Origin of the sequence: Streptomyces vilmorinianum, from assembly GCF_005517195.1 — a bacterium.
GTDB classification, from domain to species: domain Bacteria; phylum Actinomycetota; class Actinomycetes; order Streptomycetales; family Streptomycetaceae; genus Streptomyces; species Streptomyces vilmorinianum.
In genome coordinates this window covers 6,117,845-6,233,187 of sequence record NZ_CP040244.1, presented here as the reverse complement: position 1 = coordinate 6,233,187, position 115,343 = coordinate 6,117,845, and the positions used below count along the sequence as shown (strand labels likewise).

Sequence of the window (115,343 nt, the reverse complement as noted above, 5' to 3'; positions counted from 1 at the left end):
CCGTCAGGTACTGGTGCGGGGCGATGCCGAAGGCGGCGCTGAAGGCCCGTACCAGGTGCGTGGGGTGGGCGTGCACCAGCTTCGCGGCCTCGTCCAGGCTCACGCCGTGGAGCAGCCGTTCGTCGAGAAGCTCCCGCAGGCTGTGGGCCACCCCGCGGCCGGCCTCGGGCGGCGGGTGGGCGACGAGCCGCGGCCGCAGGTGGCCGCGGAGCCGCTCGGCGACCAGAGCGAGACGGCCGGCCGCCTCCAGCTCATCGCCGCGGCGCGACAGGGCCGCGTGCAGCTGTCCGACGCGTCGGCGCAGCAGCGGGTCGACCAGGTCGGGGCCGTCCACCGCCGGGCCGATGAAGCTCTCGTCCAGCTGGGTCAGGTCCAGGTAGAGCACCCGCTTCCGGAAGCCCCGCGAGGTGGCGGGCGAGCCGTTGTGCGGCACCTGAGGGGGCAGCAGGGACACCGTGTCCCGCGGGGTGCCGTGCTCGCGCCGGTTCAGGTCGTACCGGACCGCGCCGTCGTCGACGATCAGCAAGGTCCACACGTCGTGGACGTGCATCGGGTAGGCGTGCTCGGTGAAATGGGCGTGGAAGACCTCCACCACGCCCGGGGTCCGCGGGCGCCACGCGGAGACCTCTTGCCGTGCCACCATGCCAAGAACGTACAAGAAGGCGCGGCGGGGCGGTCGGCAGTCTCGGAGCATGACGACCGAGAGCACCCCCGTACGGTTCGACACCAAGATCGCCGTCCTGCTGCGCGAGGACCTGGAGTCCTGGCAGCGGCTCAACGTGACCGCGTTCCTGGTCAGCGGAATCGGCTCCGCGCTCCCCGAAGTGATCGGCGACCCGTACGCCGACGCCGACGGCACCCCGTATCTGCCGATGTTCCGCCAGCCCGTCCTCGTCTTCGAGGGCACGAAGGAGACCCTGACCGCGGCGCACGTCCGCGCCCTGTCCCGCTCGCTTCCCCGGTCGGTGTTCACCTCCGACCTCTTCGCCACCGCCAACGACCGCGACAACCGCGCGGCGGTCCGGGCCGTACCGAAGGACCAGTTGGACCTGGTGGGCCTCGCGCTCCACGGCCCACGCAACGCGGTCGACAAGGCCCTCAAGGGCGCCCGCATGCACCCCTGACCCCGCCCGGGCAAGCCGAAGGGGCCCGTCCGGGATCGCCGGACGGGCCCCTTCGGGCGGCGCTTGCGGGAGGAAGGTCAGGCCTTCTTGGTCTCCTAGTAATGGGCCGGGTCGGTGACCTGCGGCGATGACGGCCGCAGGTCACTGACCTGGCCTTTTGGTGATGGGTGGCGATGGGGTGCGACGGTCTTGATCGGGTGTCCTGCGGACTGTGTGCGGACTGCCGGCGCGGCTGCGGATCAGGGCGAAGTCAGCAGCGCTGCCTCATTGGGCCAGCAGAGGAGACATCTCCCGCTCGATCAGGGGTTTGAGCAGGTTGAGCGCTGCGCCGCGTGTGGGCGCGAGGGGACTCGGGACCCTGCTGGGAGGAATGACACCGCTCTCGACCATGCTGCGGAGAACGGCGACCACTTCGGCGTCGTCGGTTTCGGCCAGGGCGACTGCAAGACGTAGAGCATCCGTCCGGGGCCCCGTGCCCCAGCGCTCGGCCAAGTGCCGGATGCGTGCACTCGAGGCGCTGTGTTGGGTTGCAGCCGCGAGGGCGGCGAGGGTGAACTGTACGGATTCGTCCTCACTGTCCCAGCGGTCCAGAAGGTGCGGTGCTACGGCTTCGACCGCATGACGGGTGGCAAGTTCGTCTGCTGTCTCCTCCAGTGGAAGGCCCAGGGCGACTCTGCGGTCGGCCCCGGAAGCAGTCAGGCGCTGGCCGATGGTGGCTGCTTCGAACAAGAACGTGGTGAAGAGGGCTCGATGCGCGGGACGGATGTCCTCATGGCATGCGAGACCGCCCAACAGGGGAATCTCGTCGGCGGTGTGCGGGTAGCAGGTGCCCTGATGCATGACCGAGTTGGCCAATTCGAAGATGACTTCATGATCATCAGAGAAGCCGTCCGCCTCGCTGGTGAGCCACCAGGCCGTTCCGTCGGGCAGATCGGCCTGCTGAGCTTCCTGATTGCGGGCAACCTGTCGCGCACACTCAAGCACGGGTGGAAATGGACGTTCGGTGATGGTGCACTGAAGCGGCGTGGCCGGGGCGGGTTCCTCCGTCGGCGGAGGGAAGCGTGAGATCACGTCGCGCCGAATGCGATGGGCGTGCTTCTGGTCAAGTTCATGGACCAGCCCCCGGTGGTCGAATCCAGACAGCATGGTCTCTCGGTTAGCCAGAGATCCGCTGTTCCAGAAACCGCCGTGTGCTCTGCCGACGGCCTCGACCGCCATCTTCTCGCAGTCGTGCTGGTGAAACTCCGAGGCCGGGTCGGGGGCTTCTTCGTCCACGAGGCTGTCGACGCTCCACCAACCCTCTAGCTCAGGTCGGGAGAATTCGGGCTTGCCGAACAGACGGTTCCCGGGGTCCAGATGCGGAAGGTATACCGGGCGCACGGTCACCCACCGGTGTCCGCGTTGAGCCAGTGCCGAGGCCACTGAGCGAGCGTCCGCTTCACTTGGAGCGGCGACAGAGTAGTGGACCACCATCTCGGAAGCCGACCAGGAGGTTGGCTCGTCGACGCCATGACGTGGCGCAAGTTCGTTCGGCATGCGGCGAAGCATAGGCGGCAGGTCGGACAACAGGCTGCCCCGGCTGCCCGCCCTGGGCCGGCCCATCATGACCGGCCGCGTCACCGCGCCCCTGGCAGCTTTCCGCAGCCGCATAGTCCGCACTACGGACGTCGACCACGCGGCCATGCGTTGACAGCTTCCTCAGGTGAATGCCGTTGTAGCCATTTGCGTGCCGCCTCGTCGCCGAAGCCGTGTGACCGGAGGACTTCAAGGGCGGCTGCTCGCACTTCTCGCGTCTTGTCTACGAGATTCAGGTGGGCCTTCATGCGCGCCACCACGTCGTCGTAGTCGTACTCATAGCGGCCGTTGACCTTCTGGGCGAACATCGGCAGGAGTTTGTAGTAGCGACGTTCGCTGATGCCGACCTGTGTCCACGGGTACCGGTCCGGCGCCTCGCTCTTCCTGTATTGCATGACCGCGATGCTCGCCTTCCGGCGCACGTACCGACGAGTCGCCTCCGCGCCCCGCGCTGGATCGAATCCAGGGTGAATCAGTTGTTCGAGCAGTGTTGCGGCCGCAGAAGCTCTGTCTGGGGCGTGGGTCTCACGCTGGATGCGATCGACCTGCCGCGGGTACGCCATCGCGACAGCGTTCGCCAGCGCCGGCTCGTCGCCCCTGATGTAGCCGTGCCAGTAGCCCTTCAAGACCACCTGGCACGCGATCTCGTAAGAGGTCGAGACGGGGTCGAGGGTGATGGTCGGTATGCCGTGGCCGTGGATAGCCTTCGCAAGCCTTCTCCATGGCCGATCGATAGGGCGCTGAACCTGCTCGGTCCAGATGCGTGCCGTGAATGCCCAGTCTGCGGGGTGCCGCGTCATCGGGGCCACCACGAGGATGGCCTCGGTGGCTGCAAGCGGCGGGATCTGTCCGCTGGCATTCGCCTTGTCCAGTAGCAGCTCGTAGAGCCGTCCCTCGTCCTCGGTCTCGCTCGTCACCCAAACGAGACGCCGGGCGATTTGGATCCACCATCCGTTGATGGGGACCCCGAGAACCGGGACGTAATAGCGAAAGGCAGGGTCCATAACGCGACGAAATAGATCATTTCGCTGCTCACGGTCCACAGACGTGCCCAGCCAGTGGAGGACATGTTCTGAGGTTAGGCGTCCCGTCTGTGATGCCCCGGCAACGAGTTGGCCAGCAACCCAGAGTGCGTCAGCCGCGTGCGCGGCATTCGGTACAGGGCTAGCTAGGGGGACCTGCAGGACGGTCGCAATCTCGCTGTTCACCGGGTCAGGGACCTCCCATGCACCCGCCCCTGGTTCCATCGAGCCGACCTGCATGTCGGGGATGTCCACGAAGGGCAAGCCGTTTGGCTCTATGACTGAGGTCGATTGGCGCAGCGGCTGGAAGCTGCGGCCTGTGAGGACCTCAATCTCGCGGCCAGCCTGGGCGAGCATGTCTGTTAGCACCTGGCGGCTTGGGTTACCGCCGATCAGCTTCGCGGCCTCGTTGACAAGGCCCTCAGACCAATGTCCCATACGGGCAGTATATGAGGGCATGGAGAATGCAACCCCCAGTCTCATGCGGGCGCAATCGCATGAGTGGGCCCGCGGCCGCAAGGAGCTGGCCCACAAGGTCCACAGGACCTGCAAGAAGGAGGCGGCTCGATGAGCTCACCGCTTCATCAGCCGGCCGCGTCCCCCACGCCGTCCCCGTCAGGTCCGAACGGCCGACGGATGCTGGGCGGGACCGTTCTCGGCGGCGGGGGCGCTATCGGTGTGCTCGCCTTTGCGGGGGCCCCATGGTGGGCGGTGGCCGTCGCCGTCGTCCTCACCATCACCGCAGCCTTCGGCATCCTCACCGCGTTGGTGCTTATGCCGTCGGATTCCGAGCACAAACGGGACCTGTGGCTGGCTGCTATGCGGTACCGCGACCGGCGTTCCCAGCGTACCGAGCAGCGTAAGGTGCCCGTCCCGCGGAAGCCCCGGAAAGACGTCCCCCGGCGCGGCCGCACCGAATAGGAACCCGCCCGTGATTCGCCCGACAGAACCCAGGGGTGGGCATCAGGACGTGCGAAGTGCTTCCGGGAGGAAGCGGTCGATCTCTGAGCTGCTGAACGTCATGTCCTCGTCGATCTGCAGGGCTCTGGGCTGCACGGTAGGCACGGCTCGATGTGTCGGGCGCCAGCCGATAGATGTGGTTCAACTTCTCGAGCAGCTCGTCCCTGCGGCGCGGGATGTCCACGGCCTGCGGGTCGGTCTGTATGTCGGTGAGGAGGTGCAGATACAGCTCCCGGACGTACCAGAGTTCCTTGGCGGCGGCCCTGTGCTGCTCAGCGGCCTTCTCCGGGTTGAAGCTCAGCTGGAAGATGGTGAAGGCGAGTGCCAGGGCAGACGCAACGCTGCTGATATAGAGAAGGGTCCGCTCGTTCGTGATCACGGAGGTCAGTAGTGTCCCGGAGGTCAGCGTCAGCAGGACGATGTTGACCCACTTGGCCCGCTCAGCCTTGGTGGCCTCCAGCTCCCGGGCCTTCTCGTGGGTCTTGTGTGAGTAGACGACACGGCCGAAGGCTTCCCGGATGGACTGGACGTTGGCCGAGTGCCCGGTGCTCGGGCTAGAACTCATACTGACCCCCGAAAATCTTGCGCCACTCCGTTGCGGCGCTGAGCTGCTTGCCGGCCAGCTCGTACTCACACGCCTTGATCGCCCGTCCGTGGGCGCTCTGTGCCTTGCTCAGCCAGGTGTCACCGTACTGCTTCTTCTCACTGGTGCCGGGGATCGTGTGCCAGGAGTTGGCCTTCTTGATGAGCTCGGCGAAGAAGTCCCGCACCATCCAGTCGTAGTAGGTCGTGGACGACTGGGCGTGCTCCCAGCTCTTCAGGAACTCCACGCTTCGAAGTTCCAGGACCAGCGACTTGATGGGGACCGAGCAATGGGTCTGCCACACCTTCATCATCTGGATGAGATTGCGGGTGTTGCCGTTGGTCTTGGCGTCGGAATCGGCGACGAAGGCGATCTCCGCGTTGTGGTCGACGTGCTGCCAGCTGCCCCGTCGTGGGTGTTGGGCACAATCATCCCGCCGCCTCGCCGATGCCAGCCGGGCAGGACCTCTACTTTGTGTCCGGTGGCGAAGTCGACGACTACGACCTGGCCATCGCCGCCGATTTCGGTCCGCGGGTAGCGCTGCAGGAGGAGGCGGCGGATGTCTTGCAGGAGTGCCGACTGCCCGTTGTGCGTGTACCCGGTGTATCGGTTGTACTCGTGGACGGGCATGAAGAACAGGACGTCGACATCCCTTGGTGGGCGTACCGCAGTGCCCTTCCCGTAAGAGCCGATCACCATCCGCCAGGCATCTGTGTACGGCGCGTTGCTGTAGTGCCCTTGCAGTTTGCGGGCTATGGCGTTCACGCTGGTCAGTGCAGCTGCGCGGTGATCGTCTGTCACCTTGATGTTCTTCAGAAATTTGTCGAACCTGCTCGCCGTGCTCAAGGACCCCCCTTGCTCGTGCTGGAGGAATGAGCGTAGAGGGCGCCACTGACAAATGGATGGGGTCTCGGCGAGACCAGCAGGTGCTACGCCCACCCCTCTAGGGACACCTGGGGTCCAGCTGCGAGGTAGCGGTGGAGGGCGCTGGCGGTGGTGTCGACGAAGGTGTCAGGGATGGCGCCGGTGTCGACCCAGCGGACCTGGGAGTGCTTGCGGGGGTCGCGGTTTTCGGGTTCGCCGGTCCATTCGTGGGCGGCGAAGACGACGGTGAGGAAGCCGTTGGGGGCCTCGACGCCCCAGGCGCCGTGGATGATGTGGGCGACCTTGAGGGACTCGGGCTTCACAGTGAGGCCGGTCTCCTCGTAGAGCTCGCGGACAGCGGTCTCGGTGATCGGCTCGCCATGTTCACTCTTGCCGACGGGCAGGTCCCACATCCCCTGGGCGAACTTGGCGTTCTCGCTGCGCTGGAGGAGGACGACGCGGTTGGTGGCCTTGTCGTGGACGATGACGGCGGCGACCAGCAGGGTCATGGATTCGAGCGCCGGCTTGAGGGCCTTCGGCTGGTCGTCGGCCTGCTGGGCCACTGGGTTCCCTTCGTCGGGCGGATTGTCGGGCATGAGGGCGATGGCCTCGTCAGCACTGGCTTGGGAGGCGAGGCTGCCGCCGAGGTTTTGGTTGCTGGCGATGGGGCGCGACGGTCTTGATCGGGTGCGCTTCGGATTGCCGTGCGGCGCTCCGCCGCTGGAGTGACTAGGGGCCTACAGTCGGAGCGGGGTGTTGGTCCAGAAGGAGTGGGCCTTCTTCAGGAGCCCCTCGGCGGCGTCGCCGTACCATGCCGCACTGCTCAGCGCGCTGAAGGCTTTGTTGTAGAGGTCGAGTTCGCTCTGTTCCGTGATGTCCACGGAGGAGGAGACGAGTTCGACGTGGGCCCGGTCGCCATCGCCGTAGATGTTGAACGCGTGGACGGGGAACAGGTCCACCCGTGCGGTGGAGGGAAGGATCCCGAGTGTGAGGGAAGCCAGGCCGAGTTCTTGCTGGAGGCGCTCGATCTGTTCTCGCATGACCTTGGGTCCACCGATATTCGTGTAGAGAGCCTGCTCCCCGAGGACGACGTCGTAGTGGTGCTCGCCGTCGTACAGCACCTGCTGCCGTTGCATGCGCTTGGCGACTCCGGCCGGCACGTCGTTCGGGATGCCGAGGAAGTCGACGACCTGGCCGAGGATCACGGTGGCGTACGCCTGGGTCTGGAGCGTGCCCCAGATCATCGTGGGCACGTATGCCTTGCCCTCGCGCGTGCTCTGGTACCAGCTCACCACGTCGTCCTGAGCCGCTTCCGTACCGGTGGACAGACGATCCTTCCAGGGAACTGAACTGGTCACCGGATCCCCTTCTGGGTGGTGCCGCCAGGGCGGCTTCGATGGGCGTTGCCGTTCCGGTCGAGGATCGCTCCGAGCGTCCGGTCGTGTAAGAGCGTGAATCGGTCAGGCCATGCGCTTCATCTCGATGGCGAGGGCTCCGAGGGCCTCCTTCTCGGGGCCGTAGATCGTGCGGATGTTGGCGAGCTGCTGGTCGCGGGTGGCGGTCGGGTTGACGTTGGAGAGGCCCTCGCCGTCCAGGAGGGCTTCGAAGTCGGGGTACTCGGTGACGCGGAGGACCTCGACGTCGCAAGTCTCGTCGGTGCCCTTGATGCGGAAGCGGATGGTGTCGCCGGCGGCGAGGTCCGCGAGGTGCGGGTACTTGACCCGCACCTCGATGGTCTTGGTGCCCGCGGCGACGAGCTCGAAGTACTGGCGGTAGAGGTTGAGCTCGCGGACGCGGGCGGTGCGGTCGGTCATCGGGAGGGAACGCTCCTGGGGGACGGTGCGGTGATCAGGCGGCCGATCTCGGCGGCCGAGTACGAGCGGAAGAAGTGGCGGGGGTCGGAGAGCAGGGTCTCGGCCATGGCGAGCAGCTGGTCGGCGTACTCGGTGACAGTGCCGGGCCACTGCCGGGTGTCGAGCATCCAAGGGGCGGCGCCCTCGGGCAAGGGGGCACGGCCTTCTCGTATGAGGGATTTCGACAGCTTGGCGCCGGTGTCGGTGACGACCTGGGGGCAGAACAGGCGGGCCGGGAGCTGGGTGCGCGTGAGGCCCACGGCCTGGAGGGCCTCGTCGACGAGGTGGGAGCCGAAGACCCAGTCGCCGCCCTTGACCATGACGTGCAGGGTGCCGATGGGGCTGGTCAGGGCGAGTTCCTTGACCAGGTTGCGGTACAGCGTGGCCAAGGTCCAGGTACGCGCCGGCGGTAGGCGTGATCGCGGCCTCGTGCGGGCCGTGGTGGAGGCAGACGGCGGAGACCACCGCCGACTCGGGCCCGGTGAGGCGGACCCGGGTGCGTTCGGCGTGCTTCTCAGCCCAGCCACAGTCGGGGTGAGGGCAGGGGACGCGGAGGTGAGGAGTGCCGGTGGAGGGGGCGAGCCACCAGCGGGCGGCGTCAACGCGGGGGAGCAGGCGGAGCCAGGTGCGGCGGTAGTGCTCGCCGGCCTGCTGCTGGGTGTACGTCTCGATGCGGTGCGGGATGCCCAGGCGCCTGGACAGGGCGGTGAAGAGGGGCTGGTAGAGGGCGGTGACGAGGTCGAGCACGGCCTGCTCGCCGAGGGCCTGGGCGTAGGCGCGCTGGTAGCGGTTGCCGTTGGCCGGGTCGGTCGCCAGCTCGTACGGGGCGTTGTCGAGGGCGCTGAAGAGCACCTCGGTGGGGAGGCCGAAGCGGTCGCGCAGCCGGGCGGCCATGGCGAAGGCCAGGGACTGCACGAGCGAGGTGCCGATGTGCGGGGCACCGTTGATCTGGGTGCCTACGACCAGCACGATCCGCTCGGGTGGGGCAGCCAGGATGCGCGGGGTCAGGACGTCCTCGGCGTGGTGGAGGGCGTTGGCGAGGACGGTGTTCGGCGAGACGGGGTGGGTGGTCATGTGGTGCCTCCCTGGTGGGGGCCGGTGGTGTGGGGCGGCAGGGGAGCGGCCCCGTTCTTGGCACGGTCGAATGCGGCCCAGACGCACTTTCCGGGGCCCGTCCGCTCCTTCACGCCCCAGCTGTCGGCGGTCGCGGCAACGATCAGCAGACCGCGACCGTCGACGGCGGACTCCTCAGGAATCCGCAGTGTCGGCCTGTTCTCGCTGCTGTCATGGACTTCGATCCGCAGCTCCGCGTCGAGGAACTCGACCCGTACCAGGACCAGTCGGCCTACGGGCACCCCGTGCAGCACGGCGTTGGTGACGAGTTCCGAGGTGCACAACCGCATGTCGTCGAGGCGGCTCGTCTCACCCCATTCGGTCAGCGTGGCGGCGACGAAGTCGCGAGCAGTACGCGGCGTGGTCCGACGGCGGGGGAAGAGCATGGTGCGGTGCCGGCCCGTGCCCGGAAGGAGGTCCGGGGCGGCGTCGGTCGCCTCGTTGGTGAGTCTGCTTGCCATGGTCAACAGCAAAGCGACTTAACTCATTTGGGTCGGGAGCCAGCGTGGGGGCCAAGACGGGGGCCACTATGGGGGCCAGAGGTCACGTGTTCCTGGGGGACGGCATGGGCGACACCGGGATCGGCGTCTTGCTCGTCCGGCTGCGTACCGAGCGCGGCTGGAGCCAGCAGAGGGTTGCCGACGAGTACAACGCCCTGGAGGGGCGTTCCGCGAAGACCGGCAAGGAGATCGGGCGGTACGAGCGCGAAGCGCGAGTTCCCGTTCCTTACGCCCGGAAGTACCTGGCGCAGGTCTTCGGTGTCGATGTCGCCGTGCTCGACCAGGCTGTTGCCGTCAGCAAGGGGCAGCGGGACGAGGCCGACGCCGCCAAGGTCGAGATCGTGCCGTCGGTGCTGCCATCCGAAGACACTCTCGTCCGTGGAGACCAGCTCTCTGAGGACGCTGTGCGGTCGGCCGAGTTCGCCCGGTTCATTGCGCAGCGGAACACCGACGAGTTCGTGGTGGAGCAGCTGGAGGCAGACGTCGGCCGGCTCGCCCGTACGTACGTCAGCCACCCGTTGATGGAGCAGTACGTCGAGATCAGGCGGTTACGGGACGGGGCCTTCGAGCTACTGCGCGGGCGCCAGCACCCCCGGCAGACCACCGACCTCTACCTCTCCGCTGCTCGCCTCTGCGGCCTGTCCGCGCACGTCTGCCTCGACCTCGGCGACTACGACTCCGCCGCCACCCATGCCCGTACGGCACGCGCTTGTGCCGAAGCGGCTGGGCACGAGGGGATGCTGGCCTGGGTACGGGCCGTGGAGTCGTTGATCGCGTACTGGACCGGGCGGTACGAGCAGGCGGCCCGGCTGGCCCAGGTCGGGCGTCGGCACAGGGCGAGCGGCAGCATCGGCGCACGGCTGGCGAGCCTGGAGGCGCGGGCGTTGGCGATAGTCGGCGACTCGGCAGGTGCGCTCGCTGCCCTGTCGGATGCCGAACGATCGCGCGAGGCGATCTCGGGTGGGGACGAGGTACTGGGAGTCTTCGACTTCCCCGCAGCCAAGCAGTTCGCGTACGCCGGAACGACCCTCTTGGCCGTGGGCGGGCAGGAGCACGTCCAGCGGGCCATCGTCAGCGCGGAGACGGCGATCCGCCTCTATCGCAGCGCGGACGGAGACGATCAGTCGGTCGGTGACCTGTTCGCCGCGCACCTCGACCTCGCCCGCGGGCACCTGCTCCTGGGCGACCTGGATGGCACGGAAGAGATGCTCGGCTTCGTCCTCGGGTCCTCGCCGGAGCGCATGTCGGCCAGTATCGTGCGTCGGCTCACCGTTCTCGGGCGGGAGCTGGAAGAGCCGCAGTACGGTGGAGCCGCGCAGGCGGTGCACCTGTGCGAACGACTCCAGCACACGGCCGTCCGTGCGTCCCTGCCCGCAGCCCACCCTCCGGAGTTGCCGACGTGACCGACCTTTCCGCCGCCCACGACGCCGCCGTCACCGACCGGACCCGACTGGCGGGCAGCGCCTACAACGGGGACCGGGACCTGGCCGCCCGGCAGTCGCTCTACCAGTGGCAGACACCCCGGTACGACCTTCCCGGCCTCGTCGCCGAGCGGCTGGGGGACGTACGCGGGCGCGTTGTCGACATCGGTTGTGGCAACGGCAAGTTCATCCAGAGGCTCCATCAGGACCGCCCGGACCTGTCCCTGCTCGGCCTCGACATCGCGCCCGGCATCCTCGCCGGCGTCCCCGGCCCGGTCGCCGTGGCAGACACGATGAGGCTGCCGCTGGCGGCGGGGAGTGTCGACGCCGCTCTCGCGCTCCACATGCTCTACCACGTGCCCGACATCTCCCAGGCAGTCAGGGAACTGGCTCGGGTCGTGGCCCGTGACGGGCTGGTGGTCGCCTCCACCAACAGCGACCGCGACAAGGCCGAACTCGACGACCTCTGGCAGCGGGCCGCCGGCGACGTCCTCGGTGTCGAGCGCGGCCCGGCCCGAATCTCGCTCAGCGCCCGCTTCTCCCTGGAGAAAGCCCCGGCCTTCCTCGGCGAGGAGTTCAGGCAGGTCGAGGTCGTCGAACTGCCAGGGACCATCACCGTCCGCGACCCCGACCCCGTCATCGCCCACATGGCCTCGTATCGAGCCTGGGCAGACCAGCACGACGTGCCCTTCGACGCGACCATCGACCGGGCCCGGGCCCGCGTCGCCGACGACATCGCCCGCAATGGCGCCTACGAGATCACCTGCCTTGGCGGCATCCTCGTCTGCCGCCGGTGAGATCAGCCCAGTGGCGGCCAGGGCCCGCCGAGCAGGCGTCCTGCCTCCTCGGCGATAGCTTCCGCCAGGGGTTCCCGGTCGCCGCGTCGGATCGCTGTCCAGTCGTTGTAGGCGTCGGTCTTGTCGACCAGGGGCCTGAGCGTTTGTGGCCGGGCCAGTGCGCTCCAGCCTTCGTACGTGATCAGGTCACCGCCGGCGCCGGGGTCCAGGCTGCCGTTCACGATCAGATGGAGCCACCAGCGGACGAGTTCCCAGCGGGCCGCTTCCCACGGGAGGTCGGTGGTGTCGACCGGGAGGTCCTTGAGCAGGCCGAGTTCGTCCAGCACCTGGTCGAAAAGGGCGTCGGCCTGCTCGTGCTCGGAGCGTGACAGGCCGGCGAGGAGGGGGAGGGACTCCGTCTCGACGTCGAGGACCAAGGCCGTGAGGCCGGCCTCAATGAGCTGCTCCGGGTGGTGCCGTCGGCCGATCAGGCGCTCCAGGGCCAGCATCCGAAGGCAGCCGAGGGCCTCCTGTGCGCTCGTGGCGTACGGGGTGAACGGCGTGGGCAGGGTGACGTCGATGCCCGGCCCGCCCTCCACGAAGTACGACCAGAAGTCGACGGTCGCGTGGGCGAGGCGGCTGGTCGATCGGCCGGCGAATTCGTGCTGGATGTAGTCGGCGAGGTCGTTCCCGTACAGGATGATGTCGGTCTGGTAGACGGACAGGATGGGGTGCCCGTGCTCGCCCGCTGTGCCGGGCAGGTAGCGGTGTCCGTAGACAGGGACCAGTTGCGGCACGCTCTCCAGCTCGGTCCTCGCGACGTGCAGTGCCTCGGATGTCTTCGTCGGCCTCGACGGCCAGGCGGGATGCCAGAACCCGTTGTGCTCCACGTCGAAGAGCACGCCCTCTACCGGCCACGCCAGTCGCCCGGCCAGCTCTTCGGGGTCGCCGTCGCGCCAGTCGGGCCACCCCGATGGGCCATGCGGGAGCCCGGCGGCGAGGAAGACCCTGTGATCTGCCGAGAAGGTGAAGCCGAACCGCTTCTCGACCGCGTCGAGTTCCCGCTCGCTGAGACCCGGACCGATCTCGGCTCGGAGCATGCCCTGAAGGGCTCGAGCGTTCTCCAGGGTCAGTCGTGGGGTCGAGGGCGTGTTCACGCCTGCCAGCGTAGTGAGCGGTACAGCCGCCCATGCCAGGAGGCTGTGGAAGTCCGCAATCTCGCCGCGAATTCGCTGCGACGGACCGTGATGACCTCGGTACCGTGACGCCATGACGGGCAGGGGAGAGCCACAGGTCATTGCGAACCGATGGGGCGACACATCGGATCCGGCCCCGGTCGGAGAGGTTGTCACCGACGCGCAACTACCGGCGGTGGAAGACCGAGTGGAACCGCGCTCGTCGCGCACTCCAGGCGCCCGAGGACGAAGTCGCCGAGCGGGAAGGCCGTAAGGCTGTCGAGCCGCCGCACGTGGTCACCCACGACCTGTGGCGCTCGTACGCCCGCCCTCATCGCCGGCGGCGCGAGCGGCAAGCAGGTGCAGTTGGTCCTCGAGTACGCGTCCGCCGTGATCACGGTGGGAAGAAGACCACACCCGGGCCGCCATGGACGCCGTGCTCGGCGGCCTGCGGACCGGGTGCGGACAGGTAGGCAGTGCGACCCGCGTAAGGGCAGGTCAGACGGCCCAGGCTGAGATCAAGCCTTCTTGGTCTCCCAGAAGATCCGGTCGACCTCGGCGATGAGCTCCAGCGCCTTCTCGCCCGTCTTCGGGTCCGTCGACGCCTTGGCGGCCGAGAGGGCCTTCAGGGTGTCGTTGATGAGCTGGTGCAGCTCGGGGTACTTCTCGAAGTGCGGGGGCTTGAAGTAGTCGCTCCACAGCACCGAGATGTGGTGCTTCGCGAGCTCCGCGCGCTGCTCCTTGATGACCGTGGCACGCGCGCGGAAGTGCGCGTCCTCGTTGGCCTGGTACTTCTCCTGGACGGCCTTGACCGACTCGGCCTCGATCCGGGCCTGGGCCGGGTCGTAGACACCGCAGGGGAGGTCGCAGTGGGCGCTGACCTTCACCTTGGGGGCAAACAGGCGGGAGAGCATGCAGCTGTCCTTCCTCGTGATCGTCTTCTCAGGTGGGAGATTACTCCCCGAGAAGGCTGTTTTCGCGAGCGCCCCCTGCGGCTTAGGACAAAAGTCCAGGGTCACCATGGGACTCGTGTACGAGTGGACGATCGGACCGGGAGGTGCCGGATGACGGACGCGGGGCGGGAGCCGGGGCGGGGGTCCGGGCCGTTGTTCGGGATCGCCGAGGTGACGGGGGTGTCCATGGTGCCCACGCTGCTCCACGGCGACCAGCTCCTCGTGCACTACGGGGCACGGCTGCGGCCCGGGAGCGTGGCCGTGCTGCGTCATCCGCTCCAGCAGGACCTGCTCATCGTCAAGCGTCTGATCGAGCGACAGGGCGCCGGCTGGTGGGTGCTCGGGGACAACCCGGACACCGAGGGCGACAGCCGGGTCTTCGGCGCCGTGCCGGCCGAGCTGGTCCTGGGGCGCGTACGGGCGAGGTACCGGCCCCTCACGCCCGGGCGTCAGCGGTCGGCCGGCGTGGTGTTCCCCTGGCTGCTCTCGGCCGTCAGGCCCGTACGGTCGGCCCGTTCGGCCTCCAGGCGCTTGCGGGCCCGGTAGGCGGCCACGTTGGCGCGGGTCGCGCAGCGGTCCGAGCAGTAGCGGCGGGAGCGGTTGGTCGAGGTGTCGAGGTAGGCGTTGCGGCACGGCGACGCCTGGCACAGGCCGAGCCGGTCGGCGCCGAACTCCGTGAGGTGGAAGGCGAGTCCCATCGCCGCGATGGCCGCGTAGCCCGCGGTCGCGTTCGAGGGGTGGTCGGCGAGGTGCATGTGCCAGCGCGGCCGGCCCTCGTCGTCCAGGTAGTCGTGCCCCGAGATCTGCGGGCTGACCGGGAACTCCAGGAGCAGCGAGTTGAGCAGGTCCACCGCCTGCGTGTGGTCGCCCTCGTCGGCGGCGGCGAAGATCGCCCGCAGCCGGGTGCGTACCGAGCGGAAGCGCGTCACGTCGGCGTCCGCCACGCGCCGGGCCATCTGGGTGGACGGGCCGAAGAGTTCGCGTACCGCCTCGACCGAGGTCAGGGAGTCCTTGTTGCGGGCGGGCTCCTCGGTGTTGACCAGACGCACGGCGTAGTCCGAGTAATAGGCCAGTTCCACTTGTAGTCCTTACTCCGGCGGTCTAGGGTCGGTGGCGGAAGGGGTAAGCGATGGTCCCCCTTCGAGGGTATTACGAAGAGGGTGAGGTACGGCGATGGCGGACGCGACGGCGACCGGAACCGACTGGGCGGCCTGGCAGGAGAGCTGGGACCGTCAGCAGGAGTGGTACATGCCGGACCGCGAGGAGCGGTTCCGCGTGATGCTCGACATGGTCGAGGCCGTGGTGGGGCCGGAGCCCCGCGTCCTCGACCTGGCGTGCGGTACAGGGAGTATTACGGATCGACTGCTCAAGCGGTTCCCGGGGGCGACCAGCGTCGGCGTCGACCTCGACCCCGCGCTGCTCACCATCGCCGAGGGCTACTTCGCCGGCGACGAGCGCGTCACCTTCGTGACCGCCGACCTCAAGGACCCGTCCTGGACGCGGGCGCTGCCCCACGGCTCGTACGACGCCGTGCTCACCGCCACCGCACTGCACTGGCTCCACACCGAGCCGCTCACCGCGCTCTACGGCCGGCTCGCCGGGGTGGTCCGTGACGGCGGCGTCTTCATGAACGCCGACCACATGATCGACGAGACCACCCCGCGCATCAACGCCGCCGAGCGCGCCCACCGCCATGCCCGCATGGACCGCGCCAAGGCCGCCGGCGTCCTCGACTGGGCCGACTGGTGGGCCCTGGCCGCCAAGGACCCCGTCCTCGCCGAGCCGACCGCCCGCCGCTTCGAGATCTACGGCGAGCACGCCGACGGCGACATGCCGTCCGCCCGCCGCCACGCCGAGATCCTGCGCGCCGCGGGCTTCGCGGAGGCGCGGCAGGTCTGGGCGTCGCCGTCGGACACGATGGTGCTCGCGGTGAAGTGAGCACGGACGGGGACGGGCGGGGACGGGCGGGGCAGACGGGAAGGGGCGGTACGGGATTCCCGTACCGCCCCTTCCCGTACTGCCGCTTAAAGCACCTTGGACAGGAACGCCTTCGTCCGGTCGTGCTGCGGTTTCGTCAGGACGTCGCGCGGGTGGCCGGACTCGACCACCACACCGCCGTCCATGAACACGAGGTTGTCGCCGACCTCGCGGGCGAAGCCCATCTCGTGGGTGACGACGACCATCGTCATGCCCGACTCGGCGAGATCGCGCATGACGTCCAGGACGTCACCCACCAGCTCCGGGTCGAGCGCCGACGTCGGCTCGTCGAAGAGCATCAGCTTCGGCTCCATCGCCAGCGCACGGGCGATGGCGACACGCTGCTGCTGCCCGCCGGAGAGCTGCGAGGGATAGTTCCCGGCCTTGTCGGCCAGACCGACCCGGTCCAGGAGCCGCTCGGCCCGCTCGCGGGCCACGGCACGCGTCTCACCCTTCACCTGGATCGGCGCCTCCATGACATTGGCCAGGGCCGTCATGTGCGGGAACAGGTTGAAGCGCTGGAAGACCATGCCGATGTCCCGGCGCTGGGCCGCGACCTCGCTGTCCTTCAGCTCGTAGAGCTTGTCGCCCTTCTGGCGGTAGCCCACCAGCTCGCCGTCGACGTACAGCCGGCCGGCGTTGATCTTCTCCAGGTGGTTGATGCACCGCAGGAAGGTGGACTTGCCGGAACCGGACGGGCCGATCAGGCAGAACACCTCGCCGTTGTTCACCTCGAGGTCGATGCCCTTGAGGATGTGGGCGGCACCGTAGGACTTGTGGACGCCCTCGGCCTTCACCATGGCAGTCACTTGGCCACCGCCTCACGGTTGGAGAATCGGGAGAGGTTCGCCTTGATCTTCTGCCACGGCGTGGGCGGCAGGGACCGCAGCGAACCACGGGCGTAGTGCCGCTCCAGGTAGTACTGGCCGACGCTGAACACCGAGGTCAGGATCAGGTACCAGATCGAGGCGACGAAGAACATCTCCATGACCGCGAACGAGGTCGAGGCGATGTCCTGCGCGGCGCGCAGCAGATCCGGGTACTGCACGGCCACGACCAGGGACGAGGTCTTCAGCATGTTGATGAACTCGTTCCCGGTCGGCGGGATGATCACCCGCATCGACTGGGGGAGCACCACACGCCGCATGGTCTTCGCCTGGCTCATGCCCAGCGCGTGCGAGGCCTCGGTCTGGCCCTCGTCGACGGACTGGATACCCGCCCGGACGATCTCCGCCATGTACGCGCCCTCGTTCAGGCCGAGGCCCAGCAGGGCGGCCAGGAAGGGGGTCATGACATCGGTCATCTCGTCCTTGTAGAACCCGATGTTGAACACCGGGAAGATCAGGGCGAGGCTGAACCAGATCAGCAGCTGCACGTAGACCGGCGTGCCGCGGAAGACCCAGATGTAGAGCCAGGCGACCGAACTGGTCACCGGGTTCTTGGACAGACGCATCACGGCGAACAGCACGCCGAGGACCAGACCGAGGGCCATCGAGGCCACGCTGATCAGGATGGTGTGCCAGAGACCGCTCAGGATGGTGGAGTCGAACAGCTTCTCCGGCACGGTGGCCCAGCGCACGTCGCCCTGGGAGAAGGCGTACCCGAGGAGCCCCAGCAGGGCGACCACCACGACACCGGCTACCCAGCGCCCGTAGTGGCGGACCGGAATGGCCTTGATGGCCTCCGGCGGGACCCCCGCCGGGGCGGGTGACGCCCCGGCGGGAACCTTGTCGAGCTTGTCAGTCACAACGACTGCCCTTCAGTGGTACGTGGAGGTCAGGAGCCGCCGTTGATCTTGGCCGCGGGGATGGCGCCGTCAGCGGCGTTCCACTTGTCGAGGGCGGCCTTGTACGTGCCGTCCTTGATGATCGCGTCCAGCGCTTCCTTGATGGCGTCGCGCAGCTGGGTGTCCTTCTTGTCGACGGCGATGCCGAAGAAGCCGGCGTCCGTCTTGTTGGCGATGGCCTCGAAGTCGTTGCCACCGCCCGCGGTCTTCGCGATGTACGCGGCGACCGGCGAGTCGTTCAGGTCGGCGACGGCGCCGCCCGCCTTGACGCGGGTCTGGGCCTCGGCGTCCGTCGGGAAGGACTCGAAGGTCAGCGCGGGCTTGCCCTCCTTCTTGCACTTCTCGGCCTGGTCCTTCGCGGCCTGCTCGTACGTCGTACCGCGCTGCACGGCGAGCTTCTTGCCGCACAGGTCGTCGAGGGACTGGATGTTCTCCGGGTTGCCCTTCTTCACCAGGATGCCGGTGGAGGCGGTGAAGTAGTCGACGAAGTCGACACCCGTGCCGACCTTCTGGCCCTTGTCGTCCAGGCCCTCCTGGCGGGCCTTGGTGTCGGTCATCGAGGACATCACGATGTCCGTGCGGCCGGTGGGCAGCGCGGTGAGCAGCGTGTCGAACGTGCCACTGGCGAACTCGAACTTCACACCGAGCTGCTTGGACAGAGCGGCAGCGATGTCGGGGTCGACACCGACGATCTTGTCGCCCTCCTTGAACTCCATCGGGGCGTACGTGGCGTCCGTGCCGACCTTGATGACGCCGGCCTTCTGGATGTCGGCGGGCAGCTTGGAGAAGAGCGGGGCGGTCGAGGCGGCCCCGGTCTTGCCGCCTTCGGGGGTCGAGCCGCCCTCGGTCTGGTCTCCACACGCGGTCAGCAGCATGGAGCCGGCGACCGCGATGGCGGCGACCGCGGCAAGACGGGACGTGCGGGTCTTGGCGACAGTCGTACAGCGCGTGGAGCGTGCGGTCATGGTCGGGTTCCTCCGGCAGGTGAGGGAGTTGCCATAGGCCGCGCACGCACCTTCGGGTGTCGCGACCTCGTGTGATTACGGCATCTTGCCATTCGGACTACCCGATTCGGGCGGCCACGCATGTCAAAATCGGATAACGGGTGACCCCCGATTCGCTACCAGCCGGTACATCAAGGCCGGACCTTCTCCGGAGATACCTACCCCGGACCGGAAAATCTCCGGTTGATCTCGCCATTTGGACGACACGAATGCCCTGATCCGGTGTACGGAAGCACTTGTCCGGACTTGGGGCGAGGTGCGCGCTCTGCGCAAGGGGCCGATACGGCTGTATGAGGCGCGTCACCGCTCCGAATTGGACTCGTCTACGGTTACGTACGTCCGGTAAGAAGGATCCTTACACCCCTCATCCGGGGCTCAGGGCGCGTTGTGCGGCGCGCCCGCGCGGTTGCCAGACACGGCGACCGCGGGACCCGCCCACCCCTCCTCAACCAGGAGTGGCCACCCTCAAATGATGAAGACTTAAGGGGTCAACCCAATGGCAGCGGAGATCGTCAATCCTCGAAGCGAGAGCGGCACGGAAGGGGCTCAGGAGCCCTTCGATCCGGCCTTCGCGCTGCACCGCGGCGGCAAGATGGCCATCTCGGCCACGGTGCCGCTGCGCGACAAGGACGACCTGTCCCTCGCGTACACGCCCGGCGTCGCCAAGGTGTGCACCGCAATCGCCGAGCAGCCGGAGCTGGTCCACGACTACACCTGGAAGTCTCAGGTCGTCGCCGTCGTGACCGACGGAACGGCAGTGCTCGGACTCGGCGACATCGGGCCGGAGGCCTCGCTTCCGGTCATGGAGGGGAAGGCGATCCTCTTCAAGCAGTTCGGCGGCGTGGACGCGGTCCCGATCGCGCTCGCCACCACCGACGCGGACGAGATCGTGGAGACCGTCGTCCGGCTCGCCCCCTCCTTCGGTGGAGTGAACCTGGAGGACATCTCGGCGCCGAGGTGCTTCGAGATCGAGCGCAAGCTCCAGGAGCGACTCGACATCCCCGTCTTCCACGACGACCAGCACGGCACGGCCGTCGTCACCCTCGCCGCGCTGCGCAACGCGGCGAAGCTGACCGGCCGCACCCTCGGTGACCTGCGCGGAGTGATCTCCGGCGCCGGCGCGGCCGGGGTCGCCATCGCCAAGTTCCTCCTCGAGGCGGGGCTCGGCGACGTGGCCGTCGCGGACCGCAAGGGCATCGTCAGCCGCGACCGCGACGACCTGACCCCGGTCAAGCGCGAGCTCGCGGAGATCACCAACAAGGCCGGCCTCTCCGGCTCCCTGGAGACCGCCCTGGCCGGCGCGGACGTCTTCATCGGCGTCTCCGGCGGTACGGTCCCGGAGGCCGCGGTGGCCTCGATGGCGCCGAACGCGTTCGTGTTCGCCATGGCCAACCCGAACCCCGAGGTCCACCCCGACATCGCGCACAAGTACGCGGCAGTCGTGGCGACCGGCCGTTCGGACTACCCGAACCAGATCAACAACGTCCTCGCCTTCCCCGGCATCTTCGCGGGCGCCCTCCAGGTCCGGGCCTCCCGGATCACCGAAGGCATGAAGATCGCCGCGGCGAACGCGCTGGCGGACGTGGTGGGCGACCAGCTCGCCGCCGACTACGTGATCCCGTCGCCGTTCGACGAGCGCGTCGCCCCGGCCGTCACGGCCGCGGTGGCGGCCGCGGCCCGCGCCGAGGGCGTGGCGCGCCGCTGACGCGGTCCGTACGCATGAAGGGCCCCGCTCCCCGAGGAGCGGGGCCCTTTCGTGTGCCGGGCCTCGCGCGTGGGCCGAAGGGCGCCCGGAGGTGAACCGAGCGTCATGGAAGGGGGGACGTGCGTCACATCGGTGCGTGGTTCCGCCATCCCCGTGGGTGACCCTACGCTCATGGCCATGTTCGCTGCCTACGCCGCCCGAATCGACCGCGACCAGCCGCTGAACGGCCTTGAGCTGGGCGAACGGCCCGAGCCCGAGGTGCGTCCCGGGTGGACCACCGTCACCGTCAAGGCCGCCTCCCTCAACCACCACGACCTGTGGTCGCTGCGCGGGGTCGGACTGCCCGAGGAGAAGCTGCCGATGATCCTCGGCTGCGACGCCGCCGGCATCGACGAGCACGGCAACGAGGTGGTCCTGCACTCCGTCATCGGCCAGACCGGTCACGGAGTCGGGCCCGACGAGCCCCGCTCCATCCTGACCGAGCGCTACCAGGGCACCTTCGCCGAGCGCGTCACCGTGCCCACCTGGAACGTGCTCCCGAAGCCCGAGGAGCTCTCCTTCGAGGAGGCCGCCTGCCTCCCGACCGCCTGGCTCACCGCGTACCGCATGCTGTTCACCAACGCCGGCGTGCGCCCCGGCGACTCGATCCTGGTGCAGGGCGCGGGCGGCGGCGTCGCCACCGCGGCGATCGTGCTCGGCAAGGCCGCCGGCCTGCGCGTCTTCGCCACCAGCCGCGACGAGGCCAAGCGCAAGCGGGCCGTCGAGCTCGGCGCCGTCGAGGCGTACGAGCCGGGCGCGCGCCTTCCGCGGCGCGTGGACGCCGTCATCGAGACCGTCGGCGCGGCCACCTGGTCGCACTCGGTCAAGTCGCTGCGGCCCGGCGGCACCCTGGTGATCTCGGGCGCGACGAGCGGCGACCGGCCCTCGCACGCCGAGCTGACCCGGGTCTTCTTCCTGGAGCTGAAGATCGTCGGCTCGACGATGGGCTCGAAGGACGAGCTGGAGGACCTGCTGTCGTTCTGTGCGGCCACCGGCGTCCGGCCGGTGATCGACGACGTGCTGCCGCTGGACCGGGCGCGCGAGGGCTTCGAGAAGATGGCCTCGGGCGAGCTCTTCGGGAAGATCGTCCTCACCATGTCCTGACCATGTCCTGACCATGTCCTGACGATGTCTTGATGGATCGTCAGATCCGCTGATGGGATCTCCGGCACTGCGAACACACCGTCGTGCCGGAGGTTCCCTTGTCGCGAACGCCGCGAACGCTGCGCCCCTTCCGCCGGGCCCCTGGAAGATCGCGGCCCGGGGCGAGGCGGTCGTGCTGCGCGGGGGCGAGGGCCGGGCGTGGGTGGTGGCGGCCCCGGGTGCCCGGGTGACGGTGCACGTCACCCGGGGCTGAGGCCGAGACCGCCCTCGGTCGTCCGCGCCGGGGTGGCAGCCCCGGCACGGACGGGCACGGTTGGACACCGCCGGGTCAGCGGCTCTGCCCCTGCTTTCCGGCTTGCGGGTGGAGCAGGGCCGTGAGGTGCGCCGCCGCCGTCGACAGGTGGCGGCGTGCCTCGGTCAGCTGGGCCTCCGTCACCCCATGGTCACGGGCCGCGTCGCGGATGTCGTCGCGGAAGCGGTCCAGGAGCCGGTCCAGGTCACGGGCCGGGTCGCCGGTGGAGGCGGTGTCGGAGGCCCACTCAGGGGCCGCCCCCTCCGGGGCCCTCCACCCCGAAGCGGCCTGCTCGGGGGTGTCGCAGGACTCGGCCGCCTTGGGGTGTGTCGTGCCCGTGACCAGGCCGCCCAGCTGGGCCGTGATGTCCGAGAGGCCCTCCCAGACCCCTGAGGGCCAGTCGCCGCGCGCGAAGCGGTCCTGGACCTCGTCCTGGACCTGCTTGGCGATCCGCTGGAACTCCTTGGCCTGGCGGCGGGCCGACTGCGCCTCCGCGCGGGCCTGGCGGGTCTGCTCCCTCCACTCCTGCTTGGCGCGGCGCATCTCCTCCTTGACCTCGGCGAACGCGGAGTCCTTGTGCCGGCTCTCGCTCGCCGCCGCGCGCATCTCGCTGCGCAGCTTGCCCGCCGCCCCGCGCACGTCGTCACGGATCTCGGCGGCCAGCTCGGAGACCGACTCGCGGATCTCCTGCTCCAGGTCGGCCAGTTCGTCGACGCGCCCGGCCAGCTCCGCGCGGCCCGCGTCGGTGATCGAGTACACCTTGCGGCCGCCCTCGGTGGCGTGCGTGACCAGACCCTCGGCCTCCAGCTTGGCCAGCCGCGGATAGACCGTGCCGGCCGAGGGCGCGTACAGGCCCTGGAAGCGCTCCTCCAGGAGCCGGATCACTTCGTAGCCGTGGCGAGGGGCCTCGTCGAGGAGCTTGAGCAGATAGAGGCGCAGTCGGCCGTGGGCGAAGACGGGCGCCATGTCAGAGCACCTTTCCGGAGGTGGAGGGGGCGGCGTCGAAGCCGCCGTCGTCGGCCGCCTCAGGGCGGCGCAGCAGGGCGATCGAGCCCGAGACCGTCGTCGCCCTGAGCGTGCCGCGGCCCGCCCCGAGCGTGCCGGTGATGCTCTTGGCGCCCCACTGTCCGTCGACCCGCAGGTCGTCGAAGGCGTTGGAGACGGAGCCGCTCGTCGTGTTCGCCTCGACCCGGGCGTCCGCCGGGTGCGGAAGCCGGATGGCGACCTCGCCGGAGACGCTGGTCAGCCGGATGTCGGCGGGCGGTCCGTCCAGGTCGGCGGCGTCGAGGTCGATCACCATGTCCCCGCTGATCGTTTCGGCCTTCACGGAGGCGCCCGCGCCCTCGATGACCGTGACGTCGCCGGTCACCGAGTTGACCCGCAGCGCGCCCGTGACGGACTGGGCCTCCAGGCAGCCGGAGATCGTCTCCGCGCGGACCGGCCCGGCGAGCCCGACGAGCGTCGTGTCACCCGTGACGCCCCGGACGTCCGTACGGCCCTTGACGCCGGAGATCACCGCGCCGGCGCCGATCACGCCCACCTCGACGTCCGTGCCGGCAGGGACGGCCACCGAGACCACGGCCCTGCGGCGGTGTCCCTTGCGGTCGAACCACTTGAGGAAGCCCTTCCAGTGCAGGTCCTCGTAGCTGACCGTCAGGGTCGAGCCCTCCTGGGTCACGATCAGCGGCGGGCCCTCGACGGAGGAGACCTCCAGGCGGGCGGAACCCTCGTCGGTGCCCACCACGTTCACCGTTCCGTTGACGATGCGGACCTGGAGGCGGGTCACGGGATCGGTCAGCGTGAGTTTCGTCGGCTCGGACACGGACCACTCTGTCATCGTGCTGACCTCCCGTTCGGTGACGCAACATATCGCGTCTCTCATCAACACGATATATCGCGGCCCGGGGAAGTCAACCCCCGTTCGGTGTGGGCGCGCGCGGACATTCACCCTCGTACATGGACAAATTGACTTAGCGTAGGGCCATGAACGCGACATCCGGACCGAGCCCCGTCGGGGCGCTGCTGCTCTGCCGTGCCGAGCCCCCGGCCGTCCGCCCGCCGGCCCAACTGCTGCGGGAACAGCTCCTCCTCGCCCCGGCCGGAACCGAATGGAGCGTCATCGTCCCCGAGGGAAAGCCCTGGCTCCACGGCGGCGAGCCCGTCGAACGGGTCGTCACCGGCTGGGCCACCGCGCTGGCCGTCTCCGCCGCCACCTGGCCCGTCCTCGCCCTCTGGTGGGACACGGACCGGGCCGGATTCACCCTCGCCGCCGGATTCCGCCGCACCGTCGGCTACACCTGGCTCGCGGACGGCACCCCGGTCGGCGAGGACGAGGCCATGCGCACCTTCGCGGCCCGGCTCGCCCTCGACCCCGTCCTGGACGTCCAGGCCCTGGAACCGCTCACCCGAACCGACAAGGACGCCGACGCCCACGCCCGGCTCATCGGCCTGACCGCGGTCCTCGCCCGCATCGGACTGAGCCTGCCCACGGGAGTGACCCCCGGCGAGAGCGCCGACCGGCTCCGCTCGGTCGCCCTGGCCCAGGGGGCCGAAGAGCTGGTGTGGTCCGGCTGGCGTGATGCCGTGCGCGCCGAGCTCGACGCGGTGGAGGGCGGCAGCCTCGGCCTGTATCTGCGCGGCCCCCGGGCCCGGCTGCTCGCCGCGGTGCAGCTCGGGGCCGGTCTGCCGCTGCTCGCCTGGGGCATCGGCCGCCGCAGCGGGGGCTGGACGGCGGCGGGGGCGCTCCTCGTCGCGCACGGGGCGCTGGGTCTTGCCTACGACCGCCTGCGCGGCCTGTGACCCGAGAGCGGGTGACCTGGAACCGGGTGGCCCAGAAGCGGGTGACCCGAGAGCGGGTCGCCGCTACTCGTCGTCGTCCTCGTCGTCGTCCAGACGGGCCAGCCAGGTCGCGAGGCGCTCGACCGGCACCTCGAAGTCGGGGTTGAGATCGACGAACGTCCGCAGCTGCTCGGCGAGCCACTCGAAGGAGATCTCCTCCTCGCCGCGCCGCTTCTCCAGTTCCTCGATGCCACGGTCAGTGAAGTACATGCGATCAGGATAGGCCGTGGTGCCGACGGCCCCTCGCGCTTGTCAGCGGCAGCGATTAGCCTTCTTCATCATCGTTTCGGGGAGCGGGGGGCCGCTGTGACGCATGGGATCGCTCGTATACGACTGGACGACGGCACGCCTGTGTGGGCCAGGATCAGTGAGCCCGACGAACTCGACCAGGGCGGCGGCTTCACGGACACCGGCATCGGCGACCGGGTCGTCTCGATGGCCGGGGGACTCACCGATGTCGTACGGGGGGTGGTCGGCTCGCTGCGGGCGGGGCTCGACCCGCAGGCACCGGTCGAGGTCGCCGTCAGCTTCGGCATCGAACTGTCCGCGCAGGCGGGCAAGGTGATCGGCGTCCTCGCGGACGGCGGCGGTACGGCATCGATCTCGGTCTCCCTGACCTGGACCGAACCGGGACCGCAGCCTGCGGGGGCCCCGCCCGCGACCGCCGCGTCGATCCCCGCCCAGGGCGCGCCCGGCGCCGCGCCCCCGCCCACGACCGCCCCGGCGGCCGATGGCGCCGTATGAGCGCCCTCGACGCTCTGGTGCGCCCTGCACTGGTGCGCATCTCCGATCCCGCCGATGGGTATGAGCGGGGCGGCGACCGGTACTGGGGCACCGGCTTCTTCATCGCCCCCGCCTGGGTGCTGACCTGCGCGCACGTCGTGGCCAAGGGGGGAAGCGCGGTGTGGAGACACGAGCGGGCCGTCGGCGTGACCTGGCAGGGCGGATCGGCCACCGGCCAGGTGGTCCTGGCCAAGCCGCACCCCGACCCGCCCGAACGGGAGCCCGACCGCTGGGACTTCCCCGACATCGCCCTCGTCCACGTCCCCGAGGCCCGCGACGTCTCCTGCGTACGCCTCAGCGAACGCCCGCCCGTCATCACCCGGCCCATCGACGTCAGCCTGCACGGCTGGTCCCTGCAGGCCGGCGGCCTCGGGATCCGCCAGGCCGTCGGCGAGGCGCACGGAGCCGACGGCGGAGCGCTCCTGCTGCGCTGGACGTTACCCGTGGAGGGCCTGTCCGGCGGGCCGGTCGTCGACCGGAACCGGGGCGCCGTCATCGGTATCAACAAGGGACGCGGCCGCGACGAGGGCGCCGCCGTCCCCATCACCTCGCTGCGCGAACTGCACGACGTGCCCGGCGGCGAGATCCTCCACGAGGTCATGCGCGATCACGACCGCCACCACCTTGCCCGCTACCGACGCCTCTCCGGAGCACCCGACTGGACCCGGGAGCAGATCCGGCTGCGGCCGCCCACCACCCGGGGCGTCGGCCCCGGTCGCCGTATCCAGCTGTACGGGCGTCTCGCCGAACTGCCCCCGCCCGCCGGACCCGGCGACGTGCTGCACCTCGTCGACGAGGTCAAGCGCCGGGTCCTGCACGAGGACTTCCAGTCCGTGCTCGAAGCCGACCCACGCACCTGGCGCGAGGGCGTCGGGCTGCTCCACGAACTGCGCGACCCGGCCCAGGAGGCCATCGAGGACCTCGGTCTCAACGCCGTGTTCCTCTACGCGGCGCAGGTCGTCCGCCACACCCTCGAACTGCACGGCGAGAGCCCCGCCGTACGGAGCCTGGCCGACTGGATCGAGGACGAGGCCGTCGAGGCCCACCCGGTCATCCAGGAGGAGATCGCCGGTCTGCTCGCCCCGGACGGGGACGGAGCGACGCCCGGCCACGCGACCGCAGGAGAAGCGCCGGCAGGCCTGCCCCGAGCCGGCCAGGCCCACGCGGACCAGGCCCCAGCCGGTCAGGCCCACGAGGACCAGGCCCCAGCCGACCAGGCGCACGAAGACCAGGCGCACGAAGACCAGGCCCACGAAGACCAGGCGCACGAAGACCAGGCCCACGAAGACCAGGCCCACGAGGGCCAGATCCCCGCCGGGCCGCCCGACACCACCGCCGTACGGGAGCGCGGGGCGCGGGCCGATGTGATCGTGCGGGTCGACGCCGTCCCGTACAGCTCCCGCTACCACTGGCAGGTGAGCCTCCTCTTCGACGGCCGGACGATCAGCCCGCTGCACGACGCGAAGACCGGAGCGGCGCGCGAGGAGCTGGCCGCGGCTCTGTGCGCCCCGCTCGCCGAGGCGCTGCGGCACGGCGACAGCGGCGGTCGACTGGCCGCCGTCGAGGCGTGGTTGCCCCGCGAGCTGTTCGACCTTCCCCTCGACACCTGGTGTCCCTCGGCGGACGGCCGGCTCGTCGACGAGCACGCGCTGACCCTCGGCCAGCGCCGGATCGTCGTCATCCGCGACGTCGCCCGCCGCAGCCGCCCCGCCTCGCCCGAGTGGCGCGACCGCTGGCAGGCCGCGAAGGAGGGACCGCTCAAGGCGATACCGCTGCGCGCCGAAGCGCCCGGCGCCGGGCCCGACGCCCACACCCCGCACTTGCGCCGCGAGACCCCGAAACAGGCCCTCGTCCGCCTCCTCGACGCCGAGAACGGCTCCGTACCGGTCTTCTGTGGCCCGGTCGGCAGCGGGGAGGGCTTCAGAGCCATGGCCGCGGCGCTCACCGCCGGCCACCCGATCGCCCTGTGGCGCCACAGCGCCCACCAGCACACCGACTGCGCCGAGTTCCACGAGAAGGCGGGTCTCCTGCTCGCCGAGGCCGGGCGGGCCGAGGGGCTGCACCGGCCGATCCGCACCCTGCGGATCAGAGCGGGCGACGAGGAGGCCGATCCACGGGACCGGGCCGCGGACGCGTGGGCGGAGAACGTGAGCGTCCTCCTCGACCCGCCCGACCGTCCTCCGCTGGTCGACGAGCCGCTGTACGTTCCTCCCCTGCTCGGTGAGGAGGACCCGTGACCGGGCGGCGAACACCCGGACAAACGGTCCGGATTGAGCGTCGGCAGCCCCGGCAACCGGGCGGTACCTTCGACGGATCCGGCCCTCGTACCCCAGCACGCCGCCCGCCCCGGAACGCCGCGCCAGCACGCCACGCCACCACACCGCGCCATGCCACGACAGCCAGGAGGAGTTCATCGTGAACGATTGGCGGATCTACCGTGGTGCCGGCCATCCTCACGACGAGATACAGCGCCTGCCCGCGCCGCCGCCGTGGCGCGACTTCTCGGCCGGCGGAGCCGACGACACCCTCGCCGGTTCCGACCGGCGGCTCGGCGTACGGCGGCGGCTCGTCCAGAACCACCACCCGCGCCCCGCCGAGACCGACGCCGTCAACGCCGCCCTGTATCTGCGCAGGCCGCTCCTGGTCACCGGCAACCCCGGCACCGGCAAGTCCACCCTCGCCCACGCCGTCGCCCACGAGCTGCGCCTCGGCCGGGTGCTGCGCTGGCCGATCGTCAGCCGGACGACCCTCCAGGACGGGCTCTACCGCTACGACGCCATCGGCCGCCTCCAGGACGTCCAGCTGGAACGGGCCCAGGCGGGATCGCCCGGCTCGGCGGCCGCGGCCCCGGCCGGCATCGGCTCGTACATCAGGCTCGGCCCGCTCGGCACCGCGCTGCTCCCCTCCGAACTGCCCCGCGTCCTGCTCATCGACGAGCTCGACAAGAGCGACCTCGACCTGCCGAACGACCTGCTGAACGCCTTGGAGGAGGGCGAGTTCGCCATCCCCGAGCTGGAACGGCTCGCCGACCGGGAACCGGTCGTCGAGGTGCTCACCGACGACGGCCGCAAGGTCCCCGTGCAGGGCGGCAGAATCCGCTGTACGACCTTCCCGTTCATCGTGCTCACCTCCAACGGCGAACGGGACTTCCCCGCCGCCCTGTTGCGCCGCTGCATCCGCCTGGAGCTGGAACCGCCGGGCGAGGAGCAGCTCGGCGCCATGATCGAGGCACACCTCGGGACGGAGGCCGCCGCCGACGAGGCCGGCCAGGGCCTGGTCGGCCGCTTCCTGAACCGGGAGCCCGGCGAGGTCATCGCCACCGACCAGCTGCTCAACGCTCTCTACCTGACCCAGCACGCCCCCCGCACCGAGCGGGTGACCAGGGAACGCATCGCGGACATGCTCATGCAGCCGCTCGATCAGCCGAGGTGATGGCCGGATGCACCGGATGCATCTGGAAGAGCTCACCCGCAGACTGCGGGCCGGTGGCCAGGACCCGACCGCCGAGGAGATGGCGGACGCCGTCTGGCTGGCGCAGTGGCTGCCGCGGGCGTCCCCGGACGCCGAGCACGGCCGGCCGCCGGACCCGGACGACCCCGAACGGACCGGCGAGGGGCGAGTTTCGGCCACCGGCGACGGGCCCGATCCGGCGGCCACCGACACCGACTCCGGCCCTGACTCCGGCCCCGGCCCCGACCGCGACCTCGCCCCGACCGACCACGACACGACCCGCGCCCCCGAGTCCGTCTCCCTCCACATGCGCTCCGGCGGCACCCGGACCGCCGGCGCCCGGACCGCGGGGACCCGGACCGCCGGCGGCCGGGCCGCGGACGGCTGCGCCGCCCTGCCCGTCCGCGCCCCCGGCGCCAACGCCCTGCCCGGACTCCTCGGGCTGCAGAAGGCGCTGCGCCCGCTGCGCCGGTACGCCCTGTTCCCCCACCGGGACGGCGAGGGCCTCCTCGACGAGGAGGCGACCGCCGAGCGCAGCGCCGCCGCAGGCCTCCTCCTCCCCGTCCTGCGCCCGGCCGCGGGCCGCCGCCCCGACATCCAGCTCCTCATGGACACCGGCCCCGCCATGGTCGTCTGGGACCGGATGCTGGAGGAACTGCGCCAGGCCTGCCAGCAGTCGGGAGCCTTCCGGGACGTCCAGGTCCACCGCCTGTACGACACCGGCGAGGGCCCGCCGCTCGTCACCACCACCTCGGGCTCGGACGGCCGGCCCCGGCTGCGCCCCGCCGACCAGCTCCACGACCCCACGGGCCGCCGCCTCACGCTGATCGTCAGCGACTGCGTGGGACCGCTGTGGCGGCGCGGCGCCGCCCAGCGGTTCATCCACCAGTGGCCCCGCCGGTCGCCGCTCGCCGTCGTCCAGCCGCTGCCCCCGCGCCTGTGGCCCCGCACCGCGCTGACCGTCGAACCTGGCACCCTGCTGCGCCCCGCGGGCCCGGCCGGGCACATCGACTTCCAGCCCGACGAGGAGCCCTGGGAGCCCGTCCCCCCGGGCAGCCGCGCGGTGCCCGTGCTCACGCCCACCCCGGAGGCCTTCGCCTCCTGGGCGCGGCTGTTCGACGGCCACGGCGCGGGCGCGGTGCCCGGCTGGGCGGCCTGGATCGACTCCGGCACGTCACTGCGGGACGGCGGACACACCGACGGGCGCACCGACGCGGGAGCGGTGACCGCCGCGCGGCGGGACGCCGACCTGCTGCGCGCGTTCAGCGCCGGGGCCTCGCCCGGGGCCCTCCGGCTCGCCGTCCATCTCGCCGCCGCCCCGCTCGCCCTGCCCGTCATGCAGCTGGTGCAGCGCGCGATGCTGCCCGACACCGGCCCCATGGAGCTCGCCGAGGTCCTGCTGAGCGGCCTCCTGCGCCAACTGCCCGGGCCCACCCCGTACCCCTGCTTCAGCTACTCGCCCGGCGTGCAGCACCAGCTGCTCGCCTCACTGGACCGCAGCGCCGCCGCCCTCGTGCTCAAGCACTGCTCCGAGTACGTGGAGCGCAACTTCGGGCAGGGCATGCGCAACTTCCCGGCCCTCGCCGCCGCCCGCCTCGCCGGCCAGCCTGCCGACGACACCCACGCCGACGAGCCGGAGATCCCCGGGCTCTCCGAGGACGACACGGACGAGCCGACCGGGCCGCTCGGCGCCGAGCCGGAGCTCTTCGCCCGCATCCCCGCGCGCGTGCTCCGCTTCTACCACCCCGACCTGGTCACGCCCGAGCCCCTCGCCGAGGCGGAACGCCTGCTCGGCCAGTGGCGCAGCCAGTCCGACCCCTCGCTGCTCGCCGTCGCCCGCGAACGGGCCGAGGCCGCCCTGCCGGGGGAGCCCGTACGGGCGGGGATCGTCCTCGGCAGGGTCCTCTACGCCGAGGCCGACACCGCCGCCGTACGGGGCACTCCCCGCCGGCACGAGCTGCTGACCCGCGCCGTGGCCGAGCTGGAGCGGGCCGCGGAGCCGGCCGAGCCGGGCAGCGACGCATGGGCCGAGGCCCGCCTCGAACTGGCCGTCGTCCACCACGCCCTGTGGCGCCACACCGGCGAGCCCCGGCACCTGGACGCCGCCCTCGCCTCCCTGGACGCGGACGCGGAGGACTGGCCCGGGACCCACCGCCACACCCGCCATCTGCGCCGCGGCCGCCTGTTGCTCGCCCGCGGCGACGGCCCCGGCGCGGCAGTCGAACTCACCACCGCCGTACGGCTCCTGGAGACCGGCCCCGCCCTGCTCGACCTGGCCGACGCCCTGCACCTGGCCGCCGCCGACCCGGCCGAGACGGTCCCCGTGCTCGACCGGGCCGGGGAACTCCTCGGCGACTCCGTCTCCCTGCGCCTGCGCTGGACCACCGCCCGCGCCCGGCTGTACGACCGGACCGGCGACGGCCCGGCCGCGGACGCGGCCTACGAGGAGGCGACGCTGCTGGCTCCGGCCGAGGGCGACCAGGGCGGACGGATCCTGATGTCCTGGGGCGAGTCCCTGATGCGCCGCGCCGCGGCGGCCCCCGGCCAGGCACCCGTCGACCGGGCCGAGAGCGTGCTGCGCGAGGCCCTCACACGGCTTCCCGCCGGGGCCCCCGGCCGCGCGCGGGCGCGGATACTGATCGGCAGCGTGCTGGCCCTGCGCTTCCACCGCGCCGGCTTCCTGCCCGACCTGTACGAGAGCCGCCACCTCCTCGAACAGTCCGCTCGGATCACGAAGGATCCCGCCCTGAGTTCCGAGGTGTGGCTCCAACTGGGACGGGTGAGACTGGAGTTGAGCGAGGCGACCCGGGACGGCTCGCTCGGCGACGCGCTCACCGCATACGAACGGTCCTGGGAGGACGCCCGATCCGCCCACGGCACCACCCCGGGCACGGTCACCGGGGCCCGCGCGTTGCACGCTCAAGGAGCCGTCCTGCTCCTGATGGGCCGCACCGAACGGGCCCGCACGGTGCTGCGGGCCGCGGCCGGGCAGTGGCAGCGGCTGACGGCCACCCTGACCGAGGTGGACTGGGACGACGTGGAGCGCACCAGGACGCTCCTCGCGGAGGTGAACGCGGAACGAGGGTCACCTCCGAGGCGGCTCTCGGGCGACGAACGGAGCCGGATCGCGCCGCCCTGGTGGGCCTGGAGCGAGACGACCGGATAGGCGGCAGGGAAACGGCTGGATAACGGGGGCGTGAATGGGCGCAGTTGAGTCGAACGGGTTTCTGACTTCCTGGCGTCGGGAAGAACCGCTCCGCCGCTACGACCGTGGGGGACAGGCGCCGGTGAGGAGGAGCCGAGGGTGTTGGAGCAAACGGAGCGGGTTACCGGTGTCGACCGGGACAACGGTCAGCCTCCGCACCTGCCCGATCTCGCGGCCGTGGACCTGCGGACCCTGCGCTTCATGGACGATCCGGAGCTGGTGGCCGCCGTCGAGCGGGTGCTCCGGCAACCGCGTGAACTCGGCGAGTCCTGGGTCGAGTCCGACTAGGCCGCACGACGGCCGACAGGTGCGTGGCGACCGCACGTTTCCGGTCACATCCGGCCGCCGCCGGCCACGGTCCTGTCCGGGGAGCCGGGGATGAGCCCCACGCCCCTGCCCACGGCGGTCTTCACCGCACTGGCCCGCACCCGCCCCGCTCCGGCCGGCCTCTCCGCCCTGGGCTCCGCGCTGCGGGCCCGACGCCTGCTGCTCCTCAAGGCCCTGCTCGTCCGGGTCGAGCGCCACCGTGAGGCCGTCGCCCCCGGCGTGCTCCGGCGCTTCCGGGAGGCCTGGCACCTCCTCGAACGGGTCGAGCGCGGCCACCCCGCCGTCGTCCGCGACGTCCTCGACTACCCGATGACCGGGGCGTGGCTGGCCGCCGCGCTCGCCGAGCCCGCCGGGCCCGCCCTCGACCGGCACCTCGCCTGGCTGGAGAACCTCGCCGTCACCGCCGCCCTGCGCGCGGGCGGCCTCCTCGACGTCACTCTGGACACCCCCGGCGGGCTCCTCTCGCTGCCCGGCGTCGGACGCGCGCGGGTGGCCGGGCGGCGGGCCCGGATCACCACCCGCTCCGCCGGTACGTACGTCCTCGACGCGGGCACCCCCGACACCGCCACCGTCCTGCTGCTCGCCGATCGGCGCGGGGGCACCCTCGTCGGCCGCGGCCCCGGCTGGAGCGGGCTGCGCACCCTGCCCGCCGGAGCGGCCCGCCTCGAGGACCTCGACCCGTACCGGGTGCCGCCCGGCGGCGTGGGCAGCCCGGCCCGTACCGCGGCCGAGCACACGGCCACCGACCCCGCCGCCTGGGCCGCCCGGTGGCGCGCCGCCCAGGACCTCCTCGGGCGCACCGACCCGGGCCGGGCCGCCGAGGTCCGCCGGGCCGTGCGCGCGGTCGTCCCGCTCGTCGCCCACGGTCCGCGATCCGTCGGGGCCACCCTGAGCGCCGCCCCCGGCGCCGTCCTGACGAGCCCGCCGGCCGGAGCGCGGGACCTGGCGGAGACCCTCGTCCACGAGACGCACCACAGCAAGCTGGCCACGCTGCACGAGTGCGTCCCGCTCTACCGGCCCGGGCCCGCCGCCGTGCACCAGGTCGGCTGGCGGACCGATCCGCGCCCCATCGCGGGCGTGCTCCAGGGCGCCTACGCCCATCTCGCCCTGACCGATCTGTGGCGGCGGGCGGCCACCGCCGAAGGGGTGCCGCGCCTGTGGAGATCCGTTGCCGGGCAGCAGTTCGACCATATCCACGATCAGGTGGGCGAGGCATTGGCGATCCTGCTTGAATCCGATGAACTGACCAATGAGGGGCGGGAGTTCGCGCAGCAAATGGGGCGGCACCATGCGAGCCTCGGCGCGACCCCGAGGCCGGTTGGGTAACACTGTGCCCACGGCACATGACACTACGTGGTGCGTGAGCGGGACGGGAGACGTACAGATGGTGGAACAACGGTCGGGCGGCGGCGCGGCGGACCATGGCGGCAGAGCCGCCCCGCACCATGTCCTCGTGGTCTTCCCCGGCTACCACCGGCCGTGGGCGGCCTGGATCAACCAGCGCCTGGAGGCACACGGGTTGCGCGCCACCCTGCAGCGCTGGGACCCACCGCGCGAGGTGCCGCTGGAGGACTCGCTCGGCGACCTGCTGCTCGCCCGCGGGACGGTCCTGCTCGTCCTCAACGACTGGTTCTTCCAACTCGGCCCGCGTCCGGCGGGCGAGTGGAACGACGTCCTGCGCGGCTTCGTCGCGGCCCACGCCGACCGCTTCGCTGCCGTCAACCTCACCAACCGGCCGCTGCTCCCCGCCACCGCCGTCCTCGAACCCGTCAGCCTCTGGGGCGTCGGCGAGGAGGAGGCGGAGGCCCGGCTCCTCAGCCGGCTCGGCATCGAACCCCGCAGGTCCGGCGGACGTCGCGTCTCGCCCGCGTCCTTCGCCCGGTACCCCGACACACCCCCGGAGATCTGGGGCGAGGTCCCACGCCGCAACCCCCGCTTCACCGGCCGCGACGATCTCCTGACCGAGCTCCAGGAACGGCTCATGGACGCCGAACGCGGCCACGCGGCATGCACCCTGCTCGGCATGTCGGGCATCGGCAAGACCCAGATCGCCGCCGAGTACGCCCACCGCTTCAGCCCCGACTACGACGTCGTCTGGTGGGTCAACTCCGACGACCGCAACATCCAGCGCGACCGCTTCGGCGAGCTCGCCGCCGAATTCCAGCTCCCCACCGGAAGCGAACCGGGCGAGCGCATCCGCGCCGTCCGGGAGGCGCTCCGCCGCGGCGACCCGCACTCCCGCTGGCTGGTCATCTTCGACGGCTGGGACGACACCGACGGCGCCAACGTCATGCTGCCGCACGGCCCCGGCCACGTACTGATCACGTCCCGCAACCGCGGCTGGGGCGACTACACCGACGTGCTCGAGATCCCCAGCTTCGACCGCGCCGAGTCCACCGGCTATCTGATGCGCCGCGCCCCGCAGGTCACGGCCGCGCAGGCCGACGAGGTCGCCGCCGAGTTCGGCGACGTCCCCCTGCCCCTCGTCCAGGCCGCCTCCTGGCTCGGCGAGTCCGGCATGGAGGTCCCCGAGTACCTCCGCATGATCAGGGAAGGACGGCTCTCCACCGTCGACGAGCCGTCCGCGGGCGACGGCTTCCCCCACTCCTCCCTCACCTCCTGGTCGATACTGATCAACCGGCTCCGACGCTCCCAGCCGCAGGCCATCGAGATCCTCAGCCTCTGCGCGTCCTTCGCCCCCGGCCGCATTCCCCTCGGCATCGTCCGCGCCTACCCCCAGGCCGAACTGCCCGAGGACCTCCGCTGGATGGTCAACGACCTGTCCGCCTGGACCCGGGCCCTGGACACCCTGGTCAACTACTCGGTGCTCACCCGGGAGACCCGCGGCCCGGCCAGCACCGACGAGGTGGGACCGCACCAGGAGTCCGTGCACATGCACCGGCTCGTCCACGACATCGTCGCCCGCCTCACCGACGGCGACCACCGCTCCTCCCACCGCAAGGCCGTCCGCACCCTGCTCGCCGAGGCGGACCCCGGCAACCCGATGGACAGCCGCCACTGGCCCCGGTACGCCGAACTCCTGCCGCACCTGGAGCCGTCCGGGGCGCTGACAAGCCGGAACCCGCGCATCCAGGCCGCGGTGCTCAACTGCCTGCGCTACTGCTACCGCAGCAGCGAGTTCAAGGCCGGCGCCCGGCTCGCCGAGAGGATCCGCGACAACTGGTCCAGGTTCATGGACCCGATGGACCCGGCCATGCTCGAACTGACCACGCAGGAGGGCAACATCCTGCGGCGCAGCGGCCAGTTCCGCGAGGCGTACGAACTCGACCTCGCCCAGCGCGAGCGCCTGCTCGCCGCCTCGCCGCCCAACGAACTGGGCTCCCTGCAGTCCAACGCCTCCATCGCCGCCGACCTGCGCTTCCTCGGCCAGTACCAGGAGTCCGAACGCCTCCAGCGCGAGGCCATCGCCGAAGCGCAACGCCTCCTCGGCGAGACCGAGTTCCTCACCCTCGTCTCCCGCCACAACCTGGGCGTCGTCCTGCGCATGCTCGGCCGGTACCAGGAGGCGTACGACTCCGACGTCGACACCCTCGCCCGGTGCGAGAGCGTCCTGCGCCCCCGGCACGCCAGCACCCTCAACTCCAGCAACGCCGTGGCGCACGACCTCAGGCTGCTCGGCCACTACCGGGAGGCGCTCGCCCGGCAGGAGTCCACCGTCCGCCTGCACGTCCAGCTCCTCGGCCCGCACCACCTGCAGACCCTCTACGCACGCAGCCAGCTGGCGCTGTGCCGGCGCCGCGAGGGCGGAACCTCGCAGGACATCGGCGCCATGATGGCCAGCCTGCTCGAACAGCTGGAGCAGGTGCACGGCCGGAGCCACTTCGTCACGCTCTCCTCGATCACCAACTACGCCAACTACCTGCGCGAGCACGGCGACCTCGACCAGGCGAGGGAACTCATCACCGAGGCCGAGGCCGGTTACCGTGCCCTCCTCGGCCCCGCCCACCCCGTCGCCACGGGCATGGTCGCCAACACGGCCCTGGTGATGCAGGCCTCCGGCGAGCGCGCCGACGCGCTGGCCCTCCTGGAGGCGGCCCTCGCCGGGCTGACCTCCTCCCTCGGATCCGACCACCCCTGGGTCCTCGGCTGCGCGCTCAACACCACCGCCGCCCGCAACTTCAACGGACGGGTCGCCGACGCCGCCGAACTCAGCCGCGAGACCCTGCGGCGGGCCCGGCACACCCTGGGCAGCGAGCACCCGCTCACCCTCTCCTGCCAGGTCGCGCTCGCCACCGACCTGCGCGGCCTGCGCGAGGTCGAGGAGGCCGGGAAGCTGGAGGAGGACGCCCTGCTCACCCTCACCAGGACCCTGGGCGCCCAGCACCCGCACACCCTCTCGGCACGCCAGCGCAACCGCCCCTACTGGGACTTCGAGGCCAACCTCGCCTGATCCCCGACGGTCCGGGAAACGCCGGAGGCCCGGCACCCCTCTCGGGGTGCCGGGCCTCTCGCCGTACAGGTGCCGCTGATCAGGCGTCGAAGACCTCGTTGACCAGCTGCTGCTGCTCGGCCTGGTGGCGCTTGGCCGAGCCGACCGCCGGGGACGAGGAGTGCGGACGCGAGATCCGGCGCAGGCGCTCGCCGTGCGGGATGTCGGCGCCGACCGCCAGGTCCAGGTGGTCGATCAGGTTGAGCGCGATGAACGGCCACGCACCCTGGTTCGCCGGCTCCTCCTGCGCCCACAGGTACTTCTCGGCGTTCGGGTACTTGGCGATCTCGGCCTGCAGCTCGGCACCCGGCAGCGGGTACAGGCGCTCCAGACGGATGATCGCCGTGTCCGTGACACCGCGCTTCTGCCGCTCGGCCTCCAGGTCGTAGTAGACCTTGCCGGCGCAGAAGACGACCTTGCGGACGTTGGCCGGGTCGACCGTGGAGTCGCCGATCACCGGGCGGAAGCCGCCGGTGGTGAACTCCTCCGCCTTCGACGCCGCGGCCTTCAGACGCAGCATCGACTTCGGGGTGAAGACGATGAGCGGCTTGTGGTGCGGGTTGTGCACCTGCCAGCGCAGCAGGTGGAAGTAGTTCGACGGCAGGGTCGGCATCGCGACCGTCATGTTGTCCTGCGCGCACATCTGGAGGAAGCGCTCCGGGCGGGCGGACGAGTGGTCCGGGCCCTGGCCCTCGTAGCCGTGCGGCAGGAGCAGCGTGACGCCGGAGGTCTGGCCCCACTTCTGCTCGGCCGAGGAGATGAACTCGTCGACGACGGTCTGCGCGCCGTTGACGAAGTCACCGAACTGGGCCTCCCAGATGACCAGGGAGTCCGGGCGGGCCAGCGAGTAGCCGTACTCGAAGCCCATCGCCGCGTACTCGCTGAGCAGCGAGTCGTAGACGTTGTAGTGGGCCTGGTCCTCGGCCAGGTAGAGCAGCGGGGTGTAGTCCTCGCCGGTCTCCTGGTCCACCAGGACCGCGTGACGCTGACCGAAGGTGCCGCGGCGGGAGTCCTGGCCGGACAGCCGGACCGGGGTGCCCTCCATGAGCAGCGAGCCGATGGCGAGGGTCTCGCCGAAGCCCCAGTCGATGGTGCCGTCGTCGATGGAGGCCGCGCGGCGCTGCATCTGCGGCATCAGACGCGGGTGGACCGTGATCCGCTCCGGGATGTTGACCTGCGACTCGGCGATCCGCTTCACGACCTCCTGGGAGACCGCGGTGCTGACGGTGACCGGGAACTCCGGCTGGGCGTCCGGGACGTGCGTCGGGGCCGGCGCCGAGGTGGCCTCGCGGACCTCCGCGAAGACCTTCTCCAGCTGGCCCTGGAAGTCCTGGAGCGCCTGCTCCGCCTCTTCCAGCGTGATGTCGCCGCGACCGATCAGCGACTCGGTGTACAGCTTGCGCACCGAACGCTTCTTGTCGATCAGGTTGTACATCTGCGGGTTGGTGAACTGCGGGTTGTCGCCCTCGTTGTGACCGCGGCGGCGGTAGCAGATGAGGTCGATCACGACGTCCTTGTTGAACGTCTGGCGGAACTCGAAGGCGAGCCGCGCGACGCGGACCACGGCCTCCGGGTCGTCGCCGTTCACGTGGAAGATCGGCGCCTCGATCATGCGGGCCACGTCGGTCGCGTACATCGAGGAACGCGAGGACTCCGGGGCGGCGGTGAAGCCGACCTGGTTGTTGATCACGATGTGGACCGTGCCGCCGGTGCGGTAACCGCGCAGCTGCGACATGTTCAGCGTCTCGGCGACGACACCCTGGCCGGCGAAGGCCGCGTCACCGTGCAGGGCGACCGGCAGGACGGTGAAGTCCGTGCCGCCCTTGTTGATGACGTCCTGCTTGGCGCGGACGACACCCTCAAGGACCGGGTCGACCGCCTCCAGGTGCGAGGGGTTGGCGGTGAGCGAGACCTTGATCTGCTCGCCGTCCAGGCCGGTGAAGGTGCCCTCGGCGCCCAGGTGGTACTTCACGTCGCCGGAGCCGTGCATCGACTTCGGGTCGAGGTTGCCCTCGAACTCGCGGAAGATCTGCGCGTACGACTTGCCGACGATGTTCGCGAGGACGTTCAGGCGGCCGCGGTGGGCCATGCCGATGACGACCTCGTCCAGGCGGGACTCGGCGGCGGAGTCGATGACCGCGTCGAGCAGCGGGATGACGGACTCGCCGCCCTCCAGGGAGAACCGCTTCTGACCGACGTACTTGGTCTGCAGGAAGGTCTCGAACGCCTCGGCCGCGTTCAGGCGGCGCAGGATCCGCAGCTGCTCCTCGCGCTCCGGCTTGGAGTGCGAGCGCTCGACGCGGTCCTGGATCCACTTGCGCTGCTTCGGGTCCTGGATGTGCATGAACTCGACGCCGGTGGTGCGGCAGTACGAGTCGCGCAGCACGCCGAGGATGTCGCGGAGCTTCATCATCGACTTGCCGGCGAAGCCGCCGACCGCGAACTCGCGCTCCAGGTCCCACAGGGTGAGGCCGTGCTCGGTGATGTCCAGGTCGGGGTGCTTGCGCTGGCGGTACTCCAGCGGGTCGGTGTCGGCCATGACGTGGCCGCGGACCCGGTAGGAGTGGATCAGCTCGAAGACCCGCGCGGCCTTGGTGACGTCGTCGTCGTGCGAGGCGTCGATGTCCTTGAGCCAGCGGACCGGCTCGTAGGGGATGCGCAGGGACTTGAAGACGTCGTCGTAGAAGCCCTCCTCGCCGAGGAGGAGGTTGGCGACGATCCGCAGGAACTCGCCGGAGGCGGCACCCTGGATGACCCGGTGGTCGTACGTCGAGGTCAGGGTCATGACCTTGGAGATGCCCAGCTTGTTCAGGGTGTCCTGGGAGGTGCCCTGGAACTCGGCCGGGTAGTCCATCGAGCCGACGCCCATGATCACGGACTGTCCGGGCATCAGACGCGGCACGGAGTGGACGGTGCCGAGGCCGCCGGGGTTGGTCAGCGAGACCGTGACGCCGGTGAAGTCCTCCATCGTCAGCTTGCCGACGCGGGCGCGCTTGACGATGTCCTCGTAGGCCTGCCAGAACTCGAAGAAGGTCAGGGTCTCGGCCTTCTTGATGCCGGCGACGACGAGCTGGCGGTCGCCGTTGGGCTTCACCAGGTCGATCGCGAGACCGAAGTTCACGTGCTCCGGCTTGACCAGGGTCGGCTTGCCGTCCTTCTCCGCGAAGGAGTAGTTCATCGACGGCATGGCCTTGATCGCCTGCACCATCGCGTAGCCGATGAGGTGCGTGAAGGAGATCTTCCCGCCCCGGGCGCGCTTCAGGTGGTTGTTGATCACGATCCGGTTGTCGAAGAGCAGCTTCACCGGGACGGCGCGGACGGACGTGGCCGTCGGCACATCGAGGGAGGCGTTCATGTTCTTCGCGACCGCGGCGGCGGGGCCGCGCAGCGTGATCAGCTCGGGGCCGGCGGGGGCCTCGGCGGCAGGGGCCGCGGGGGCCGGGGCCTGGGCGGCCGGAGCGGGCTTCGCCGGGGCGGGGGCCGGAGCGGCCGCGGCGGGCTTGGCCGGAGCCGGAGCCGGAGCCGGGACGGCAGCCGGGGCCGGAGCGGCCTGGGCGGGCGCCGGGGCAGCCGGAGCGGCGGGGGCGGCCGGAGCGGCAGGTGCGGCCTGTGCGGGGCTCACCTGCGGCGCGGCGGCGGGAGCCTCCGTCGAGCCGGGCTTGTAGTCGGCGAAGAAGTCCCACCAGGCACGATCGACCGAATTCGGGTCCTGGAGGTACTGCTGGTAGATCTCGTCGACGAGCCACTCATTGGCGCCGAAGGCGGTCGCAGGGTTCTGACCCTGCCCGTCTTGGTCGGTGGAGATGCTCGAGTTACTGGGGGACTGAGACGACACGGCGGTAACCGCCCTCTTCCGCTTCACAAGGTGATGGACAGCGGAAATAAAGGCTACGCCTCCCTGGCCGAGAGGTGCAGGCCGGGCGCTCCAACGTCGCGCAAGTCACACTTGACACGGTGTTTCGGCGCAGGGAATGGCGGGAAACAAGCGTGGTTCTGCCCTCTCGCGGGTAGGCGAGAGCGTGGCTGCCCCCCGCTCCGCGGAACAACCCTGACCACGTCCTGATCACGTCCCGTACAAGGACGCGCAGGACCTGTGCTTCCGGTTCGACCCTACGTCAATCCCGCGCCGGAAGGCTGCCCGGAAGAGTGACCTGGATCCGGCAGCCGCGTGACGATTCGGCCACTCCGATCTCCCCGCCGTGCAGATCCACCGCCCAGCGGGCGATCGCGAGCCCCAGCCCCGTGCCGCCGTCGCTGCCCGGACCGGCCTGGGCCGGCACCTGCCCGCGGTTGAACCGCTCGAAGACCGTGTGCCGCAGCGCCTCCGGGATGCCGGGACCCTCGTCCTCGACCTCCAGCTCCAGCGAGTCCGGCCACGCCCCGCGCCGGGCCCGTACGGTCACCCGGCCGTGCGGCGGCGAGTGCTTCACCGCGTTGTCGATGAGGTTCGCCATCACCTGGTGCAGGCGTTCCGCGTCCGCGTGAGCCGTCAGCTCGGGCGGCGACACGTCGAGGTGCAGATGGACGTCCGTACGGTTGTGCAGGCCGGACGAAGAGGACAGGCCGCGCTGGGACGCGGCGAGATTGGCCTCGCGCAGCACCCCCGAGAGGTACGGCCAGACCTCGAAACGACGTGCCTTGAGCGTGACGACACCGTTGTCGAGTCGTGACAGGTCGAGCAGCGTCTCCACCAGCCGGCCCAGCCGCTCCGTCTGCTTCAGCGCCGTCCGCATGGTCTCCGGATCGGCCTCGGAGACCCCGTCCACCACGTTCTCCAGAACGGCGCGGAGCGCGGCGATGGGGGTGCGCAGCTCGTGCGAGACGTTCGCGACCAGCTCCTTGCGGTGCCGGTCGACGGCCTCCAGGTCGTCCGCCATGCGGTTGATCGTCGACGCGAGGTCGCCCAGCTCGTCACGGCGGTCCGCGCCGCGCACCCGCCGGCTGAAGTCGCCCCGCGAGATCGACCCGGCCACCGTGTTCATCTCGTCCAGCGGCGCCGTCAGGGACTGCGCCACGAACTGGGTGATCAACAGGGTCGCGATCATCGCGAAGATCGTGATGTAGCGGAACTCCGTGGAGGTCCTGATCGCCACGAGCGCGAGAGCCGAGGTCAGCAGCACCGCCCCGACGACCAGCGCGCCCAGCTTGGTCTTGATCGAGATGACGATCCGGCGTCTGGCCCGCGGCTCCGTGGGCGGCCCGGTGCTCGGGCCCCGCCGGCTCATGGCGCCGGGGTCTCCAGCGCGTATCCGACGCCGTGGACCGTACGGATGCGCTCCGCCCCGATCTTCCGCCGCAGTGCCTTGATGTGGCTGTCGACCGTCCGGGTCCCCGAGGCGTCCGCCCAGTCCCACACCTCCGCGAGCAGCTGCTCGCGGGAGAGGACCGCGCGCGGCGTGTTCGCCAGGCAGACCAGCAGATCGAACTCGGTCGGCGTCAGGTGCACGTCCTCGGCCCTGACCCGGACCCGGCGCTGCGCGTGGTCGATCTCCAGCTCGCCGAGCCGCAGGATCCCGCTCCGCGGCGTCACGGCCGCCAGCGCGGCACGCTCCACCCGGCGCAGCAGCACATGCACGCGCGCGGCCAGCTCACGCATCGAGAACGGCTTGGTCATGTAGTCGTCGGCGCCGACGCCGAGCCCGACCAGCATGTCCGTCTCGTCGTCCCGCGCCGTGAGCATCAGGACCGGGACCGGCCGCTGGGCCTGGACCCGGCGGCACACCTCGAGACCGTCGAATCCCGGCAGCATCACGTCGAGCACCATCAGGTCCGGCTGCCACGCCTCGGCCGCGTCGACCGCGGCCGGTCCGTCCGTCGCCGTCTGGACGAGGAACCCCTCCGCCCGCAGCCGCGCGGAGATCGCATCCACGATCGTCGTGTCGTCCTCGACGACCAGCACCCGCCGCTGTGCGCCTGGAGTGGGCGCCGCACCGTGGTGAGTGGTGTGTGTCTGCTCCATTGCCCCGCCTCGCATCGCTGGTGTCGGCCAGCCAGCCTAGAGGCACCGGCAGCGTCCCGGCTACGCAGGCCGGACGCCGAGGTGCACCACGTCAGGGACGCCCCGGGCAACCGGGATCTCTTCCGTCCGTACCCCGCTGAATCCGGCATTCCGCAAGGACTCTTCGAAATCGGCGGACGGCTGAGCGGACCACACGGCGAGGATTCCGCCGGGGGTCAGCCGGGCCGCGCAGGCCGCCAATCCCCGTGCGGAGTAAAGGCTTTGGTTGTCCTCGGTGACCGTCCAGTCGGGACCGTTGTCGATGTCGAGACAGAGCGCGTCGTAGGTGTCGGGGGAGGTGCGGACGTACTCCACTAGATCCGTGTGCAGGATCACGCTGCGCGAATCGGCCAGCGCCGCGCCGGAGATCGCGGCCAGCGGCCCCTCGCGGTGCCAGTCGATGATCGCCTGCTCCCGCTCGACCACCGCGATCCGCGCCCAGCGGGGGTCGGCGGCGGCGTGCGCGAGGGAGAAACCGACACCGAGGCCGCCGATCAGCACGGAGGCACCGGGGCGCCCGCCGAGGGCGTCCATCGCCGCGTCGACCAGCAGCCGCTCCGAGCGCCCGTCGGAGGTGTCCATGAGGAACGTGCCGTTGGCGATGATCTCGTAGTGCTCCTCGCGCTGTCGCAGCACTACTTCTCCGTACGGGCCCTCGCGGCGGTCGAGGGTGACGGGCCTGGACATGTTCTCGCGCTCCGATCGGGCTCTGGGGGTCGTCGTCCCGGCCATCCTCGCGGGGGGAGCGCGGCCGGGACAAACCGGTGGCCGGATACGGTCGCCCGCTCCGCGAGGTCAGTTCCGTACGGGACGGGCGCCGCGCGCGGCGAACAGGGCCGTGCCCGCGGCGAACGCGGTCAGCGCCACCACCCAGGCGCCCGCCTGCGGGCCCGGCTGCACCGGCCAGGCCCACAGCGACGCCGCACCCCCCGGTCGCCCCGGCGCCGCCAGATAGACCGAGCCGAAGTACACCGTGATCGGCAGCCAGCTCAGCCGGGCGCCGATCACCGCCGCCGCGGCGGCGGTCACCCCCACCGCGCCCAGCGTGTTGCGCACGATCGCCGGGCCGCCGAACTCCTCCGGGTGCCCGGGGACCGTGAGTGCGAGGAGCGCCACGGCGAGCGCCGTCAGGGCGAGCGTGTGGACCGAGCGCCGCAGGGGCCAGGGGCGGGCCGCCGTACGGTCCAGCTCGTCGCTCGGTGCGTACAGGCTCGTCCCCACCGCCGACGCGGCGAGCAGCGGGGCGAGCACGACGACCGGAACCCGCGCCGTGTGGTCGAAGCCCGGCTGCGCCTGCAGCCAGGACGCCGCCCAGGCGGCCGCCGCCGCCGTACCGAGGAGGGCGGCGAGGACGCCCGGGAGCGTGCGCGAGCGGGCGTAGAGGGAGAGACCGCTCAAGGGCCCGCGCAAGAAACCGCCCAAGGGGCCGCTCGGGAGACCGTTCAAGAGACCGTTCACGGGATCGGCACCTCCTCGGGGCGGCAGGTGTCGGCCGCCAGATAGCGGGTGAGATAGGCCCGTTGTCCGGCCGGGGACTTGGCCTTCAGCCGGTCGACGTACACCTGAGCTTCACTGATGTCGGGCCCGAAGTCCGGCGGATTCGGCGCGAGCCAGGTGATGACGGCGAGATTGACCGTCATCGCCCGCTCCGCCCCCGGGCCCTCGAAGCTGCCTGACTCGCAGGTGGCCGAGAACAGATGCTGGACGGCGGAGCTCGCGTACACCTCAGGACGCGTCAGCCTGCCCCGTACCGCGTCCAGGCCCGGCTCAGGGAGTTCGGTCTCGCCGGGCCCGGGGCCGTTCGGCGAGCTGACCCAGCGGGTCGGGGCACCGGGCACCCCGCGGAGCCGTTCGTTGAGCGGGGCGAGGGCACGCGACACGTCCGGCAGCAGCCGGCGGTCGAGGGCCGTCACGCAGATCTGCGGCGTGCCGTCGTCGCAGACGAGGCGGGCCGCTCCCGGGTCGAGGCGCCAGGGCCCGTCCTCCGGCAGCCGGAGGATCACCGCGGCGGCGGCGATCGCGGCGGCGAGGGGAACCACGGCGAGCAGCCGGAGCCGCGCGGGGCGGGCGGCGTACGCGAGGAGGGCGGCCAGCGCGAGTCCGCCGGTCCACACGGCCGAGACGGGGGCGAACCACCACACGGGCGCGTGCCAGGCGTAGGAGTGCTCGGACGCCGGGCTGAGCCAGCGGACGGAGCTCTGCATGTACGTGGGCACGCCGAGCCCGACGTAACCGGCCACCGCGAGCAGCGGCGCCGTCAGCCGCCACGGCACGAGCCGGCCCACGAGATGGCCGAGCGTGCCGAGAGCGGCGAGCGCGACGGCGTCGGCGGCGACGAGTTCGAGGTACGGCCGCCCGCCGCCGACGTACGGCCAGGTCGCGAGCAGGCACACGGCCGCGGCCGGCAGGTACCCGGCGACCGGCCAGAGCGCGGAGGGCGCGACGGCGAGGACGGTACGGCGGAGCCGGCCGCGCGGGACGGAGCCGAGCAGCTCGAACACGCGCCGCCGCCGGTCCCGGCCGCCCTGCCAGCAGCCGGCGGCGAGCGCGAGGGGGCCGGCGAGCAGCCCGGTGGCGATGTGCAGCAGGTCGGTGGCATCGGCCCAGCGGCCCTGCCAGCCGGGCGCCTTGCCGTACATCGCCACGAGAATCGTGACGGCCACGGCGGCCCCGGCCCAGGGCCCGGACCCGCGCCGCAGCTCGGTGCGGAGGACGGCCGTACGGGGTGGCGCCTTCGGGGAGCCGGTGCTCGCGGGGGAGCGGGTGGCGGTCGCGGTCACCGGGAGACCCCCGGGGCGGGGGCGGGGGCGGAGGCGGAGGCGGGGGCGGAGGCGCGGTGGGCGCGCAGGGCCGCCGTGTAGCCGCGCTCGATGGCGTTCGCCGCGTCGTCGCCGGAGGATCCCGACTCCTCGCCCAGTGAGGTCAGCGCGGCGGTCGTACCGCGGAAGGCCACACGGCCCGACTCGATCAGCGTGACCTCCGAGCAGGCAGCGGCCACGTCCTCCACCAGATGGGTGGAGACGACGACCGTGGAGGACGCGCCGATCTCCCGCAGAAGTGTCCGGAACTCGACCCTCTGCTCAGGGTCGAGACCGGCCGTCGGCTCGTCGAGAAGGAGCAGCTCCGGCTCGTTCACGATCGCCTGCGCGATCCCGGCCCGGCGGACCATGCCCCCGGACAGGGTCTTCAGCTTGGCGTCGATCCGGCCGGCGAGGCCCACCCGCTCGACGGCGTGCTCCACGGCGGCCGGGGCGCGGTCGGCGGGCATCTCTTTCAGCCAGGCCACGTACGCCACGAACTCGCGCACTGTGAACCCCGGGTAGAACCCGAAGTCCTGCGGCAGATAGCCCAGCCGGCGCCGGATCTCCGACCGCTCACGGTGCGCCCCGGCGTCCCGCCCGAGGAGCTCCACCCGGCCGGCCGACGGGGCGGCCACGGTCGCGAGGACACGGATGAGGGAGGTCTTGCCGGCGCCGTTCGGGCCGAGCAGCCCGTGGACACCGGGGGTGAGGGTCAGATCGAGGCTGTCGAGCGCGACGGTACGGCGGTGCCGGACGGTCAGGCCGGTCGCCGCGACCGTGGTGGTGCCGGTGGTGCCGGTGGTGCCCGCGGTGCCGGTCGTGCCGGTGGTGCCGGTGGTGCCGGTGGTGCCGGTGGTGCCCGCGGTGCCGGTCGTGCCGGTGGTGCCGGTCGTGCCGGTGGTGCTCGGCGTGGTCACAGGGTCTCCAGGTGGTCGAAGGAACGGCGGCGCAGGACCAGCAGGCCCGCGCAGACGACGGCGGCGGCGGCCCAGCCGCCCTGTGCGGCCGGGCCGGAGAGGTAACGGGCCAGTTCGGCCGTGGCCCCGGACCGCCCGAGCAGCGGCCCGGCCACCGCGAGCAGCCACCCGCCCGCGAGCGTCATCGCCGCCGCCCGGCACCCCACGAACGAGCCGAGCGCGAGCGTCGCCAGCGTCAGCGCGAGCCCCGGCAACAGCCAGGCCGCCGCCCCCGGAACACCGGAGACCGGCGGCAGCAGCGCCCCGGCCGCGGTCAGCAGCGGCACGCACACACCGAGCACGGCCGCCGCCCGGGTGAGCAGCAGGCGCAGCCCACCGGAGGGCGTCGCCACCCCGATCTCGTACATCGGGTCGGCATGCCTCCCGTACGAGACGGCCACCCCGCCGAGCGGCACCATCGGCGCCACGGCGAGCAGCACCGGCCGCGCTTCCTGGAACCCCGCTCCGTACGCGAGCGCCACCGCGGCCCCGACGGCGGCGAGGACCGCCACCAGCCACGCCCCGCGCAGCGCCGGTCCGGCGGCCCACAGCGCGCGGGCCCAGCGGGAGGCGGGGGACGGGACTCTCGCCCGGGCCTCCGCGCGTACGGTCTCCAGCAGCGCCGCCCGGACGTCCGCCAGGACCGGTCCCGAGCCGCCCGCGCGGACCGCAGCCGAGACACGGGCCGCGCAGCCGCCGCAGACCTCGACGTGCTTCTCCAGGGACCAGGCGTCGGGTTCGGCCGCCGCGCCCGCCGCGTAGCGGGCGGCCAGGGACTCGGTCACGTGCCAGGGCGCGGTCATGCGGTGCCTCCCAGGGGGTGCGGGCCGAGGGCGGCACGCAGTTCGCGACGGGCCCGCAGGGCGCGGGTCTTGACCGTGCCCTCCGGTATCCCAAGCAGCCGGGCCGTCTCACGGGTGGTCAGGCCGTCGACGACGGTGGCCCGCAGGACCTCGCGCAGCTCCGGCGAGATCCGGTCGAGCGCGGCGCCGACGTCCCCGTACTCCAGGCCGGCCAGGACCCGGTCCTCCGCCGAGGGGGCGAGGGCGACCGGTTCGGGGGCCGCGCGTTCCGCGCGGGCCCGGACGCGCTGGGCGTCGACCAGCCGGCGCGCGGCGACGACCCAGAGCCACCCTCCGGCCTCGCCCCGGCCGCGGTGGGAGCCGGCGGAGCGCCACACCGTGACGAAGGTGTCCTGGAGGACCTCCCGTACGGTCTCCTCGTCGGCGCAGCGCCGGGCCAGCCGGGCGTGCAGCCACCCGGCGTGCCGGTCGTACAGCACGGCCAGAGCCTCGGCGTCTCCCCGGGCGACCGCGCGCAGCAGCGCGGAGTCGTCCTGGTCTCGCGCTGGGTCTTGCGCCGGGTCTCCCCCTGGGTCTCCCCCTGCGGGGCGCAACAGTCTCACGCCCCTCTATCGCTCGGCGGCCGGCCGGCGGTTCACGCGGCGCCCACGGAGCGTACGTATGTCCGGGGTCCGTCAGGGGCTGGTGGGCGGGCCGCCTTCGGGCAGGGCCTCGAACACCCGCTGCAGCGCCGCCGGGCGCTCGCCGTCCGTGGTGACCACGACCCGGTACCGGTACGTGATGACGTACTGGAAGCCGTCGTAGACCGTCTTCCCTTCGCTCGGCCGGGTCGGCACCGCCGCGTACGCCGGGTCCTCCAGCGCCGCGCGCAGTTCCGCCACTTCGGCCGGTGTCATCTGGCCGGTGCGCGGGGGCTTGGTGCCGGAACGGGTCGTGTAGCTGCCGTCGTAACGGACGGTCAGCTGGTTGTCGACCCCCGCGAGGCCACCGCTGACGTTCAGCTCGACGAGGACCTCTTTCGGGGCGGGCTCGCCGGCCTTGACAGTCGTGTCCTGCGTCCCGGACGGGGGAGGCGGGGTCGCCTCACCGCACCCGGTCACCGCCGTCGCCGACGCCAGCACCGCCGACACGAGCCAGAGTCCCCCGTAACGCCTCCTGCGCACCATGCCTCCGAGCATGCCCTCAGCCGATCCGGTTGGCCAGTGCTTCGCGCAGGGCGTCGAGGCGGGGGCCGTGCGGCCCGCCGCGTACGGCCTGATCGACGGCGTCGACACAGGCCCGGCACCGTTCGAGATGGGCCTCGGCGTGGCCGAGGACGTCGTGGGACAGCTCCCCGCGCGCGTAGGCGGCCACCCAGTGCTCGGGCAGGTGCCCAGGGGCCTCGGGAAGGCCGGGGACGGGCCGGGGCGGTGCGGAGGAAGAGAGCTCGGTCATGCGAGGGCTGCTTTCGGGAGTGGGGGGAGGCTACGGGCGGGGGCGGGGGACCCGGGTGCGGTTGCGGTCACGGCTACGGGCATCGCAGGCACCTCCTCCCGGTGCCGGCGTTTCGTCCGGCGTCTCCGTCTTCGCCTCCGCCTCCGTCTTCGCCTCCGCCTCCCGCTGGGCCACGATCCACTCGCGCAGTCGGGCACAGCCACGGGCGGCACGGGCCTTGACGGTGCCCTCGGGGACGGCGAGACGCTCGGCGGTCTCGCGGACGCTGTAGTGCTGGAGGTAACGCAGCTCGATGACCTCGCGCTGCGGGGCGGGGAGCCCGGCGAGGGCGACGGCTATGGCGGCGTAGCGGGGCGAGGAGGCGAGCAGACACTCCTCCGCGGAAGGGGCCGTTCGGGCCGAGGCGGGGGTGTGCTCGCGCGCCCGGTCCTCCAGGGCGCGGTGGCGGCCCGCCGCCCGTTCGAGGTCGATCGCGCGGCAGTGGGCTATGCGCCGCAGCCAGGCCGGAACGCTGCCCTCGTGAAAGCCGGACGCGCTCTTCCACACCGTCAGGAAGGCCTCCTGGACGGCGTCCTCGACCGTCTGGGCGGGGAAACCGCGATTGAGAAGGTGGGCGAAGAGCGCGCCGGCGTGCCGGGCGAACAGCCGGGACAGCGCGTCCGTGTCGCCGTCGGCGACGGCGTGCACGAGATGCGCGTCGCACGCGTCCTCCTCGGCACGGTCCACGTCGCCTGCGGCGGGCGGCCCACCGGGGGCCGTGTCCTCGGTGCACTGCCCGCACCCGGGATAGCTGGTCGTCACGACGACTGAACGCACCGAAGGCGTACGGAGGTTGCAATTCCGCGCACGTTTCCAGCGCGCGGGGGTGGGGTCGGGGCGCGCGTCATGCGCCCCCGCCACGCGCGCCCTGCCCCCCGCCACGCGCGCCGCCGCTACGCGCGCTCCCGCCACGCGCGCTCCCGCCCCCCGCCACGCGCGCCGCCGCTACGCGTCCCGCACGATGCCGGTCAGCGGGCCCTCGTAGCGCCAGTCCAGCGAGTCGTACAGCGCGAGCCCGTCCGTCGTCGCCGAGAGCACTCCCGTCACCGCGCCGGACTGGGCGGCCGCCGCTTCGAGGGTGAGCATGACGTTGGCGCCGAGGCCGCGGCGGCGGTGGTCGGGGTGGGTCTCGATCTGGTCGGCGACCGCCGTCGCGCCCGTCGGGGCCATCTGGCCGCGGGCGGCGAGCGTGCCGTCCGGTGCCACGATCCGGACCCGGATCACGCCGTCGCGGGTCTCCGTCGTCCGCGCGTATCCCTCCGGCGCGGGCGGCCGCGCGCCCGCGTCCAGGCGCTTGCACATCATGAAGCCGGGGTCGTCAGGGACGGTCCACCCCGGGGTGATCCACTCCGCGACCTCCTCCGGCCCCGCCATCACCTTCAGCCAGGCGTACGGCTCGGTGATCTCCTCGCAGAGCTTGCCCACGGACACCGCGTCCGGAGCCGGCAGGACGTGCCGGAACACGTGCGTCGGGAGCCCCACGTCGATCCGGTAGCCCCAGGGCTCGGCGACCGCGGGCGGAGTGCCCCGCGAGACGGTCCAGCCGGCCACCCAGGCGGATGTAATAGACGCCATATCCATGCAGGTATTACAAGGCATCCGCTCGGCCGCCCGCGAGAGTGATCGCTCAGGGCGAACAGACCCCCAGGAACATTCCATGACCCCCGTGCATTGAGTCCACATAGCTCAACTTGACTGCCGAAGGGGAGATCATGGCTTCGACGTCCTCACCGCTCACTCTGCCTGTGCTGCCGCTCGACGACGAGGTCGTGCTGCCCGGAATGGTGGTGCCGCTCGACCTGTCCGACAACGACGTACGCGCCGCGGTGGAGGCCGCCCAGGCCGCCGCCCGCGCCGATACCGGCAAGCCCAGGGTGCTCCTCGTGCCCCGCATCGACGGCACGTACGCCGGGACCGGCGTCCTCGGCACCGTCGAGCAGGTCGGCCGGCTCTCGGACGGCGACCCCGGCGCGCTCATCCGCGGCCGCGGCCGCGTCAAGATCGGCGCGGGGACGACCGGCCCCGGCGCCGCGCTCTGGGTCGAGGGCAGCGTCGTCGAGGAGACCGTGCCCGAGCCGCTGCCCGGCTCCGTGACCGAACTGGTCAAGGAGTACAAGGCCCTGGCCACCAGCTGGCTGAAGAAGCGCGGCGCCTGGCAGGTCGTGGACCGCGTCCAGCAGATCGACGGCGTCTCCGCGCTCGCCGACAACTCCGGCTACTCGCCCTTCCTCACCGTCGAACAGAAGGTCGAACTCCTGGAGACCGCCGACCCGGTCGCCCGCCTCAAGCTCGCCACGGCCCAGCTGCGCGAGCACCTGGCCGAGCAGGACGTGGCCGAGAGCATCGCGAAGGACGTCCAGGAGGGCGTCGACAAGCAGCAGCGCGAGTTCCTGCTGCGGCGTCAGCTGGAGGCCGTACGCAAGGAGCTGCGCGACCTCAACGGTGAGACGGAGGGTGACGAGTCCGACGACTACCGGGCGCGGGTGGAGGCCGCCGACCTGCCGGAGAAGGTGCGCGAGGCCGCCCTCAAGGAGGTCGAGAAGCTGGAGCGGTCCAGCGACCAGTCCCCGGAGGGGTCCTGGATCCGCACCTGGCTCGACACCGTCCTCGAACTCCCCTGGAACGAGCGAACCGATGACGGCGCGACCCAGTACGACATCCCGGGCGCGCGGGCCGTCCTCGACGCCGAGCACGCGGGCCTGGAGGACGTGAAGGAGCGGATCACCGAGTACCTGGCGGTGCGCAAGCGTCGCGCCGAGCGCGGGCTCGGCGTGGTCGGCGGGCGGCGCGGCGGCGCCGTGCTCGCCCTGGTCGGCCCGCCCGGTGTCGGCAAGACCTCGCTCGGCGAGTCCGTCGCGCACGCGATGGGCCGGAAGTTCGTCCGTGTGGCGCTCGGCGGCGTACGGGACGAGGCGGAGATCCGCGGCCACCGGCGTACGTACGTGGGCGCGCTGCCCGGCCGGATCGTACGGGCGATCAAGGAGGCCGGGTCGATGAACCCCGTCGTCCTGCTCGACGAGATCGACAAGGTCGGCTCCGACTACCGGGGCGACCCGGCGGCTGCCCTCCTCGAAGTCCTCGACCCAGCGCAGAACCACACCTTCCGGGACCACTACCTGGAGGTCGAACTCGACCTCTCCGACGTCGTCTTCCTGGCCACGGCCAACGTCCTGGAGGCCATCCCGGAGGCCCTGCTCGACCGGATGGAGCTGGTGCGGCTCGACGGGTACACGGAGGACGAGAAGGTCGTCATCGCCCGTGACCACCTGCTGCCCAGGCAGCTGGAGCGGGCGGGCCTGGAGCCGGGCGAGGTCGTCCTCGAGGACGCGTCGCTGCGGAAGCTGGCGGGCGAGTACACGCGGGAAGCGGGCGTACGGAACCTGGAACGGTCCATCGCGCGGCTGCTGCGGAAGGTCGCGGCGCAGCACGAACTGGGCGACCGGGAGCTGCCGTTCTCGGTCACCCCGGACGACCTGCGGGGCCTGATCGGGCGCCCGCACCACATCCCGGAGTCCGCCCAGGACCCGGCCGAGCGCCGCACGGCCGTGCCGGGCGTCGCGACCGGCCTCGCGGTCACGGGCGCGGGCGGCGACGTCCTCTTCGTGGAGGCGTCGCTGGCCGACCCGGAGACGGGCGCGGCGGGCCTGACCCTGACCGGTCAGCTGGGCGACGTGATGAAGGAGTCCGCTCAGATCGCGCTCTCGTTCCTGCGCTCGCACGGCGCGGAGCTGGAGCTGCCCGTGACCGGTCTGAAGGACCGGGGCGTGCACATCCACTTCCCGGCGGGCGCGGTCCCGAAGGACGGCCCGAGCGCGGGCGTCACGATGACGACGGCGCTGGCCTCGCTGCTCTCCGGCCGCCTGGTCCGCACGGACGTGGCGATGACCGGCGAGGTCTCCCTGACCGGCCGCGTCCTGCCGATCGGCGGCGTGAAGCAGAAGCTCCTGGCGGCCCACCGCGCGGGCATCACGACGGTCGTGATCCCCAAGCGGAACGAGGCCGACCTGGACGACGTCCCGGCGGAGATCCTGGACAAGCTGGAGGTCCACCCGGTCACGGACGTCCGCCAGGTCCTGGAACTCGCCCTGTCCCCGGCGGAGATGGCGGTGAGCGCGGCGGCGTGACGCTCCCTGAGCGGTGGGGCACCCCTGTGCGGGGGTGCCCCACCGTTGTCAGTGGCGGCTGCCATGCTCAGGGCATGGACGAGAACGCCTTCTGGGCACTCATCGAGGACCTGCGCCGGCAGCCGGGCGACCGGGACGACCGACTGGAGTGGCTGAGCGCGGAGCTGCTGCGGCGGCCCGCCGGTGACAGCGTGGCTTTCCACGTGTGCCTTGAGCGGGCGTGCGACGCCGCGTACAGCTGGGAGTTGTGGGCGGCTGCGGAGCGGATCGAGGGCGGCCGGTGCTCGGATGACGGATTCGCGTACTTCCGGCTGTGGCTCGTGAGTCAGGGGCAGAAGGTCTACGAATCCGCCCTGGCCGACCCGGACTCGCTGGCGGACGTGCCGGAGGTCAGGCGACTCGCGGGGCGGCCGGTCGACGACTGGGACGACGAGGACTGGCCCGAGTGGGAGGAGCTCGACTACGTCGCGCAGGACGTCTACGACGAGCTGACCGACCAGGAGGACGACTCCGGCGACGCCTTCTTCGACAAGGTCTCGACCGAACAGGGCGACGACGCCCCGGACCCCACCGCCCCGCCTCGCGGCCGCCGACTGGACGCCGAGGCGATACCGAGGCTCGCCGCCCTCTTCCCCGCCGACGCCCACGCGGTCGCCGCTCCCGCCCGGTCCACGATGGGTGACGCGGACGCGTAGACCGGGTTGGGCCGGACACCGACCGTGCGTCTAGGACGCCCTCCGGCGGCGCGACAGAAGCACGCTCCCCGCGCCGAAGGCGGCAAGCGCGCCCGCGGCCGTGAGGGCGAGGGGGAGCGGGGAGGCGTCCGGCGTGGCGGCCTCTGCGGAGAGGGCCGGGGGGAGCTCGTCGCCGCCGTGGCCCGCGTGGCTGACCGTGGAGCGGTCGGCGCCCGCGGCGATCTTCGCCTCGCTCGGGGCGGAGGCCGCCGTCGTACCGCCGAAGGTGACGTCCGAGCAGCTGTAGAACGCCTCCGGGCTGTCGTTGCGCTGCCAGACCTTGTACACGATGTGGCGGCCCGTGCGGGCGGGCAGGTTGCCGGTGAAGGCGTAGAAGCCGTCCGTCGCCGTGCGGGTCGTGGCGTAGGTGGCCACCGGGGTCGCGTCCAGGTCCGACCACTTCAGGGGCTGCGTGGGGTCGAAGCCCTCCTTCGTGACGTACACCGTCATCGTCCCCGAATGCGGCGCCGTCACCCGGACCTTGAAGTCGAAGGAGCCCGCCGTGACCGCCGTCGCCGGCCAGTCCGTGCGCGCCCAGTCCAGGGCGCGGTACTTCTCGCGGTTGGCCGAGCAGAGCCTGCCGTCCGGGATGAGCAGCTGGTGCTGCCCGTCCGCGTTGGCGATGTTCACCTCGTTCCAGTCGTAGAGCGGCTGGGTGCCCGAGTCGGCGACGAGGTCCTTGCACACCTGCGACTTCGGGTTCTCCGGCCCCTCCGCGTAGCACGCGGCGACCCGGCTCACCGGGTTGAAGACGGCTCCGTGGGCGCCTGCCGTGGACGGGGTGAGGGGGACGAGTACGGCGGCGGACAGTGCGGCGGCGGCTGCGGTGGCAGCGCGGCGGGTGGACGGCATACGAGGCTCTCTCTCGTGCGTGGGGAGTACGGGACGAGCAACGTGCGGGCGGCGTACGGAAGTTGGGCCCGTACGACACCGTCGACCCGAAGCCTCGCATTGGTCCATACCAATACGCAAGAGTGAGGAGCGGCCTCCCGGGTCCGCCGCCGCGTACCCGGGAAGCCGCCGAAAGGGACCGCGCTCAGCCGTTCGCCAGCGCCTGTACCCGCGAGAGGTCACCGTTGAAGTGGTTGTGGTCGCCGACCGTCGGGCCGGACGAGGTGTACTGCCACATCGTGTAGTACGACCAGCCGGCCGGGAGTTCGCCCACCGTCGTCGCGTACCGCGCGATCCACAGCGGGTTGGTGGTGGCGAAGCCGCCGTAGTTGCCGGTGCACTGCTTCCACCAGCTCGTCGCCGTGTAGATCACCGGGTCGCGGCCGGTCCGGTACTTGTACCGGTTCACGAAGTCGCGGATCCAGGCGACCATCCCGGACTGCGTCTTGCCGTAGCAGGTCGCGCCGTACGGGTTCCACTCGATGTCCAGCGCCCCCGGCAGCGTCTTCCCGTCCCGGGACCAGCCGCCGCCGTTGTTCACGAAGTAGTCGGCCTGCGCCGCGCCCGTCGTCGTGTCCGGGGTCGCGAAGTGGTACGAGCCGCGGATCATACCCACGTTGTACGAGCCGTTGTACTGCTGCGTGAAGTAGGTGTTCTTGTAGTACGTGCCTTCCGTCGCCTTGACGTAGGCCCACCTCACCCCGCTGTTCCACAGGGTCGACCAGGCGACGTTCCCCTGGTGGCTGGAGACGTCCACGCCCTCGGTCTGGACCGCCTGGATCGAGATGCCTCCCGGCTTGCCACCCTGACCGTCATGGGCGGGGACGCCCATGCCCATCCAGGCGCTGCCACGGGCGGGGACCTGTCGGGCGCCGGGGTCCTGCGCGGCGTTCGCCGTGCCGGAGAGGAGGAGGGGCAGAAGCAGGGCCAGGGCCGCGAGCGCGGCGCCGGCGAGGGATTTTCCGGATCTGTGCACGGGCATTGCGTGCCTCCGAAAGGCTCGGTGGGGGAGCGATGTCGACAAGTCCTGCTGTGGACATGTCATAGATGCGCTGGGGGAGACGCTACGCACGTAGACCTACCGGCGGAAGAGGGCCTGAGTGCTGCCGTTGGTCTACTCCTGCGAAATACTGGGGGAGCTGCGGCGATGGCCGCGGCCGAAAGAAGCTTTCAGCGACCGGAAAGCGCGCGAGGGGTGCTGACGTGCACGGAAGCGGTACGGGGAGTGAAGGCGAGCCCACCACCAGGATTGGTGTGGACCAGGAATTCCTCGCCCTGGAACGGGAACTGGCGGTCTTTCTGCGCCGTGCCCGCGCTCAGTCCGGCGAGATGGCCCGCGAGGTCCATCCCGAACTGGAGCCCGCCGCCTACGGCCTGTTCGTACGGCTCGACGACGCCGGCCCGCAGCGCGCCACCGATCTCGCCGGGTACTTCGGCGTCGGCAAGGCGACCATGAGCCGCCAACTGCGCGCCCTGGAGGACCTCGGGCTCGTCGCCCGCGACCCCGACCCGGCCGACGGGCGCGCCTCGCTCGTCCGGCTGACGGAGGAGGGGCGGGTCCGCTTCCGGAAGGTACGGGACGCGCGGCGCGGGCGGTACGTCCGCAAGCTCGCGGACTGGGACCGCGGCGAGGTCGCCGAACTGGCCCGCCTGCTGCACCAGCTGAACGCCCGCGCGGAGGGCTGAGGGGCGGGCAGGGCCTCAAAGCGACGCGTACACCGCCGTCGCGTCGTCGTGCAGCTTCCAGCGGTGGGTGCCGCCCGCAGCCTCGCCCGCCGCCTCCAGGGCCCGTACCCGCCGGAGCAGGCCGTGCGGGCCCTCCTCGCGCAGCACCCCGAAGCAGTCCGCCCAGTCGCCCTCCTCGAAGAGCTCCACCCAGCGCGTCGCCCCGTCCGTGAGCGCCGCCAGGGCCCGTACCGCCGAGCGGGGCGTCGTCCCGGCCACCGCCCGCCGCGCCACCTCCGGGTCCGCCGCGGCCGTGAAGAAGCCGCCCTCCTGGTTGCGCAGGCGGTCCGTCGCCTCCAGTGAGCGGCGGATCTCGTCCGGGATCCGGTCGAGCCGGTCGTCGAGCACCGCCCGGACCGAGCCGTCCGGCGCCTCCAGAAGCAGCGCGGCGTCCGACAGGACCAGGTGCTCGACCACGGCCGCGTCCCAGCGGGCCATCGCGACGGTCGCCTGAGGCGTACGTACGTGAGAAAGGTCACAGGTTTTCCGGTGGGCGTCCGCGGTGCGCCGGATTGCCATGGCCAGGATCTCGGGCAGCGTCAAGTCACGCCGCGAAACAGACAGTTCGGTCAAAGCTCCGCCGAGGTGCGCGGTGAACCAGGGCACGTCGTGCACACAACCGTCATGACCGGCCGGCGGTGTCACCCCGTCGAGCACCACGACCGTCCCACCCTCGCCGGCGGCGGGCAGAGCGGCCGCTGCCCAGTCCTCGTTGGGGCGTTCGGGGCTGCCGGGGAGGGTGACCACGTCGGTGCGCATGATCTCCAGTCTGCCCGCGGGCCCATGGAGGCTGCATCACTCCTTCACAGTGCCTCCAAACGGCCGAATCTGGCCTGTACCAAGCCGTCGAGGCCGCTGCGGGAGACGGAACTGGAGGCTCCGGGAAGCTGCGGGCGGGCATCCTGCCAAAGCACGCGCGGAAGATCCAACCGGCGCCCGGCGAGGGCCCGCGGAAGCCCCCATCGGAAGTTGTTCGCCAACTCATGAGTGTTGTTCACTCGTTCGGGTGGCGGAGCGGCCGATGCGCGTCCCCTTCCCAGAAGCGCTGGAATGGTCGGAAGCCGTACCAGGGGTGGGGGCGCTCTTTCATGTGACCGGTCGTCACCTCTGCTTCATGGGTGGACGAGTCGAGAATGCGAGCACCGGTGCAGAAGAAGCGGCCTCGGAGCAACAACGGCACGCGGAGCCAGAGCCCCGGTGACCCGCTGACCACGGGCGACGGCGCCACGGGTCCCGCGACGGCCGGAGCCACCGCCCGATCCACGGCCGGAGCCACCGCCGGATCCACCCCCGGAGCCGCCGGCGTTCCCGCCGGCCGTCCCAAGCGCGTCCGCAACCGCCTGGTCGCCGGTGTCGCCCTCGTCGGTGTCACCGTCCTCGCCGCCGGCGCGCCCGCGGTCCTCACCGCCTCCGCCGAACTGACCGACTCCCAGAGCCTGGTCACTCTCGCCGAGCTCGACCGCCAGGCCGTCACCCTCGCCCACTCCCTCGCCGACGAGCGCGACGAGGTCGTCGCGTACATCGCCGCGGGCCGCGACGAGCAGACGGGCGACGCGAAGGACCGGCTGCAGATCACGGACGCCCGCTCCACCCGCGTCGACCGCCAGATCGACGAGATCGGGCCGGCCGCCCCCGCCGAGCTGCGCCGCGACCTCGCGGGCCTGCCCTCCCTCCGCCGTACCGCGCTCACCGGCAAGGGCACCGCCCTGGAGGCCCACAGGGCCTACTCCAACGTCATCGCCAAGCTCCACGCCCTCGCCGACGAGCTGGCCGAGAAGACCCCCGCCCGCGCCGCCGAGGCCACCCGCGCCCCCGCCGCCCTCGGCCGCGCCGTCGAGCAGGCCTCCGCCGCCCGCGGGCTGCTCCTCGCCGCCCTCGCCGTACCCCAGCCCGAGTCCACCGGCACCCACTACGACCCCGTCACCGGCACGTACGTCCCCGACGAGCCCGAGGGCGCCGACGAGGCCGACCGGGCCCGGGACGCCCTGACGGCAGCCGCCCAGCAGGCCCGGGTCCGCGAACTGACCGCCCTCGCCGACTTCGACCAGGCCGCCTCGGCCACCGCCCGCGACGCGTTCACCGCCACGGTCACCGGCCCGGACGTCAAGAACGCCGAACGCGAGCTGGCCCGGCTCACCGACCAGCCGAGGCTCACCGAGTCCGAGCGCGAGACCGACCGCGAGAAGCTGGAGGCCGTTCTCTCCGCCCGCGTCGAGCAGATGCGCGGCGCCGAATCGGCCCTCGCCACCGACCAGGTGGAGCGGCTCGCCCAGCTCCGCGACGACGACGTCACCGCCCTCGAACTGCGCATCGCCTTCCTCGGCGGCTGTCTGCTCGTCGCGATCGGCATCTCCACCTACGTCGCCCGCACCCTGACCCGCCCCCTCGCCGTGCTGCGCATCGGAGCCGCCCGCCTCGCCGCCGCTCCGGCCCCGGAGACCGAGGAGCCGGTGCGCTTCACCGGCCGTAACGACGAGTTCGCCCAGGTCGTACGGTCCCTCAACACGCTCCAGGGCAAGCTGGCCGCTCTCGCTCAGCGGACCGAGCGGCTCGACGGCGAGCGCGCCGGCCTGGAAGGCTCCCGCGAGGCCCTCGCCGCCGAACTCGCCGTCCAGCGCGCCGAGCTCCAGGGCCACACGGCCCTTCTCACCGCCGAGCTCGAACGGTTCCGCCACACCGTCCACCACACCTTCGTCAACCTCTCGCTGCGCAGCCTCGGCCTGGTGGAGCGCCAGCTCGGCGTCATCGAGAAGCTGGAGGAGCGCGAGCAGGACCCGGACCGGCTCGCCACCCTCTTCAAGCTCGACCACATGGCGACCGTCATGCGCCGCCACAGCGAGAACCTCCTCGTCCTCGCCGGTCACGAGCACGTCCACGGTCACCCCGGGCCGGTCCCGCTGGTCGACGTGCTGCGCGCCGCCGTCAGCGAGATCGAGCGGTACGAGCGGGTCACCATCCAGTCCCTGCCGCCGCACGCCCAGATCGCCGGCTTCGCCGCGGACGACCTCAGCCACCTCGTCGCCGAACTCCTGGAGAACGCCACCTCCTTCTCGCCGCCCGACGCCCAGGTCCAGCTCTCCGGCTGGCTCCTGGAGAGCGGCGAGGTGATGCTCTCCGTCCAGGACGAGGGCATCGGCATGACCGAGTCCCGGCTCGCCGAGCTCAACGCGCGGCTCGCCGAGGCCGACCCGGCCGACGTCGAGGGGGAGGGGCTCGGGATCCGCGTCACCGCCCTGCTCGCCGCCCGCCACGGCGTACGGGTGCAGCTGCGGGAGCAGAAGCAGGGCGGCATCGCGGCGGTGGTCGTCCTGCCGCAGTCGCTGCTGCCGACGGCCCCGCCCGCCGCGGTCCCGCCGGCGGTGCCGGTCGCGGGCGCGGCGCCCACGTTCAACCTCCCGGGCTCGGTCGCCGAGGCGAACTCCAACGCCCTGCCGTCCCGTACCAGGGACCCTCTGGTGGTGGCCGCGGAACAGGCCTTCGCGGCGGCCGAGAAGGCCGAGAAGGCCGAGAAGGCCGAGAAGGCCGAGGAGGCCGAGGAGGCCGAAGCGGACTCAGGCGCTCCCGAGGAGTCCCCGGCGGAGTCCGTCTCCGAGACGACCCTGCAGGTCCGCCTCCCCGACCCGGCGCCCGAGCCGGACACCCACGAGCGCGCCGAGGAACCGGCCGTACAGCAGGTCACCGACAAGGGCCTGCCCAAGCGCACCCCGCAGATCGTCCCCACGGCCGACACCTCCGCCGCCCCGCGCACGGGCAGCGTGGACGCCGAGGCGCTGCGCCGCAGGCTGGGTGGCTTCCACCAGGGGGCCAGGGACGGGCGACGGGACGTCGAGGCGGAGATCGAAGCCGGGGAGGCCGGGGAGGCCGCACAGACCACACAGACCGCACGTACCGAGGAGATGACGGGGGACACAGTCGAGGAGGCACGTAGTTGACTGCGACCGAAACATTCGGACTGAGCAGAGAGGCCCGCAACCTGCACTGGCTGCTGGGCAACCTCGTCGAGGAGGTGCCCGGTGTCCGCTCGGTCGCCGTCGTCTCGTCCGACGGACTGCTCCTGCTCTCGTCCGACCCGTCGGCCCAGAACGCCGCGGTCACCGAGGAACGCCCGCGCGGCCCGCGGGGCTCCAGCGCCGACCTGGCCACGATCGTCTCCGGCATCGGCAGCCTCACCATCGGCGCGGCCCGGCTGATGGACGGCGGCGGGGTCAAGCAGACGATGGTGGCGATGGAGGAGGGCAGCGTCTTCGTGATGTCGATCAGCGACGGCTCGCTGCTCGGGGTCCACGCCGAGCCCGACTGCGACATGAGCGTGGTCGCGTACCACATGGCTCTCTTCGTCGGCCGCGCCGGACACGTCCTCACCCCCGAACTCCGCAGCGAGCTGCGCAAATCGTTGGAGAGCAGCCAATGACGTCCGTCTCGTCGGGGTTTCACGCCCATAAGCTGCCGGTCCGCGGGGAAGGCCGGCGGCCCGCCCGCGTCCGTCCGTACTCGCTCACGGGCGGCCGGACCCGCTTCGGCCACGTCCTGCTCGTCGAGACCTTCGTCGCGGCCCTCGAGGCGCCGGCCGCGCGCAAGGTGCTGACGGGCGGCCGGCCGGGCGCCCGCGGGCTCATGCCGGAGATGCGGGCGATCGTCGAGATCTGCCGCCGGATGCGTACCGTCGCGGAGATCTCGGCGCTCCTGAAGATGCCGCTGGGTGTCGTGCGCGTGCTGCTCAGCGACTTGGCCGACCAGGGAAAGATCCGTGTGTACGGGACCGGTCACGGCACCGGCCAGCCCGACCGCGCGCTGCTCGAAAGGGTGCTGAGTGGACTCCGCCGTCTCTGAAGCCGCTGCCCCGGCCCTCGCCGGAATCCCCGCCCAGCCCGAACCCCGTGAACCCGGTCCCGTCACGGACACCGAAGAGGGCGCGCAGGACTGGCAGCTCGACCACACCCGCGCCCCCATCGCGACCAAGGTCGTCGTCGCCGGCGGCTTCGGCGTCGGCAAGACGACCTTCGTCCGGGCGGTCTCGGAGATCACTCCGCTGCAGACCGAGGCGCTGATGACCCAGGCGAGCGAGGAGACCGACGATCTCTCCGCGACGCCCGGCAAGAGCACCACGACCGTGGCGATGGACTTCGGCCGGATCACCCTCGACGACGACCTGGTGCTGTACGTCTTCGGTACGCCGGGACAGCAGCGCTTCTGGTTCATGTGGGACGACCTGGTGCGCGGCGCGATCGGCGCGATCGTGCTCGCCGACACCCGCCGGCTGACCGACTGCTTCCCCGCCCTGGACTACTTCGAGAGCTGCGGGCTGCCGTACATCGTCGCGGTCAACCACTTCGAGGGCACCGAGCTGTTCGAGCCCGAGGACGTCCGGGAAGCCCTCACGGTGCCCCCGCACGTACCCGTCGTGATCATGGACGCGCGCAAGCGGTACAGCGTCGTCGAGACGCTGCTCGCCATGGTCGCGCACGCGCTCGAAGCCTCTCCCGAATAACGCGATAGGAACCCCGTCATGCGGAAGATACTCATCGTCGGAGCCGGGCAGTCCGGTCTCCAGCTCGCCCTCGGACTGCAGGCGCAGGGCTACGAGGTCACCCTCATGTCCAATCGCACGGCGGACGAGATCCGGTCCGGCCGGGTCATGTCCACCCAGTGCATGTTCGACACCGCGCTGCAGCACGAGCGGGACCTGTCCCTCAACTTCTGGGAGTCCCAGGCCCCGCAGATCAAGGGCCTCGGCGTCTCCGTCGCCGCGCCCGACGCGTCCCGCGCCATCGACTGGGTGGGCAAGCTCGACGGCTACGCGCAGTCCGTCGACCAGCGCGTGAAGATGGCCGGCTGGATGGAGACCTTCGCCCAGCGCGGCGGCCAGCTCGTCATCCACGGCGCGGCAGTCTCCGACCTGGACTTCTTCTCCCGTACGTACGACCTGGTGCTGGTCTCCGCGGGCAAGGGCGAGCTGGTCTCCATGTTCGGCCGGGACGCCGCCCGTTCCCCGTACAGCGAGCCGCAGCGCGCGCTGGCCGTCGCCTACGTCCACGGCCTCGGTCCGCGTCCCGAGCACCCCGACTTCGACGCGGTGCGCTGCAACCTGGTCCCGGGCGTCGGCGAGCTCTTCGTCATGCCGACCCTGACGACCTCCGGTCGCGCCGACATCCTCTTCTGGGAGGGGATCCCGGGCGGCCCGCTCGACGTCTTCCAGGGCGTCAAGGACCCCTCCGAGCACCTCTCGCTCACGCTGGAGCTGATGGAGAAGTTCACGCCCTGGGAGTACGCGCGGGCCACGAAGGTCGAACTGACCGACGCGAACGGCACCCTGGCCGGCCGCTACGCCCCGACCGTGCGCAACCCGATCGGCCGCCTCCCCGGCGGCGGCCTGGTCCTCGGCGTCGCGGACGTCGTCGTCGCCAACGACCCGATCACCGGCCAGGGCTCGAACTCGGCCTCCAAGTGCGCGGCGGCCTACCTCGCGTCGATCGTCGAGAACGGCGACAAGCCCTTCGACGAGGCGTGGATGCGGGCCACGTTCGACCGCTACTGGGACACGGCGCAGCACGTCACCAAGTGGACGAACGCCATGCTGGGCGTCCCTCCGGAGCACGTCCTGAACCTGATCGGCGCGGCGGGCCAGCTCCAGCCGGTCGCCGACCGCTTCGCGAACGGTTTCAACGACCCGGCCGACTTCGAGAACTTCTTCTTCGACCCGGAGAAGACCTCCGCGTACCTCGCGTCGGTCGCTCAGGGCTGAGCCCCGCCGAACGAACAGAGCAACGGCCTCCGCCCACCAGGGACGGAGGCCGCTGCTCGCGACTTTCGGGGCCCGCGGGCCCGCTAGAACAGCAGGTTGAACTGCTGCCAGCCGGTGCCGACCTTCACGCGCGCCGCGTACGGCTTCGCCGCGACCCCCGTGCCCTGGTAGTACCAGAGCGCGCCCGAGGCGTCCCGCGCCACCAGGTCCGCCTTGCCGTCCGAGTTCAGGTCGCCCGGCGCCACGCGTGCGCCCGACGCGGACCGATGACCTTCGAGCCCGCGTCGACGCTCGCCCCGCGCGGCACGTAGACGAGGCCGTAGTAGGCCGTCGTGCCGTCCGCCGCGGTGCTCGACGCCGAGATCCCGGGCGCCGGGTTGCCCCAGCCCTTCAGGTCGCAGAGGTACACGCCGGCGATCCCGGCCTTCGGCGTGCAGCCGTCCGCCCCCTCCGGCTTCAGCCCGGCCGGCAGTCCGCCGCCGGACCAGGTGGCGTCCGTGAGCGGCTTCTTGCTCAGCGCGTAGACGTACGTGCCGTCCGACTCCCCGGTGTTCTGCCCGCCGGTGCTCGGCGGCGCCGGCCAGGTCCAGCCCTCGCCCGGCATGAGGACCTTGTTCTCGACCGGGTCGAAGGAGAACGTCGGATCCCCGGCCGCCACGGCCGTCCCCGCGCCCACGGCGCCTCCGGTGACGAGCGGCGCCGCTGCCACACCGGCCCCCAGAACCCCGCGCAAAGTCACCGCCACGTAAATGATCAGTCGCTGGACGCTGACAGGCCCCACCGACAAAGGGCTTGGCCGGTGCGGCTCAGGCCCGATCGAACCCCTCGTCGGCTCCGTCCGTCGCTCCCGCCGGGAGCTCGGGCGGCGTGAACGCGAGGAGAGGGGCCGCGGTCGGGTCCGGGCGGACCGCGCCCAGGAGGGGGTTGGCGGCGATCGGGGAGACCTTCACGCGGGCGCCCGGGCGCGGGGCCTGGACGACCAGGCCCTGACCGAGGTAGATCGCCACGTGGGTGGCCTCCGGGAAGTAGATCACCAGGTCGCCGGGGCGCAGCTCGCGCAGGGGCACCTTGGGGAGGGTATGCCACTGTTCCTGGCTGGTCCGGGGGATCTCGCGGCCCGCGTTCGCCCAGGCCTGCGAGGTCAGCCCCGAGCAGTCGTACGACTCAGGTCCCTCGGCGCCCCACACGTACGGCTTGCCGATCTGCCGCACCGCGTAGCGCAGCGCCTCTCCGCCCTCCTGCGAAGGGGTCCGGTCGCCGTCCAGGACGCCGGAGTCGAGGAGTTCGCGCTGGGCGCCCGCTGTCTGGGTCCGTTCCAGTTCGGTCAGCCGGGCGAGCTGGTCGGCGGGGAGCGAGGCCAGCAGCTTCTGGACCTCCGCCAGCCGGGTCTGGACGTCCTCCCGCTGCTTCTTCTGCCGGGCGGCGAGCGTCTGCTGCCGGTCCAGGGCCTTGCGGGAGGCGCTCGCGAGCGCGTCGGCCTTCTTCTCCGCCGCCGTGAGCCGGGAGACGGTGGTGGCCCGGTCGCGGGCCGCACGGGCCATCAGATGGCCCTGGTCCAGGGCGTGCCGGGGGTCCTCGGCGAGCAGGAGCCGCAGGTACGGGGAGAACGCCGAGGTCGTCGCGCGCCCCTGGTACTGCTCCCGGGCGAGCCGTCCGGCCTCGTTGCGGCCCTGGGCGAGCGCTTCGCGGGCGGCGGTGAGTGCGGCGGTGACCTTCTTGGTGTCGGCGGTCTGGAGCCTCAGGGCCTCGTCCGTGGCGTTGTAGGTCTCGGTGGCCTGCTCGGCCTGGCGGTAGAGGGTCCGGAGCCGGGTGAGGAGGGTGACGACGGAGTCGCCGCCGGAGGGCGGGAGTTCACCGGCGTCGTCGAGGGGCGTCCCGTCGGCGGGGTCGGCGGGGCCGGCGGGCGCAGTGGGGTCGTCGGCGGGGTCCGTAGCGTCCGTGGCGTCGACCGGGTCCGTCGCGTCCGTGGTGTCGGCGGGGACCTCCACCGGTGGATCCGCCGGGTCGTCGGCCGTGGCCGCCGGCACCCCCGCCAGCGCCGTCGTCGCCGCGAGCACCCCCGTGCAGACCGTGCGCAGCAGCTTTCCTGACACGTCATCACCTCCACCGAGATGATGCGGGGGCCAGGGGGTGCGATGAGCCTACGAAGGGGCGATTCGGGCTAAGGCGCTCACCCGTTCGGCTTGGACCACGGCCACTTCAGCTCGTGCCGCTCGCGGCCCTCGGGGGCGTACTCGTACACCCAGCCGCGCGGGAGCCCGAGCCGCTTGCTGTGCCCGGCCGGCTCGCGGCGGTACGCGTGGACGGTCGGCGGCCCGCCGTCGGCGTCCGGCACCGGTACCTCGTACCACTTCGGCGGATGCCCGGTCGGTCCGACGAGGACGGGCAGGACCCGTCCGTCCAGGGGTCCGCCTCGAAAGGGGGTGTTCTCGCTTCTCACGCCACCAGTCTCACACCCGTACGCACCCGTCTCATATGAGGTGCGCCGCCTCGCTCACCACGGGGGTCACCCGACGCGCCAGCGTCCCCACCGGCCCCTCGGCCGTCTCCTGCGCGAGGAGTCGCTTGACCACCGACCCCGTCTCCTCGTCGGTCGCGGCCGTCGCCGCGAGGAGCGCGATCAGATGGTCGACCAGCCAGTCCCGCAGCTCGGGGGCGGGCGGCCGCTTCTCCTCGTCGAGCCAGATGAGCGAGGCCGCCTCCACCGCCGCGATCCAGGTCCTGACCATCATCCGCAGCCGGGGGCCGGGCCGGTCCACCCCCAGGTGGACGAGGATCTGCTCGGCCGCGGCCCGCCGTACCTCGTCGACGATGGCGGTCGTCCGGGAGGTCTCCGCGACGCTGCCGCCCTGGAGCAGGGCGCTGAAGCCGGCGTCGTGCTCGTCGACGAAGGCCAGATAGCGGTCGAGGACCCGGCCGAGCCGCTCGGTCGGCGGCCCGACGGGCGGCTCGGCGAAGCAGCGCTCCAGCTCGTCGGCGGAGGAGCGCAGCGCCGCCTCGTACAGCTGCTGCTTCCCGCCGGGGAAGTAGCGGTAGACGAGCGGCCGGGAGACGCCCGCGGCCTCGGCGACGTCGTCGAGGGAGACCTCGTCCGGGGCCCGGTGCGCGAAGAGCGTCAGAGCGGCGTCGAGCAGCTGCAGACGCCGCTCCTCGACGCTGAGCCGGCGGTACGCGGGCGAGGCGGCACTGGTCATGCCCCGCAGCGTAACTCCGCGGAGCGACACTCAGGCCGACAGCCCGGAGGCTGTGTGCGAGGTGCGGCTGCGCCGCGTGGCCGGAGTCGACGCCCGGGGTCCCAGGTCCTCACGCCAGCAGGCCCGAGGACCTCCACAGCCGCCGCCCCGGCCCCCGCAGTACACCGATGTCGTCGAGGAAGTCCGTCAGCCGCTTCGCGCCCGACTGCATGACCTCGCGCCGGTGGCCGCTGGCCCTGACCTGGGCGACGGCCTCGCGCCGGTCCAGGCCCACGTTCTCGTACACCTTGGGGTTGACGAAGCAGGTGGAGAAGACGCGGGCCGCCTCGCCGCAGCTCAGCCGGGTGAACTCCTGCTCCCAGCGGGGCGCGGTCACCATCTGGCGCCGCAGCTCCTCGCGGGCGTACCGCACATGGCGGGCCTCCTCCACCACGTGGATGCGGGTCACCCCGCGCACCAGGGTCTGGACGCGCTCGTCCGGGAAGGTCAGGCGCTGCATCCAGTCGAGGATCTCCTCGCCGAGGAGGGTCGCGGCGAAGGAGCCGGGGGTGGTGGAGACGGTCTTCAGGACGCGGGCCAGGTTGTGGTAGATCCGCGGCACCGGGTACGTGGGCGCGCCGCCCTTCTGGATCATCCGGGCGAACATCATCGAGTGCCGGCACTCGTCGGCGATCTCGGTGAGCGCGTACCGCACGTGGTCGCTGGTGAGGGACTTGTCGTAGATGTGCCGGACGAGCAGCTGCATCAGGATGATCTCGAACCAGATGCCGAGCGAGGCGAGCGAGGCGGCCTCGTGCCGGGCGAGGTCCATCCGCTGCTCCTCGGACATCCGCTGCCACAGCGGGGTGTCGTAGAGGGAGACCAGCTCCGGCGGCCAGAACCACTTGCCCTCCTCGACGGGTGCCTCCCAGTCGAGTTCGGTCTCGGGGTCGAAGGAGTGCTTGAGGGAGGACTCGAGGAGTCGCGCGGCGACCTGTTCCCGGTCGCGCAGAGGCCCCAGGGCGTCCCGGAGGAGAGTGAAGTCGTGCTCGGTCACGGCGGTCACGGGGGCACCTCGCTGTGCTCGCGGTCGGGTTACCGGCGGTCGGGTCGAGCGGTCACATCTTATGAGACTGCGCGTCAGTAGGCCCGTCAATCCCCCGTGCGCCACTTGTTGACTCGGCGTCTACCAAGGTGTCAGCCTGCCCATGTCCGCCTGTTTCGAGGCCTGTTGGCAGGAACGAACACAAGGAGGCGTCAGTGTCGACGCGCGACCTCTACACGAAAGCCCCGGCAGACCCCGTCTGGCAGGTCCCGGCGACCGGTTCGGCGCGCTTCAGCTGGGAGTACGAGGACGGCCGCCAACGGCTCCTCGCCCTCTACCAGAAGGGCAAGGACAAGCAGTGGGACGGCGCCAAGCGCATCGACTGGGAGCTGGAGGTCGACCCGTACGACCCCCTCGGCACCCCGGACGAGGTCCTCACCCTCCACGGCACGCGGCACTGGGCGGCCATGACGGAGAAGGACAAGGGTGATCTGCGCAGGCACTACGCCTCCTGGCAGTTCAGCCAGTTCCTCCACGGCGAGCAGGGCGCGATGATCTGCGCCGCCCGGATCGTGGAGTCCGTCCCGGACCTGGACGCCAAGTTCTACTCGGCGACCCAGACGATGGACGAGGCGCGGCACGCGGAGATCTACGGCCGCTTCCTGCACGAGAAGATCGGCATGCTCTACCCGATCAACGACAACCTCCAGGGCCTGCTCGGCGACACGCTCAGGGACTCGCGCTGGGACATGCCGTACCTCGGCATGCAGGTGCTGATCGAGGGACTCGCGCTGGCGGCCTTCGGCATGATCCGCGACACGACGGACAAGCCGCTCCCGAAGCGGATCCTGGCGTACGTGATGCAGGACGAGGCCCGGCACGTGGCCTTCGGGCGGATGGCGCTGCGCGACTACTACAAGCAGCTGACGGACGCGGAGCTGCGCGAGCGCGAGGAGTTCGTGATCGAGGGCTGCTACCTGATGCGGGACCGGCTGCGCGGCGTCGAGGTCCTGGAGAACTTCGGCATCGCGAGGAAGGAGGCGGAGGAGCTCAGCGAGCAGAGCGAGTTCCTGCATTTGTTCCGCAAGCTGCTGTTCAGCCGGATCGTGCCGTGCGTGAAGGACATCGGCCTGTGGGGCGAACGCCTCCAGAAGGCCTACCTGGACATGGGCGTCTTCGACCTCGGCGACTCGAACCTGGACCTGCTGATGACCCAGGACGAGGAGATCGCGGAGGCGCTGGACCGGGAGCGGTTCGCGGCGGAGGAGACGGCGCGGGTGGCGGAGGTCGAGGACGCGATCGCGCAGGGTGCGGCGGAGGGGTAGGGCCGGGACCCGGGGGCGTGGGCGTTCGCAGGTGTGACGTAGCGTGACCGGCATGACCATGCCGCCTCCGCAGAGCCCGCAGCCCCACAACCCCTACGGCGGGCCCGTGCCGCCCCCGCAGCAGCCGGGGTTCTACGGACCGCCCCAGCAGGGCTTCCCCCAACAGGGCTTCCCGCAGCAGGGCGTCCCCCAGCAGTACCCGGGGCCGGGGGCCTGGGGGCCGCCGCCCAAGAAGGGCCTGTCGGCGGGGGCCATCGTCGCCATCGTCCTCGGGTCCCTGGTGCTGGTCGGCGGTATCGGTTACGCGGCCAAGCTCGGACGTGACGGGAGCGGGGCCGGCGGCTCCTTCCCGGCGCGGACGCACGAGCTGGTCGTGCGCAAGACCCTGCTGGACGGCGAGTACACGCTGGTCAGCGACCTCTCCCAGAGCAAGGGGAAGGAGATCGTGGACAGCTACGACCCCAACGTCAAGGATGCCGAGGCGGCCGTCGCCGAGTACAGCGGCAAGGACGGCGCCGTGCTCGTGGTCTCCGGCCTCCACGGTCGCATGAAGAACCCCGACCGCACCCGCACGGCCATCCTCGGGGGAGCCGCGAAGGACGAGGGGTCCACGCTCGCCGTCCCGCCCAAGGACGTCACCCCCGCCGGCCACGACGTGACCATCACCTGCCAGGTCACCCGGTCCAAGGACGCGACCGGGGCCACCATCAACCTGCCCATGTGCGCCTGGGGCGACGACAACACCGCCTCCGCCGTTGCCCTCGTCACCGCGGAGTCGGCCGTCGCCGACCCCGAGGACATCGACCTCGCCGAACTCGCGGAGACCACCGCCAAGGTCCGCGCGGAGATGCGCGAGCCGATCAGCTGACGGCCCGGGCCCGCAGCGCCTCCTCCATCACCGCGCGGGCGATGGGCGCCGCGCTGCCGCCCCCGCTGATGTCCGTACGGCTGGCCTCCGCGTCCTCGATCACGACCGCCACCGCCACCGCCGGCTGGGCCGCGTCCGAGGCCTGCGCCCAGGCGATGAACCAGGCGTACGGCGTCCCTGTGTTGCCGAGCCCGTGCTGCGCCGTGCCCGTCTTGCCGCCGACGCGCGCCCCCGGGATCGCCGCGTTCGAGCCCGTGCCCTCCTCGACCGCCTCGACCATCAGCCGCTGCAGCTGGGTCGCGGTCGAGGGGCGCATCGCCTGGCGGTAGCTGCGCCGTCCCGTCGAGTCGACCGTCGTGCCGCCCGCCGTCGTCGTCCGGTCGACCAGATACGGGTACGCGATCTCCCCGTTGTTGGCGACGGCCGCCGCCACCATCGCCATCTGCAACGGCGTCGCCGTCGTGTCGAACTGACCGATCGACGACAGCGCCAGCTGGTCGGCGCTCATCTCCCGGTCGAAGTTCGACTTCGCCACCCATGACGGGATCCTCAGCCCCGTGTCGTCGAAGCCGAACCTCTCCGCCGCCTCCACCATCCCCGCCAGGCCCACCTCCACCCCGAGCCCGGCCATCACCGTGTTGCACGACCACTGGATCGCGTACGCCAGCGAGGCGTTCCCGCACCCCTTCGCCGCGTTCGGCAGCACCTGCCTCGTCCCCGGCAGCACGAACGGGTCCGGGGTGTCCGTGGGCGCGTCGACGTCCGTCACCACGCCCGCGTCCAGCGCCGCCGCCGCCGTCACGATCTTGAAGGTGGAGCCGGGCGGATAGGTCTGCCGGATCGCCCGGTTCAGCATCGGCTGGTTCGGCGAGGAGTTCAGCCGCGCCCACGCGCCCTTGACCGCCGGACCCGTGCCGGACAGTTCCCCCGGGTCGTACGAGGGCGAGGAGACCAGCGCCAGGATCCGCCCGCTCGACGGCTCGATCGCCGCCACCGCCCCCCGCTTCCCGCCGAGACCCCGGTACGCCGCCTCCTGCATCGGCGCCCGGATCGTCGTCACCACGTCCCCGCCCGGCAGCCGCCCCCGGCTGATGTCGTTCCAGAACGGCAGCGGGGCGAGCAGCGGACTCGTACCGGACAGGACCCCGTCCTCGGCGTTCTCCACGAGCGTGGTGCCGTACGTCTGCGAGGCGTAGCCGGTCACCGGCGCGTACAACGGCCCCTGCTTGTACGTCCGTTCGTAGCGCAGCTGCTGGCCGCTGTCGCGCGAGCCCGTCACCGGCCGCCCCTCGACCAGGATCTCGCCGCGCGGCTGGCCGTGGCGGGTGATCGCCAGGCGCCGGTTGGCCGGGTTCTCGTCCAGCGACTCCGCTTCGAGGATCATCACTCGCGCCGCGTTGACCAGCAGCGCCACCAGCAGGACGAGACAGAGCGCGGCCGCGCGCCGGATGTACGGGATCACCGGGCGTCCTCCACGACCGGGGCGATGACCCCGGCCTCGACGGTGTCCGGGCGCGGGGCGCGGGCCGAGTCGCTCACCCGGATCAGCAGCGCCACGATGACCCAGTTGGTGACGACCGACGAACCGCCCTGCGCCAGGAACGGCATCGCCATGCCCGTCAGCGGGATCAGGCCCATCACCCCGCCGGCGATCACGAAGACCTGGAGCGCCAGGATCGAGGCGAGGCCGATCGCGAGGAGCCGGCCGAAGGGGTCGAGCAGGGCGAGACCGGCCCGGTAGCCGCGCGCGACGAGCAGCCCGTACAGCAGGAACAGGGCGGTCAGCCCGGCAAGGCCGAGCTCCTCGCCCGCCGTCGCGAGAATGAAGTCGGACTTGGCGGCGAACCCGATCAGGATCGAGTGCCCGAGCCCGAGCCCGGTGCCGAACATCCCGCCCGCGGCGAAGGAGAAGAGGGACTGCGCGAGCTGGCTCGGCCCGTCGCCCGCCTCGATGGACGCGTACGGGTTCAGCCAGTCCTCGACCCGGCTGTGGACGTGTGGTTCGAGGGAGCCGACCGCGAACGCCCCGACGGCCGCCAGGAGCAGCCCGACCGCGATCCAGCCGGTCCGGCCCGTCGCCACGTACAGCATGATCACGAAGAGTCCGAAGAAGAGCAGCGAGGTGCCGAGGTCCCGCTCCAGGACCAGCACGCCGACGCTCAGCACCCAGATCGCCACGATCGGCCCGAGCACCCGGCCGGTGGGCAGCTGCAGCCGCCAGATCCTGCGGCCGGTGTACGCCAGCGCGTTGCGGTTGGCCGCCAGGTACGCGGCGAAGAAGACGGCCAGCAGGATCTTGGCGAACTCGCCCGGCTGGAAGGAGAGTCCACCGAGCCGGATCCAGATCCGGGCCCCGTTCACGGCCGGGAAGAAGATCGGCACGAGCATCAGGACGAGGGCGGTGGCCACCGAGAGGTACGCGTACCGCTGCAGTACCCGGTGGTCGCGCAGCAGGACGACGACCGCGATGAAGAGCGCCACCCCGAGCGTCGACCAGACCAGCTGGGGCAAGGCGGCCTGGTCCCGGGGCGTCTCCAGGTCGAGCCGGTAGATCAGCACCAGGCCGAGGCCGTTGAGGAGGACGGCGATGGGCAGGAGCAGTGGATCGGCGTACGGCGCGCGGAAGCGGACGGCGAGATGCGCGAGGAGCGCGAGCGCACCGAGACCGCCGCCGTAGCGGGCGGCGTCCGGCGGCACGGCGCCGTTCTCGGCCAGGCCGACATCGGCGTAGCCGAGGACGGAGATCAGGACGGCGCAGACGAGGAGGGAGAGTTCCACGCCGCGGCGCTTTGCGGTCATGGTCCGCAACGTAGCAAGCGGTATGGCTTATATCCCTTATGTGTGACGGTGCGCCGTCAGGGGGCGAGCGGCTCACTCGTGAACCGTACGTACTCCGGCAGCGTCAGCCGTGCCTCGGCGCCGCCGTCCGGCGCGTTGGCGAAGACCAGCTCCGCGCCGATCACTTGGGCCTGGCCGACCGCGATGGTGAGCCCGAGCCCGTGCCCCTTGCCGCCGCTCTCCGTACGGAACCGCTGCGGCCCGGACGCCGGCAGGTACTCCGGGTACCCGGCGCCGTGGTCCCGCACCGTGACCACGGGACCGTCCACGGTCAGGACGACCGGCGGCGCCCCGTGCTTGTGCGCGTTGGCGAGCAGATTCCCGAGCACCCGCTCCAGGCGCCGCTTGTCCGTCTCGACCGTGGCGTCCCGCACGATCCGCACCTCGGTCCCGCTCCCGGTCCCGGTCCCGGAGGCGTGCACGACCCGCCGCGCGAGCGGGCCCAGCTCGTGCACCGCCAGATCGACCGTCTCGTTGCGGGCGTCGAGCCGCGAGATCTCCAGCAGGTCCTCGGTCAGCCCGCGCATCGCCTTCACCCGGTCCCGTACGAGCTCCGAGGGGCGTCCCTCCGGCAGCAGTTCGGCGGCGGCCGACAGGCCCGTCAGCGGGGTGCGCAGCTCATGGGCCACATCGGCGGTGAAGCGCTGCTCGGCCTGGAGCTTGCTCTGCAGCGAGGAGGCCATCGTGTCGAGCGCCCCGGAGACCGTGGCCACCTCGTCCTCGGGGCGCGAAGGGTCCTTCGTACGGGGGTCGTTGACGCGCGCGTCGAGATCGCCCGCGCTGATCCGCCGGGCCACCTGGGCGGTCAGGTGCAGCCGCCGCGTGATCCGGGTGACCGCGAACGCGCCCACGAGCAGGGTCGCCCCGATCGCCAGGACCGAGGAGCCCAGGATCGACCGGTCGAGCTCGTCGATGGTCTCCGCGCTCGTCGAGTAGTCCACGCGGACGGCCAGCGCCCGGCCGTCCGCGGGCCCCGCCGCCCACATCGTCGGCCGGCCCTCGTGGTTCTCGACCACCGTGCCGCGCTCACCCTTGAGGGCGAGCGCGCGCAGCGGGCCGGGCAGTCCCTCGGGGTCGATCCCGGCGAACCGGGGGAGCGGGTCGCCCGCCTCGTAGGCGCGCGTGGCGGCGGTGAGCCGGGTCAGCGCCCTCTCCCGGGAGTCGTCCACGGTGTGCCGGGCCACCGAGACATGGACGAGCACGCCGAGCAGCGCCGCCAGGGCGCAGCACATGACGGTGATGAAGACCGCGGACTTCCAGGTGAGGCTCGCGGTCCAGGCGGGCGGGCGGAGCTTCGCGCGAGGCCGGCGGCGCTTCACGGGCCGTCCGTCGCAAGGTCGGCGGCCGTCTCGGGGGAGGGGGAGGGCGAGGAGGAGGAGGGGGACGAGGGCGAGGGCGAGGGCCCCGTCGGCTTGACGCGGACGATCTCGTCGCGGGTCGGCAGCATCGCGCGCTGCTGCTCGTCCCAGGACCAGGCGGTCCGGTACTCGTACCCCGGAATGCCGGCCGAGGCGGCCCGCACGATCACGTCCCGGCCCGCCAGGTCCACGCTGATGACCTGGTCGGTGGTGGCCATGATCCGGGTGAGGCCGCCCTTCTCGGCCGTATAGACCCGCAGGCCGACCTGCTGCTCGGGCATCCGGATGCCGACGATCAGCTCGTCACGGCCGTTGCCGGTCAGATCGCGGTAGTACGGCCGCATCACCGGGCACGCGGCTGGCTGGGTGCCGCACCGGCCGATCTGCCGGGCCGTCTCCTCGTACATGCCGTCCGCGCCGGAGTACGTGTCGGGGTGGGCGTTCACCTCGGCCTGGACCACGGCCACGGGGTCGACGCGACGCACGTCGTCGCCCGGGGCCTTGATGCCGGGCACGGTCTGGGTGTCGGTCTCGCCGTAGTCGAGGGGCGGCTCGGACGCGGGCGGCAGGTCGGGCCAGAGGCGGACGGGGCCGATGGCGGTGGGCGTGGCGCCCGCGCTCTCCAGCTCGCCCTCGGCGTCGCAGCCGGAGAGCACGAGCGGCGCCGCCGCGGCCAGGGCCACGACGGCGACGAGCGGCACTCCGCGCGGTCTCACACTGCTCCTCGGGGGTCGAGCCGGAGCTCGGGACGGTCGGTCTTCCCCTAGACCTTATTCGTACAGACCTTATTCGCAGGGAAGTCCTCTTTGTCCACCTGTGCCGGCCCGGCCTTCAGAGCTCCATCCGGTCGAGGGCGGCACGGCAGAAGGTCAGGAGCTTCTCGTCCTCGTGGATGGCGTGGCTGCTGTAGCCGCCCTCGCGCGCGTTGTGGCGGCGGCGCCGGGCCAGTTCCGTACGGATCACCCACTCCGCCCCCGCCGCCGCGGGGCCCATCTCCGCCAGGTACTCCGCGATGTCCACGCGCGCGTGCCGGTTCTCCTCCCAGGCCGCCAGGAGGACGGGGAGCGCCGACGCCACGTCCCCGGACACCCGCCACAGGGCCGCCGCGCTGCGCACCCGTACCCACAGGTCCCGGGCCGTGAGGCCGGGCAGCAGGGCCGGCGCGCTGCCCGCCGCGGCGGGGCCGATCGCCCCCAGCGCACGGGCGGCCGCGCACCGGTCCGGATCGGCCGCATCCGGACCGAGGCGCGCCTCGAGGGCCGGCAGCACGGCCCCGAGGTCGCCCTCCACCGACCAGAGCGCGAGCGCCGCCTCCGCCGCGACCGCGGCCGAATCGCTCCCGAGCAGCGCCCGCATGTCCGCGGTCGCCTCCCGCGCGGCCGGGCCGAAGGAGGCCAGCGCCCGCAGCGCCGCCTCGTGCACCCAGTCCCGCCGGTTCGACGGCGCCCCGCGCAGCACCCGCAGCACCTCGGGCAGGGCCTGGACGCCCCGGACCGCGGTCAGGGCGAACAGCAGCGGCGCCGCCTGGTCGTACAGCCGGTCGTCCAGCTCGACCCGGGCGAGCCGCCGGCGCAGCGCCGGGGCGAGCGGGACGGCGGCGGGGCCCAGGGTGGGGACCGCGTACAGCAGCTCACGGCGCACCTCGGGCTCCTCCAGGGCCCGGGCGAGCAGCGGCACCGCCCGGGCGTCCCCGGAGCGGGCGAGGGCGAGCAGCGCCCGGCAGCGTCCGTCCCGGGCCCGGGTACCCCCCTGGCCGCCCAGCGGCCCGTCGGGTCCCTCGGCGAGCCGCGCCGCGAGGGCGTCGGCGGCGGGCACGGTCAGCTCGAAGAGCCCTTCGAGGAACGCGACGGCGGCCTCGCGCAGCCGCGGATCGGGGTCGGCGAGCTGCGCCCCGACCAGCCGCACCACCTCCTCGTACCGGCCGCGCCACACCCGTGTCAGCCCGCCGCACAGCCAGATCGCGTCCGACCTCTGACACCGGTCGGGGCTGCGCAGCTGGGCGAGGATCAGCGCGATCCGGTCCTCGACGCGGTCGTCGAGCGCGGTGTGCAGGGTGCGCATCAGCTCGTCGGTCCACGGGGTCGGCCGGCCGGCGGAGTGCTCTTCGAGCAGCTCCCGGACCTGCCCGATGAGCGTGGGCGTGGACGGCCGGCCGTTCTCGGGGAAGGCCGGCTCGGGCGGCGCCGTCCGTACCTGGTCGAGCAGCTCCGTCACCCGCTCCACGACGTCCTGCGGGACCTCGCCCGGCGCGCACCGGGCCAGCTGGGCGAGGGCCGCGAGCCGCAGCCCGGGCGCCTGGGCCGCGCGCGTGAGCCAGCCGAGCCACTCCACCGTCTCGGCCCGCAGCGACTCGTGCCGCCGCGCGATCCTCCCGACCGCCTCCACCAGGGCGAGCCGTACCTCCGTGTCGCACTCGACCGTCAGCCGCTCCCGCAGCAGGGTCAGCACGCGCGCCGGGTCGGGGTGCAGCGAGGCGAGCGCGCACGGGGCGGCGAGGCGCACCTCGGGGTCCGGGTCGCCCACGAGCCCGAGGAAGACGTCGGCACCGGCGGCGACGGCCGCGGCCGCCATCGCGTAGTTGGCGGCGGGGATGAACTCCTCGTCGTCCGGGTCGAGTTCGTCCAGTTCGTCGTCGCCGCTGAGATCGATCCCGCCGATGCTGGTCAGCAACTCCACGATGCCGCCACGGTCCTGGACCTCGGGATCGGCGACGAGTTCGAGCAGGAAGGGGATGCAGGCGAGCGTCGAGTCGTACACATCGCCCTGGTGGTGCACGGCGCCGTACATGGCGTCGAGCGCGACTTCGCGCTCCGCCGGATCGTCCGAGGCGAGGCCGCGCAGCAGTCCCGGCACATCGTCAGCGGGGCCGTACGCATGCCCCAGCGAGGCCCAGTCGACCTCCTCGATCCCCGTCAGCATGCCGGCCGCCGCCTTCCCCGTGAGCGCTGTACCAGGCAGCAAGTGTGCACCACCGCACCGTCAACAAGGACCCGCTGACCGGACGCGGTCCGCCAAGGGCCCGCGGGGCGCTCGCTTTGCGCCAACTGCCGTGCGCGGCCCCATCGGACGTGCCGTGGGTCTTGCCGTGGGCCTTGCCGTCGGGCCGATCGCCGGGCCGACCGCGAGGCCAGGTGTCGGGCCGACCGCCGGGCCGACCTCCGGGCCAGGTGTCGGACGAGCCGTCGGACGAGCGGTCGGACGAGCGGTCGGACGAGCCGTCGGACTAGCCGTCGGACCGCACCCGTACGAACCGCGCGGTCTCGTGGCGCCCGGCCTGCTGGCTCAGCTCGACGGGCAGGGGGTCGGCGAGCATCGTCACGGGCCCGTGGTCCGGATGGTCCGCCGGCGCGCCGAGACGATCGCGCACCAGCTCCCCGACCAGCCGCGACTGCGCCGGGGTCAGGCGGGGCGAGGTCTTCACCGTCCGGTCGTCGGGGAGCTCCACGAGCAGCGCCCGCGGTCGGTCCACCGGCCCGAAGACGCCGAGAAGGGTGCCGTCCCGTGTGTCCGAATGCCGCACCTTCCGCCAGGCCCAGGTGCCTCCCGGCCGGTAGGGCGAGTTCAGGGCCTTCGCCACGACCCCTTCGACACCCACGGCCCTCAGGTCGCGGAACCAGGCGCGCGCGGTCTCCTCGTCCTGCGTCGCCAGGACGCGCTGGACGGGCGGGCCGATGCCCCGCAGCGCCGTGCCGAGCAGCTCCCAGCGCTCCCTGAGCGGCAGGGCCCGGACGTCCCGCCCCGGCACGGCGAGGATGTCGAAGGCGATGTACGACACCGGCACCCCCAGCCGTTCGCGGTCGGCGCGCGAGCGCAGCAGATCGGTGAAGCTCAGCCGCCCCTCGCGGTACGCGCACAGCTCGCCGTCCAGGACGACGCCGGCCGGCAGATGAGCGCCCAGATGCGCGGCGATCTCGGGGAAGTCCCGGGCGAGGTCCCGGTGCGAGCGGGACTGCAGGAAGACCCGTCCGTCCTCCAGGACGAAGGCGAGCGCCCGGAATCCGTCGAGCTTGAGCGTGTACTGGAGGCCTCCGGGAGCGCTGCCGTGTGCCGGGATCTCGTCCGCCGGCCGGGGGCGCATGACGTCGACCGGGGGCCGCAGGACGGGGGCCGCCGGGCCAGGTGTCCGCTCAGGTGCCGGCTCAGGTGTCGGCTCCGGTGTCGGCTCCGGTGCCGAGGCTGGTGTCGGCTCCGGAGTCGGTGCCGGTGTCATGGCAGCCCCCCGGCCCGGGCGGGGTCGAAGAGCGGCCCGAGGAGATCTCCGTACCGCTCCAGACGTGGCGCGATGTCGCCCATCAGCAGAACGAGCCGCTCCGGTTTGTCACACCCCTCCACCTCCTCCCAGGTCACGGGTGCGGAGACGGCCGGAAGCGGCCGGGCGCGCAGGGTGTAGGGGGTGGCGGTGGTCTTGGCGGCGGCGTTCTGGCTGTGGTCGACGAAGACTTTGCCCGGCCGCAGGGCCCGTGCCATCCGGTGGACGACCAGATCCGGATGGTCCGCCTCGGCCCGGACGGCGAGCTGCTTCGCGTACGCCGACACCTGCTCGGACGGCGTCGGCTCGAGCGGTACGAGCAGATGCAGGCCCTTGGCGCCGGAGGTCTTGGCGAAGGCCTCCAGGCCGTCCGCCGCGAGCCGCTCGCGCAGCCAGAGCGCCACCCGGCAGCACTCCACGACGGTCGCCGGCGGCCCCGGGTCGAGGTCGAACACGAGCCGGTCGGCGACGGCCTGCGAGCCGGCCCGCCACTGCGGCGTGTGGAACTCCACGACCAGGTTCGCCGCCCACATCAGCGAGGCCAGGTCCTGGATCATCACCTGCCGCGCCCGCGGATCCTCGGAGCGGGGGACCGGGGTCGTCTTCACCCAGGCGGGCGTGCCGGGCGGCGGATTCTTGGTGAAGAAGAGCTGCCCGTCGGGGCCGTCCGGATAGCGCAGGAAGGAGACCGGGCGGTCGCGCAGATGGGGGAGGATCGCGTCTCCGACGGTGGCGTAGTAGTGCAGCAGCTCGCCCTTGGTGGTGCCGGTGGCCGGGTGGAGAACCTTGTCCAGATTGCTGAGCGCCAGGCGCCGCCCCTCCACCTCCGTGATCGGCGTCATACGATGAGAATCCCACGATTCCGGAAATCCCGTGCGAAAGGGATGAAACGTGCGATCCATATGGAACGGCGCCATTTCCTTCGGCCTGGTCAGCATCCCGATCAAGTTGGTGAACGCCACCGAGAGCCGGTCCGTGTCCTTCCGCCAGATCCACACCGAGGACGGCGGCCGCATCCGCTACCGCAAGGTGTGCGAGCTGGACGGCGAGGAGATCTCCCAGGCGGAGATCGGTAAGGCGTACGAGGACGCCGACGGGACCATGATCCCGATCACCGACGAGGATCTGGCGGCCCTGCCGCTGCCGACGGCCAAGACGATCGAGATCGTCTCCTTCGTCCCGGCCGGCGAGATCGACCCGCTCCAGATGGACAACGCGTACTACCTGCAGCCCAGTGGCGTACCGGCCGCCAAGCCGTACACCCTGCTGCGCGAGGCGCTCAAGCGCAGCGACAGGGTGGCGGTCGCGAAGTTCGCGCTGCGGGGGCGGGAGCGGCTCGGGATGCTGCGGGTCGTCGACGACGTGATCGCCATGCACGGGCTGCTCTGGCCGGACGAGATCCGCTCCCCGGAGGGCGTGGCCCCGGAGACCCCCGTCGCGGTGCGCGAGGCCGAACTCGACCTGGCGGACGCCCTGATGGCCACCCTCGGAGAGGTGGACATCAACACCCTGCACGACGACTACCGGGAGGCGGTCGAGCAGATGATCGCCGCCAAGGCGGAGGGCGGCGCGGGCCTGGCGCCCCCGGAGCCGGAGGCGGCGGGCGGTGGCCAGGTCATCGACCTGATGGCGGCCCTGGAGAGCAGCGTCCGCGCGGCGAAGGAGGCGCGCGGGGAGGGCGAGGTCGCCGAGGTGACCGAACTCGCGCCGCGCAAGGCGGCGGCGCGGACGCCGAAGGAGACGGGCACGCGGAAGTCCACGGCGAAGACGGCGGCGAAGAAGACGGCCGCGCCCGCACGGAAGTCGACGGCGAAGACGGCTGCGAAGAAGACGGCGGCGAAGAAGACGGCCACGGCCACGGCGAAGACCGCGGCCAAGACCACGGCGAAGACCGCGGCCAAGAAGCAGCCGGCGAAGAAGGCGACCCCGCGCAAGCGCACGGCGTAAGGCGCGGAGGCGTCTGCGCAACTCACCGCCGCAGCAGGGTCTCCATCACCGAGGCCAGGTAGTCCGGGTCGTCCGGCAGTGCCTGCGGTACGGCGTGCATCAGCTGGGTGTGCCCCAGATAGCTCGTGTACGCGAGGAGCCCCCGGCGCCGCGCCTCCGCGGGCGGAAAGCCCAGCCGCTCGAAGAGCCGGGCCACGTACCCGACCCGGCGCTCCGTCACCCGGGCGAGCACGGCGGCGACTTCGGGGTGATCGGCGGTCGCGAGGAGCGAGACCTCCAGCGGGTCCTCGGCCGCCAGGGCCGTGGCGCGCAGGAAGAGCGTGCGCAGCCGGGTCTCGGGGTCCGCCTCCTCCGCCTCCAGGGCGACGATCAGCTCCTCCGTCGAGATCTGCTCCCAGCGCGTGAGCGCCGCGGCGACGAGGGCGTCGCGGTTGGCGAAGTGCCAGTAGAAGCTGCCCTTGGTCGTGCCGAGCCGGGCGGCGAGCGGTTCGACGGCGACCCCCGCGAGCCCGCGCTCCCCGATCGCCGTCAGGGCCGCGTCGGCCCAGTCCTCGGCGGTGAGCCTCTTGCGTTTCTGTCCGGACGCCATCTCCGTACGGTACCGTATGGAGAAACATACGCTCCCGTATGGAGGTGTGCGCCATGCGCACGGTACGGACGGTTCGGAATGTTCACCAGCGGGTCGTCGCGGCCCCGGCCGACACGGTCGGCGCCCTCCTCGACCGGCTCTCCGCCGCGGACGACCCCCTCTTCCCCGCCCCCGCCTGGTCCTCGATGCGACTCGACCGCCCGCTCGGCGTCGGTGCGGACGGCGGCCACGGACCGGTCCGCTACCGGGTGACGGAGTACGTCCCCGGCCGCTCGGTCCGCTTCGGCTTCCCCGGCCCCGGGGGCGCGGGGGAGCGGGGCTTTCACCGCCTGGACGTCGAGCCCGTCGGCCCCGACCGCTGCCGGGTGGTGCACACGCTCGAACAGTCGCAGGGGGCAGGGAAGTTCGCCGTGTGGGCGACGGTCGTGCGCCCGGTGCACGACACGGTCGTCGAGGAGCTCCTCGACAACGTCGAGCGCGCGGCCCTCGGCTCCCTCGCAGGGCCCCGGCCCGTACGGCGGAGCGCGTGGGTCCGCCTCCTCCACCGCCTGACCTGGCCCCGCCCCGAGGCCGCCGCGATCCCGCCGGGCGCCCGTCTGGTCCGCGAGGCGTTCGAGGGCCGTACCGACTTCGCCGACGCGTGGCGGATGTCGCTCGAACCCGGCATGGACCGCGACCCGCGGGCCTGGCGGGACGTGCTGCCGTTCCCGGTGCTGGGCGCCGGCGAGCACGAGCTGATGCTCGGCGAGGACGCGTCCCACCTGGACTTCCGCGCCTCGGTCCTGATCGACGCGGCCGGCACCTCGGTGACGCTCAGCACGGTGGTACGGATCCACAACGCCCGCGGGCGCCTGTACTTCGCGGTGATCCGGCACCTCCACCCGTACATGGCCCGCAGGATGCTCCGCCGCACCCACCGCCGCCTCGCGCTCGCGGCGCCGCCGGCGGGTGAGCGCAACCGACTCCCCGCCGCCACGGCCACCGCTACGCCGCCAGCTCCCGCAGAGAGCGCTTCATGGCGGCGACGAACGCCTCCCGCTCCGCCTCCCCGACCAGGTCGAGCGAGAGATACGGATTGAGGTCCTCCAGCTCCACGAGCAGCAGCTCCCCGCCCGGGGCCCGGCAGGCGTCGACGCGCTGGATGCCGTACGCGAGGTCGTTCCAGTCCACGAACCGCTGCGCGAACTCCAGGTCCGCGGGCGTCGGTTCGTAGGGCCGGAGGACCCAGCGGGCCTCGGGGTCCGGCGCGTACAGCGCGTACTGGAAGCTCCGCCCGACGAAGTAGAACGACACCTCGTACGCGAACGGAACGCGCGGCTGGACGAGCATCCCGGCCGGGTCCACGTCGGCCAGCCGCTCCCTCGGTACGAAGGTCAGCCCCACCGAGTCGGCGCCCAGCAGCGGCTTGACGACGTACTCGTCGGCCTCCGGCAGCCGCGCGAACTCCTCGCGCCGCCCGGCCGTGGGAATGACCGGAAATCCCTCCCTCGACAGCTGGAGGAGGTACTCCTTCCCGGCCATGTCGCCCTTCCCCGAGAGGGAGTTGAAGACCCGGACGCCCTTGTCGAGCGCGGCGGCGCGGAAGGCGTCGTACGCCTCCTGGTAGTGGATGACGGGCCCGCTGTTGCGCACGACGACGGCGTCGAAGCGGTCCATGAGCGCGGCCGTGTCCAGGGGGTGGCAGAGCGCGACGCCGAACTCCTCGCGGAGCCGGCCGCTCAGCCAGATGTCCTCGTCGCAGTAGCGGCGCCCGCGTGCCTGGTATCCGAGGTCGGTGACGTACAGAAGGTTAGCCATAGCGGGCATCTAAGCAGGCCGAATCGGTCGCATAACGGATAGGGTTGGCCGCCCTCCGGACAACTGATGGTCAAATCCTTGTTGCAGACCTGTCAAAAAAGCTCTTTCGCTGGCACGCTCGCTGCCGCGTCATCCCCCACAGCTTCAGCGAAGGAGCCCGCGTGACCCGCCTGCAGTCCTCGCAGCACCGCACCACCACGACCGCCGCACGTACCACCGCACGTGCCGCGGCCCTGCTCGCCTCCGCCGCGATGGTCGTCGTCGGCGTGCAGAGCGCCCCCGCCGGCGCGGCCGTCGACCGCGAGAACGGCGCCACCAGCGCCGACCGCGCGTACGGCGCCACCGCGCTCGCCCTCTCCGCCGGCGAGCGCGCCGCCGCGATCAAGGGTGCCCAGGCCGAGGCCGCCACCACCGCCAAGGCGATCGGCCTCGGTGCCCAGGAGAAGCTCGTCGTCCGGGACGTCGTCAAGGACGCCGACGGCACCGTCCACACCCGCTACGAGCGCACCTACGAGGGTCTCCCCGTCCTCGGCGGCGACCTCGTCGTGCACCGGAAGAAGAACGGCGCCCGCTCGACCACGAAGGCGACGTCGGCACGCATATCCGTCCCCACGACGAAGGCGGCCGTCGCGGCGGCCGAGTCCTCGGCCCGCCAGGTGATCTGGGCGGCCACGGGCAAGCCCACCCTCGCCTGGGAGACGGTCGTCACCGGCGTCCAGGCCGACGGCACCCCGAGCGAGCGCCACGTCATCACCGACGCGGCCAACGGCAAGGAGCTGTACGCCTACGAGGCCATCGAGACGGGCGTCGGCCACAGCCAGTACAGCGGCGACGTCACCCTCGGCACCGCCCCCTCGTACACGCTGACCGACACGCTCCGCGGCGGCCACAAGACGTACGACCTGGGCGGCGGCACCAACGGCACCGGCACGCTCTTCACGAACAGCACCGACGTCTGGGGCAACGGCCTGGCGACGAACCGGGAGACCGCCGCCGTGGACGCCCACTACGGTGCGGCCATGACCTGGGACTTCTACAAGAACGAGCTCGGCCGCAACGGCCTGCGCGGCGACGGGGTCGCCCCGTACACCCGGGTCCACTACGGCAACGCGTACGTCAACGCCTTCTGGTCCGACCAGTGCTTCTGCATGACGTACGGCGACGGTGCGAACAACCTCAAGCCGCTCACCTCGATCGACGTGGCCGGCCACGAGATGACCCACGGCCTGACCTCCTCCACCGCCGGCCTGCGCTACAGCCGCGAGTCGGGCGGCCTGAACGAGGCCACCTCGGACATCCTGGGCACCTCGGTCGAGTTCTTCGCGAACAACGCCTCGGACGCCGGCGACTACCTCATCGGCGAGAAGATCGACATCCGCGGCAACGGCACCCCGCTGCGCTACATGGACAGGCCGAGCCGCGACGGCAAGTCCGCCGACTACTGGTCGAGGACCGTCGGCCGCCTGGACGTCCACTACTCCTCGGGCCCGGCGAACCACTTCTTCTACCTGCTCTCCGAGGGCAGCGGCGCCAAGACGATCAACGGCGTCAGCTACGACTCCCCGACGTACGACGGCACCCCGGTCACGGGCATCGGCCGGTCCGCCGCGTACAAGATCTGGTACAAGGCCCTGTCGACCTACATGACCTCCTCCACGGACTACGCGGGCGCCCGCACGGCCACCCTCCAGGCGGCCACGGACCTCTACGGCGCGGGCAGCGCGGAGTACAACGCGGTGGCCACGGCCTGGACCGCGATCAACGTGAAGTAACCCCTCGGGAAGCTGGGGCCGCGTGGCAAGTGGGGTGCCGCGCGGCCCCTTCCTCCTAGAGGCGGTGGACGGTCCGCAGACTCACGGCGTAGAGGCCCGTACCGTCGAGAAGCGAGGCGCCCGCGAGGTCGGCCATCGTCGGGCCGTTGCAGCTCTTGCGGCTGGAGAGGAAGCGCCGCCGGCCGTCCCCGTCGACGCCGAGGTAGATGCCGACGTGGTCGACCGTGTACGGCTCGCCGGCGTCCACCGGGTCGTTGGCGTCGAACAGGACCAGGTCGCCCGGCTGGATCGGGGTCGCCTGCGGCAGTTCACTGTTGTCGTCCGGCTTCGACGCGACACGGACACCCGGGGCGTACTCGACCATGGCACCGGACTTGCGGGGCAGCGCCCGCTTGGCGGGGTCCACGTCCTCGTACATCGGGATGCCCATGTGGTAGCCGTAGACCATCCGCACATAGCCGGAGCAGTCCAGGTTCCCGGCCTGGCCCTCCTCCGGGGGCTTCGGGGAGGTGCGGTCGGGGAACGACCACGCCTGTCCCATGTAGTCGTGGAAGTCGGCGCCGACGGGGAGCAGCCCCTGCGCGTCGGGCTTGCCGTAACGCGCCGCGCCGAGCACCTGCGCGCCGAGGGGTTCCTTCCGGCCGCTCGTCACCGCGGGCGCTCCGGGCAGGAACATCGCGGCGTAGGAGAGCGCGTCGGGCGCCAGCGATCCGGCCCAGCCCCGGATGACGTCCTCCAGGGCCGGGGTCCACGTCCCGTCGAAGGGCTCGTCCAGCAGCCGGACCCAGTGGGAGTGGGTGACCGACGGCGGCCTCTCCCAGGAAGCCTCCCTGACCTCGAACCGGGTCACGCTCAGCTTGATCGGGAGGTTGCTGCAGCCGGAGGAGGCGAATCCGCGGACGCCGACGCGGCCCTTGGCGTAGCCGGCGTCGCTGTCGGTGAAGTCCAGGGTCCAGGCGGTGGGTTCCGTGGCCGCCTGCTTCCAGGCCTTGATCTGGATACGGGCCCCCTCACGGCGCACCCGGATCGTCCAGGCGGTGTTCGCGGGCACACCGGTGGCCAGCGGCCCGGCCGACCTCAGGAGCGTGGCGTTCCCGTCCAGCACCTTCTCGGCCCGCAGATCGACCTCGCCCTGGGTGGTGAAGGACAGGCGCGCCCGGTAGTGGACGTTGCTGCGATAGGCGAAGACCAGGGCGAACGAGCAGGCGTTGCCGGTGGGGACCTTGTCGAACCGCCCGGTGGCACGGACGTCGACGTCGGTGATCTCGTCGTCGCGCACGGTCGCGTACCGCCCAGAGGCCGTATCACTGAGGACCGCGGTACCGGCCCCGGGCTGGGCCACGGCGAACTCCACGTACCGCGGATCCTCGGTGGTCCCCGCGTTTACCCCACCGAACACGGACCAACTGCCGCCGCCAGGCGAGCTACCCCAGCTCCCGGAGGTGGCGAGGGTGCGGTTGAAGACGTCGTCGAAGGGCCGCTTGTTCTCGGTGAACGTCCGCTCGGGCCCCACCATCACCACGGTCCGCGCCCCGGCCGTCAGCACGGCCAACGGCTCCCCACCACACCGAACCTCGGTCCGCGCCGGCGTCCCGGGCACCACGGTCGCGGTGAGCGCCCCGACGGAGGCCCGGGTGAGCGCGGCTATGTCGTACGGCCCGCCACTGAGCACGACGGAGGAACGGGGCCCGGCCATACCGTCACCTGGCACGCCCACAACGGCGGCGGTGGCGGTGCCGGCGGCGGCTGGAGCGGCCGCGGAAGCCCTCCCCCCACCCAACCCGACAAGCGGCGCGGCAGCAGAAACGGTCAGCGCGGCGAGCAGGCTACGCCGAGAAGTCTTGATCATGCGCCACATGATTCCCTGCCCCGGGCACGGCCCCCACCCCCGGGCCCCGCCTCGGTCGTCGCCCCAGGCCGTGGATGCATCCGACGCCGGACCGACCCTTGCCCCTAGGGGGCCATCGACCCGCTGCGCGCCTTTAGCCGACACGGCGACCCGGGGCCGTGTCGCTGCGCCGCATACAGAAAAGGCCCATGATGTCCGAGTGTCCCAAGCATTCTGGATTGCACTGGTCGGCGTAGTTCCAGGAACCCTATGGGTGGCGTTCGCCATGTTCGTCTTTCTGACGCTTCGAGAGCCGATCATTCAGCGCTTCCCTCAGGTCAAGACCTTCAAAGGCTTCGGCATTGAGGTTGAGCTCGCCGAGGAGCTGCTTGAACGCGCCGCAAGAGGCGCCGAGACCCCTGTCAGGACCAAAGCCAGCAAGGGCGTTGTCCGCAGGCTGGACCACGCGGCCGAGTTCCTGGTTGGCGGCAGAATTCTCTGGGTTGACGATCAGCCTGGGCTGAACAGGCCCCTGGCCGAACTGTTCCGTGCTGTCGGCATGACCGTGGATACGGCTCGGTCAACGGAGGAGGCCCTCGTGCTGCTCAAGCAGGGGACGTACGACATCATCATCAGCGATATCGAACGGAGTGGCGATCCGCGAGCGGGGATCAAGATGCTGAGGGATCTGGAACGCCATCGGATCCTCACTCCGGTGGTGATCTACGCCATGAGATTCAACCCGGAGTTGGGTGTCGATTATCGGATCTTTGCCGGTACGAATAACCCCAACGAGGTGGTCCACTACGTGATCGACCTGATGGAGAGGGCCAGAATGAGTCTGAAGTGACCGGTGCGACACGGGCCCCTGGCCGGGGAGTCAGCGCTGTGCTGGCATCTTGGTGGAACAGGCAGCCTGCCCTCGCCCCGGCGTGGGACAGCCCCGCGAGTACGCGCGATCAAGCGCGGCGCATTGTCGGTGCCGTCGCCTACTCTGGCGGGCTCAGGAAGAAGCGTTGGCGCGGGACCACCACGGTTTCGAAGGCCGATCCATCGAAGAGCTCGGCACGGGTACCGATGACGGTCCGTTCATGCGGCCGCTGACCGACGGTGAGGTACGTGCGTGGGCTCCCAACGGCCAACCCGCCTACGCCCGCGGCGCACCCACCGCAGCGCCTCGCGCCAACGCTCGCGCTCTTGCACCGCCCCACGCGGGCAGTCGGTCCGCAGCGCCAACGCGACGTTGATTCCCGTGTATGACGTGAGCTTGCGAAGCCTCGCGCGCTCAACGAGGAAGTCCCCGCTACCTGGCCTGTGTTGCCCCGCCCGCATTGGGATTCCCGCCCGTATGAAACTTGTTGACCGATCCACCTTGGATCGCATTAATCATTGAACGGTGCGCAATTGAGACATTCCGACTTGCGGTCAGGATCTGAGGGTGTTGGTCTGGAATGGGTAGGGGGTACCACGGGATCCCGTGCTGCCACCCGCTACCGGAGGTTCACGATGACACCCGCCTCTTCTGCCCGCAGTCCACTACGCCGGATCATGGCCCTGTGCGTGACGGCCGCCTTGATGCTTTCCCTCTCGGTCATGATGACGCTCACCTCAGCGAAAGACGCATCCGCCTCGTGCGCTGCAAGTCCGTTTGCAGGAAGGTGGCGTTCATCCGATGACAGACTGAGTCGTATCGACGTGTGGCATGGACAGGACTGCCGCCTTTACGCCAAAGCCTGGTCCACCTGCAAGCACGACGCGACGCGTGACTGCAGCTGGGGGACCAAGCAGCTGGAAGACACTCCGTCGAGGAACTTCCGGTTCTTCTTCTACAACTGGAACAACGCGAGCGAGGTGCTGCAGCTGACCCTGAAGGACAGGGACCGCTTGTCGGTGTGGGACCACATCGATTACACGTCCGGCAAGAAAGTCAGCTTCACCGTGTCGATGGTCAAAGATCGCTGAGGGTGTGAAGGGCCGGGGCTCGCTCCTGGCCCTTCACGCTGCTACTCGTCTCGACGCACCCGACGGACCGGAGAGTCCGCCGCCGTCCTGGGCCTCGACCGAGCTCCTGCCCCACGCCGTCCAGATGCCGCCGCGGTCCCGCAGTCGGCGACCAGCCGTTACGCCGCCTTCGCTGCGGCTCACGCCTGCGCATACGACAAGACCCCGTCCTCAGCGTCTTAGCTGGTGGCGGGGTCTTTAGGCACTTCCTGCGAAGTGCCCCCGGCAGGATTCGAACCTGCGCACACGGCTCCGGAGGCCGTCGGTCTTTCCGGCGTTTTCCCAGGTCAGCGGCCTAGCTGACGCGTTGTCAGGGACTCGGTCCCGCGCATGTCCCGTGAAATGGAAATGTCTCGTTTAGTCGTCATGTCGGAATGGATGCGCCGTGTTGGCCGGATGGTGTGACGTGATGGAGGTTACGAGGCTTCGACAGGCGTAGGGGGGTATGGTCCCGGCTTCAATCGAACGAGCGGCCGGCCGGGAGCGCGCGGGCGGCCGAGTGCGCCCGGCGTGCGCTTGGGCTCCGATGGCTCCAACGCGAGCCAACGCCGGGGCGGCCGGTTGAGGGCATGCGTCAGCGCCTCCCGTGGATCGTTGGGGAGGTGAGCAGCTGCCTCGACGAACAAGCCATGGCCACCCTGAAGGGCTGGCGCTCCTGCGGAATCTCCGCTGCGGCACCAATCGGATGACCGGCATCGTGAAGGCCGCCGTCGCCCTTCACCGCCTCAACCTGAAGCTGGAAAAAGGATCCGTGACGGACGATCACCTGTTGACGATCTCGCCTGGACCGGCCGGAGCATCTCACCCGTCGCTCAGACCGACGATTTCTAGCCGGAATACGCTGAATTTGTGGCCAGAATCACATTGACCGAATTAATATGGCCGCCAATAGTGATCCCCGTCTCGACATGAACAATTCAAGAGACCGTGGTCCCTACGGGCTACGGGTGTGCGGGGGCGCGACGAGATGGTGCGGCGGGGTGGCCACGGGGGCCTCCCGCTGCTGATAGCCCACGCCTGCTCTCATTCCCTCCGCACGGCTCGACCGGCCTGCGGCTCGCATGGAAGTGAAACGCGTGGCTCTAAGAACGAGGGGGGCAGCCGCGACCGGCGCAGCCTCCTTGGTGGTCGGTGCCCTGATCACCGGACTGATATCGGGGTCTGCCGTGCCTGTCGGCGCGGCGACGACTCCCCGCGGCGCCGCTTTGGCGAATTCAAGTATCCCGCCCGCCTCCGCCGGGTCCCCCGCTGACGCCGTATCGCGTGCCAGGGACGAGGCCAAACGGACCGGTGAGCGCGTCGAGGTCGAGACCGAACGCGGCCCGACCCGAGAGGTGTACGCCAATCCAGGCGGCACCCTCACTGAAATCACCCACCTGCAACCGGTGCGCACCCGCAAGGGCGGTACCTGGGTGGACATCGACACGACCCTCCGCGCCCGACCGGACGGGGGTCTCGCACCCGTGGCCACTGCCACGGACATCGTCTTCTCCGGCGGTGGCACCGGTCCGCTGGTCCGGATGAACCGGGCCGGCCGTGAACTGGCGCTGGACTGGCCGGGTTCCCTGCCCGCCCCGGTGCTCTCCGGATCCTCGGCCACCTACCCCGACGTGCTGCCCGACATCGATCTGCGAGTGTCCGCCGACGCCGACGGCTTCTCCCAGGTCCTCGTGGTCAAGAACGCGAAGGCCGCCGCCGATCCCCGCCTGGCCAAGCTACGGATGCCCGTCTCCGGCAAGGGCCTGACGGTCCGCGGCACGCAGGAGGGCGGTCTGGAGGCGGTCGACGCCCAGGCCGGCGGCGTCGCCTTCGAGGCCCGCCGCCCCACGATGTGGGACTCCGGAAGGCAATCGTTCGACACCTCGGCAGCCCCTGACACGACGAACAAGGCAGCCGCCGCCCGGACCGCCGAGTCCGACTCCACCGCGCCGGCGGAAGCCGGCCCCGTGGACCCCGAACTGCTCGACGGCCCGGCCGAGAGTTCACGGATCGCCCCGGTCGGTGCGACCGTCGGTTCCGGGGCCGTGGAGCTGACCCCGGACACCGCCCTGCTCCAGGGGGCCGACACCCGCTACCCGGTCTTCATCGACCCGACCTGGAAGTCGCCACGAGCCACCGGCTGGGCGATGGTCTCCCGCGCGTATCCGAGCTCGTCCTTCTACCAGTTCGACGGCAAGTACGATGCGGGCCTCGGCTTCTGCCCGCCGAACTTCACCGGCATGCAGTGCGCCCCGAACGACGCCAAGCGCCTGCTCTACCAAGTGCCGGTGACCAGCTTCGCCGGCAAGAGCATCGACAGCGCCGAGTTCGTGGTCCGCGAGACCCACGCCTACAACTGCACCAAGCAGCCGGTCGAGTTCTGGCGGACCAAGCCGCTCACCAAGTCGACGACCTGGAACACCACGACGGCCTCCGGTTTCTGGATCGACCAGATGCCGACGGTGTGGGCGGCCAAGGGCGCGACGGCCTCCTGCCCCGACGGTGATGTCGAGTTCAACGCGAAGGACGCGGTCGTGTGGGCCGCGGCGAACAAGCAGACCTCGCTCACCTTCGGTCTGAAGGCGCCGAACGAGAACGCCGAGCAGATGTGGAAGCGGTTCTCCTCGGCCGCCTTCCTGCGGGTGGAGTACAACAACCCGCCGCAACGACCGAAGCAGAGCCAGCTGACCATGAGCCCGGGAGGCGCCTGCACCCTGGCCGCCAAGCCGGTCAACGTCATCCCCAAGGCGACCGCGGTACTCACCGACCCGGACAACGACCAGGTCTACGCCGAGTTCAAGGTCGACTGGGACGCCGGTGACGGGTGGAAGACACACTGGAGTTCCGGCCGGATAGGACCCAAGGCCTCCGGCTCGTCGTTCACGATCACCCTGCCGTCCACGATCCCGCAGAACAAGACCGCCGCGTGGAGCGTGAGGACGTCTGACAACCGGCTCTGGGGCCCGTGGAGCTACGAGGGCGACGACCAGACCGGGTGTTACCTCACCTACGACTCCAAGGTCCCCGAGGCTCCGACCGTCACCTCGCAGCAGTACCCTCTGCCCGACTCCTCCAATCCGCTCGATCCCTGGCTCGACGGGGTCGGCCGGTACGGTCGGTTCACCATCGACTCCATCGCCTCGGATGTGGCCAAGTACCAGTTCGGCCTGAACGCGGAGCCGAGCGCTGCCAACGAGCGCAAGCCCGCGACGCCCGGCGGTCCGGTCACCGTCGACCTGATGCCGACCCGCGTCGGTGTGAACCACCTCTACGTCAAGGCATGGGACGCCAACAACAACGCCAGCACCATCGGGACCTACACCTTCAGGGTCTCCGCCGGTCAACCCGAAAGGGCGGCCTGGAGCCTCGACCCGGCGGCCGGCGCGACCGCTGACCCGGGGACCGGCGGTGCCCGGCCCGCCGCGCCCGTCGGCGGAGCCGTCCTCGGCGAACCGGGCACCGCGGGCTCAGCGGTCCGGCTCAACGGAACCGATGCCGCCGTCGAGGCCGGCCCGAACCTCATCGCGTCCGACGGCGACTTCACCGTCTCCACCTGGGCCCGCCTCGACGCGCTCACCGGCACCCAGACCGTGGTGAGCGCCGACGGCTCCAGCCACGCCGGGTTCTACCTCGGCTATGAGGGGTACACGCAGCGCTGGGCCCTGCGCGCCCCCACCAAGGAGGGCGCGGGAGCCGTGTTCTCCACCCAGCAGGTGCTCTCGACCGCCGCGCCGGAGACCGGAGTCTGGACGCACCTGGTCGCGGTCCGCGACAGTGCGGCCAAGGAGTACCGCCTGTACGTCAACGGCGTCCTTCAGGGCAGCTCCCCCATCACCACCCCGTGGTACGCGGCCGGCCCGCTCCAGATCGGCCGGGCGAAGTACAACGGGAGATACGTGGACCTCGTCAACGGCGCCGTCGACGAGACCGCCGTCTTCGACCGCGCGCTCGGCACCTCCGATGTGACGCTGCTGGCGCAGGGCCGGACCGTCACTACGGGGCGTCCGGCCAAGGCCGTCTGGCACTTCGACGACGCGGCCGGATCCTCCGTCATCGCGGGTTCCAGCCCCGTTCACCCGCTCACCCTCAAGGAATCCGCGACCTTCGGCGCACGCGGCCCGGTCGGCGGTGCTCTTGACCTGAGTGCTCCGGCCGCCTCGTACGCGAGCACCACTGGGCCGCAGCTGAACACGCTGCGGAGCTTCTCTGTCTCAGCGTGGGCTCGACTCCCGGAGACGGAGTCCGGCGCGGCGCAGATCATCGCCACCCAGGCGGCCACGCAGAAGAGCGGCTTCGAGCTGTACTACTCGGGCTACTACCGCCGCTGGATGTTCAACCGGTACAACACCGACACCGCCGACGCACAGGGCACTCGGGCGATGGCCAACCTCGGCAAGCCGCCGGCCGAGCAGGTCTTCCCCGGCGATGAGTGGCACCACCTGGTCGGCGTGTACGACGCGACCGCCAAGCAACTGCGGCTGTTCGTCGACGGAGCCCTGGTCTCCCAGGTGGCGTACACCGCCACGCCGATCGACGCCACCGGCCCGGTGATGGTCGGGGCCGGTTCCTACGGCGGCAAGCCCGGCTCGTTCTTCAAGGGGCAGATCGACGACGTCCGGCTGTACGACCGGGTGATCGCCCCGGAGGAGGCCGGCGACCTGTTCAAGCAGCACCCGCAGGTCAAGGGCCGCTGGACGTTCAACGACGCGGCGGGCACTCCGCCGGCAGCCGCTGATGACAGCCCGGGCAAGCGCCCCGCCGTGCTCGGCGGCCAGGCGGCCGTCACTCCCGGTCTCGGCTGGGTCGGCGCCGGCGGCCTGGTCCTCGATGGTGTCGACGACTACGCGGCAACCGCCTCGATGCCCGTGAACACACGGGACAGCTTCACCGCGACCGCCTGGGTGAACACCGCCTCCCGCCCGCAGAAGAAGGTGACCGTCCTGTCCGGTGAAGGCGCCTACAACAGCGCCTTCACCGTCCGGTACGCACCCGATCCGGCCGATCCCGCCAACAGCGGCGGCTACCAGCTGGAGGTTCCGACGGCGGACGCGGCGGGCGCGTCACGACCCGTCGTCGGCCACAGCGCCTTCCAGAGTGATTTCGACTGGGACCATCTCGCTGTCGTCTACGACGCCTTCGCCGACGAGATCAGGCTCTACGTCAACGGCCGGCTGGAGCAGGTCGAGGCGGCCACTTCCTGGCGGGGCAACGTCAGGACGTTCCAGGCGACGAAGTCCCTCCAGTTCGGCCGGAACAAGGAGAACGGCGTCCTCGGCGAGTACTGGCCTGGCGTCATCGACGACGTCTGGGTGTTCTCCGGTGTCGCCGGAGACGCGCAGATCGCCAAGCTCGGCAATGGCGAGGAGCTGGGAACCGTCCCGGGGCCCTGACTCAGTCGCCCCCTCACCCGACCAGGCCCCTTCCGCACGGCCCTGATTCCGCACTCCCGGCCCCGGACGCCGACGGCACCACTCCTCGGCGTCCGGGGCCGGACCCGTTACGGCACCACGAAAGGAACCACCGGGTTGTCCAGACCCACGAGGCTGCCCCGAGCGGCCCGTATCCACCGGTATGTCGCCCTGGCGGCGGCCGCCTTGATGGCGGGCTCGCTCATACAGGCGGCGCCCGCCACAGCCCTGCCGGCCGGCACCGACCGTCCCGGCACGATCGACACGGACAAGCCCGTCGCGGGCCGCGCCCAGGGCATCGAGTCCCGGCGCGGCTCCGGTCTGCCGACCGGACCGCGGCGTGCCGCGCGCGACGAACTCCCGCGGGCCGGCTCGGCCACCGTCCACCTCGACGGTCCGACGAGCGCACAGGGCGTGATCGCCGGCGCCATCCTCGGCCGGTCCCGCTCCACCGCCCCGCTGCTCTCCGCCGCGAGGCCGGACGCCGTCGCCGCCCCGGGCCTGCCGGTCGGCCTGCGCCGCACTCCCGGAGCCGGCTCGACCGGTCCCGGCACCGCCGCCGTCCGCGTCCACACGTCCGAACAGGCCCGGGCCGCCGGCATCGACGGCCTGCTCCTGTCCCTGACCGGAACGTCCGGCACCACCGGCCGCGTCGACGTCACCGTCGACTACTCCTCGTTCGGCGAGGCCTTCGGCGGCGGCTACGGGCAGAGCCTGAGGCTGGTCTCGCTGCCCGCCTGCGCACTCACCACCCCCCAGCGGTCCGCGTGCCGCGAAGGCGTACCCCTGCCGGGTGGCAACGACACCGAGCGGCACTCGCTCTCCGCGACCGGGGTGCCACTCAAGTCCGCCGGCGCCCCGATGGTGCTCGCCGCCGTCGCAGCCGGCTCGGATTCCGGGACCGTCGGCGGCGACTACGGGGCCACGCCGCTGTCCTCGTCGGCGGCATGGCAGACGAGCCTGCAGACCGGCGACTTCTCCTGGTCGTACCCGCTCGCCCCACCGACCGTGCCAGGCGGGCTGGTGCCCAAGCTGGCTCTGGACTACTCCTCGGGCAGCGTGGACGGGCAGACCTCCGCGACCAACAACCAGGGTTCGTGGGTCGGCGCCGGCTTCGACATGAACACCGGATTCATCGAGCGGCGCTACAAGGCATGCTCGGAGGACGGAACGTGGAGCAAGGACGATGCCCCCGGTGACCTGTGCTGGGGCTACGACAACGCCACGATCTCCTTCAACGGGCGTGCCGGCGAACTGATCCCGACCGGCGCGGACACCTGGCGGATCCGCAACGACGACGGCACCCTGGTCCAGCGCCTGCGGGACGCGGCCACCACCGGGAACCGCGACGACGACGGCGAGTACTGGAAGGTGACCACCACCGACGGTCTCCAGTACTTCTTCGGCCGGAACCATCTGCCCGGCTGGGCCTCGGGGAAGCCCGAGACCAAGTCCACCTGGACGGTCCCGGTCTTCGGCAACAACACGGGCGAGCCCTGCAACAAGGCCACGTTCGCCGCGTCCTGGTGCCGTCAGGCCTGGCGGTGGAACCTGGACTACGTCGTCGACACCAACGGCAACGCCATGTCGTACTGGTACACGCCGGAGACCAACTCCTATGGCCGTAACCGGGTCGCCGCCGACGACACGCCCTACGAGCGGGGCGGCACCCTGCACCACATCGAGTACGGCCAGCGGTCCGACACCATGCTGACCGCCAAGGCCACCGGCCGGATCGACTTCGTCAATGCCGAGCGCTGCCTCGACACGGCCCCCGGTGCCTGCGATTCCGGCGAGATCGAGACGAACCCGAACCGGTGGGAGGACACGCCGTGGTACCTGAACTGCGCGAGCGCCACCGACTGTGACAAGGGGCGCTTCACCCCGAGCTTCTGGACCCGCAAGCGCCTGACGAAGATCACCACGCAGATCCTCCAGCCGTCCGGGAGCTATGCGGGCGCCGACGCCTGGCAGCTTTCCCATGCCTGGGGCGACGCGGACATCGACCGGTCGCTGCTGCTGACCTCCGTGCGGCACACCGGGCTGTCCGGCACGACCCCGATCGCGCTGCCCTCGGTCACCTTCGGCTACCGGCAGGACCCCAACCGGCTCGACCGGCTGGGCGACGGCATCGCCCCGTTCATCAAGTACCGGCTTTCCAACATCTCCGACGAGTCCGGCGGTTCCCTGGACGTGGCGTACTCCGCGCCCGACTGCTCCTTCGACGCGCTGCCGACCCCGGAGACCAACGCCACCCGCTGTTTCCCGCAGTACTGGCAGCCGCCAGGCGCGGCCGACCCGGTCCGCGAGTGGTTCAACAAGTATGTCGTCATGCAGGTCACCGCGACCGACCGCACCGGCGGCGCCGACGACATGGTGACCCGCTACTCCTACCTCGACGGCGCGGCCTGGCATTGGGCCGATGACGACGGCCTGACCAAGGAGAAGCACAAGACCTGGTCGCAGTGGAACGGCTACGGCCGGGTCGTCGTGGAGGCCGGTGGCTGGGACGGGATGCGTGCCAAGTCCGAGCACTGGTTCCTGCGCGGCATGGACGGAGACCGCAAGGGCCCGGACGGCGGCACCAAGGAGATCAGCGTCCCGGACGGTGCCGGCGGCACCCTCGTCGACCATGAGGCCCACCAGGGCTTCGAGTATCGGACCGCCACGTACGACGGTCCCACCGGCGCGGTCGAGTCCCGGGTGGTGAACACCCCGTGGCGCAAGGAGACCGCCAAGCGGGTACGTGACTGGGGCACCGTCACCGCCAACCTGACCGGCACCGGGGCCACACGCACCTGGGACCGCAAGCGAGACGGCACGTACCGGGAGACCGGAGTGCGCACCGAGTTCGACGGGTATGGCCGGGCCACCGCCGTCACCGACCTTGGCGAGCCCACCACCGGCGACGAGGAGTGCACCACCACCCAGTACGCGGACAACACGACGGCCTGGATTCTTGCCCTGCCCAAGCAGGTCGAGGTCCTCGACGTGGCCTGCGGGACGCCGGTGACCTATCCGGCGCACGTCCTGGCCCGGAAGCGGAACACCTACGACAAGCTCGCGTTCGGCGCGGCCCCCACCCGGGGTCTGGTCACTCGACAGGAGGAACTGACCGGCTGGGCCGGGACGACCCCGCGCTACCGGGCCACCGACAACGCCCACGACGGCTTCGGCCGCATCACCTCCACCACGGCGCCCGGTGGGTCCACCACCACAACGGTGTTCACCGCCGCGACCACCACCGCCCCGGGCACCGTCAAGGTCACAGGACCGGCGGCCGTCGTGGGCAACGCCGCGACCACCCAGACCGTCACCACCGAGTTCGACCCGGTCCGCTCGCTCACGACTGCCACCGTCGACGCCAACGGCAAGCGCAGCGAGGTCGAGTATGACGCCCTCGGCCGGCTCACCAAGGCCTGGCTGGCCAACCGGCCCAAGGGGTCGAGCCCCACCCCGAGCCTCGAGTACACCTACCGGATCGCCGAGGGCAAGATCGCCGCGATCGGAGCCAAGAAGCTCGCCAACGACGGCAGTCAGATCACCTCGTACATCCTGTACGACGGCTGGCTGCGGCCCCGCCAGTCGCAGTCCGCGGGCCCCGACGGCGGACGCCTGATCGACGACACCTTCTACGACGAGCGCGGCCTCGTCGAACGCGTCTTCGCCCCCTACTACGCTCTCGGCGCCCCGGAGCCGACGCTCTTCGGCGTCACCGCGCAGGGCGACATCGACACCCAGACCGTCCACCAGTACGACGGCCTGGGCCGGAACACCATGACCCGCACCCTGCGGGGCAACGGTGAGGGCACCGAGCTCAGCCGCACCACCACCTCCTACAGCGCCGACGTCGTGACCGTGGACCCGCCCGCGGGCTCCACCCCGACCGAGACGGTGCTCGACGCCGCCGGCAACACCACCGAACTGCGCGAGTTCAAGGGCTCCGCACCCACCGGCGCGTACGACAGCACGGCCTACGAGTACGACCGGGGCGGCCGGATCACCAAGGTCACCACCCCCGACAAGACGGTCCGCCGCTACGGCTACGACCTGCTGGGTCGCCAGACCTCCTCCGCCGACCCCGACTCGGGCGGCACCTCGATCACCTACGACGACCGGGATCGGGTCACCACCACCACCGACACCGGCCGCAAGAAGACGATCGCGTTCGTCTACGACGGCCTCGGCCGGCACACCGAGACCCGGGAGAACTCACCGACCGGCACGCTGCTGGCGTCCTGGACCTTCGACACGCTCCGCAAGGGCTACCTCACCTCGTCGACCCGCTACGTGGGCGGCGCGGGCGGAACCAAGTACACGCGGACGATCAACGCGTACGACAACCTGTACCGGCCTCTGCGCACCACGCTGAGCATCCCGAGTGCCGAGCCCGGGCTGGGCGGCACCACCCACCAGGTCAACACCACCTACAACCTCGACGGCACCTTGAAATCGTCGAGCCTCCCGGCGGCCGGCTCGCTGCCCGCCGAGGTGGTCACCCCTACCTACGACGCGCTGCAGCGCCTCGTCGCGATCGAGGGCCTGTCCACCTACCTGACGGGGGTCACCTACACCCACACGGGCAAGCCCCTGCAACTGGAGCTGTCCACAGGCGGCAAGAAGACCTGGGTCAGCAACACCTACGAGGCTGGCACCCAGCGGCTGGCCTCCAGCCGCACGGACCGCGAGGGGATCTCGGGCGTCGACCGCGCCGCCACATACGCTTACGATCCGTCCGGGAACGTCACCTCCGTCACCGACACCTCCCGGTCCGGGACGGACCGGCAGTGCTACCGCTACGACCATCTCCAGCGGTTGACGGAGGCCTGGACCCCACAGGGCGACTGCTCCGCCGACCCGGGCACCACCGCGCTCGGCGGACCGGCCCGGTACTGGCACTCGTACACGTACACCATCGGCGGCAACCGCGACACGGAGACGATCCACGACCCGGCGGGCGGCGGCCCCGGCGCCGACACCCGGCGCACCCACCGCTATGACGAGAACGGGAAGAACCAGCCCAACACACTGACGTCGGTGGTCTCCACCGGCGCGGTCACGGGAACCGACACGTACACGTACGACGGCGGTGGCAACACCGGCACCCGAGGCCTCGCGGGCAAGAGCGTCCAGACCCTGAACTGGGACACCGAGGGCAACCTGGCCTCGGTGGCGGACGCCACCGGTACCAGCGAATACCTGTACGACGCCGACGGCATGCGCCTGCTGCGCCGCCAGGCCGGCACGACCACCCTCTACCTCGGCGCTCAGGAGGTCACCTGGACCAAGGCGACGGGGAAGACCACGGCCCGCCGCAGCTATGACCTGGGCGGCGCCACCGCGGTCCGACAGGACGACGGCTCGGTCTCCTTCGTCGTCGCCGACCACCACGGCACCGGCGAACTGTCGATCAGGGCCGACACCCAGGCCCTCGTCCAGCGACGGACCCTGCCCTTCGGAGGACTCAGGGGCAACGCGACCGGAGCGTGGCCCACGGACCGGGGATTCGTCGGCGGCACCCAGGACACGACGGGCCTGACGCACCTCGGGGCCCGCGAATACGACCCGGCCCTGGGCCGGTTCGTCAGCGGGGACCCCCTCATGGACCTCAAGGACCCGCAACAGCTGAGCGGTTACGCCTACGGTCACAACAATCCGCTGCGCCGCAGCGATCCGTCGGGCAAGTACGACCCGGACGAACGCGACTGGTGCAACAAGAACCCGACGACCTGCGAGGGAGGCCGCTACAAGCCCAAGCCGAGCAAGCCGGGCAAGCCGAAGAAGAACGCGAATCCGGGCATGGACAAACCCCGGGCCCATATGCCGAAGGTGGAGAACCAGCGCCTCAAGGACATCGTGGAGGAGCTGTACATCCGCGAGTCGGTCGCCGACAAGGACGTCAAGGGCGACGGCAAGACCGGGACCGCGCTCATCGAGGAGCTGAACGAGGGCAAGCCCTTCGGCGGCAAGGGCGAGAAGTGGCACATCGAGAAGGCCATGGCCAAACTCGGCGGCCTGCGCGACCTGTTGGAGGACGACCGCAAGGCGAAGGTCAAGGACGGCAAGGGCATCCTCTCGGACGCCGACCGCAAGGTGGCGATGGACAACGCCAAGGAGTTGTGGACGGCCCTCAACTCCGACGACGTGACCGGGGCCGTCACCAAACGGGTCAAGGACAACCCGGTGCTGGAGAAGACCATGACCAACCTCCTCAAGACCGTCATCGCGGCGGAGTCGATGAGCGAGGTCACCGGTCAGAAGTTCGCCGTCCCGCCGAACCTGCACCCCAAGGCCCCGCAGCGGGCTGCGCCCAGCGGCGAGGCCGTCCAGGGACGCGGCTTCGCCAAGGGCTTCGGCGTCGTGGGCAGTGCCGCCGCCGTGGCCGGGTTCCCCGTCGACGTCTACAATTACGGCCTCAAGGAGGCGTCGAAACGTGCGGCCGAAGGCATCACCGACCCGTTCGACATGATCCCCGCCGGACAGGGCGCGGACTGCGTCTTCTTCGGTGACTGCTATGTCGTCAGGGAAGTAGCGTGACCCCGGGCCGCCGGACGGGGAGCGATTCCCCGTCCGGCGGCCCCCGCCATCGCCTTCCTCGGAGTACCCCACGATGCGCCCCATCACGAGTGACAACCTGTACACGACCCTGTTGCGGCACCTGCCCGAGGTGCTCCCGTACGTCGAGGTCGCGGCTGAGCGGCACGACCTGCGCGTCGCCGACGTCTCCCACTGGGAGCAGCTCAACACCCACCCGGGCACCCTGCTGTCCGAGGTACTCGCTTACCCGCTGTTCCTGCCCGCGCTCGCCGAGGGCCGGGACGGCGACTTCCTCACCCGCTGCTTCGCCTTTGTCGAGGCCCTCTTGGAGAGCCCGGGCGGATACCTTGAGGACACTGCTCACTACACGTTCATCGAGCCCTGCCTGAAGAGCCGCGAGATGCTGGGTCGGGCTCTGACCATGGCCCTTCCCCGCACCCGGCGGGAGTTGTGGGGGCTCATCGAAGGCTGGAACATCGAGCCGGATCCCGTCTGGCCGCGGTGACCACAGCGGCGGGCGCGTCGTGGTCAAGGGGGACGCGATCGTGGAAGGGGTCTCTCCTCCTTCAGCCACCTTGGCAGGAGGGAGATCCCTGTTCTGCTGCGCGTTCACCCCCTCGATGTTGGGATGTCTGCGTCGCTAAGGACCAGAGTTACTCACGTGGCTCCTGCTGCACACTGTGGTTCTGTGACGGAAACGACCCACCAGACCGCTTACGTTTCCCGGGCGTCCGGGCAGGTCACACGCGAATTCCGCACTGCTGAGCGACGGTCGCCCGCGGCGCTCTCAGAGGTCACCTTGGACGGGTGGGTGTGACGTCTGGGCGTCCGGCGCATCGGCTTTGACCTGCGAGAACCCGCGAGCCGACCACACCGGGCCCAGCGTCCGGCGCGCCATGACCGCCGAAGAGAGCAACGGTCGAAAGACCGTTTACGTTTTGGCATGTACGAGAAAGGGCCTGACCAGCGTTTCCGTAGGTCAGACCCTCTTTCCGGAAGTGCCCCCGGCAGGATTCGAACCTGCGCACACGGCTCCGGAGGCCGTTGCTCTATCCCCTGAGCTACGGGGGCGTCCGCCGCGTTCGGCGGCGACGGGTAGAACCCTACCAGCATCCGAGCCGTGCCTGTGAACAGGTATTTCCGTCGAGTCACCGACCCCTCGTTCCCCCTCACGGGTCGGAAGTGGGCAAAACCCGGACGCAGCCTCTTCCGGCGACCTACTCTCGTCGTGTGTCAGGCGTGTCCGGGCGGGTGCTCGTTGTCGATGACAACCGGGTGATCCGGCAGTTGATCAGGGTCAATCTCGAGCTTGAGGGCTTCGAGGTCGTGACCGCGGCCGATGGTGCCGAGTGTCTGGATGTCGTGCATCAGGTCTGTCCTGATGTCGTCACCCTCGACGTCGTCATGCCCCGGCTGGACGGGTTGCGTACCGCGGAGAGACTGCGGTCCGATCCGCGGACCAGTCACGTGCCCGTCGCGATCGTCAGTGCCTGTACGCAGTACGAGATGGACAGCGGCGTCGCCGCCGGGGTCGACGCGTTTCTGGCCAAGCCCTTCGAGCCCACCGAGCTCGTACGGGTCGTGCGGCAGCTCATGCACCGTGATGGGCGGGAGCGGGGAGAGCGGCGCGACGGACAGGAGGGGCCGTCGGGCGTCGACGGCAGACGTGGGGTCGGGCGCGCCGGGAGTCCGAGCGGGTCCCACTGAGCGAGGCCGGGGCCAGGGCCGGGGTCAGGGCAGGGGTCAGGGCAGAGGTCAGGGTGACCGCATCGCGAAACCGGTTCGCGTTCCCACCCCCCTTCTCCCATACGCTTGTCCCGTGACCCCCGCGGACCTCTCCCTCACCGTGCAGCACGCCGTGCGCCGTGCGGTCGACGAGGGTGCGCTGCGGGTCGCCGTTCCCCAGCACGTCAAGGTCGAGCGGCCCCGGCCCGGCGGGCGCGGGGACTACGCCAGCAGCATCGCGCTCAGCCTCGCCCGGGCCGCCGGGCATCCGCCCCTTCACGTCGCCGAGGTGCTCCGGCAGCGGCTGCTCGACCACCCCGGTCTCGAGCGCGTCGACGTCACCTCGCCCGGGTTCCTCAACTTCACCCTCCTCGCCGACGGACAGCAGGAGCTCGTACGCGCCGTCCTCCTCGCCGGCCCCGACTACGGCCGCCGGCCCCCCACCGGGCAGACCGCCCAGCCGAGCTACCGCGCCGACGTCCGGGCCGCCGTCACCGCCGACGCCGTACGGCGCATCCTCCTCTTCCAGGGGGACTTCGTCCGCGCCTCCTGCGAGACCTCCTGCGAGGACGCCGCCGACCCCGCATGGGCCCAGCTCGGCGTACGGGTCGAGGCCCAGGGCGCCCGCGACCGCGTCCCCGCCGACATCACGCCCCTCCCCGTCCCGTACACCGCGTCCGAGCTGCTCCGCCGGCTCGGGCGGGACGCCGCGCGCTGGGGGCTCCTCTCCGCCGCCGCGCACGACCGGGCCAAGCTCGGCGACGAGCTTCTCCGCCAGAGCGAGGGCAACCCCCTGTTCAGGGTCCAGTACGCCCACTCCCGTACCCGCGCCCTCGTACGGAACGCCCGGCAGATGGGGTTCGACAGCCGACCCGGCCATCACATCGAGGACGCCGAAGCGCTCACCCGCGCCCTCGGCGATCACCCCGCCGTCCTGGCCTCCGCCGCCCGCCTCCGCGCCCCCGACCGGGTCGCCCGGCACCTCGAAGCCACCGCCGACGCGCTGCTCGACTTCCAGCACACGGTCCTGCCCCTCGGCGACGAGAAACCCTCGGCCGCCCACCGCTCCCGGCTGGCGCTCGCCGAAGCCGCCGGGGTGGTGCTCGCCGGTGGCCTGTCCCTGCTCGGCATCAGTGCTCCCGACCAGATGTGAAAGATGCAGACATGAGCCGTTCCGCCCACCCCGCCGGGCCCCGTCACGCCGACGTCCTCCCCGAGGGGCACTACTCCGCCCCGCCCGCCGACCTCAACCGCCTCGACCCCAAGGTCTGGGCCCGCACCGTCGAGCGGAACGCGCAGGGCGTCGTGACCGTCGGGGGCCGGGGCGTCGACGAGCTCGCCGAGGAGTTCGGGACCCCCGCCTACTTCCTCGACGAGAGCGACTTCCGCGCCCGCTGCCGAGCCTGGGCCGACGCCTTCGGCAGCGACGCGGACGTGTTCTACGCGGGCAAGGCCTTTCTCTCCCGGGCCATCGTGCGGTGGCTCAAGGAGGAGGGGCTCAACCTCGACGTGTGTTCCGGTGGCGAGCTCACCACCGCCCTCGACGCCGGCATGCCCGCCGAGCGCATCGCCTTCCACGGGAACAACAAGAGTGAGGACGAGATTCGCAGGGCGGTGAGCGTCGGGGTCGGGCGCATCGTCCTCGACTCCTTCCAGGAGATCGTCCGCGTCGCCCACATCGCCGAGTCCCTCGGCAAGCGGCAGCGGGTCCAGATCCGCGTCACGGTCGGCGTCGAGGCGCACACGCACGAGTTCATCGCCACCGCCCACGAGGACCAGAAGTTCGGCATCGCCCTCGCCGGAGGCCAGGCCGCCGAAGCGGTGCGGCGGGCCCTCAGGCTCGACGGGCTCGAGCTCATCGGGATCCACTCGCACATCGGGTCCCAGATCTTCGACATGGCCGGCTTCGAGGTCTCCGCCCGGCGTGTGGTCCAGCTGCTCGCCGAGGTACGCGACGAGCACGGCGTCGAGCTGCCCGAGATCGACCTCGGCGGCGGCCTCGGCATCGCGTACACCTCCGACGACGACCCCCGTGAGCCGCACCACATCGCCAAGGCCCTCACCGAGATCGTGACGCGCGAGTGCGAGGCCGCCGGCCTGCGCACGCCCCGCATCTCCGTCGAGCCCGGCCGCGCCATCGTCGGGCCCACCGCCTTCACCCTCTACCGGGTCGGCACCGTCAAGCCCCTCGAAGGGCTGCGGACGTACGTCAGCGTCGACGGCGGCATGTCGGACAACATCCGCACCGCGCTGTACGACGCCGAGTACAGCGTCTCCCTGGTGTCGCGGACGAGTGACGCCGAGCCGATGCTCTCGCGCGTCGTCGGCAAGCACTGCGAGAGCGGGGACATCGTCGTCAAGGACGCGTTCCTGCCGTCCGACCTGGCGCCCGGCGACCTCATCGCCGTCCCGGCCACCGGCGCGTACTGCCGCTCCATGGCCAGCAACTACAACCACGCACTGCGCCCGCCCGTCGTCGCCGTCAGCGACGGCGAGGCGCGGGTGATCGTCCGGCGTGAGACGGAGGAAGATCTCCTGCGTCTCGATGTCGGGTGACGAAATAAGCGTCTCAGGATCCGGACGAGGGGCAGAAACCCTCGTCCGGTGAAGGAGACTGGTCCAACCGTAGAGATACGAAGTAGTACGAGAAACGAGGTCGGATGATGCGTACGCGTCCGCTGAAGGTGGCGCTGCTGGGCTGTGGTGTGGTCGGCTCAGAGGTGGCGCGCATCATGACGACGCACGCCGACGACCTCGCCGCGCGCATCGGCGCCCCGGTCGAGCTCGCCGGCGTGGCCGTCCGCCGCCCCGACAAGGTCCGTGAGGGCATCCCCGCGGAGCTGATCACCACCGACGCCACCGCCCTGGTCAAACGGGGCGACATCGACGTCGTCGTCGAGGTCATCGGCGGTGTCGAGCCGGCCCGCACCCTCATCACCACCGCCTTCGAGCACGGCGTCTCGGTCGTCTCCGCCAACAAGGCGCTCCTCGCCCAGGACGGCGCGAACCTCTACGCCTCCGCCGACCAGCACGGCCAGGACCTGTACTACGAGGCCGCCGTCGCGGGCGCCATCCCGCTCATCCGGCCGCTGCGCGAGTCCCTCGCCGGCGACAAGATCAACCGCGTGATGGGCATCGTCAACGGCACGACGAACTTCATCCTCGACAAGATGGACACCTCCGGCGCCGGATACTCCGAGGCGCTCGACGAGGCCACCGCGCTCGGGTACGCCGAGGCCGACCCGACCGCCGACGTCGAGGGCTTCGACGCCGCCGCCAAGGCCGCCATCCTCGCCGGGATCGCCTTCCACACGCGCGTACGTCTCGACGACGTCTACCGCGAGGGCATGACCGAGGTCACCGCCGCCGACTTCGCCTCCGCCAAGCGCATGGGCTGCACCATCAAGCTGCTCGCCATCTGCGAGCGCTCCGCCGACGGCGAGTCCGTCACCGCGCGCGTGCACCCCGCGATGATCCCGCTGAGCCACCCGCTCGCCTCCGTCCGCGAGGCCTACAACGCGGTCTTCGTCGAGGCCGAGGCCGCCGGCCGGCTCATGTTCTACGGCCCCGGCGCCGGCGGCGCTCCGACCGCCTCGGCCGTCCTCGGCGACCTCGTCGCCGTGTGCCGCAACAAGCTCAACGAGGCCACCGGCCCCGGCGAGTCCGCGTACACCCAGCTGCCCGTGAGCCCCATGGGCGAGGTCGTGACGCGGTACCACATCAGCCTCGACGTGGCCGACAAGCCTGGCGTGCTCGCCCAGGTCGCGACGGTCTTCGCCGAGCACGGCGTATCCATCGATACGGTGCGCCAGCAAGGTCGACCCGACGGCGGCGGCGAGGCCTCTCTCGTCGTCGTCACCCACCGCGCGCCCGACGCCGCCCTCTCCGGGACCGTCGAGGCGCTGCGCAAGCTCGACACCGTGCGCGGTGTCGCCAGCATCATGCGTGTTGAAGGGGAGTAAGGACCCATGACCAGCAAGGGCACCCACCAGTGGCGCGGCATCATCGAGGAGTACCGGGACCGCCTTCCGGTCACGGACGCGACACCGGTCGTCACGCTCCGTGAGGGTGGTACGCCGCTCGTTCCCGCTCAGGTCCTCTCCGAGCGCACGGGCTGCGAGGTGCACCTCAAGGTCGAGGGCGCCAACCCCACCGGTTCCTTCAAGGACCGCGGCATGACCATGGCCATCTCCAAGGCCAAGGAGGAAGGCGCGCAGGCCGTCATCTGCGCCTCCACCGGCAACACCTCGGCGTCCGCGGCGGCTTACGCGGTACGCGCCGGCATGGTCTCCGCCGTCCTCGTGCCGCAGGGCAAGATCGCGCTCGGCAAGATGGGGCAGGCCCTCGTGCACGGCGCGAAGATCCTCCAGGTCGACGGCAACTTCGACGACTGTCTGGACCTGGCCCGCGCGCTCTCGGACAACTACCCCGTCGCGCTGGTCAATTCGGTCAACCCGGTCCGTATCGAGGGCCAGAAGACCGCCGCGTTCGAGATCGTGGACATGCTGGGCGACGCCCCCGACATCCACGTCCTGCCCGTGGGCAACGCCGGCAACATCACGGCGTACTGGAAGGGGTACACCGAGTACGCCGCGGACGGCATGTCCACGCACCGCCCGCGCATGTGGGGCTTCCAGGCCTCCGGTTCGGCGCCGCTCGTGCGCGGCGAGGTCGTCAAGGACCCGTCGACCATCGCCACCGCGATCCGCATCGGCAACCCGGCCTCCTGGGACTACGCGATCGCCGCGCGGGACGAGTCCGGCGGCTTCATCGACGAGGTGACGGACCGTGAGATCCTGCGCGCCTACCGGCTGTTGGCCGCGCAGGAGGGCGTCTTCGTCGAGCCCGCCTCCGCCGCGTCCGTGGCCGGCCTGCTGAAGGCCGCCGAGCAGGGCAAGGTCGACCCGGGCCAGCGGATCGTCTGCACCGTCACCGGCAACGGCCTGAAGGACCCCGACTGGGCGGTCGCCGGAGCGCCCCAGCCGGTCACCGTCCCGGTCGACGCCGCGGCCGCCGCCGAGCGTCTCGGTCTGGCCTGATTCACCCCACCTGATCAGGGATCGCCCCCCGGGTGAAACCCGATCAGGAACGTACATAGGCGCACAGGAAGGCTCGCGACACGCATCGTGCGCCTCCTGTGCGCCCTATGTCGCCACAGAACCTTCCTTCGATAGGCTGTACCGAACCCGCCCCGTTGCATATGCGCGGTGTCGTTGCCGTTGTCGCCCCCGAGGCAGACGCGGCCCCCGGGTCTTGCGTACTTCTCTTGAAAACCCCGTAGTCAGAGTCAAGGAGAGTCATCGAGCGATGGCCGGTCCCGCGTTCCGCGCCGCCGCCGTACGGGTGCGCGTTCCCGCCACCAGCGCCAACCTCGGCCCGGGCTTCGACGCCTTCGGCCTGTCGCTGGGTCTCTACGACGACGTCGTCGTCCGGGTCGCCGACTCCGGGCTGCACATCGACATCGCCGGTGAGGGCGCCGACACGCTCCCGCGCGACGAGAGCCACCTGCTCGTACGCTCCCTGCGCACGGCCTTCGACCTGCTCGGCGGACAGCCGCGCGGCCTCGAGGTCGTCTGCGCCAACCGCATCCCGCACGGCCGCGGCCTCGGCTCCTCCTCCGCCGCCATCTGCGCCGGCATCGTCGCCGCCCGCGCCGTGACCATAGGCGGCGACGCCCGCCTCGACGAGGCCGCCCTGCTCGAGCTCGCCACCGAGATCGAGGGGCACCCCGACAACGTCGCCGCCTGTCTGCTCGGCGGCTTCACGCTCGCCTGGACAGAGTCCGGTGCCGCGCGGGCGATCAGGATGGATCCCTCGGATTCCATCGTTCCGGTGGTTTTCGTCCCCGGAAAGCCCGTACTGACCGAGACCGCCCGCGGTCTGCTGCCGCGCACCGTCCCGCACGTCGACGCCGCGGCCAACGCCGGGCGGGCCGCGCTCCTGGTGGAGGCGCTGACGCGCCGCCCCGAGCTGCTGCTCGCGGCCACCGAGGACCGGCTGCACCAGGAGTACCGGGCTCCCGCGATGCCCGAGAGCATCGCCCTTGTGAACCGACTGCGGGCGGACGGAGTCCCCGCGGTCATCTCCGGCGCGGGCCCCACGGTGCTCGCGCTGGCCGAACACGGGACGGCCGACAAGGTCGCCCGGCTGGCGGGAGAGGGATGGGCCGCGAACCGGCTCGACCTCGACGTGTCCGGAGCGAGTGTTCTTCCGCTCGCTTCCTAGAGGCACGGGATTGCCGGTGATGGAGAGGGGGAATGTTTGTTGGAGCCGGTAGTGTTAACCTCAAGTCTGCACCCGACGTTTTTGTGGCGCGGTGCGGAGTGTCCCCATCAGGGACCACCCATTCTTCCGGGAGCCTCCCCAACTGCCTGAGCAGCCTGCCTGAGCAGTTTCGAGCACGCTCCGGAACCGGCACGACACCCCTCGCTCTTCCCATGTGAGGGCCGAGCAGGGGGCCTCGGGCCGGACCCACAGCACGTTTTTTCTCTTCCGCCGTACCCGGCGGGACCACCGCCCCGACACGGACCACAAGCCAGGACCGTCGTCGGACAGCACAACCGGTCGCCGAGCCAGATGGCCGACGTCCGCTCCAGGGAAGGACCCTTCGTGAGCGACACCACCGATCTGATGGGCGTGACTGCCGACAACAGTGTCGACGCCGCCGCGCCCGCCGCAGGTGCTGCCACTGGCACCACCGCACGGCGCCGCCGCTCCGGCACCGGCCTCGAGGGCATGGTCCTGGCCGAGCTGCAGCAGGTCGCGTCCGGCCTCGGCATCAGGGGCACCGCGCGGATGCGCAAGAGCCAGCTGATCGAGGTCATCAAGGAGGCGCAGGCCGGAGGGGGCTCCGCCCCCGCCAAGGCCGCCGCCGACACGGCTGACACCAAGCCGAAGCGCCGAGCCACCTCCAAGGCCCGTACGGCCGAGACGGCGGACGAGACCGCCGCCCCCAAGGCGGAGAAGGCCGAGAAGGCCGTCGCCCAGCAGCAGATCGACATTCCCGGTCAGCCCGCCAGCGACGACCAGCCGGTCGGCGAGCGCCGCCGCCGCCGGGCCACCGCGCCCGCCGGCAGCCCCGAGGGCGAGGCCAAGGCCGAGTCCGCGCAGGCCGTGAAGACCGAGACCAAGGTCGAGGCCCGTGCGGAGTCCCGCACCGAGGCCCGTACCGACGCCGCCGAGGCCAAGGGCGAGAGCGCCGTCGACACCGCCGAGGGCCGTGGTCGCCGTGACCGCGGCGAGCGGGGCGAGCGCGGGGACCGCCGTGACCGCGGCGACCGTCAGCGCGACCGCCGTGACCGCGGCAAGGGCGACGAGCAGCAGGGCGGTGGCCAGGGCGGCCAGCGCCAGCAGCGTCAGGGCCAGCAGGGCGGCCAGCAGGCCGGCCCGCAGGACGAGGACGACTTCGAGGGCGGCCGCCGGGGCCGTCGCGGCCGCTACCGCGACCGTCGTGGCCGTCGTGGCCGTGACGACTTCGCGACCGGCGAGCCGCAGGTCTCCGAGGACGACGTCCTGATCCCCGTCGCGGGCATCCTGGACATCCTCGACAACTACGCGTTCATCCGGACCTCCGGCTACCTGCCCGGCCCGAACGACGTGTACGTCTCCCTCGCCCAGGTCCGCAAGAACGGCCTGCGCAAGGGTGACCACGTCACCGGCGCCGTGCGTCAGCCGAAGGAGGGCGAGCGCCGCGAGAAGTTCAACGCGCTGGTCCGGCTGGACTCCGCGAACGGCATGGCCGCCGAATCCGGCCGTGGCCGCCCGGAGTTCAACAAGCTGACCCCGCTCTACCCGCAGGACCGGCTCCGTCTGGAGACCGACCCGGGCGTGCTGACCACGCGGATCATCGACCTCGTGTCGCCGATCGGCAAGGGCCAGCGAGGCCTGATCGTGGCCCCGCCGAAGACCGGCAAGACCATGATCATGCAGGCGATCGCCAACGCGATCACCCACAACAACCCCGAGTGCCACCTGATGGTCGTCCTGGTCGACGAGCGTCCGGAAGAGGTCACCGACATGCAGCGGTCGGTCAAGGGCGAGGTCATCTCCTCGACCTTCGACCGCCCGGCCGAGGACCACACCACGGTCGCCGAGCTGGCCATCGAGCGCGCCAAGCGTCTCGTGGAGCTGGGTCACGACGTGGTCGTCCTGCTCGACTCGATCACCCGCCTGGGCCGCGCGTACAACCTCGCGGCGCCCGCCTCCGGCCGCATCCTGTCCGGTGGTGTCGACTCGACCGCGCTCTACCCGCCGAAGCGCTTCTTCGGTGCCGCGCGCAACATCGAGGACGGCGGCTCGCTGACCATCCTGGCCACCGCGCTGGTCGACACCGGCTCGCGCATGGACGAGGTGATCTTCGAGGAGTTCAAGGGCACCGGCAACATGGAGCTCAAGCTCGACCGGAAGCTCGCCGACAAGCGCATCTTCCCGGCCGTCGACGTCGACGCCTCGGGTACGCGTAAGGAAGAGATCCTGCTCGGCAGCGACGAGCTCGCCGTCACCTGGAAGCTGCGCCGCGTGCTGCACGCGCTCGACCAGCAGCAGGCGATCGAGCTCCTGCTCGACAAGATGAAGCAGACGAAGTCGAACGGCGAGTTCCTTCTGCAGATCCAGAAGACGACCCCCGGCTCCGGCAACAACGACTGACGAGAGATCTCCGTCACACGAGGGGATCCCGGCCTCCGGGCCGTGATCCCGTCGTGACCTGCGTAAACCACCGCGCCCACCGTGCCCCGCACGGTGGGCGCGGTGCGTTTCGGACCGTAGCGGTCCGTCGCTCATCGAAACCTCACAGCCTCGTATGCAACCCTTTCGGGTGTTTCGCCGTCACATAAGGTGAACCGAGGACCTGAGGTAGCAGATGACCGAGCAGAGCAAGGGCGGCCGAATACGGGGCAACGGCCGCCGCCGCAAGCGGCCCGCCACGGGCCGCCGCTGGGGAGCCGTCGCCGCCTGGAGCGCGGCCGTGCTCGTCCTGGCCGGCGGCACCGGGTTCGGTTACGTCTACTTCAAGCTCAACGGCAACCTCGAGGGCGTCGACATCAACGCGCGGCTCGGCAACGACCGCCCCGAGAACGTCGACAACGGCTCGATGGACATCCTCGTCCTCGGCTCCGACTCGCGCTCCGGCGACAACGGCGCGTACGGCAAGGACGAGGGCGGCGCCCGCTCCGACACCGCGATGGTCGTCCACGTCTACGAGGGCCACAAGAAGGCGAGCGTCGTCTCCATCCCGCGCGACACCCTCGTCGAGCGCCCGAAGTGCACCGACGAGAAGGGCGCGTCCGTCGCCGGCGAGAAGCGGGCGATGTTCAACACCGCGTACGAGGCCGGCGGCCCGGCCTGCGCCGTGAAGACGATCGAGTCGATGTCCGGCATCCGCATGGACCACTACATCGAGGTCGACTTCACCGGCTTCAAGAAGCTGATCGACAAGCTCGGCGGCGTGGAGATCACCACCACCCAGCGCATCAAGGACTCCAAGAGCCACCTCGACCTCGCCCCGGGCTCCCACACCCTCGACGGCGAGCAGTCCCTCGGCCTGGTCCGCACCCGCAAGAGCGTCGGTGACGGCAGCGACCTCGGCCGCATCCAGCTCCAGCAGGCCTTCATCAAGGCGTTCATCGACCAGGTCAAGGACGTCGGCGTCCTCGGCAACCCCAAGAAGCTCCTGGACATCGCCGACACCGCCACCAAGGCCATCACGCCCGACTCCGAGCTCGACTCCGTGAACGAGCTGATGAGCTTCGCCAGGGGACTCTCCGGGCTCGGCGCCGAGGACGTCCACATGATCACCATGCCGGTCGAGTACGACCCCGCCGACCCGAACCGGGTCATACCGCTGGAAGCCCAGTCCCGGCAGGTCTGGCAGGCGCTCAAGGCGGACCTGCCGATCCCCGCCTCCGCGACGAAGGACGCCGCCACCGGCAAGGCCGACGGCATCGTGAAACAGCGCGGGAAGGTCCGGAGCGCGGCGCCGGAATAGTTTCACCCTGGACCCGGTTTTGGGAGATACGGCCGGTCCTGGCAGACTGGTACGTCGGCCCCGGTTCACGCACGCGCATCCCGCGCGGCGACCCGGTGCCCTCCCGAAACTAGGAGACACCTTGAAGCGCGAGATCCACCCCGAGTACGTCGAGACCCAGGTCAGCTGCACCTGCGGCGCGTCGTTCACCACCCGTAGCACCCTCACCGACGGCACCATCCGTGCCGAGGTCTGCTCCGAGTGCCACCCGTTCTACACGGGCAAGCAGAAGATCCTCGACACCGGCGGCCGTGTCGCCCGCTTCGAGGCCCGCTTCGGCAAGGCTGCGGCCAAGAAGTAGCACGTCACTGCGCCGGTCCTTGGTCGCTCCCGCACGGGGCACCCGGACCGGCGCTTTGCCGTCCCTACGCAGTCTTCACGCAGCAGCCCTTCACCAATCACCAGGAGCACCCGATGTTCGAAGCGGTCGAGGAACTGGTCGGCGAGCACGCCGACCTCGAGAAGAAGCTCGCCGACCCTTCGGTCCACTCCGACCAGGCGAACGCGCGCAAGCTCAACAAGCGTTACGCGGAGTTGACCCCGATCATCGGCACGTACAAGGCGTGGAAGCAGTCGGCTGACGACATCGAGACGGCCAAGGAGCTGGCCGCCGACGACCCCGACTATGCTGCCGAGTTCGCTCAGGAGGTCAAGGAGCTGGAGAAGCAGCGCGAGGAGCTCACCGACAAGCTGCGGCTGCTGCTCGTCCCGCGCGACCCCAGCGACGACAAGGACGTCATCCTGGAGATCAAGGCCGGCGCGGGCGGCGACGAGTCCGCCCTCTTCGCCGGCGACCTGCTGCGGATGTATCTGCGCTACGCCGAGCGCGTCGGCTGGAAGACCGAGATCATCGACTCCACCGAGTCCGAGCTCGGCGGCTACAAGGACGTCCAGGTCGCGGTGAAGACCAAGGGCGGCAACGGCGCGACCGAGCCCGGCCAGGGCGTCTGGGCGCGGCTGAAGTACGAGGGCGGGGTGCACCGCGTGCAGCGCGTGCCCGCCACCGAGTCGGCCGGCCGGATCCACACCTCCGCGGCGGGTGTCCTCGTGACCCCCGAGGCCGAGGAGATCGACGTCGAGATCCACCAGAACGACCTGCGCATCGACGTGTACCGCTCGTCCGGTCCCGGCGGGCAGTCCGTCAACACCACCGACTCCGCGGTCCGCATCACGCACCTGCCGACCGGCATCGTCGCCTCCTGCCAGAACGAGAAGAGCCAGCTCCAGAACAAGGAGCAGGCCATGCGTATCCTCCGTTCCCGGCTGCTCGCCGCTGCCCAGGAGAAGGCCGAGGCCGAGGCCGCCGACGCCCGTCGCAGCCAGGTCCGTACCGTCGACCGGTCCGAGAAGATCCGGACGTACAACTACCCGGAAAACCGGATCTCGGACCACCGCGTCGGCTTCAAGGCGTACAACTTGGACCAGGTGCTCGACGGCGACCTGGACGCGATGATCCAGGCCTGCGTCGACGCCGACTCCGCCGCGAAGCTCGCCGCGGCGTAGGTCCCGCGTTCCGAAAGCCCCACCCCGTACGTCCCGTACCACGGAGGACCAGCGTGAACCTGCTGCTTGCCGAGGTGGCCCAGGCCACCCAGCGGCTGGCCGACGCCGGCGTTCCCTCACCGCGTTTCGACGCGGAGGAGCTCGCCGCGTTCGTGCACGGCGTCAAGCGGGGGGAGCTGCACAACGTCAGGGACGCGGACTTCGACGCCCGCTACTGGGAGGCGGTCGCCCGCCGCGAGGCGCGCGAGCCGCTCCAGCACATCACCGGCCGGGCGTTCTTCCGCTATCTGGAGCTCCAGGTCGGGCCGGGCGTCTTCGTGCCGCGTCCGGAGACCGAGTCGGTCGTCGGCTGGGCCATAGACGCCGTACGGGCCATGGACGTCGTCGAGCCGCTGATCGTCGACCTGTGCACCGGCTCGGGCGCGATCGCGCTCGCCATGGCGCAGGAAGTGCCGCGCTCGCGCGTGCACGCCGTGGAGCTCTCCGACGACGCGCTGGTGTGGACCCGTAAGAACGCCGAGGGCTCGCGGGTCACCGTCCACCAGGGCGACGCGCTGAGCGCGCTGCCGGAGCTCGACGGCCAGGTCGACCTGGTCATCTCCAACCCGCCGTACATCCCGCTCACCGAGTGGGAGTACGTGGCGCCCGAGGCGCGCGACCACGACCCGGAGATGGCGCTGTTCTCCGGCGAGGACGGCCTCGACACCATCCGGGGCATCGAGCGCACCGCGCACCGGCTGCTGCGCCCGGGGGGCCTCGTCGTGATCGAGCACGCGGACACCCAGGGCGGCCAGGTGCCGTGGATCTTCAACGAGGAGGCCGGCTGGGCGGACGCCGCCGACCACCCCGACCTGAACAACAGGCCGCGCTTCGCGACCGCCCGCAAGGCAATGCCATGACCCAGGCAATGACCCCGCACGACGCGTACCAGGAGGACCGCTAGATGGCTCGGCGATACGACTGCAACGAGGCGACCGACCGTGTGACCGGTCTGCGTGAGGCCGCGTCCGCCGTGCGCCGTGGCGAGCTGGTCGTGCTGCCCACCGACACCGTGTACGGGATCGGTGCGGACGCCTTCAGCTCGGAGGCGGTCGCGGACCTGCTGGAGGCCAAGGGGCGGGGCCGCAACATGCCCACGCCCGTCCTGATCGGCTCGCCGAACACGCTGCACGGGCTCGTCACGGACTTCTCCGAGCAGGCGTGGGAGCTCGTGGACGCGTTCTGGCCGGGCGCGCTGACCCTGGTCGCGAAGCACCAGCCGTCGCTGCAGTGGGACCTGGGGGACACCCGCGGGACCGTGGCGATCCGTATGCCGCTGCACCCGGTCGCGATCGAGCTGCTCACCGAGGTCGGCCCGATGGCCGTCTCCTCGGCGAACCTCACGGGCCACCCCGCGCCGGAGGACTGCGACGCCGCGCAGGGCATGCTGGGCGACTCCGTCTCCGTCTACCTGGACGGCGGCCCCACCCCCGGGATCGTCCCGTCGTCGATCGTGGACGTCACCGGCAAGGTGCCCGTCCTGCTGCGCGAGGGCGCGCTGTCCCCGGAGGAGCTCCGCAAGGTCGTACCCGACCTCGAGGTGGCCAATTGACCGCCCCTGAGGGGCGTGGCATAGCGGGGCACGAGAGCAGTTCCTTCCGCATTCTCCACGTCAGCACCGGCAACGTCTGCCGCTCGCCGATCACCGAGCGGCTGACCCGCCATGCCCTGAGCGACCGCCTGGGCGACCCCCGGGGCGGCGGCCTGATCGTGGAGAGCGCGGGCACGTGGGGCCACGAGGGGGCCCCGATGGAGGCCAACGCCGAGCTGGTCCTCGCCGACTTCGGCGCGGACTACAGCGGCTTCGTGGGCCGCGAGCTCCTCGACGAGCACGTCATCCGCGCGGACCTGGTCCTGACGGCGACCCGCGACCACCGGGCGCAGGTCATCTCGATGGGCCACTCGGCGGGTCTGCGCACCTTCACCCTGAAGGAGTTCACCCGCCTCGTCCGGGCGATAGACCCGGCGACGCTGCCGGACCCCCTGGGCGACGGCATGGTCGAGCGCGCACGCGCCCTGGTGCGCGCGGCGGCGGCTCTACGCGGGTGGCTGCTGGCCCCGAGCGTGGAGGCGGACGAGGTGAACGACCCGTACGGCGCGCCGATCACGTTCTTCCGCTCGATCGGCGAGGAGATCAACACGGCGCTGGACCCGGTGGTGACGGCGCTGACGGGTGTGCCTGCGCGGCGTTGACGGCGGGCGGGCGGGCTGC

At 71.3% G+C, this 115,343-nt stretch carries 97 protein-coding genes, 1 tRNA gene and 1 pseudogene (1 of these 99 cut by a window edge); 46 read left to right on the top strand and 53 right to left on the bottom strand.

The annotated features are described in order from the left end of the window. Window positions 1–643, bottom strand: partial view of a helix-turn-helix transcriptional regulator gene (locus FDM97_RS28745; RefSeq protein WP_137993413.1) — the 5' portion only. It extends 179 nt beyond the left edge of the window; 643 of the gene's 822 nt are visible here — the first part of the coding sequence; its start codon is at window positions 641–643; its stop codon lies beyond the left edge, outside the window. 49 nt (window positions 644–692) lie between these two features. Between FDM97_RS28745 and FDM97_RS28740 the strand changes: the two genes are divergently transcribed. Next, window positions 693–1,124 (top strand): DUF2000 domain-containing protein, encoded by a 432-nt coding sequence (locus FDM97_RS28740; protein WP_137993412.1) that lies wholly within the window; start codon window positions 693–695, stop codon window positions 1,122–1,124. 264 nt (window positions 1,125–1,388) lie between these two features. Here the strand turns inward: FDM97_RS28740 and FDM97_RS28735 are convergent, their stop codons facing one another. The 10 genes and pseudogenes from FDM97_RS28735 to FDM97_RS28690 all read right to left on the bottom strand — a co-directional run bounded on the left by FDM97_RS28735 (window position 1,389) and on the right by FDM97_RS28690 (window position 9,555). Further along, window positions 1,389–2,660, bottom strand: coding sequence for a hypothetical protein (locus FDM97_RS28735; protein WP_137993411.1), 1,272 nt, complete (start codon window positions 2,658–2,660; stop codon window positions 1,389–1,391). A gap of 122 nt (window positions 2,661–2,782) precedes the next feature. After that, the gene (locus FDM97_RS28730; protein WP_137993410.1) at window positions 2,783–4,159 is read right to left on the bottom strand and encodes a hypothetical protein; all 1,377 of its coding nucleotides are present in this window, start codon (window positions 4,157–4,159) and stop codon (window positions 2,783–2,785) included. A gap of 379 nt (window positions 4,160–4,538) precedes the next feature. Beyond that, complete coding sequence (locus FDM97_RS28720) at window positions 4,539–5,246, bottom strand: SLATT domain-containing protein (RefSeq protein WP_137993409.1); 708 nt, start codon at window positions 5,244–5,246, stop codon at window positions 4,539–4,541. Beyond that, entirely contained in the window at window positions 5,236–5,577 is a 342-nt protein-coding gene (locus FDM97_RS36215; RefSeq protein WP_217510271.1) for a hypothetical protein, read from the bottom strand. The genes FDM97_RS28720 and FDM97_RS36215 overlap by 11 nt, the downstream gene beginning before the upstream one ends. Beyond that, on the bottom strand, window positions 5,574–6,110 hold the full coding sequence (locus tag FDM97_RS36210) for an SMODS domain-containing nucleotidyltransferase (RefSeq protein WP_217510270.1): 537 nt from the start codon (window positions 6,108–6,110) through the stop codon (window positions 5,574–5,576). Before FDM97_RS36210 ends, FDM97_RS36215 begins: the two co-directional genes overlap by 4 nt. Before the next feature lie 83 nt (window positions 6,111–6,193). Next, window positions 6,194–6,724 (bottom strand): NUDIX domain-containing protein, encoded by a 531-nt coding sequence (locus tag FDM97_RS28710; protein WP_137993408.1) that lies wholly within the window; start codon window positions 6,722–6,724, stop codon window positions 6,194–6,196. Window positions 6,725–6,865: 141 nt separating this feature from the next. Further along, complete coding sequence (locus FDM97_RS28705; protein ID WP_137993407.1) at window positions 6,866–7,486, bottom strand: DUF5753 domain-containing protein; 621 nt, start codon at window positions 7,484–7,486, stop codon at window positions 6,866–6,868. Between the two features lie 102 nt (window positions 7,487–7,588). Further along, entirely contained in the window at window positions 7,589–7,942 is a 354-nt protein-coding gene (locus FDM97_RS28700) for an ASCH domain-containing protein (RefSeq protein ID WP_137993406.1), read from the bottom strand. Continuing rightward, window positions 7,939–9,055, bottom strand: a pseudogene (locus tag FDM97_RS28695) (hypothetical protein). The gene FDM97_RS28700 and the pseudogene FDM97_RS28695 overlap by 4 nt, the downstream one beginning before the upstream one ends. Next, window positions 9,052–9,555, bottom strand: a complete 504-nt coding sequence (locus tag FDM97_RS28690) for an ATP-binding protein (RefSeq protein WP_137993405.1) — start codon at window positions 9,553–9,555, stop codon at window positions 9,052–9,054. Before FDM97_RS28690 ends, FDM97_RS28695 begins: the two are co-directional and overlap by 4 nt. Before the next feature lie 68 nt (window positions 9,556–9,623). Between FDM97_RS28690 and FDM97_RS28685 the strand changes: the two genes are divergently transcribed. Together FDM97_RS28685 and FDM97_RS28680 are read left to right on the top strand one after the other, a co-directional pair. Continuing rightward, on the top strand, window positions 9,624–10,997 hold the full coding sequence (locus FDM97_RS28685) for a helix-turn-helix domain-containing protein (RefSeq protein ID WP_254705788.1): 1,374 nt from the start codon (window positions 9,624–9,626) through the stop codon (window positions 10,995–10,997). After that, entirely contained in the window at window positions 10,994–11,812 is an 819-nt protein-coding gene (locus FDM97_RS28680; RefSeq protein WP_137993404.1) for a class I SAM-dependent methyltransferase, read from the top strand. The genes FDM97_RS28685 and FDM97_RS28680 overlap by 4 nt, the downstream gene beginning before the upstream one ends. A gap of 2 nt (window positions 11,813–11,814) precedes the next feature. Here the strand turns inward: FDM97_RS28680 and FDM97_RS28675 are convergent, their stop codons facing one another. Together FDM97_RS28675 and sodN are read right to left on the bottom strand one after the other, a co-directional pair. Next, window positions 11,815–12,948 (bottom strand): SMI1/KNR4 family protein, encoded by a 1,134-nt coding sequence (locus FDM97_RS28675; RefSeq protein ID WP_254705787.1) that lies wholly within the window; start codon window positions 12,946–12,948, stop codon window positions 11,815–11,817. A gap of 536 nt (window positions 12,949–13,484) precedes the next feature. Then, complete coding sequence (gene sodN, locus FDM97_RS28665) at window positions 13,485–13,880, bottom strand: superoxide dismutase, Ni (protein WP_137993403.1); 396 nt, start codon at window positions 13,878–13,880, stop codon at window positions 13,485–13,487. Between the two features lie 150 nt (window positions 13,881–14,030). Between sodN and sodX the strand changes: the two genes are divergently transcribed. After that, window positions 14,031–14,465 carry a nickel-type superoxide dismutase maturation protease gene (gene sodX / locus FDM97_RS28660; RefSeq protein WP_137993402.1) on the top strand — a complete coding sequence of 145 codons (435 nt, stop codon included), beginning with the start codon at window positions 14,031–14,033 and terminating at the stop codon, window positions 14,463–14,465. Here sodX and FDM97_RS28655 read toward each other — a convergent pair. After that, a complete protein-coding gene (locus tag FDM97_RS28655) occupies window positions 14,369–14,998 on the bottom strand; it encodes a CGNR zinc finger domain-containing protein (RefSeq protein ID WP_137993401.1) in 630 nt (209 codons plus the stop codon). The genes sodX and FDM97_RS28655 overlap by 97 nt on opposite strands. A 94-nt stretch (window positions 14,999–15,092) precedes the next feature. Between FDM97_RS28655 and FDM97_RS28650 the strand changes: the two genes are divergently transcribed. Further along, complete coding sequence (locus FDM97_RS28650; RefSeq protein WP_137993400.1) at window positions 15,093–15,857, top strand: class I SAM-dependent methyltransferase; 765 nt, start codon at window positions 15,093–15,095, stop codon at window positions 15,855–15,857. A gap of 86 nt (window positions 15,858–15,943) precedes the next feature. On the opposite strand, the gene FDM97_RS28645 is transcribed toward FDM97_RS28650, so the two are convergent. The 3 genes from FDM97_RS28645 to FDM97_RS28635 are packed head-to-tail and all read right to left on the bottom strand — an operon-like array spanning window position 15,944 to window position 18,647. Next, entirely contained in the window at window positions 15,944–16,705 is a 762-nt protein-coding gene (locus FDM97_RS28645; protein WP_137993399.1) for an amino acid ABC transporter ATP-binding protein, read from the bottom strand. Beyond that, window positions 16,702–17,643 carry an amino acid ABC transporter permease gene (locus FDM97_RS28640; protein WP_137993398.1) on the bottom strand — a complete coding sequence of 314 codons (942 nt, stop codon included), beginning with the start codon at window positions 17,641–17,643 and terminating at the stop codon, window positions 16,702–16,704. Before FDM97_RS28640 ends, FDM97_RS28645 begins: the two co-directional genes overlap by 4 nt. Window positions 17,644–17,672: 29 nt before the next feature. Beyond that, window positions 17,673–18,647 (bottom strand): ABC transporter substrate-binding protein, encoded by a 975-nt coding sequence (locus FDM97_RS28635; RefSeq protein WP_137993397.1) that lies wholly within the window; start codon window positions 18,645–18,647, stop codon window positions 17,673–17,675. Between the two features lie 535 nt (window positions 18,648–19,182). On the opposite strand from FDM97_RS28635, the gene FDM97_RS28630 reads away from it, so the two are divergent. Together FDM97_RS28630 and FDM97_RS28625 are read left to right on the top strand one after the other, a co-directional pair. Further along, complete coding sequence (locus FDM97_RS28630) at window positions 19,183–20,391, top strand: NAD(P)-dependent malic enzyme (protein ID WP_137993396.1); 1,209 nt, start codon at window positions 19,183–19,185, stop codon at window positions 20,389–20,391. Between the two features lie 177 nt (window positions 20,392–20,568). Next, window positions 20,569–21,534: a zinc-binding dehydrogenase gene (locus tag FDM97_RS28625; protein WP_137993395.1), complete on the top strand. Its 966-nt coding sequence runs from the start codon at window positions 20,569–20,571 to the stop codon at window positions 21,532–21,534. 328 nt (window positions 21,535–21,862) lie between these two features. Here FDM97_RS28625 and FDM97_RS28615 read toward each other — a convergent pair whose 3' ends face one another. Both FDM97_RS28615 and FDM97_RS28610 read right to left on the bottom strand, forming a co-directional pair. Continuing rightward, complete coding sequence (locus tag FDM97_RS28615) at window positions 21,863–22,792, bottom strand: PadR family transcriptional regulator (protein ID WP_137993393.1); 930 nt, start codon at window positions 22,790–22,792, stop codon at window positions 21,863–21,865. Window position 22,793: 1 nt separating this feature from the next. Continuing rightward, on the bottom strand, window positions 22,794–23,663 hold the full coding sequence (locus tag FDM97_RS28610; RefSeq protein ID WP_137993392.1) for a DUF4097 family beta strand repeat-containing protein: 870 nt from the start codon (window positions 23,661–23,663) through the stop codon (window positions 22,794–22,796). A gap of 146 nt (window positions 23,664–23,809) precedes the next feature. Between FDM97_RS28610 and FDM97_RS28605 the strand changes: the two genes are divergently transcribed. Beyond that, the gene (locus FDM97_RS28605; RefSeq protein ID WP_137993391.1) at window positions 23,810–24,625 is read left to right on the top strand and encodes a hypothetical protein; all 816 of its coding nucleotides are present in this window, start codon (window positions 23,810–23,812) and stop codon (window positions 24,623–24,625) included. Between the two features lie 63 nt (window positions 24,626–24,688). Here FDM97_RS28605 and FDM97_RS28600 read toward each other — a convergent pair whose 3' ends face one another. Next, window positions 24,689–24,874: a DUF6104 family protein gene (locus FDM97_RS28600; protein ID WP_137993390.1), complete on the bottom strand. Its 186-nt coding sequence runs from the start codon at window positions 24,872–24,874 to the stop codon at window positions 24,689–24,691. A 96-nt stretch (window positions 24,875–24,970) separates the two neighbouring features. On the opposite strand from FDM97_RS28600, the gene FDM97_RS28595 reads away from it, so the two are divergent. From FDM97_RS28595 to fxsT, 7 genes are all read left to right on the top strand, one after another. Next, window positions 24,971–25,408 carry a CU044_2847 family protein gene (locus tag FDM97_RS28595; protein WP_137993389.1) on the top strand — a complete coding sequence of 146 codons (438 nt, stop codon included), beginning with the start codon at window positions 24,971–24,973 and terminating at the stop codon, window positions 25,406–25,408. Further along, on the top strand, window positions 25,405–27,684 hold the full coding sequence (locus FDM97_RS28590) for a VMAP-C domain-containing protein (protein ID WP_137993388.1): 2,280 nt from the start codon (window positions 25,405–25,407) through the stop codon (window positions 27,682–27,684). The genes FDM97_RS28595 and FDM97_RS28590 overlap by 4 nt, the downstream gene beginning before the upstream one ends. A 178-nt stretch (window positions 27,685–27,862) precedes the next feature. Next, window positions 27,863–28,879, top strand: coding sequence for an AAA family ATPase (locus FDM97_RS28585; RefSeq protein ID WP_137993387.1), 1,017 nt, complete (start codon window positions 27,863–27,865; stop codon window positions 28,877–28,879). 7 nt (window positions 28,880–28,886) lie between these two features. Continuing rightward, window positions 28,887–32,063: an SAV_2336 N-terminal domain-related protein gene (locus FDM97_RS28580; protein ID WP_137993386.1), complete on the top strand. Its 3,177-nt coding sequence runs from the start codon at window positions 28,887–28,889 to the stop codon at window positions 32,061–32,063. Window positions 32,064–32,201: 138 nt separating this feature from the next. Beyond that, window positions 32,202–32,390 (top strand): hypothetical protein, encoded by a 189-nt coding sequence (locus FDM97_RS28575; protein WP_137993385.1) that lies wholly within the window; start codon window positions 32,202–32,204, stop codon window positions 32,388–32,390. 90 nt (window positions 32,391–32,480) lie between these two features. Then, the gene (locus FDM97_RS28570; RefSeq protein ID WP_137993384.1) at window positions 32,481–33,755 is read left to right on the top strand and encodes an aKG-HExxH-type peptide beta-hydroxylase; all 1,275 of its coding nucleotides are present in this window, start codon (window positions 32,481–32,483) and stop codon (window positions 33,753–33,755) included. 58 nt (window positions 33,756–33,813) lie between these two features. Further along, entirely contained in the window at window positions 33,814–36,840 is a 3,027-nt protein-coding gene (gene fxsT / locus FDM97_RS28565) for an FxSxx-COOH system tetratricopeptide repeat protein (protein ID WP_137993383.1), read from the top strand. A gap of 79 nt (window positions 36,841–36,919) precedes the next feature. Here the strand turns inward: fxsT and FDM97_RS28560 are convergent, their stop codons facing one another. From FDM97_RS28560 to FDM97_RS28495, 13 genes are all read right to left on the bottom strand, one after another. Next, a complete protein-coding gene (locus FDM97_RS28560; protein ID WP_137993382.1) occupies window positions 36,920–40,714 on the bottom strand; it encodes a multifunctional oxoglutarate decarboxylase/oxoglutarate dehydrogenase thiamine pyrophosphate-binding subunit/dihydrolipoyllysine-residue succinyltransferase subunit in 3,795 nt (1,264 codons plus the stop codon). Window positions 40,715–40,994: 280 nt separating this feature from the next. Continuing rightward, entirely contained in the window at window positions 40,995–42,104 is a 1,110-nt protein-coding gene (locus FDM97_RS28555) for a HAMP domain-containing sensor histidine kinase (protein ID WP_137993381.1), read from the bottom strand. Continuing rightward, on the bottom strand, window positions 42,101–42,838 hold the full coding sequence (locus tag FDM97_RS28550) for a response regulator transcription factor (protein ID WP_137993380.1): 738 nt from the start codon (window positions 42,836–42,838) through the stop codon (window positions 42,101–42,103). The genes FDM97_RS28555 and FDM97_RS28550 overlap by 4 nt, the downstream gene beginning before the upstream one ends. Before the next feature lie 60 nt (window positions 42,839–42,898). After that, complete coding sequence (locus FDM97_RS28545; protein WP_137993379.1) at window positions 42,899–43,564, bottom strand: spermidine synthase family protein; 666 nt, start codon at window positions 43,562–43,564, stop codon at window positions 42,899–42,901. 108 nt (window positions 43,565–43,672) lie between these two features. Beyond that, on the bottom strand, window positions 43,673–44,275 hold the full coding sequence (locus tag FDM97_RS28540) for a hypothetical protein (protein WP_137993378.1): 603 nt from the start codon (window positions 44,273–44,275) through the stop codon (window positions 43,673–43,675). Between the two features lie 56 nt (window positions 44,276–44,331). Further along, window positions 44,332–45,657: a hypothetical protein gene (locus FDM97_RS28535; protein WP_137993377.1), complete on the bottom strand. Its 1,326-nt coding sequence runs from the start codon at window positions 45,655–45,657 to the stop codon at window positions 44,332–44,334. After that, window positions 45,654–46,439: an ABC transporter ATP-binding protein gene (locus FDM97_RS28530; protein WP_137995078.1), complete on the bottom strand. Its 786-nt coding sequence runs from the start codon at window positions 46,437–46,439 to the stop codon at window positions 45,654–45,656. The genes FDM97_RS28535 and FDM97_RS28530 overlap by 4 nt, the downstream gene beginning before the upstream one ends. 152 nt (window positions 46,440–46,591) lie before the next feature. Next, a complete protein-coding gene (locus FDM97_RS28520; protein ID WP_137993376.1) occupies window positions 46,592–47,437 on the bottom strand; it encodes a zf-HC2 domain-containing protein in 846 nt (281 codons plus the stop codon). After that, the gene (locus FDM97_RS28515; RefSeq protein WP_137993375.1) at window positions 47,434–48,039 is read right to left on the bottom strand and encodes an RNA polymerase sigma factor; all 606 of its coding nucleotides are present in this window, start codon (window positions 48,037–48,039) and stop codon (window positions 47,434–47,436) included. The genes FDM97_RS28520 and FDM97_RS28515 overlap by 4 nt, the downstream gene beginning before the upstream one ends. Before the next feature lie 72 nt (window positions 48,040–48,111). Further along, a complete protein-coding gene (locus FDM97_RS28510; RefSeq protein WP_137993374.1) occupies window positions 48,112–48,603 on the bottom strand; it encodes a hypothetical protein in 492 nt (163 codons plus the stop codon). 16 nt (window positions 48,604–48,619) lie between these two features. Continuing rightward, the gene (locus tag FDM97_RS28505) at window positions 48,620–48,871 is read right to left on the bottom strand and encodes a hypothetical protein (protein WP_137993373.1); all 252 of its coding nucleotides are present in this window, start codon (window positions 48,869–48,871) and stop codon (window positions 48,620–48,622) included. Window positions 48,872–48,901: 30 nt separating this feature from the next. After that, window positions 48,902–49,672 (bottom strand): RNA polymerase sigma factor, encoded by a 771-nt coding sequence (locus tag FDM97_RS28500; RefSeq protein WP_175439268.1) that lies wholly within the window; start codon window positions 49,670–49,672, stop codon window positions 48,902–48,904. A 183-nt stretch (window positions 49,673–49,855) separates the two neighbouring features. Continuing rightward, on the bottom strand, window positions 49,856–50,491 hold the full coding sequence (locus tag FDM97_RS28495; protein ID WP_137993371.1) for a GNAT family N-acetyltransferase: 636 nt from the start codon (window positions 50,489–50,491) through the stop codon (window positions 49,856–49,858). Window positions 50,492–50,622: 131 nt separating this feature from the next. On the opposite strand from FDM97_RS28495, the gene lon reads away from it, so the two are divergent. Both lon and FDM97_RS28485 read left to right on the top strand, forming a co-directional pair. Continuing rightward, complete coding sequence (lon, locus tag FDM97_RS28490; protein ID WP_137993370.1) at window positions 50,623–53,034, top strand: endopeptidase La; 2,412 nt, start codon at window positions 50,623–50,625, stop codon at window positions 53,032–53,034. 74 nt (window positions 53,035–53,108) lie between these two features. Next, window positions 53,109–53,729 carry a DUF4240 domain-containing protein gene (locus FDM97_RS28485; protein ID WP_137993369.1) on the top strand — a complete coding sequence of 207 codons (621 nt, stop codon included), beginning with the start codon at window positions 53,109–53,111 and terminating at the stop codon, window positions 53,727–53,729. A 30-nt stretch (window positions 53,730–53,759) separates the two neighbouring features. Here the strand turns inward: FDM97_RS28485 and FDM97_RS28480 are convergent, their stop codons facing one another. Further along, on the bottom strand, window positions 53,760–54,620 hold the full coding sequence (locus FDM97_RS28480; RefSeq protein ID WP_137993368.1) for a lytic polysaccharide monooxygenase auxiliary activity family 9 protein: 861 nt from the start codon (window positions 54,618–54,620) through the stop codon (window positions 53,760–53,762). 184 nt (window positions 54,621–54,804) lie between these two features. Beyond that, on the bottom strand, window positions 54,805–55,641 hold the full coding sequence (locus FDM97_RS28475; protein WP_137993367.1) for a lysozyme: 837 nt from the start codon (window positions 55,639–55,641) through the stop codon (window positions 54,805–54,807). A 221-nt stretch (window positions 55,642–55,862) separates the two neighbouring features. On the opposite strand from FDM97_RS28475, the gene FDM97_RS28470 reads away from it, so the two are divergent. Continuing rightward, the gene (locus FDM97_RS28470; RefSeq protein WP_137993366.1) at window positions 55,863–56,345 is read left to right on the top strand and encodes a MarR family winged helix-turn-helix transcriptional regulator; all 483 of its coding nucleotides are present in this window, start codon (window positions 55,863–55,865) and stop codon (window positions 56,343–56,345) included. A 15-nt stretch (window positions 56,346–56,360) separates the two neighbouring features. Here FDM97_RS28470 and FDM97_RS28465 read toward each other — a convergent pair whose 3' ends face one another. Then, window positions 56,361–57,143, bottom strand: a complete 783-nt coding sequence (locus tag FDM97_RS28465; protein ID WP_137993365.1) for a protein phosphatase 2C domain-containing protein — start codon at window positions 57,141–57,143, stop codon at window positions 56,361–56,363. A 386-nt stretch (window positions 57,144–57,529) separates the two neighbouring features. Here FDM97_RS28465 and FDM97_RS28460 point away from each other — a divergent pair, with 386 nt between their 5' ends. Genes FDM97_RS28460 through FDM97_RS28440 form a run of 5 tightly spaced genes read left to right on the top strand, consistent with a single transcriptional unit; the run spans window position 57,530 to window position 63,126 of the window. Further along, window positions 57,530–60,316 (top strand): sensor histidine kinase, encoded by a 2,787-nt coding sequence (locus FDM97_RS28460; RefSeq protein WP_432816290.1) that lies wholly within the window; start codon window positions 57,530–57,532, stop codon window positions 60,314–60,316. Then, a complete protein-coding gene (locus tag FDM97_RS28455; RefSeq protein WP_137993364.1) occupies window positions 60,313–60,795 on the top strand; it encodes a roadblock/LC7 domain-containing protein in 483 nt (160 codons plus the stop codon). Before FDM97_RS28460 ends, FDM97_RS28455 begins: the two co-directional genes overlap by 4 nt. Beyond that, the gene (locus tag FDM97_RS28450) at window positions 60,792–61,214 is read left to right on the top strand and encodes a DUF742 domain-containing protein (protein ID WP_137993363.1); all 423 of its coding nucleotides are present in this window, start codon (window positions 60,792–60,794) and stop codon (window positions 61,212–61,214) included. Before FDM97_RS28455 ends, FDM97_RS28450 begins: the two co-directional genes overlap by 4 nt. Further along, window positions 61,195–61,872: a GTP-binding protein gene (locus FDM97_RS28445; protein ID WP_432816254.1), complete on the top strand. Its 678-nt coding sequence runs from the start codon at window positions 61,195–61,197 to the stop codon at window positions 61,870–61,872. The genes FDM97_RS28450 and FDM97_RS28445 overlap by 20 nt, the downstream gene beginning before the upstream one ends. Before the next feature lie 18 nt (window positions 61,873–61,890). Next, window positions 61,891–63,126 carry a styrene monooxygenase/indole monooxygenase family protein gene (locus tag FDM97_RS28440; protein WP_137993362.1) on the top strand — a complete coding sequence of 412 codons (1,236 nt, stop codon included), beginning with the start codon at window positions 61,891–61,893 and terminating at the stop codon, window positions 63,124–63,126. 83 nt (window positions 63,127–63,209) lie between these two features. Here the strand turns inward: FDM97_RS28440 and FDM97_RS36055 are convergent, their stop codons facing one another. The 6 genes from FDM97_RS36055 to FDM97_RS28415 all read right to left on the bottom strand — a co-directional run bounded on the left by FDM97_RS36055 (window position 63,210) and on the right by FDM97_RS28415 (window position 67,365). After that, a complete protein-coding gene (locus tag FDM97_RS36055; RefSeq protein ID WP_175439266.1) occupies window positions 63,210–63,371 on the bottom strand; it encodes a hypothetical protein in 162 nt (53 codons plus the stop codon). Beyond that, window positions 63,353–63,835, bottom strand: a complete 483-nt coding sequence (locus tag FDM97_RS28435) for a hypothetical protein (protein ID WP_137993361.1) — start codon at window positions 63,833–63,835, stop codon at window positions 63,353–63,355. Before FDM97_RS28435 ends, FDM97_RS36055 begins: the two co-directional genes overlap by 19 nt. 97 nt (window positions 63,836–63,932) lie before the next feature. Next, window positions 63,933–65,219 (bottom strand): C40 family peptidase, encoded by a 1,287-nt coding sequence (locus tag FDM97_RS28430; RefSeq protein ID WP_137993360.1) that lies wholly within the window; start codon window positions 65,217–65,219, stop codon window positions 63,933–63,935. Between the two features lie 77 nt (window positions 65,220–65,296). Beyond that, window positions 65,297–65,566 (bottom strand): hypothetical protein, encoded by a 270-nt coding sequence (locus tag FDM97_RS28425; protein WP_137993359.1) that lies wholly within the window; start codon window positions 65,564–65,566, stop codon window positions 65,297–65,299. 31 nt (window positions 65,567–65,597) lie between these two features. Further along, on the bottom strand, window positions 65,598–66,320 hold the full coding sequence (locus tag FDM97_RS28420) for a TetR/AcrR family transcriptional regulator (RefSeq protein ID WP_137993358.1): 723 nt from the start codon (window positions 66,318–66,320) through the stop codon (window positions 65,598–65,600). Window positions 66,321–66,429: 109 nt separating this feature from the next. Further along, window positions 66,430–67,365 carry an AurF N-oxygenase family protein gene (locus tag FDM97_RS28415; protein WP_137993357.1) on the bottom strand — a complete coding sequence of 312 codons (936 nt, stop codon included), beginning with the start codon at window positions 67,363–67,365 and terminating at the stop codon, window positions 66,430–66,432. 194 nt (window positions 67,366–67,559) lie between these two features. On the opposite strand from FDM97_RS28415, the gene FDM97_RS28410 reads away from it, so the two are divergent. Together FDM97_RS28410 and FDM97_RS28405 are read left to right on the top strand one after the other, a co-directional pair. Then, window positions 67,560–68,669 (top strand): ferritin-like domain-containing protein, encoded by a 1,110-nt coding sequence (locus FDM97_RS28410; protein ID WP_137993356.1) that lies wholly within the window; start codon window positions 67,560–67,562, stop codon window positions 68,667–68,669. Window positions 68,670–68,721: 52 nt separating this feature from the next. Further along, a complete protein-coding gene (locus FDM97_RS28405; RefSeq protein ID WP_254705786.1) occupies window positions 68,722–69,537 on the top strand; it encodes a hypothetical protein in 816 nt (271 codons plus the stop codon). Here FDM97_RS28405 and FDM97_RS28400 read toward each other — a convergent pair. From FDM97_RS28400 to ligD, 7 genes are all read right to left on the bottom strand, one after another. Then, window positions 69,530–70,999, bottom strand: coding sequence for a penicillin-binding transpeptidase domain-containing protein (locus FDM97_RS28400; protein ID WP_137993354.1), 1,470 nt, complete (start codon window positions 70,997–70,999; stop codon window positions 69,530–69,532). The two genes, FDM97_RS28405 and FDM97_RS28400, sit on opposite strands and share 8 nt — an antisense overlap. After that, window positions 70,996–72,336: an FtsW/RodA/SpoVE family cell cycle protein gene (locus tag FDM97_RS28395; RefSeq protein WP_137993353.1), complete on the bottom strand. Its 1,341-nt coding sequence runs from the start codon at window positions 72,334–72,336 to the stop codon at window positions 70,996–70,998. Before FDM97_RS28395 ends, FDM97_RS28400 begins: the two co-directional genes overlap by 4 nt. A 56-nt stretch (window positions 72,337–72,392) precedes the next feature. After that, window positions 72,393–73,694: a sensor histidine kinase gene (locus FDM97_RS28390; protein ID WP_137993352.1), complete on the bottom strand. Its 1,302-nt coding sequence runs from the start codon at window positions 73,692–73,694 to the stop codon at window positions 72,393–72,395. Beyond that, window positions 73,691–74,449, bottom strand: coding sequence for a hypothetical protein (locus FDM97_RS28385; protein WP_137993351.1), 759 nt, complete (start codon window positions 74,447–74,449; stop codon window positions 73,691–73,693). Before FDM97_RS28385 ends, FDM97_RS28390 begins: the two co-directional genes overlap by 4 nt. Before the next feature lie 115 nt (window positions 74,450–74,564). Then, window positions 74,565–76,652, bottom strand: coding sequence for a PBS lyase (locus tag FDM97_RS28380; RefSeq protein ID WP_137993350.1), 2,088 nt, complete (start codon window positions 76,650–76,652; stop codon window positions 74,565–74,567). Window positions 76,653–76,956: 304 nt separating this feature from the next. Beyond that, window positions 76,957–77,811, bottom strand: a complete 855-nt coding sequence (locus tag FDM97_RS28375; protein WP_137993349.1) for an ATP-dependent DNA ligase — start codon at window positions 77,809–77,811, stop codon at window positions 76,957–76,959. A gap of 128 nt (window positions 77,812–77,939) precedes the next feature. Beyond that, window positions 77,940–78,824, bottom strand: a complete 885-nt coding sequence (gene ligD, locus FDM97_RS28370) for a non-homologous end-joining DNA ligase (RefSeq protein WP_137993348.1) — start codon at window positions 78,822–78,824, stop codon at window positions 77,940–77,942. A 49-nt stretch (window positions 78,825–78,873) separates the two neighbouring features. Here ligD and ku point away from each other — a divergent pair, with 49 nt between their 5' ends. Next, window positions 78,874–79,929, top strand: coding sequence for a non-homologous end joining protein Ku (gene ku / locus FDM97_RS28365; protein WP_137993347.1), 1,056 nt, complete (start codon window positions 78,874–78,876; stop codon window positions 79,927–79,929). A gap of 22 nt (window positions 79,930–79,951) precedes the next feature. Here the strand turns inward: ku and FDM97_RS28360 are convergent, their stop codons facing one another. Then, window positions 79,952–80,518: a TetR/AcrR family transcriptional regulator gene (locus tag FDM97_RS28360; protein ID WP_137993346.1), complete on the bottom strand. Its 567-nt coding sequence runs from the start codon at window positions 80,516–80,518 to the stop codon at window positions 79,952–79,954. A 53-nt stretch (window positions 80,519–80,571) separates the two neighbouring features. On the opposite strand from FDM97_RS28360, the gene FDM97_RS28355 reads away from it, so the two are divergent. Next, window positions 80,572–81,597: a DUF2867 domain-containing protein gene (locus tag FDM97_RS28355; protein ID WP_137993345.1), complete on the top strand. Its 1,026-nt coding sequence runs from the start codon at window positions 80,572–80,574 to the stop codon at window positions 81,595–81,597. Here FDM97_RS28355 and FDM97_RS28350 read toward each other — a convergent pair. Then, the gene (locus FDM97_RS28350; RefSeq protein WP_137993344.1) at window positions 81,503–82,324 is read right to left on the bottom strand and encodes an ATP-grasp domain-containing protein; all 822 of its coding nucleotides are present in this window, start codon (window positions 82,322–82,324) and stop codon (window positions 81,503–81,505) included. The two genes, FDM97_RS28355 and FDM97_RS28350, sit on opposite strands and share 95 nt — an antisense overlap. Window positions 82,325–82,476: 152 nt before the next feature. Here FDM97_RS28350 and FDM97_RS28345 point away from each other — a divergent pair, with 152 nt between their 5' ends. Continuing rightward, entirely contained in the window at window positions 82,477–84,087 is a 1,611-nt protein-coding gene (locus FDM97_RS28345) for a M4 family metallopeptidase (protein ID WP_432816253.1), read from the top strand. 55 nt (window positions 84,088–84,142) lie between these two features. On the opposite strand, the gene FDM97_RS28340 is transcribed toward FDM97_RS28345, so the two are convergent. Continuing rightward, the gene (locus FDM97_RS28340; RefSeq protein ID WP_254705785.1) at window positions 84,143–85,783 is read right to left on the bottom strand and encodes an NlpC/P60 family protein; all 1,641 of its coding nucleotides are present in this window, start codon (window positions 85,781–85,783) and stop codon (window positions 84,143–84,145) included. 352 nt (window positions 85,784–86,135) lie between these two features. Between FDM97_RS28340 and FDM97_RS28335 the strand changes: the two genes are divergently transcribed. The 5 genes from FDM97_RS28335 to FDM97_RS28305 all read left to right on the top strand — a co-directional run bounded on the left by FDM97_RS28335 (window position 86,136) and on the right by FDM97_RS28305 (window position 100,345). Next, window positions 86,136–86,765 (top strand): response regulator, encoded by a 630-nt coding sequence (locus FDM97_RS28335; protein WP_254705784.1) that lies wholly within the window; start codon window positions 86,136–86,138, stop codon window positions 86,763–86,765. A gap of 743 nt (window positions 86,766–87,508) precedes the next feature. Then, entirely contained in the window at window positions 87,509–87,877 is a 369-nt protein-coding gene (locus FDM97_RS28325) for a hypothetical protein (RefSeq protein WP_137993341.1), read from the top strand. Window positions 87,878–89,379: 1,502 nt separating this feature from the next. After that, on the top strand, window positions 89,380–93,285 hold the full coding sequence (locus FDM97_RS28315) for a LamG domain-containing protein (RefSeq protein ID WP_175439265.1): 3,906 nt from the start codon (window positions 89,380–89,382) through the stop codon (window positions 93,283–93,285). Between the two features lie 135 nt (window positions 93,286–93,420). Next, window positions 93,421–99,840, top strand: a complete 6,420-nt coding sequence (locus FDM97_RS28310; RefSeq protein WP_137993339.1) for an RHS repeat domain-containing protein — start codon at window positions 93,421–93,423, stop codon at window positions 99,838–99,840. 73 nt (window positions 99,841–99,913) lie between these two features. After that, complete coding sequence (locus FDM97_RS28305) at window positions 99,914–100,345, top strand: hypothetical protein (protein WP_137993338.1); 432 nt, start codon at window positions 99,914–99,916, stop codon at window positions 100,343–100,345. A 494-nt stretch (window positions 100,346–100,839) separates the two neighbouring features. Here the strand turns inward: FDM97_RS28305 and FDM97_RS28300 are convergent. Beyond that, a tRNA-Arg gene (locus tag FDM97_RS28300) sits at window positions 100,840–100,911 on the bottom strand. A gap of 111 nt (window positions 100,912–101,022) precedes the next feature. On the opposite strand from FDM97_RS28300, the gene FDM97_RS28295 reads away from it, so the two are divergent. The 13 genes from FDM97_RS28295 to FDM97_RS28235 all read left to right on the top strand — a co-directional run bounded on the left by FDM97_RS28295 (window position 101,023) and on the right by FDM97_RS28235 (window position 115,324). Beyond that, entirely contained in the window at window positions 101,023–101,547 is a 525-nt protein-coding gene (locus FDM97_RS28295; RefSeq protein WP_137993337.1) for a response regulator, read from the top strand. 112 nt (window positions 101,548–101,659) lie between these two features. Then, the gene (nrtL, locus tag FDM97_RS28290; protein ID WP_137993336.1) at window positions 101,660–102,718 is read left to right on the top strand and encodes an ArgS-related anticodon-binding protein NrtL; all 1,059 of its coding nucleotides are present in this window, start codon (window positions 101,660–101,662) and stop codon (window positions 102,716–102,718) included. A gap of 11 nt (window positions 102,719–102,729) precedes the next feature. Then, window positions 102,730–104,121, top strand: a complete 1,392-nt coding sequence (lysA, locus tag FDM97_RS28285) for a diaminopimelate decarboxylase (RefSeq protein WP_137993335.1) — start codon at window positions 102,730–102,732, stop codon at window positions 104,119–104,121. A 107-nt stretch (window positions 104,122–104,228) separates the two neighbouring features. After that, window positions 104,229–105,527 carry a homoserine dehydrogenase gene (locus tag FDM97_RS28280; RefSeq protein WP_137995073.1) on the top strand — a complete coding sequence of 433 codons (1,299 nt, stop codon included), beginning with the start codon at window positions 104,229–104,231 and terminating at the stop codon, window positions 105,525–105,527. 6 nt (window positions 105,528–105,533) lie between these two features. Further along, on the top strand, window positions 105,534–106,604 hold the full coding sequence (thrC, locus tag FDM97_RS28275) for a threonine synthase (RefSeq protein WP_137993334.1): 1,071 nt from the start codon (window positions 105,534–105,536) through the stop codon (window positions 106,602–106,604). 268 nt (window positions 106,605–106,872) lie between these two features. Further along, window positions 106,873–107,790 carry a homoserine kinase gene (thrB, locus tag FDM97_RS28270; protein WP_137993333.1) on the top strand — a complete coding sequence of 306 codons (918 nt, stop codon included), beginning with the start codon at window positions 106,873–106,875 and terminating at the stop codon, window positions 107,788–107,790. A 384-nt stretch (window positions 107,791–108,174) separates the two neighbouring features. After that, complete coding sequence (gene rho, locus FDM97_RS28265) at window positions 108,175–110,211, top strand: transcription termination factor Rho (RefSeq protein ID WP_284440303.1); 2,037 nt, start codon at window positions 108,175–108,177, stop codon at window positions 110,209–110,211. 214 nt (window positions 110,212–110,425) lie between these two features. After that, window positions 110,426–111,550, top strand: coding sequence for an LCP family protein (locus FDM97_RS28260; protein ID WP_137993331.1), 1,125 nt, complete (start codon window positions 110,426–110,428; stop codon window positions 111,548–111,550). Between the two features lie 121 nt (window positions 111,551–111,671). Next, window positions 111,672–111,890, top strand: a complete 219-nt coding sequence (gene rpmE, locus FDM97_RS28255) for a 50S ribosomal protein L31 (protein ID WP_137993330.1) — start codon at window positions 111,672–111,674, stop codon at window positions 111,888–111,890. Between the two features lie 113 nt (window positions 111,891–112,003). Continuing rightward, the gene (gene prfA, locus FDM97_RS28250; protein ID WP_137993329.1) at window positions 112,004–113,092 is read left to right on the top strand and encodes a peptide chain release factor 1; all 1,089 of its coding nucleotides are present in this window, start codon (window positions 112,004–112,006) and stop codon (window positions 113,090–113,092) included. A 53-nt stretch (window positions 113,093–113,145) separates the two neighbouring features. Further along, window positions 113,146–113,991, top strand: coding sequence for a peptide chain release factor N(5)-glutamine methyltransferase (gene prmC / locus FDM97_RS28245; RefSeq protein ID WP_137993328.1), 846 nt, complete (start codon window positions 113,146–113,148; stop codon window positions 113,989–113,991). Between the two features lie 44 nt (window positions 113,992–114,035). After that, the gene (locus FDM97_RS28240) at window positions 114,036–114,683 is read left to right on the top strand and encodes an L-threonylcarbamoyladenylate synthase (RefSeq protein ID WP_137993327.1); all 648 of its coding nucleotides are present in this window, start codon (window positions 114,036–114,038) and stop codon (window positions 114,681–114,683) included. Then, window positions 114,680–115,324, top strand: a complete 645-nt coding sequence (locus FDM97_RS28235) for an arsenate reductase/protein-tyrosine-phosphatase family protein (protein ID WP_137993326.1) — start codon at window positions 114,680–114,682, stop codon at window positions 115,322–115,324. Before FDM97_RS28240 ends, FDM97_RS28235 begins: the two co-directional genes overlap by 4 nt. The last annotated feature ends 19 nt before the right edge of the window (window positions 115,325–115,343 follow it).

Coding starts and splice junctions, on each gene's coding strand:
- FDM97_RS28740 (WP_137993412.1), top strand. CDS start 693: ATGACGACCGAGAGCACCCCCGTACGGTTCGACACCAAGATCGCCGTC.
- FDM97_RS28735 (WP_137993411.1), bottom strand. CDS start 2,660: ATGCCGAACGAACTTGCGCCACGTCATGGCGTCGACGAGCCAACCTCC.
- FDM97_RS28730 (WP_137993410.1), bottom strand. CDS start 4,159: ATGGGACATTGGTCTGAGGGCCTTGTCAACGAGGCCGCGAAGCTGATC.
- FDM97_RS28720 (WP_137993409.1), bottom strand. CDS start 5,246: ATGAGTTCTAGCCCGAGCACCGGGCACTCGGCCAACGTCCAGTCCATC.
- FDM97_RS36215 (WP_217510271.1), bottom strand. CDS start 5,577: ATGATGAAGGTGTGGCAGACCCATTGCTCGGTCCCCATCAAGTCGCTG.
- FDM97_RS28710 (WP_137993408.1), bottom strand. CDS start 6,724: ATGCCCGACAATCCGCCCGACGAAGGGAACCCAGTGGCCCAGCAGGCC.
- FDM97_RS28700 (WP_137993406.1), bottom strand. CDS start 7,942: ATGACCGACCGCACCGCCCGCGTCCGCGAGCTCAACCTCTACCGCCAG.
- FDM97_RS28690 (WP_137993405.1), bottom strand. CDS start 9,555: ATGGCAAGCAGACTCACCAACGAGGCGACCGACGCCGCCCCGGACCTC.
- FDM97_RS28685 (WP_254705788.1), top strand. CDS start 9,624: ATGGGGGCCAGAGGTCACGTGTTCCTGGGGGACGGCATGGGCGACACC.
- sodN (WP_137993403.1), bottom strand. CDS start 13,880: ATGCTCTCCCGCCTGTTTGCCCCCAAGGTGAAGGTCAGCGCCCACTGC.
- sodX (WP_137993402.1), top strand. CDS start 14,031: ATGACGGACGCGGGGCGGGAGCCGGGGCGGGGGTCCGGGCCGTTGTTC.
- FDM97_RS28650 (WP_137993400.1), top strand. CDS start 15,093: ATGGCGGACGCGACGGCGACCGGAACCGACTGGGCGGCCTGGCAGGAG.
- FDM97_RS28635 (WP_137993397.1), bottom strand. CDS start 18,647: ATGACCGCACGCTCCACGCGCTGTACGACTGTCGCCAAGACCCGCACG.
- FDM97_RS28630 (WP_137993396.1), top strand. CDS start 19,183: ATGGCAGCGGAGATCGTCAATCCTCGAAGCGAGAGCGGCACGGAAGGG.
- FDM97_RS28625 (WP_137993395.1), top strand. CDS start 20,569: ATGTTCGCTGCCTACGCCGCCCGAATCGACCGCGACCAGCCGCTGAAC.
- FDM97_RS28615 (WP_137993393.1), bottom strand. CDS start 22,792: ATGGCGCCCGTCTTCGCCCACGGCCGACTGCGCCTCTATCTGCTCAAG.
- FDM97_RS28610 (WP_137993392.1), bottom strand. CDS start 23,663: ATGACAGAGTGGTCCGTGTCCGAGCCGACGAAACTCACGCTGACCGAT.
- FDM97_RS28605 (WP_137993391.1), top strand. CDS start 23,810: ATGAACGCGACATCCGGACCGAGCCCCGTCGGGGCGCTGCTGCTCTGC.
- FDM97_RS28600 (WP_137993390.1), bottom strand. CDS start 24,874: ATGTACTTCACTGACCGTGGCATCGAGGAACTGGAGAAGCGGCGCGGC.
- FDM97_RS28590 (WP_137993388.1), top strand. CDS start 25,405: ATGAGCGCCCTCGACGCTCTGGTGCGCCCTGCACTGGTGCGCATCTCC.
- FDM97_RS28580 (WP_137993386.1), top strand. CDS start 28,887: ATGCACCGGATGCATCTGGAAGAGCTCACCCGCAGACTGCGGGCCGGT.
- FDM97_RS28570 (WP_137993384.1), top strand. CDS start 32,481: ATGAGCCCCACGCCCCTGCCCACGGCGGTCTTCACCGCACTGGCCCGC.
- fxsT (WP_137993383.1), top strand. CDS start 33,814: ATGGTGGAACAACGGTCGGGCGGCGGCGCGGCGGACCATGGCGGCAGA.
- FDM97_RS28555 (WP_137993381.1), bottom strand. CDS start 42,104: ATGAGCCGGCGGGGCCCGAGCACCGGGCCGCCCACGGAGCCGCGGGCC.
- FDM97_RS28550 (WP_137993380.1), bottom strand. CDS start 42,838: ATGGAGCAGACACACACCACTCACCACGGTGCGGCGCCCACTCCAGGC.
- FDM97_RS28545 (WP_137993379.1), bottom strand. CDS start 43,564: ATGTCCAGGCCCGTCACCCTCGACCGCCGCGAGGGCCCGTACGGAGAA.
- FDM97_RS28520 (WP_137993376.1), bottom strand. CDS start 47,437: ATGACCGCGCCCTGGCACGTGACCGAGTCCCTGGCCGCCCGCTACGCG.
- FDM97_RS28510 (WP_137993374.1), bottom strand. CDS start 48,603: ATGGTGCGCAGGAGGCGTTACGGGGGACTCTGGCTCGTGTCGGCGGTG.
- FDM97_RS28505 (WP_137993373.1), bottom strand. CDS start 48,871: ATGACCGAGCTCTCTTCCTCCGCACCGCCCCGGCCCGTCCCCGGCCTT.
- FDM97_RS28495 (WP_137993371.1), bottom strand. CDS start 50,491: ATGGATATGGCGTCTATTACATCCGCCTGGGTGGCCGGCTGGACCGTC.
- lon (WP_137993370.1), top strand. CDS start 50,623: ATGGCTTCGACGTCCTCACCGCTCACTCTGCCTGTGCTGCCGCTCGAC.
- FDM97_RS28485 (WP_137993369.1), top strand. CDS start 53,109: ATGGACGAGAACGCCTTCTGGGCACTCATCGAGGACCTGCGCCGGCAG.
- FDM97_RS28480 (WP_137993368.1), bottom strand. CDS start 54,620: ATGCCGTCCACCCGCCGCGCTGCCACCGCAGCCGCCGCCGCACTGTCC.
- FDM97_RS28475 (WP_137993367.1), bottom strand. CDS start 55,641: ATGCCCGTGCACAGATCCGGAAAATCCCTCGCCGGCGCCGCGCTCGCG.
- FDM97_RS28465 (WP_137993365.1), bottom strand. CDS start 57,143: ATGCGCACCGACGTGGTCACCCTCCCCGGCAGCCCCGAACGCCCCAAC.
- FDM97_RS28450 (WP_137993363.1), top strand. CDS start 60,792: ATGACGTCCGTCTCGTCGGGGTTTCACGCCCATAAGCTGCCGGTCCGC.
- FDM97_RS28440 (WP_137993362.1), top strand. CDS start 61,891: ATGCGGAAGATACTCATCGTCGGAGCCGGGCAGTCCGGTCTCCAGCTC.
- FDM97_RS28420 (WP_137993358.1), bottom strand. CDS start 66,320: ATGACCAGTGCCGCCTCGCCCGCGTACCGCCGGCTCAGCGTCGAGGAG.
- FDM97_RS28405 (WP_254705786.1), top strand. CDS start 68,722: ATGACCATGCCGCCTCCGCAGAGCCCGCAGCCCCACAACCCCTACGGC.
- FDM97_RS28395 (WP_137993353.1), bottom strand. CDS start 72,336: ATGACCGCAAAGCGCCGCGGCGTGGAACTCTCCCTCCTCGTCTGCGCC.
- FDM97_RS28380 (WP_137993350.1), bottom strand. CDS start 76,652: ATGCTGACGGGGATCGAGGAGGTCGACTGGGCCTCGCTGGGGCATGCG.
- FDM97_RS28375 (WP_137993349.1), bottom strand. CDS start 77,811: ATGCGCCCCCGGCCGGCGGACGAGATCCCGGCACACGGCAGCGCTCCC.
- ligD (WP_137993348.1), bottom strand. CDS start 78,824: ATGACGCCGATCACGGAGGTGGAGGGGCGGCGCCTGGCGCTCAGCAAT.
- FDM97_RS28360 (WP_137993346.1), bottom strand. CDS start 80,518: ATGGCGTCCGGACAGAAACGCAAGAGGCTCACCGCCGAGGACTGGGCC.
- FDM97_RS28355 (WP_137993345.1), top strand. CDS start 80,572: ATGCGCACGGTACGGACGGTTCGGAATGTTCACCAGCGGGTCGTCGCG.
- FDM97_RS28350 (WP_137993344.1), bottom strand. CDS start 82,324: ATGCCCGCTATGGCTAACCTTCTGTACGTCACCGACCTCGGATACCAG.
- FDM97_RS28340 (WP_254705785.1), bottom strand. CDS start 85,783: ATGGCCGGGCCCCGTTCCTCCGTCGTGCTCAGTGGCGGGCCGTACGAC.
- FDM97_RS28325 (WP_137993341.1), top strand. CDS start 87,509: ATGATGACGCTCACCTCAGCGAAAGACGCATCCGCCTCGTGCGCTGCA.
- FDM97_RS28305 (WP_137993338.1), top strand. CDS start 99,914: ATGCGCCCCATCACGAGTGACAACCTGTACACGACCCTGTTGCGGCAC.
- lysA (WP_137993335.1), top strand. CDS start 102,730: ATGAGCCGTTCCGCCCACCCCGCCGGGCCCCGTCACGCCGACGTCCTC.
- FDM97_RS28280 (WP_137995073.1), top strand. CDS start 104,229: ATGCGTACGCGTCCGCTGAAGGTGGCGCTGCTGGGCTGTGGTGTGGTC.
- thrC (WP_137993334.1), top strand. CDS start 105,534: ATGACCAGCAAGGGCACCCACCAGTGGCGCGGCATCATCGAGGAGTAC.
- thrB (WP_137993333.1), top strand. CDS start 106,873: ATGGCCGGTCCCGCGTTCCGCGCCGCCGCCGTACGGGTGCGCGTTCCC.
- FDM97_RS28260 (WP_137993331.1), top strand. CDS start 110,426: ATGACCGAGCAGAGCAAGGGCGGCCGAATACGGGGCAACGGCCGCCGC.
- prfA (WP_137993329.1), top strand. CDS start 112,004: ATGTTCGAAGCGGTCGAGGAACTGGTCGGCGAGCACGCCGACCTCGAG.
- FDM97_RS28240 (WP_137993327.1), top strand. CDS start 114,036: ATGGCTCGGCGATACGACTGCAACGAGGCGACCGACCGTGTGACCGGT.